The organism is Yokenella regensburgei, from assembly GCF_051486985.1.
In the GTDB taxonomy this organism is placed as follows: Bacteria; Pseudomonadota; Gammaproteobacteria; order Enterobacterales; family Enterobacteriaceae; genus CBFFRJ01.
On the sequence record NZ_JAHVDV010000008.1, the window covers coordinates 57,672 to 143,640 of the forward strand.

An 85,969-nucleotide genomic window follows, 5' to 3' on the forward strand; every position below is an offset into this window, starting at 1 on the left:
ATATTACCGATGGCAATATCGTCTTCCCCTTTACGCGTCCCGGCGATGGCGGTTGCGAGTTCTGGCAATCCCGTACCTATTGCTATCACCGTCAGGCCAATGGTTAGCTCACTCATGGCAAAATAATTCGCCATGACAGTGGCATTATCAACCACCATCCGGGTAGCCATAGGCATGATAATCAGCGCGACCCCCAGCCAGAGAAACGCGACCGACAGGCTACCGCCGCGCGGTAACTCAGCCAGCTGTTCTCGTGTCAGGCTGTCGTTCCCCTGACGCTCGGCCAGACGGGCGATTTTAACAATGAATACCAGCCAGAGCACGGCAAGAAGCAGTAAAAAAAAGCCTTCTGTTCTGGAGAGTTGCCCATCAAACAGAACCAGCCCTGCCAGCAGGCTGGCGATCAACATTAGCGGTAACTCACGGCGTAAGATATCGGAATGGACGGTAAATGGATGTAAAAATGCGGCGAGGCCCAAAATCAGAAGAATGTTGGTGATGTTAGAGCCAATAGCCGTGCCAATCGCCAAATCGAGCTGACCATGCAGGGACGCGGCCACCGAAACGATAATTTCCGGTAAAGAGGTGCCAATGCTGACCACCGTCATGCCAATCAGCAGCGGTGGTATCCCCAGATTTCGGCACATGATTGAGGCTGCAAATACCAGGCGATCGGCGCTGTAGACCACCAAAAGTAAACCAATTATTAATAGCGCCGTCGCTAAAAGCATCTAACATCCTTTCTTAAGGTATAATCTGCCGGTCCGCAGGCTGCGATCGCCGGGAAAACCGGGAATGTAGAGCGGCGTAATGAAGTCTTAATTTTGACTTTATGCGGCTCAAAAGTAAAACAAATGCCAGCTTTCGCTAACTCAAGCAGGTAATATTCTGTAAAAATGTTGGGTTCTTGATGTTATCGACCATGATGCAATACCCGGCAGGGCTTATAAGGATGAAAGAATGAGCCAGACAGCGGCGAACCTCGTTGATATCCGTGGCGTGAGTTTTTCACGTAGTAACCGTCCTATTTTTACTGATATTTCATTGACGGTGCCACGTGGAAAGATCACTGCGATCATGGGGCCATCCGGGATTGGTAAGACGACGCTTTTACGTCTTATAGGCGGCCAGATCCCCCCCGATAAGGGAGAGATCCTTTTTGATGGTGAAAATATTCCGGAGATGGGGCGCTCCCGGCTGTTCACCGTAAGAAAAAGAATGAGTATGTTATTTCAATCCGGCGCGCTCTTTACCGATCTCACCGTATTTGAAAATGTGGCTTACCCCTTGCGTGAACATACCAACCTGCCTGAGCCGCTGCTCAGAAGTACGGTGATGATGAAACTTGAAGCGGTTGGCTTACGTGGCGCAGCCAAACTGATGCCATCAGAACTCTCCGGCGGGATGGCGCGTCGTGCGGCACTGGCACGCGCCATCGCGCTTGAGCCGGATTTGATCATGTTCGACGAACCTTTTGTCGGGCAGGACCCCATTACTATGGGCGTGCTGGTCAAACTGATTTCCGACTTAAACAGCGTCCTGGGTGTGACCTGTATCGTTGTCTCGCATGATGTGCCGGAAGTCCTGAGCATTGCTGACTACGCGTATATCGTTGCGGATAAAAAAATTGTTGCTCATGGTAGCGCTCAGGGGCTGCAAGAGAATGGCGATCCACGGGTTCGTCAGTTTCTTGACGGCATCGCTGATGGGCCGGTTCCCTTCCGTTATCCCGCTGGTCAATATCAATTCGATTTATTAGAGACAGGGAGTTAAGCCACTCATGCTGCTTGAAGCACTGGCGTCGTTTGGCCATCGCGGGATCAAAACGATCGCGACGTTTGGGCGCGCCGGTTTAATGTTATTTAATGCCCTCGTTGGCAAACCCGAGTTCCGCAAGCATACGCCGTTGCTGGTACGCCAGCTCTACCACGTGGGTGTCTTATCGATGCTCATTATTTTGGTTTCCGGCGTGTTTATCGGCATGGTGTTGGGCTTACAGGGTTACCTGGTGCTCACAACCTACAGCGCAGAAACCAGCCTTGGCATGCTGGTGGCGCTCTCGCTTCTCCGTGAACTGGGGCCGGTGGTTGCCGCACTGCTGTTTGCGGGTCGCGCTGGTTCTGCACTCACGGCTGAAATTGGTCTTATGCGTGCAACCGAACAGCTTTCCAGCCTTGAGATGATGGCGGTGGACCCGCTGCGCCGCGTCATCGCGCCGCGCTTTTGGGCCGGTATCATCTCCCTGCCGTTGTTGACCATTATTTTTGTTGCTGTCGGGATCTGGGGCGGTTCGCTGGTCGGGGTCAACTGGAAAGGAATCGACTCTGGCTTCTTCTGGTCGGCAATGCAGGATGCCGTCGACTGGCGTCTGGATCTGATTAACTGTCTGATTAAAAGTGTCGTCTTCGCCATTACTGTAACCTGGATTGCATTATTCAATGGTTACGATGCGATTCCGACTTCTGCCGGGATTAGCCGGGCGACAACACGTACCGTTGTGCATTCTTCACTGGCTGTCCTTGGCCTTGATTTTGTGCTCACCGCATTGATGTTTGGGAATTGAGTTCATGCAAACAAAGAAAAGTGAAATTTGGGTTGGCATTTTTGTTTTGGTCGCGCTGCTGGCTGCGCTCTTCATCTGTCTGAAAGCGGCAGATGTTGCCTCGATGCGTACAGAGCCAACTTACCGTATTTATGCGACCTTCGATAACATCGGCGGCCTGAAGGCGCGCTCACCGGTTCGTATTGGCGGAGTGGTAGTCGGGCGTGTTGCAGACATCGAACTTGATCCGAAGACCTATCTGCCTCGTGTTTCGCTGGATATCGAAGAGCGATACAACCAGATCCCGGACACCAGCTCATTAGCGATTCGTACGTCAGGGTTGTTGGGTGAGCAATATCTGGCACTGAATGTGGGTTTTGAAGATCCTGAGCTCGGAACATCTATGCTTAAAGAAGGCAGTACTATCCAGGATACAAAATCCGCGATGGTGCTTGAGGATCTGATCGGACAATTCCTTTACAGCAGTAAGGGAAGTGACAATAAGAGTTCCGGCGATGCTCAGCCGCAACAGCAGGACGATACTTCTACCGCACCGTCCGCGGGTTCGATGAATTAACGAGGAGAATTGACGCATGTTTAAACGTCTATTAATGGTTGCCATGCTGGTCATTGCCCCCCTGGGGCTTGCCAACGCCGTAGAACAGAGCAACCCGTATAAAGCAATGCAGGAAGCCGCGCAAAAAACCTTTGATCGTCTTAAAAATGAGCAGCCGAAGATTCGCGCAAACCCTGACTATCTGCGTGATGTGGTGGATCAGGAGCTGTTGCCTTATGTGCAGGTGAAATATGCCGGCGCACTGGTACTGGGACGTTATTACAAAGAGGCGACCCCGGCGCAGCGTGAAGCTTACTTTGCCGCGTTCCGCGAATATCTCAAGCAGGCTTATGGGCAGGCGCTGGCGCTTTATCATGGGCAGGGCTATCAGATCGCACCAGAAAAACCGCTCGGTGACGCCTCTATTATTCCTATCCGCGTCACTATTACCGATCCGAATGGTCGACCGCCTGTACGTCTTGATTTCCAGTGGCGTAAAAATACCCAAACGGGTAACTGGCAGGCTTATGACATGATTGCTGAAGGCGTGAGCATGATAACGACGAAGCAGAATGAATGGAGTGATTTGTTACGCACCAAAGGCGTTGACGGTCTGACCGCGCAGTTACAGTCTATTTCTCGTCAGAAAATCACACTGGATGAGAAAAAATAATGACCGCTCCGCTTAGCTGGGCGCGGGACGGCGAAAAGCTGGTCGTGCAGGGTGAAATTGATCAGGACGTATTAAATCCCTTGTGGGAAGCGCGCGTTGAGGCGATGAAAGGCATAACCTGCATCGACCTGAATGGCGTTACCCGGATTGATACCGCTGGAGTTGCCCTGCTCATCCATCTTATCGACCTGGGTAAAAAGCAGGGGCATCAGGTTTCGCTTGAAGGTATCAGCGAAAATCTGAGAACGCTTGCGCAGCTGTATAATTTGCCCCTGGACGTATTGCCTCGCTAATTTTTTCAGTACGTTACTCTTTAAAGCCTCGTTTGATCTATCAACGAGGCTTTTTGCTTATTTAAGACCGCGCCACTTTCCTCTAAGATGTGGGGCTGTTTTCACTATCAGATGAAATTAACGCCCATGGAAAATCATGAAATTCAGACAGTGCTGATGAATGCACTCTCTCTCCAGGAAGCCCACGTCTCTGGCGATGGCAGTCACTTTCAGGTTATTGCTGTGGGTGAGGTATTCGAAGGGATGAGCCGCGTCAAGCAGCAACAGGCGGTTTATGGCCCGCTTTCGGAATACATTGCGGATAACCGCATCCACGCTCTGTCGATCAAAACGTATACGCCGCAGGACTGGGCGCGCGATCGCAAGCTAAATGGTTTTTGAGCTACGGGCCCGGGCCCGCAGCGCGTGTGAATTTTTAACAGAGAACAGATGAATGGATAAGTTTCGTGTACAGGGGCCGACACGGCTCCAGGGCGAAGTCACAATTTCAGGCGCAAAAAACGCCGCGCTGCCCATCCTCTTTGCCGCATTGCTGGCTGAAGAGCCGGTAGAAATCCGCAACGTTCCGAAACTGAAAGACATCGATACCACCATGAAGTTACTCAGCCAGCTGGGTATGAAAGTGGAACGTAATGGATCCGTTTGGATCGATGCGAGCAAGGTTAATGTTTTCTGTGCCCCTTACGATCTGGTTAAAACCATGCGTGCTTCCATCTGGGCGCTGGGACCGTTGGTCGCACGTTTCGGTCAGGGTCAGGTTTCATTGCCCGGCGGCTGTGCTATCGGCGCTCGCCCGGTTGACTTGCATATCACGGGTCTGGAGCAGTTAGGCGCAGAGATTAAGCTGGAAGAAGGTTACGTTAAAGCCAGCGTGCAGGGCCGCCTTAAAGGCGCGCACATTGTGATGGATAAAGTCAGCGTAGGCGCAACGGTGACTATTCTTTCTGCGGCAACGCTTGCAGAAGGCACGACCGTTATTGAAAACGCGGCACGTGAGCCTGAAATTGTTGATACCGCGAACTTCCTCAATGAGCTCGGCGCGAAAATCACCGGTCAGGGTACCGATCGTATTACGATTGAAGGTGTTGAACGTCTGGGTGGGGGAACCTACAGCGTGCTGCCGGATCGTATCGAAACGGGGACCTTCCTGGTCGCAGCCGCGATTTCGGGCGGCAAGATTTTATGTCGTAACGCTCAGCCGGATACGCTGGATGCCGTTCTCGCTAAACTGCGCGAAGCGGGGGCGGATATCGAAGTGGGTGAGGACTGGATTAGCCTTGATATGCATGGTAAACGTCCTAAGGCTGTCACCGTTCGTACCGCACCCCATCCGGCGTTCCCTACAGATATGCAGGCCCAGTTCACCCTGCTCAACCTGGTTGCCGAAGGGACGGGTGTTATCACCGAAACGATTTTCGAAAACCGCTTTATGCACATTCCTGAACTGATTCGTATGGGCGCGCACGCGGAAATCGAGAGCAATACGGCAATCTGCTACGGCGTTGAAAAATTATCCGGGGCGCAGGTAATGGCAACGGATCTGCGCGCATCTGCAAGCCTGGTGCTGGCAGGTTGTATTGCGGAAGGTACCACCATTGTTGACCGCATTTACCACATCGACCGTGGCTATGAACGCATTGAAGACAAACTGCGTGCGTTGGGTGCAAACATCGAACGCGTAAAAGGCGAATAATCGTTCACGCGCAACAGAGCCCCTCTCAATTCTGACAGGGGCTTTTTATTGTTTATTTCATATTTTTTTTCCGCATCATGCTGGTTCGGTTTATGAACTCATGCGTCACCGGATCATGATAGCGGGAGGGCCATATCACCCAGGGCTCTGTTTCCAGTGCCCGGGCAATAATGAGTTCACCCTTCGGCCAGGAGCGACTTAACGCGTTGGCGAGCGTTGAAGAAGACAGCCCATTTTTTCGCGACTCCGCCGCCAGGGATGTCCCTTTTTTATGCAGCCCGGCGATGATATCGGCATTGTGCCAGTCAATGAATTTACTCTCCATCATTCCTCCCTGGAAAAAACCTGTTACTACATGACAGTAAGTCTGTGCATTTACTATACGCATATAAGAGCTATTGCTCTAAAAAGTTCATGTAAGATTTTTAAATTTAGGATTCTATCAAGGCTCAGATATTGAGGTGGAAAAAGAGGCGGAGAGCTTGCTAATGAGAACTTATTGAAACTTTCCCGTCGGATGACGGGAAAGTTGATGGAGCATTAATGATCGCGTTGAACGGCGATATGAGCCAGCCCGATAAGCGCCTCGCGCCACGGGGAGTCTGGCAAAATCTGCAAGGCGCTGATGGCTTTGTCAGCCTCTTCTTCTGCACGCTGGCGCGTCCACTCAAGAGAACCGCACTCCGCCATTGCCTGCAGTACAGGTTCAAGCAGATGTCGACCATTGCCATTTTCAATCGCGTCACGAATCATGCCTGCCTGCTCAGGCGAACCATTGTGCATGGCATGAAGTAGCGGGAGAGTTGGCTTTCCTTCGTTAAGATCATCGCCGGTGTTTTTTCCGAGTGTCTCGCCGTCTGCGCTGTAATCCAGAAGATCGTCGATCAGCTGAAACGCGGTTCCCAGATAGCGGCCATAATCCTGAAGGGCTTTTTCCTGAGCGGGGCTGCACGCTGCCAGCATGCCAGAACATTGCGCCGCAGCCTCAAATAAACGCGCTGTTTTACTGTAAATGACGCGCATGTAATTTTCTTCAGTGATGTTCGGATCGTTGACGTTCATCAACTGCAGAACTTCACCTTCAGCAATGACATTGACCGCTTCTGACATCACCTCAAGTACACGAAGTGAACCAAGGCTGGTCATCATTTGAAACGCACGGGTATAGATAAAGTCACCGACCAGCACGCTGGCCGCATTTCCAAAGGCGGCATTGGCCGTCGCCTTTCCACGCCGCATATCGGATTCATCCACAACATCATCATGAAGAAGCGTTGCCGTGTGGATAAATTCGATCAGCGCAGCAATGGTAACATGCGCATTGCCTTCATATCCCACCGCTCTTGCAGCAAGCACGGCGATCATCGGACGGATGCGTTTACCGCCACCGCTAACGATGTAATAACCCAACTGGTTGATTAACTGAACATCCGAGTTGAGCTGCTGCAGGATTGTCGCATTAACACCCGCCATATCTTGCGCGGTTAACTCATTGATTTTTTCTAAATTCATCGCAAAAGCCGGGCTTTCAGTCCTGTTTACCACATATCAAAATGGGATAACGAAGGGTTACGGGTTAGAATAGTATTGCTGATTGTACTGAAAAAACGCGACAGATAAACGTTGCCGTACAGGTTGTGTTTTTTTTCTTCATGGAGTGATGCAAGCACTTGTCAAAGGCTCGCGTTTTGCGTAATATTCGCGCCCTATTGTGAATATTTATAGCGCGCTCTTAATCATTCATAAGGTGTGCGCAGAAGCGGAGTTTTTTATGTACGCGGTTTTCCAAAGTGGTGGTAAACAACACCGAGTAAGCGAAGGTCAGACCGTTCGCCTGGAAAAGCTGGACATCGCAACTGGCGAAACTATTGAGTTCGCTGAAGTTCTGATGATCGCAAACGGTGAAGAAGTCAAAATCGGCGTTCCTTTCGTTGATGGCGGCGTAATCAAAGCTGAAATCGTTGCTCACGGTCGTGGCGAGAAAGTTAAAATTGTTAAGTTTCGTCGTCGTAAACACTATCGTAAGCAGCAGGGCCATCGTCAGTGGTTCACTGATGTGAAAATCACTGGCATCAGCGCTTAAGACAGGGGAGCAGATTAAATGGCACATAAAAAGGCTGGCGGCTCGACTCGTAACGGTCGCGATTCAGAAGCTAAACGTCTGGGCGTAAAACGCTTTGGCGGCGAAACAGTTCTGGCTGGTAGCATCATCGTTCGTCAACGTGGTACTAAATTCCACGCTGGTTCTAACGTTGGTTGCGGCAAGGACCACACTCTGTTTGCTAAAGCAGACGGTAAAGTGAAATTCGAAGTTAAAGGCCCGAACAACCGTAAATACATCAGCATTGTTGCTGAGTAAGTTTTTCGTGGTCCGGTAACGGATTAAAGCCCCGCAACGTGTTGCGGGGCTTTTTACATTAAGAGTCCGGTGAAATTCTGACAGGGAATACGGGCATGAAACAGCAGGCAGGCATTGGTATCCTTTTGGCGCTGACTACCGCGATGTGCTGGGGAGCATTGCCAATTGCGATGAAGCAAGTGCTGGAAGTGATGGAGCCTCCTACGGTGGTCTTTTATCGCTTTTTAATGGCAGGAATAGGGCTTGGTACTATTTTAGCGTGTAAACGCAAGCTGCCTCCCATGCGTATTTTCCGTAAGCCCCGTTGGTTGCTCTTGCTGGCAATCGCCACCGGTGGCCTTTTCGGTAACTTCATCCTTTTTAGCTCCTCCCTGCAATATCTGAGCCCCACAGCATCACAGGTTATAGGTCAGCTTTCTCCGGTTGGAATGATGATAGCAAGTGTCGTCATTTTAAAAGAGAAAATGCGCGGTACGCAGGTGGTGGGTGCAACAATGCTGCTTTGTGGGCTGTTGCTCTTTTTTAATACCAGTTTAATTGAAATTTTTACCAGACTGACCGACTACACATGGGGTGTAATTTTTGGCGTGGGTGCTGCAACGGTTTGGGTGAGCTATGGGGTGGCGCAGAAGATTTTACTGCGTCGTCTGGCCTCACAGCAGATCCTCTTTTTGCTGTACACTTTGTGTACAATAGCGTTGTTGCCCCTTGCGAAGCCGGAAGTGGTCTTGCAACTGAGTAGCTGGCAAGTGGCATGCCTGATTTTTTGCGGCCTTAACACGCTGGTAGGTTACGGTGCGCTGGCGGAAGCCATGGCGCGCTGGCAGGCAGCGCAGGTGAGTGCGTTAATTACCCTTACTCCCCTGTTTACGCTGCTATTTTCAGATTTATTATCAATGGCCTGGCCCGATTTTTTCGCCAGACCGATGTTAAACCTTATCGGTTATCTCGGTGCGTTTGTCGTGGTTGCGGGAGCGATGTATTCCGCCATTGGCCATCGTCTCTGGGGACGATGGCGTAAGCGTGAAGTGATCGCCACTTTGCCCCGCTCAGGCGAATGAGTAACGGAGAGTAAAATGAAGTTTGTTGATGAAGCGACCATTCTGGTCGTGGCAGGTGATGGTGGCAATGGTTGTGTGAGCTTCCGTCGCGAAAAATATATTCCGCATGGTGGCCCTGATGGCGGCGATGGCGGCGATGGTGGTGACGTCTGGCTGGAAGCGGACGAAAACCTGAACACCCTGATAGACTACCGTTTTGAAAAGTCTTTCCGTGCTGAGCGTGGTCAGAATGGTCAGAGCCGCGACTGCACCGGTAAGCGCGGCAAAGATGTCATTATTAAAGTGCCTATGGGAACGCGCGTAATTGATCAGGGCACTGGCGAAACCATGGGCGACATGACCAACCATGGTCAGCGTTTGATGGTGGCGAAAGGCGGCTGGCATGGTCTGGGTAACACCCGCTTTAAATCCTCTGTTAACCGTACACCGCGCCAAAAAACGATGGGTACTCCGGGTGATAAACGCGAATTAGCGCTGGAGCTAATGCTGCTGGCGGATGTCGGTATGCTGGGTATGCCTAATGCCGGTAAATCGACCTTTATTCGCGCCGTGTCAGCGGCAAAGCCAAAGGTAGCTGATTACCCGTTTACCACGCTTGTTCCGAGTCTGGGCGTGGTGCGTATGGACAACGAAAAGAGCTTTGTTGTCGCCGATATTCCAGGACTGATTGAAGGCGCTGCTGAAGGTGCCGGACTCGGTATTCGATTCCTGAAACACCTTGAGCGTTGTCGCGTCCTGCTGCATCTCATTGATATTGATCCTATCGACGGCTCCGATCCGGTTGAAAACGCGCGCATTATTGTGGGCGAGTTGGAAAAATACAGCGAGCAACTGGCAGCTAAACCGCGTTGGCTGGTTTTCAATAAAATTGATCTGATGGACAAAGCGACAGCGGAAGCAAAAGCAAAAGAGATCGCTGATGCTTTAGGCTGGGAAGGCGAGTTTTATCTCATCTCCGCTGCCAGCCAGCAAGGGGTGAAAGAGCTCTGCTGGGATGTCATGACCTTCATTATCGAAAACCCGGTGGAGAAAGCGCAGGAAGCCAAACAGCCTGAGAAAGTCGAGTTTATGTGGGATGATTACCATCGCCAGCAACTCGAAGAAGCCGAGATTGAAGAGGACGATCTGGACGATGACGACTGGGATGAGGACGACGAAGAAGGCGTCGAATTTATCTATAAGCGTTAATCTGATACCGGACGTGTAAATCCTATCAGTGTCTGATGAAAAGCCGGGTAAGCAGTGCGACTGCTACCCGGCTTTTTTATTAGTTATTCTGATAGATATCTTTGTAGAGGCGGCTTTCAAAACGAACCAGCGGGATGCGGCGATTACGCTGATTGGCAGGCTCGACAGCATAACCAGAGAGGTATTGTACAAACGCCATTCTCTGCCCACTTGAGGTAGTGATAAAGCCCGCAAGGTTATACACCCCCTGTAGCGAGCCCGTTTTGGCCGACACCTTTCCATCGACCCCCGCTTCGTGCAGACCCGCACGGTATTGCAATGAACCGTCATGGCCGGCGAGCGGCAGCATTGAGATGTAGTTAAGTTCGCTATCGTGTTGCGCGATGTATTGCAGGACCTGCATCATCGTAGAAGGCGCAATCAGGTTATGGCGCGATAGGCCCGAACCATCTGCGATAATGGTATTGCCGATGTCCACGCCCGCCTGCTGGCGCAGAATTTGCCTGACGGCATCTGACCCGGCCCTCCAGGTGCCAGGCACCCCAAAGCGTGCATGACCAATCATCCTGAAGACGGTATCGGCAATCATATTGTCCGATTTTTTCAGCATGATTTTAAGTAAGTCGTGTAAAGGAGGGGACTGCGTAGTCGCAATGACCGTACCGGGTTCATTGACCAGCGTCTGGCGTAACAGAGTGCCTGAATAGGTAATGCCAGCCTCTTTGAGTTCCGCCTTCAGGATAGCGCCCGCATAACTGGCTCCGTCCTGGACTGCGAATGCAAGGGGAAGTGGCTCCGCACGTTGCGGCAGGCAGCCCGTTAATGTGTAACGGTTAAGATCGCCGGGCACCACATCAAGCTCACAGTACTGGGTTTCTGCTGAACCGCGTGCGAGCGTCCTGACCTGGCTAAACATATTCACGGGATAGTAAGAGGCGACGCGGATGAAAGCCAAATCCCCTGCTTTTTGCGCGCTGTAAAGCGAGATGGAGAAACAGTTGCGATCGACAATGGCGGCAGCGGGTGGTGCGCTGAAACACTGCGTCATGTCATTCCAGGGCCAGCCCGGTGCTTTATCATGACTGGCAAAAACGGAGGTATCGATCAGTACGTTCCCGTCGATTTTATCAATCCCCGATTTTTTCAGCATCGCGACCATATTGCGAATGTTCTGACGTTTTAGCGTCGGATCACCCCCAAATCGCGCAATAAGATCACCTTTTAATGTACCGCTGTTAACGTTGCCTTTAGTCTCTAAGGTCGTCGTAAAACGGAAATCCGGACCAAGTTGCAGTAACGCAGCCAGCGCCGTGATGACTTTCTGCGTACTCGCCGGAAGCGCCATTTGCTTGCCGTGATAATCTATCTCCGGCTCCTGGGCACCCACTTTTTGTACCATTAACGCAAGGTTCGCGCCGTCAGGAAGCTGATTAATGTACTCGTCGACATTCGCGGCCTGGGCATTCAGGGCTATACTGGTGGTCAATCCGATGATAAATCTGGAAAATCGCATAATCTCGCGCTAACAGCCTGGAAACAAGCCGTCATACTACGGTGCATCGACCCGGAAAGTAAACGATGACCCATAGTGAACTTCCGGTTAAAATGCGTATCAAATTGAAAAATTGTCGCTGACCTGGAGCTTTGTCCCCGGGTCAGTTTTCTTTTGCTTCTGACCCGGGGCTGTGAGCTTTTTTTGGTCAGACATAGCAACCGGGGCGGAACAACTGCTCCCTACAGGAATGTTTAAGAGGTATACAAATGCAAGCTATTCCGATGACCTTACGTGGTGCCGAAAAACTTCGTGAAGAGCTGGACCATCTGAAGTCCGTGCGTCGCCCGGTAATCATTGCCGCCATTGCGGAAGCCCGTGAACACGGCGACTTGAAAGAGAATGCTGAATATCACGCAGCACGCGAACAGCAGGGTTTCTGCGAAGGTCGAATCAAGGATATTGAGGCAAAATTGTCTAACGCTCAGGTCATTGATATTTCGAAAATACCAAACAACGGACGCGTTATTTTCGGCTCAACGGTTACCGTGCTCAATCTCGACAACGATGAAGAGCAGACTTACCGTATCGTCGGCGATGATGAAGCTGACTTTAAGCAAAATCTTATTTCAGTGAACTCGCCGATTGCCCGCGGTCTGGTCGGCAAAGAACAGGACGATGTCGTTAATATCCGTACCCCTGGCGGTGATGTTGAATTTGAAATTATCAAGGTTGAATACCTGTAATCGCTTCGCGTTCGTTGATTGTTGACGTATTGTAAAGAAAAGAAAAAGGCCGCATGGCGGCCTTTTAACAACTCCATGAGCATGGCATTTTGCTCGTCTACTGTCGAAAACCCCTCGTTTTACACAGATTTTGTGTTCAATTAAGGATATCCTTAGCGCGGTAGCGAGATTTTGCGCTCTTTAGCAGGACGATAAAGCACCAGCGTTTTACCGATGACCTGTACATTACAGGCGCCGGTTTCGCGCACGATAGCTTCCACGATCAGGGTTTTATTCTCGCGGTCTTCGGTAGCGATTTTGACCTTGATAAGCTCATGGTGCTCTAACGCTTGTTCGATCTCGGCCAGCACCCCTTCGGTCAGACCATTGTTGCCAAGCATAACAACTGGCTTGAGCGGATGTGCCAGACCTTTCAGGTGCTGTTTTTGTTTAGTACTAAGATTCATCGTATATTTTGCTTACGTTGGGATTGAAAACGGGTCATTCTACCGCCATCTCCCTAATATCACCAAATCGCTGCGTGGAATTTTACGTTGCTGTATATGATGAACCCGGACGGAATGTTAAATGACAGGTAAAAAGCGTTCTGCCAGCTCGAGTCGCTGGCTTCAGGAACACTTTAGCGATAAATATGTTCAAGAGGCACAGAAAAAGGGGTTACGTTCCCGTGCCTGGTTTAAACTTGATGAAATACAGCAAAGTGACAAACTTTTTAAGCCGGGAATGACCGTAGTCGATCTCGGCGCTGCGCCCGGCGGTTGGTCTCAATATGCCGTGACGCAAATCGGTGGGACGGGCCGCATTATCGCTTGCGATCTTTTACCTATGGATCCAATCGTTGGTGTGGACTTCCTCCAGGGCGATTTTCGTGATGAATTAGTCCTTAAAGCGTTACTGGATCGTGTCGGTGACAATAAAGTACAAGTTGTCATGTCTGATATGGCACCAAACATGAGCGGTACCCCGGCAGTTGATATTCCCCGGTCGATGTACCTGGTTGAACTGGCACTGGGAATGTGTAGGGATGTGCTGGCACCAGGCGGTAGTTTTTTAGTGAAAGTGTTTCAGGGCGAAGGATTTGATGAGTACCTAAGAGAAATTCGCTCTCTGTTTACGAAGGTGAAAGTTCGTAAGCCGGACTCTTCTCGTGCCCGTTCACGCGAAGTGTACATTGTAGCGACCGGGCGAAAACTATAGTAACCTGCCGCTGTTTTTAACACAGTTGTAATATGAGGTTAATCCCTTGAGTGACATGGCGAAAAACCTAATACTCTGGCTGGTCATTGCCGTCGTGCTGATGTCAGTATTCCAGAGCTTTGGGCCCAGCGAGTCTAATGGCCGTAAGGTGGATTACTCTACCTTCCTGCAAGAGGTCAATCAGGACCAGGTTCGCGAAGCGCGTATCAACGGACGTGAGATCAACGTTACCAAGAAAGATAGTAACCGTTACACGACTTACATCCCGGTTAACGATCCGAAACTGCTTGATAACCTTTTGACTAAAAACGTCAAAGTGGTTGGCGAGCCGCCGGAAGAGCCTAGCCTGCTGACTTCCATCTTTATCTCCTGGTTCCCGATGCTGTTGCTGATTGGGGTCTGGATATTCTTTATGCGCCAAATGCAGGGCGGCGGTGGCAAAGGTGCCATGTCGTTCGGTAAGAGCAAGGCGCGTATGCTCACTGAAGATCAGATTAAAACCACTTTTGCTGACGTTGCAGGCTGTGACGAAGCAAAAGAAGAAGTGGGTGAGCTCGTTGAATATCTGCGTGAGCCAAGCCGCTTCCAGAAGCTGGGTGGTAAAATCCCTAAAGGCGTTCTGATGGTCGGCCCTCCGGGTACAGGTAAAACCCTGCTCGCAAAAGCTATCGCGGGTGAAGCGAAGGTGCCGTTCTTTACCATCTCCGGTTCTGACTTTGTGGAAATGTTTGTTGGTGTCGGTGCATCTCGTGTGCGTGACATGTTCGAACAGGCCAAGAAAGCGGCGCCGTGCATCATCTTTATCGATGAAATCGACGCCGTAGGTCGCCAGCGTGGTGCGGGCCTGGGTGGCGGTCATGATGAGCGTGAACAAACGCTGAACCAGATGCTGGTTGAGATGGATGGTTTCGAGGGCAACGAAGGCATTATCGTGATTGCCGCGACTAACCGTCCGGACGTGCTTGACCCTGCGCTTCTGCGTCCAGGCCGCTTCGACCGTCAGGTTGTGGTTGGCTTGCCGGATGTCCGCGGTCGTGAGCAAATCCTGAAAGTGCATATGCGTCGCGTCCCACTGTCTCCGGACATTGATGCTGCGATCATCGCACGTGGTACGCCTGGCTTCTCCGGTGCCGATCTGGCGAACCTGGTAAACGAAGCAGCCCTGTTTGCTGCGCGCGGAAACAAGCGTGTGGTATCGATGGTTGAGTTCGAGAAAGCGAAAGACAAAATCATGATGGGTGCGGAACGTCGCTCCATGGTGATGACGGAAGCGCAGAAAGAGTCCACGGCTTATCACGAAGCAGGCCACGCCATTATTGGTCGCCTGGTACCGGAACATGATCCTGTACACAAAGTGACGATTATTCCACGCGGTCGTGCGCTGGGTGTGACCTTCTTCCTGCCAGAGGGCGATGCTATCAGCGCCAGCCGTCAGAAGCTGGAAAGCCAGATTTCGACCCTGTACGGTGGTCGTCTGGCAGAGGAGATCATCTACGGTGCGGAACATGTTTCTACCGGTGCGTCCAACGATATTAAAGTGGCGACTAACCTGGCGCGTAACATGGTGACTCAATGGGGCTTCTCTGACAAACTCGGTCCGCTGCTGTATGCGGAAGAAGAGGGTGAAGTTTTCCTGGGCCGTTCTGTAGCGAAAGCCAAACATATGTCCGATGAAACAGCGCGTATCATCGATCAGGAAGTGAAATCGCTTATCGAGCGTAACTATGCTCGTGCTCGTCAAATCCTGAATGACAATATGGACATCCTGCATGCGATGAAAGATGCGCTGATGAAGTACGAGACCATTGATGCTCCGCAAATTGATGATCTCATGGCGCGCCGTGACGTTCGTCCGCCTGCTGGCTGGGAAGATCCCGGTACCAGCAATTCTGACAGTAATGGTACGCCTCGTGCGCCACGTCCTGTTGATGAACCACGTACGCCGAATCCAGGTAATACGATGTCAGAACAGCTGGGTGATAAATAAGTTACCCGCTGTTGATGATCGGTTCTGCTGATGAAACCCCGGGGTGCATGCTCCGGGGTTTTTCTTTTTTGACTTATTAAACCAGGTTCAACCATGAAACTTCATGCACAGGGCACCGCCCTCGATCTTTCGCATCCGCACGTAATGGGAATTTTGAATGTTACGCCAGACTCATTTTCGGATGGTGGCACACACAACACGCTGATTGATGCGGTGAAGCACGCTAATTTGATGATCAATGCAGGCGCTACGATTGTTGATATTGGCGGGGAATCGACCCGACCCGGCGCGGCGGATGTCAGCGTAGAAGAGGAGCTGGAGCGGGTTATCCCGGTGGTTGAAGCTATTGCTCAACGTTTTGAAGTCTGGATTTCAGTGGATACATCCAAACCTGAAGTGATCAAAGAATCAGCCAGGGTTGGGGCTCATATTATCAATGATATTCGTTCATTGTCACAGCCGGGGGCGCTGGAAGCAGCCGCGCAAACCGGTTTGCCCGTCTGTCTGATGCATATGCAGGGAGAGCCCCGGACGATGCAGGAGGCACCTCGCTATAAGGACGTCTTCGCTGAGGTAAACCAGTACTTTATTGACCAGATTGCACGTTGTGAACAGGCGGGTATCTCAAAAGAGAAATTGTTGCTCGACCCGGGATTTGGTTTCGGTAAGAATCTCTCCCACAACTATGCGCTGCTCGCCCGTCTGGCTGAATTTCATCATTTTGACCTACCGCTGCTTGTTGGAATGTCGCGTAAAACGATGGTAGGTCAGTTGTTGAACGTAGGACCTACAGAGCGACTAAACGGCAGCCTGGCCTGTGCCGTGATTGCGGCGATGCAGGGCGCGCATATTATTCGGGTTCATGATGTAAAAGAGACGGTCGAAGCCATGCGGGTGGTCGAAGCCACATTGTCAGCGAAGGAAAAGAAACGCTATGAGTAATCGCAAATATTTTGGTACCGATGGCATTCGTGGTCGCGTGGGCGATGCCCCGATCACCCCCGATTTTGTATTAAAGTTAGGCTGGGCGGCGGGCAAAGTGCTGGCACGGCACGGCTCACGCAAAATCATTATCGGCAAAGACACCCGTATTTCTGGCTATATGCTTGAATCAGCTTTGGAAGCTGGGCTTGCAGCTGCCGGACTGTCTGCTTCGTTTACAGGCCCTATGCCGACGCCGGCTGTGGCCTACCTGACCCGCACCTTCCGTGCTGAAGCCGGTATCGTTATCTCTGCCTCACACAACCCGTTTTATGATAATGGCATCAAGTTCTTCTCCATCGACGGCACGAAATTACCGGATGCGGTCGAAGAAGCGATTGAAGCCGAAATGGAAAAAGAGCTCACCTGCGTGGATTCTGCAGAGCTTGGCAAAGCAAGCCGTATCGTTGATGCGGCTGGTCGTTACATTGAATTTTGCAAAGCCACCTTTCCAAATGAGCTAAACCTCAATGCTCTCAAAATCGTTGTCGACTGCGCCAACGGTGCGACGTACCACATTGCGCCGAGCGTGTTCCGTGAGCTCGGTGCGAAGGTAATTGCTATGGGATGCGAGCCAGATGGCGTCAACATCAATGAAGAGGTAGGGGCGACCGACGTTCGCGCCTTACAGGCTCGTGTTGTTGCAGAGAAAGCCGATCTTGGGATAGCTTTCGACGGCGATGGCGATCGGGTCATCATGGTCGATCATGAAGGAAATAAGGTCGATGGCGATCAGATCCTCTACATCATCGCGCGTGAAGGGTTGCGTCAGGGGCAACTACGTGGCGGCGCTGTCGGGACGTTGATGAGTAACATGGGGCTTGAGCTGGCGTTAAAACAGCTGGGCATTCCCTTTACCCGCGCAAAAGTGGGCGACCGTTACGTCATGGAGAAGATGCAGGAAAAAGGCTGGCGCATTGGTGCAGAAAATTCCGGGCATGTCATCTTGCTCGATAAAACCACGACGGGTGATGGCATTGTTGCCGGGTTGCAAGTCGTTGCCGCAATGGTACGTAACCACATGACATTGCATGACCTGTGTAGTGGAATGAAAATGTTTCCGCAGATTCTGGTAAATGTACATTACACCGCAGGCAGCGACGATCCGCTTGAAACCGAGTCCGTAAAAGCTGTTACGGCTGAAGTGGAAGCGGCTCTGGGAAATCGTGGTCGCGTTCTGCTGCGAAAATCCGGAACCGAGCCCCTTATTCGCGTTATGGTCGAAGGTGAGGACGAAGCTCTGGTTGTGGATTATGCAAACCGTATTGCCGATGCCGTTAAGGCCGTTTAACCTAAGTTAAGTGTCTAAAAAGGCGGCTTTTGCCGCCTTTTTTATGCGCAAACAAAGCGTTTTTGCTGTTTTTTTCCGCACTTGATACAATGCGCTAAAATTGCCCTTGCGAAGGTCATTCGCTTTGGTTAGTATTCACACCCGCTTCTAGTGGGAAACGCTAACAGCCCCGCTTTAATTGGTTTGAAGCATTGAGATGCGGCAACACCGCAAGGAACAGGTTGATTATGTACGAAGCTCTTTTAGTTATTTTCCTTATTGTGGCAATTAGCCTGGTTGGTATGATCATGCTGCAACAAGGTAAAGGCGCTGATATGGGAGCCTCATTTGGTGCAGGCGCTTCGGGTACGCTGTTCGGTTCAAGTGGTTCTGGTAACTTCATGACCCGTACAACAGGTATTCTGGGCACACTGTTCTTCATCATCAGCCTGGTGTTGGGCAACATCAATACCAACAAAACCAATAAAGGAAGTGAATGGGAAACGCTGAATGCGCCGGCTAAAGTCGAGCAAAGTCAGCCAGCCGCTCCGGTACAGCCGAGCAGTGATATCCCTAAATAAGAAGTAGTCGTGCTGAGGTGGTGGAATTGGTAGACACGCTACCTTGAGGTGGTAGTGCCCTAACGGGCTTGTGGGTTCGAGTCCCATCCTCAGTACCAATATTCCGAAAAAAAGACGCTGAAAAGCGTCTTTTTTTTGCCTGTCATTTAGCAAACCGCACCTGTTCAACGCATTGTTAATGCCGCTCACTTACAGGCCAAAAAAAAGCCGCTTTCGCGGCTTTCCAGTTTTTGTTTAAAGCTTACTTTGCTTTATTTTCCAGGTTCTCTACCTGCGGTAGCCCTGTTGCTGAAGAAGCGGAAAGCAGGCCCGACTGAGCGTAACCAAACAGCTTCTCACGGGTATCGGTAATGTCCAGGTTACGCATGGTCAACTGACCAATACGGTCGTCTGGCGAGAAGACGGACTCACCTTTTTCCATCGTCAGACGTTCTGCTTTGTAGGTCAGGTTATCTGAGACCGTATTCAGGATGGAATAATCATTGCCACGACGCAGTTCCAGTGTGACTTCACCAGTAATTGCGCTTGCTACCCAACGCTGAAGCGCATCACGCAGCATCAGTGCCTGAGAGTCAAACCAGCGACCCTGATACAGGAGACGGCCTAACTGACGACCGTGCGCGTGATACTGCTCAATCGTATCTTCGTTATGAATGCCGGTCAGCAGACGTTCATAAGCAATGTGCAGCAGCGCCATCCCCGGGGCTTCGTAAATACCGCGGCTTTTCGCTTCGATAATACGGTTTTCAATCTGATCGCTCATGCCAAGACCATGACGGCCACCAATACGGTTAGCTTCCATCATCAGTTCAACATCGTCGCTGAAGGTTTGGCCATTCAGCGCCACCGGATGGCCCTTCTCGAAACGGATGGTGACTTCTTCTGCCGGGATCTTCACGTTCTCATCCCAGAATTTAACGCCCATGATCGGATTAACGATTTTAACGCTGGAATTCAGAAACTCTAAATCCTTGGCTTCATGGGTCGCGCCGAGCATGTTTGAGTCGGTGGAGTATGCTTTTTCAACAGACATCTTGTAGTCGAAACCACATTCAATCATAAATTCGGACATTTCCTGACGGCCGCCGAGTTCATCAATGAAATCGGTGTCGAGCCAGGGTTTATAAATTTTCAGTTCAGCGTTGGTCAGTAAGCCATAGCGGTAGAAACGCTCGATATCATTGCCTTTATAGGTGCTACCGTCGCCCCAAATGTTAACGCCATCCTCTTTCATGGCCGCAACCAGCATCGTTCCGGTGACCGCACGTCCTAATGGCGTGGTGTTAAAATAGGTCAGGCCACCTGTTGTGTTATGGAATGCACCACACTGGATGGCAGCAATCCCTTCAGCTACAAGCTGCTTACGGCAGTCGATCAGGCGGGCATTCTCCGCGCCATATTCTTTCGCACGACGAGGAATGGCGTCATAGTCGTCTTCGTCCGGCTGACCCAGATTCGCGGTATAGGCGTAAGGAACGGCACCTTTTTTGCGCATCCACAGCAGCGCTGCGCTGGTATCCAGTCCACCTGAAAAAGCGATACCGATACGTTGACCTACCGGCAGATGCTTGAGAATTGTCGTCATAAAATAAATCCCTGCTTGATAAACCTATGGAGAGAGACTTAACAGCCACGCCATGATGTTTTTAAACCAGCCACGATAAGAATATTAGTGAATGGTTATGCAAAATAAATGAGTTTTCATTTAAACATCTTTTAACGGCGACAGGAAGAGAAGAGTACTATTTTCAGTGCTAAATTAGCATGGATTACCGTTGCATAATGAGCAAGGCGCCTGGTCAGGTGATTCTTAAACCATGCGCATAACGGGCAAACTGCATGTGGTTGACAGTGACTGAGGTTTATCAATATAATAGACGCTGATTTTACGTCCCGTCTTCGGTACCAAATCCCAGCATTATTTGCAAATCTTCTGCTAACCGAGTAGAATTTGCCACGTTTCAGGCGCGGGGTGGAGCAGCCTGGTAGCTCGTCGGGCTCATAACCCGAAGGTCGTCGGTTCAAATCCGGCCCCCGCAACCACTTTCCCGAAGTGTTCTTTTTCAAATATACTATGAAGACTTTATGCCTTCGTCGCTGGATTTGAAAAAAATACTCCCGGAAGGTTCTCCAGGTCGCAGTTGCGACTTTAGGGTTCAGTTATTTAAAGCCCCGATTTATCGGGGTTTTTTGTTATCTGACTACGAAATAACTGGGCTATATGCCCTTTTTTTATGTCTTGGGGGTGGGCTTGTCCACATTAGAGCAAAAATTAACAGAGATGATCACTGCACCAGTCGAAGCACTGGGCTATGAACTGGTTGGCATTGAATTTGTGCGTAGTCGCACATCTACGTTGCGCATCTATATTGATAGTGAAAATGGCATCACTGTTGAAGATTGTGCTGATGTAAGCCACCAGGTCAGTGCAGTGATGGATGTTGAAGATCCCATCACGGTAGCTTACAACCTGGAAGTGTCCTCACCAGGTCTTGAGCGTCCTTTATTTACGGCGGAACACTACGAGCGTTTTACGGGCAACGAAGTGACACTGGTCCTGCGTATGGCGGTACAAAACCGTCGTAAGTGGCAGGGCATTATCAAAAGTGTCGATGGCGAGATGATCACCGTTACGGTCGAAGGTAAAGATGAAGTGTTCGCATTGAGCAACATTCAGAAAGCGAACCTGGTCCCCCACTTTTAACAGTCTGGATTGAGGTGAAAGGCCCCCGATGAACAAAGAAATTTTGGCTGTTGTTGAAGCTGTTTCTAACGAAAAAGCGCTGCCGCGTGAGAAAATTTTCGAAGCGCTGGAAAGTGCTCTGGCTACAGCAACCAAGAAAAAATATGAGCAAGAAATCGACGTGCGCGTCAGCATTGACCGTAAAAGCGGCGATTTCGACACGTTCCGTCGTTGGGTTATTGTCGAAGAAGTAACCCAGCCTACTAAAGAGATCACCCTTGAAGCCGCCCGCTATGAAGACGAAAGCTTCAACGTTGGTGATTATGTTGAAGATCAGATTGAATCGGTAACCTTTGACCGTATTACAACCCAGACGGCAAAACAGGTTATCGTACAGAAGGTTCGCGAAGCTGAGCGTGCAATGGTTGTTGACCAGTTCCGCGAGCATGAAAGCGAAATCATCACCGGTGTGGTGAAGAAAGTTAACCGCGACAACATTACGCTCGATCTGGGCAACAATGCTGAAGCCGTCATCCTGCGTGAAGATATGCTCCCGCGTGAGAACTTCCGTCCGGGCGACCGCATTCGTGGTGTGCTATATGCCGTGCGCCCGGAAGCGCGTGGTGCGCAGTTGTTCGTCACTCGTTCAAAACCGGAAATGCTGATCGAACTGTTCCGCATTGAAGTACCGGAAATTGGTGAAGAAGTGATTGAGATTAAAGCAGCCGCCCGCGATCCGGGCTCTCGCGCAAAAATCGCAGTCAAAACCAATGATAAACGAATCGATCCGGTAGGTGCTTGCGTAGGCATGCGCGGTGCGCGTGTACAGGCGGTTTCTACGGAACTGGGTGGTGAGCGTATTGATATCGTCCTGTGGGACGACAACCCGGCACAGTTCGTGATTAATGCGATGGCGCCAGCGGATGTTGCTTCGATTGTCGTTGATGAAGACAAGCACACCATGGATATCGCCGTTGAAGCCGGTAACCTGGCACAGGCAATTGGACGTAACGGTCAGAACGTCCGTCTGGCTTCGCAATTGAGTGGTTGGGAACTCAACGTCATGACCGTTGATGACCTGCAGGCTAAGCATCAGGCTGAAGCACACGCAGCCATTGATACCTTCACCAAATATCTCGATATCGATGAAGATTTCGCGACTGTACTGGTTGAAGAAGGCTTTGCCACGCTCGAAGAGTTGGCCTATGTGCCAATGAAAGAACTGTTGGAAATCGACGGCCTTGATGAGGCTACCGTTGAAGCGCTGCGCGAGCGTGCTAAAAACGCACTGACCACTCTGGCACTGGCCCAGGAAGAAAGCCTTGGTGATAACAAACCAGCTGACGATCTGTTGAATCTGGAAGGATTAGATCGCGAAATGGCCTTCAGACTGGCTGCCCGTGGTGTTTGTACGCTGGAAGATCTCGCCGAACAGGGCATTGATGATCTGGCTGATATCGAAGGGTTGAACGACGAAAAAGCCGGTGAGCTGATCATGGCAGCCCGTAATATTTGCTGGTTCGGTGACGAAGCGTAATAAACTGTAGCAGGAAGGAACAGCATGACAGATGTAACCGTAAAATCGCTGGCTGCAGAGATACAGACCTCCGTGGATCGCCTGGTACAGCAATTTGCTGATGCAGGTATCCCGAAGTCTGCGAATGACTCTGTATCCGCACAAGAGAAACAGACTTTACTGGCGCACCTGAACCGTGAAAACGGTTCTGCGCCGGACAAATTGACATTGCAGCGTAAAACGCGCAGTACTCTCAATATTCCAGGTACCGGTGGAAAGAGTAAATCGGTACAAATCGAAGTCCGCAAAACACGCACCTTTGTAAAACGCGATCCGCAAGAGGCAGAACGCCTTGCCGCGGAAGAGCAGGCGCAGCGTGAAGCGGAAGAGCAGGCCCGTCGTGAAGCAGAAGAAGCTGCTAAACGCGAGGCGCAACAAAAAGCTGAACGTGAGGCCGCAGAACAAGCGAAACGTGAATCCGCCGAGAAGGCGAAACGTGAAGCTGCGGAAAAAGATAAAGTGAGCAATCAACAAACCGACGATATGACCAAAACCGCCCATGCTGAAAAAGCCCGCCGCGAAGCGGAAGCTGCTGAGCTGAAACGTAAAGCTGAAGAAGAAGCACGTCGTAAGCTTGAAGAAGAAGCTCGCCGTGTTGCTGACGATGCGCGCCGTATGGCTGAAGAAAATGCTGGCGTCTGGGCTGAGCAAGAGAAAGTGGAAGAAGATAAGAGCGATTATCATGTCACTACTTCTCAGCACGCTCGCCAGGCGGAAGATGAAAACGATCGTGAAGTTGAAGGCGGTCGTGGTCGTGGCCGTAATGCAAAAGCAGCGCGCCCGGCGAAGAAAGGCAATAAACATGCTGAGTCGAAAGCCGATCGTGAAGAGGCCCGCGCTGCCGTTCGTGGCGGTAAAGGCGGCAAGCGTAAAGGTTCTTCTCTGCAGCAGGGCTTCCAGAAGCCAGCGCAGGCTGTTAACCGTGATGTTGTGATTGGCGAGACCATCACCGTTGGCGAACTGGCTAACAAAATGGCCGTTAAAGGTTCTCAGGTCATCAAAGCGATGATGAAACTGGGCGCCATGGCGACCATTAACCAGGTTATCGATCAGGAAACCGCACAGCTGGTTGCTGAAGAGATGGGCCATAAAGTCACCCTGCGTCGTGAGAACGAGCTGGAAGAAGCGGTAATGAGCGACCGTGATACGGGTGTGGCGGCAGAGCCGCGTGCACCGGTTGTGACCATCATGGGTCACGTTGACCACGGTAAAACCTCTCTGCTGGACTACATTCGTTCAACGAAAGTGGCTTCCGGTGAAGCGGGCGGCATTACTCAGCACATCGGTGCGTACCACGTTGAAACTGACAACGGTATGATCACCTTCCTGGATACCCCGGGCCACGCCGCATTTACCTCTATGCGTGCTCGTGGTGCACAGGCGACGGATATCGTTGTTCTGGTCGTTGCAGCAGACGATGGCGTGATGCCGCAGACTATCGAAGCAATCCAGCACGCGAAAGCGGCGCAGGTGCCGGTCGTTGTTGCGGTCAACAAAATCGACAAGCCAGAAGCCGATCCGGACCGCGTGAAGCAGGAACTCTCCCAGTACGGCATCATGCCGGAAGCATGGGGCGGCGAAAGCCAGTTCGTCCATGTATCTGCCAAAGCGGGTACCGGCATTGATGAACTGCTGGATGCTATCCTGCTGCAGGCTGAAGTTCTTGAGCTGAAAGCCATTCGTAATGGTATGGCGAGCGGCGCGGTCATCGAATCCTTCCTGGATAAAGGTCGTGGTCCGGTTGCAACCGTTCTGGTACGCGAAGGTACGTTGCATAAAGGCGATATCGTTCTGTGTGGCTTCGAATACGGTCGTGTTCGTGCAATGCGTGACGAACTGGGTCGTGAAGTTACCGAAGCTGGTCCATCTATCCCTGTAGAGATCCTTGGTCTGTCCGGTGTTCCTGCTGCGGGTGATGAAGCAACGGTTGTTCGTGACGAGAAAAAAGCGCGTGAAGTTGCACTGTACCGTCAGGGTAAATTCCGCGAAGTTAAGCTTGCGCGTCAGCAGAAATCTAAACTTGAGAACATGTTCGCTAACATGACCGAAGGCGAAGTTCACGAAGTGAACGTCGTACTGAAAGCGGACGTTCAGGGTTCTGTTGAGGCTATCAGTGACTCTCTGCTGAAACTGTCTACCGATGAAGTTAAAGTGAAGATCATTGGTTCCGGCGTAGGTGGTATCACTGAAACCGACGCCACCCTGGCTGCTGCATCTAATGCTATTCTGGTCGGCTTTAACGTTCGTGCGGATGCTTCTGCCCGGCGCGTGATTGACGCTGAAAGTCTGGATCTGCGTTACTACTCCGTCATCTACCATCTGATTGACGAAGTGAAAGCGGCGATGAGCGGTAAGCTCTCTCCGGAACTGAAACAGCAGATCATCGGCCTTGCTGAAGTTCGTGACGTCTTCAAATCACCGAAATTTGGCGCTATCGCAGGCTGTATGGTTACCGAAGGTACCATCAAGCGTCACAACCCAATCCGCGTTCTGCGTGACAACGTGGTTATCTATGAAGGCGAGCTGGAATCCCTGCGCCGCTTCAAAGATGACGTTAACGAAGTCCGTAACGGCATGGAATGTGGTATCGGCGTGAAGAACTATAACGACGTTCGCGTTGGCGATATGATCGAAGTGTTCGAGATCATCGAAATCCAGCGCAGCATCGATTAATCCACCGCTTCTTTTGAGCTTCGCTTAAAACCTGAAGTGGAAATATGTCGGCCGGGTAAGCGGAGCGCCACCCGGCAAGAAATTTAAAAAGGGGCTTTTGGCCCCTTTTTTGTCTTTATTCTGGAGAATTTATTATGGCGAAAGAATTTGGTCGCCCGCAGCGTGTATCACAGGAGCTGCAAAAAGAAATTGCAATTATCCTGCAGCGCGAAATCAAGGACCCGCGTCTGGGCATGATGACCACGGTTTCCGGCGTCGAAGTGTCCCGCGATCTGGCTTATGCAAAAGTGTTTGTCACCTTCCTTAACGATCAGGATGAAGCGTCTGTAAAGGCCGGTATACGTGCACTGCAGGATGCATCAGGTTTTATCCGCACATTGCTTGGAAAAGCGATGCGTCTACGTATCGTGCCGGAACTGACCTTCTTCTACGACAACTCGCTTGTCGAAGGGATGCGCATGTCCAACCTGGTGACCAGCGTTGTAAAACACGATGATGAACGTCGTGTGAATCCGGATGAAAGCGGCGATAGCAAGGAGGACTAATGAGTCGTCCTCGTCGTCGTGGTCGCGATATACATGGCGTGTTATTGCTGGATAAGCCGCAGGGGGCATCCAGCAATGACGTGCTGCAAAAAGTGAAGCGTCTGTTTAATGCCAACCGCGCCGGGCACACGGGCGCGCTGGATCCGCTGGCAACAGGTATGCTTCCTATCTGTTTGGGTGAAGCGACCAAGTTTTCCCAGTATCTGCTTGATTCAGATAAACGTTATCGCGTGATTGCCCGGCTGGGGCAACGCACAGACACCTCTGACGCAGATGGTCAGATTGTTGAAGAGCGACCGGTGACGTTCAGTGCTGAGCAACTGGCTGCTGCGCTGGAGAGCTTCCGGGGCGAAACCGCGCAGGTTCCTTCTATGTATTCCGCCCTGAAATATCAGGGAAAAAAGCTGTACGAATATGCGCGCCAGGGCATTGAAGTGCCCCGTGAAGCCCGCGCCATCACCGTGTATGAGCTGTTGTTTATTCGTCATGAAGGCGATGAACTTGAACTGGAAATTCACTGTTCAAAGGGCACCTACATCCGCACCATCATTGATGATCTGGGTGAAAAACTGGGATGTGGTGCACACGTGATTTTCCTGCGCCGTCTTGCCGTCAGCAAATACCCGGCTGAGCGAATGGTGACGCTGGAGCAGCTGCTGGAGCGGGTTGAAAAAGCGGAATCGCAAGCTGTTCCGTCAGCAGAACTTCTGGATCCACTGCTGATGCCGATGGACAGTCCGGCGGCGGATTACCCGATGGTTAATATTTCGTCTACGGTAGCGGCCTACTTTAAGTTGGGTCAGACAGTTCGTACGGATATTACGTCGCTGGATGGTCTGGTAAGGGTGTCGGAAGGCGATGACGCGCAGTTTATCGGCATGGGTGAAATGACCAATGACGGCCGTCTCTCGCCACGTCGACTGGTGGTTGAGTATCCTCCAGCCTGAGCCCCACCTTGCGATAAACAGACACTACGAGTAGAATATTGCCGCTTAATGCCGTGGCAATTGTTTAACAATGTGTTGGCATTACACTGGGGTTGCTGAATTAGAGATCGGCACCCTTTCATTTTTTTATCACTGGAGTTCAAAATGTCTCTAAGCGTTGAAGCTAAAGCAAAAATCGTTTCCGAGTTTGGTCGTGGCGAAAATGACAGCGGTTCTACCGAAGTTCAGGTTGCCCTGCTGACTGCTCAGATCAACCACCTGCAAGGTCACTTTGCAGAGCACAAAAAAGATCACCACAGCCGTCGTGGTCTGCTGCGCATGGTTTCTCAGCGTCGTAAACTGCTCGACTACCTGAAACGTAAAGATGTTGCACGCTACACTGCGCTTATCGAGCGTCTGGGTCTGCGTCGCTAAGTCTGGCGAGTTTCAGAGAAAGGGGCCGTAAGGCCCCTTTTTTCAACCAGACGGCAGCAATTAACGGTACAATAATGTATTGTTGCTAAGAATGATCTTCGTTGCAGAGGTTCGCGCGGCTAATGAGAGGCTTCACCCGGAGAACACGGGTTAGGGTTGTCATTAGTCGCGAGGATGCAAAGAGGATCGGGTTTTAACGACAGCACTCTAAAGATGTGCTGCCATCCATTAAGAAAGGACAATACTTTGCTTAATCCGATCGTTCGTAAGTTCCAGTACGGGCAACATACCGTCACGCTGGAAACCGGCATGATGGCGCGTCAGGCCACTGCAGCCGTTATGGTTAGCATGGATGACACTGCGGTATTCGTAACCGTTGTTGGCCAGAAAAAAGCAAAACCAGGTCAGGACTTTTTCCCGCTGACCGTAAACTATCAAGAGCGTACCTACGCTGCGGGTAAAATCCCTGGTGGATTCTTCCGTCGTGAAGGTCGTCCAAGCGAAGGTGAAACGCTGATCGCGCGTCTGATTGACCGCCCGGTTCGCCCGCTGTTCCCGGAAGGCTTTGTTAACGAAGTCCAGGTTATCGCCACCGTGGTTTCTGTAAACCCGCAGGTTAACCCGGATATCGTTGCGATGATTGGTGCCTCTGCTGCACTGTCTCTGTCAGGTATTCCGTTCAATGGTCCAATCGGTGCCGCGCGCGTTGGTTATATCAACGACCAGTACGTGCTGAACCCAACCCAGGAAGAGCTGAAAACCAGTAAGCTGGACCTGGTGGTTGCTGGAACTGAAGGCGCTGTGCTGATGGTGGAATCCGAAGCTGAACTGCTGAGCGAAGACCAGATGCTGGGCGCAGTGGTATTCGGCCATGATCAACAACAGGTTGTAATCCAGAACATCAACGACCTGGTGAAAGAAGCCGGTAAACCACGTTGGGACTGGCAGCCGGAAGCGGCAAACGACGCGCTGAATGCACGCGTTGCAGCCCTGGCTGAATCTCGCCTGAGCGATGCTTACCGCGTAACCGACAAACAAGAGCGTTATGCTCTGGTTGACGTCATCAAATCTGAAACCGTTGCTGCTCTGCTGGCAGAAGATGAAACCCTGGACGCGAACGAACTGGGCGACATCCTGCATGCTATCGAGAAGAACGTTGTTCGTAGCCGCGTACTGGCTGGTGAGCCGCGTATCGATGGTCGCGAAAAAGATATGATTCGTGGTCTGGATGTACGCACTGGCGTACTGCCGCGTACTCACGGCTCCTCTCTGTTCACCCGTGGTGAAACTCAGGCGCTGGTTACCGCAACCCTGGGTACTGCGCGTGATGCACAGAACATCGATGAACTGATGGGCGAGCGCACTGACTCCTTCCTGTTCCACTACAACTTCCCTCCGTATTCCGTAGGGGAGACCGGTATGGTCGGTTCGCCGAAACGTCGTGAAATTGGTCACGGTCGTCTGGCGAAACGCGGCGTACTGGCGGTAATGCCGGATGCAGACAAATTCCCGTACACCGTTCGTGTGGTGTCCGAGATTACTGAATCCAACGGCTCTTCTTCGATGGCTTCTGTCTGCGGCGCTTCTCTGGCGCTGATGGACGCAGGTGTGCCAATCAAAGCCGCCGTTGCGGGTATCGCAATGGGTCTGGTGAAAGAAGGTGACAACTTTGTGGTTCTGTCAGATATCCTGGGCGATGAAGATCACCTGGGCGATATGGACTTCAAAGTGGCTGGTAGCCGCGAAGGTATCTCTGCGCTGCAGATGGATATCAAAATCGAAGGCATCACCAAAGAGATCATGCAGGTTGCTCTGAACCAGGCTAAAGGTGCGCGTCTGCACATCCTGGGTGTGATGGAACAGGCTATCAACGCACCGCGTGGCGACATTTCTCAGTTCGCTCCGCGTATCCATACCATCAAGATCAATCCAGACAAGATCAAAGATGTCATCGGCAAAGGCGGTTCTGTTATCCGTGCACTGACCGAAGAGACTGGCACCACCATCGAAATCGAAGATGACGGTACTGTGAAGATCGCAGCGACCGACGGTGAAAAAGCGAAATTCGCGATTCGTCGTATCGAAGAGATCACTGCTGAAATCGAAGTGGGTCGTATCTACAGCGGTAAAGTGACCCGTATCGTTGACTTTGGCGCATTTGTTGCCATCGGTGGCGGTAAAGAAGGTCTGGTACATATTTCTCAGATCGCCGATAAACGCGTAGAGAAAGTAACAGACTACCTGCAGATGGGTCAGGAAGTGCCGGTTAAAGTTCTGGAAGTTGATCGCCAGGGCCGTATCCGTCTTAGCATTAAAGAAGCTACCGAACAAACTCAGCCTGCAGGTGCGCCGGAAGCGCAGCAAGCAGAGCAGGGCGAGTAAGGTTGTTTTGCCCTCCACTACGGTGGAGGGCGCATTATCGGGCAGGACGCCGTGTTTGCAGCCGGGGGACAGGACGTTCATCCAATTGTTGTCTTCGGGAGTGGGAAATGAAGCCTTTTTTGCGCTGGTGTTTCGTTGCGACAGCTTTAACGCTGGCAGGATGCAGCAACTCTGCCTGGCGTAAGAGCGAAGTCCTCGCGGTGCCATTGCAACCGACTTTACAGCAGGAAGTAATTCTGGCACGCATGGAACAAATTCTTGCCAGTCGGGCTTTATCCGATGATGAACGCGCGCAGCTTTTATATGAGCGCGGAGTGTTGTATGATAGTCTCGGTCTGAGGGCACTTGCGCGAAATGATTTTTCACAAGCGCTGGCAATCCGACCCGATATGCCGGAAGTATTCAATTACTTAGGTATTTACTTAACGCAGGCAGGCAATTTTGATGCTGCCTATGAAGCGTTTGATTCTGTACTTGAGCTTGATCCAACTTACAACTACGCGCACTTGAACCGCGGAATCGCCCTGTATTACGGCGGTCGCGATAAATTAGCGCAAGATGATCTGCTAGCGTTTTATCGAGACGATCCCAATGATCCTTTCCGTAGCCTGTGGCTTTATGTCGCTGAGCGTAAGCTTGACGAGAAGCAGGCAAAAGAAGCTCTGTCTCAGCGCTTCGAAAAATCGGATAAAGAGCAATGGGGATGGAACATTGTCGAGTTCTACCTGGGCAACATTAACGAAGCAACGTTAATGGAACGCCTGAAGGCGGACGCAACGGATAACACCTCGCTCGCTGAGCATCTCAGTGAAACCAACTTCTATTTAGGTAAGTACTACCTAAGTCTGGGGGATAAGGACAGCGCTACGGCACTGTTCAAATTAGCGGTTGCTAACAACGTACACAACTTCGTTGAGCACCGTTATGCATTGTTGGAACTATCGCTCTTGGGCCAGGAGCAAGACGACCTGGCAGAATCGGACCAGCAATAGCTGACGACATAGACATCAGCCCGTAATCTTTTGATTGCCATCACCTTAACTGGTGAGGGCGCTGTTGTTCGTCAATACATCTACTTTGAGCCGGTTCACACTTTTCAATGAAAATTGCAGATCATTTTCACGATGAGTTATGTAGACTGGCCGCCACTGACATTGAGGCACTTGTACTACATGGCTGAATTCGAAACCACTTTCTCCGATCTGGGGCTGAAAACCTCTATTATTGAAGCCCTTAACGATCTCGGTTACGAAAAACCTTCTCCGATCCAGGCAGAGTGTATTCCGCACCTGTTGTCTGGTCGTGATGTACTGGGCATGGCCCAGACGGGTAGCGGAAAAACCGCAGCGTTCTCGCTGCCGCTGCTCAACAACATTGATCCGGAACTGCGCGCGCCGCAGATCCTCGTACTCGCTCCAACCCGTGAACTGGCTGTTCAGGTTGCGGAAGCGATGACTGATTTCTCTAAACATATGCATGGCGTAAACGTGGTAGCCCTTTATGGTGGCCAGCGTTATGACGTGCAGCTGCGCGCCCTGCGTCAGGGACCACAAGTTGTTGTGGGTACCCCAGGTCGTCTGCTCGATCACTTAAAACGTGGCACCCTGAACCTGTCCGGCCTGAAGGGTCTGGTTCTGGACGAAGCCGATGAAATGCTGCGTATGGGCTTCATCGAAGACGTTGAAACTATCATGGCGCAGATCCCGGCTGAACATCAGACCGCGCTGTTCTCTGCAACCATGCCGGAAGCCATTCGTCGCATTACCCGTCGCTTTATGCAAGAGCCGCAGGAAGTGCGCATTCAGTCCAGCGTTACCACCCGCCCGGACATCAGCCAGAGCTACTGGACTGTGTACGGCATGCGTAAAAACGAAGCGCTGGTACGTTTCCTGGAAGCAGAAGATTTTGATGCGGCGATCATCTTCGTTCGTACCAAAAACGCGACGCTGGAAGTGGCTGAAGCACTGGAGCGTAGCGGCTACAACAGCGCAGCGCTGAATGGTGACATGAACCAGGCACTGCGTGAGCAGACGCTGGAGCGCCTGAAAGACGGTCGTCTGGATATCCTGATTGCAACCGACGTGGCAGCACGTGGTCTGGACGTTGAACGTATCAGCCTGGTTGTTAACTACGACATCCCGATGGACTCCGAGTCTTACGTTCACCGTATCGGTCGTACTGGTCGTGCCGGTCGTGCTGGCCGTGCGCTGCTGTTCGTTGAGAACCGTGAGCGTCGTCTGCTGCGTAACATCGAACGCACCATGAAACTGACCATTCCGGAAGTAGAGCTGCCGAACGCAGAGCTGCTTGGCAAACGCCGTCTGGAAAAATTTGCCGCTAAAGTACAGCAGCAACTGGAAAGCAGCGATCTGGATCAGTACCGTGCACTGCTGGCGAAAATTCAGCCGTCTGCTGAAGGCGAAGAGCTGGATATCGAAACCCTGGCTGCTGCTCTGCTGAAAATGGCGCAGGGTGAACGTGCTCTGATCGTACCGCCAGATGCGCCGATGCGTCCTCGTCGTGAGTTCAAAGAGCGTGACGAGCGTTTCGAACGTCGTGGCGATCGCAACGATCGTGGTCCTCGCGGCGATCGTCCTGAGCGTGGTGGTGAAGATCGTCCACGTCGTGAGCGTCGTGACGCAGGTGAAATGGAACTTTACCGTATCGAAGTGGGCCGTGATGATGGTGTTGAAGTTCGCCACATCGTGGGTGCTATCGCTAACGAAGGCGATATCAGCAGCCGTTACATTGGTAACATCAAACTGTTTGGTACCCACTCTACTATCGAACTGCCGAAAGGCATGCCGGGCGAAGTACTGCAGCACTTTACCCGCACGCGTATTCTGAACAAACCGATGAATATGCAACTGCTGGGCGATGCGCAGCCGCGTACTGACCGTGGTGGCGAGCGTCGTGGCGGTGGTGAGCGTCGCGAAGGCGGTCGTGGCTTTGGCGGCGAACGTCGTGAAGGTGGCCGTAGTTTCGGTGGCGAGCGTCGTGAAGGCGGTCGCAGTGAAGGTCGTAGCTTTAGCGGTGAGCGTCGTGCGCCACGCCGTGAAGAAGGCACCAGCCGTCGTCGCTTTGGTGATGCATAATTACTGGTAGTTCAGCTTTACAAACTGTAAAGTTTTAAATACAAACCCCGATGAAACCATCGGGGTTTCTTTTATCTGTTTTGTACTCTTGTACTGGTACAATGCTGCGGCACTGAAGCCTTACAGGAGATGAAGTTCATGGCAACACTGACAACCACACAGGCAACACCATCGTTGCTGGCAGGGGTGGTGATTATTGGCGGGACGGTAATTGGCGCGGGAATGTTTTCATTACCGGTGGTCATGTCAGGCGCATGGTTCTTCTGGTCTCTTGCGACGCTCGTTTTCACCTGGTTCTGCATGCTGCATTCCGGGCTGATGATTCTGGAGGCCAACCTCAATTACCGGGTCGGGTCGAGCTTCGACACCATTACTAAAGATCTGTTGGGCCGTGGCTGGAACCTGGTTAATGGCCTTTCCATTGCCTTTGTGCTTTATATCCTGACCTACGCCTATATCTCGGCGAGTGGCTCTATTCTGCACCATACCTTCGCGGAAATGTCATTAGACGTTGCCCCGCGAGCCGCCGGGCTGGCATTTGCTCTGCTGGTGGCGTTTATCGTCTGGCTTTCCACTCGTGCCGTGAGTCGTATGACAGCGATTGTTCTCGGCGCTAAAATCATCACCTTCTTTCTGACCTTTGGCAGTCTGCTGGGGCACGTTAAGCCCGCGACGTTATTTAACGTGGCGGAGGCAAACCCCTCCTACACGCCATATTTGCTGATGACATTGCCCTTTTGCCTGGCCTCGTTTGGCTACCACGGTAACGTGCCGAGCCTGGTGAAATTTTACGGTAAAGATCCGCGCACCATTACGCGCTGTCTGGTTTACGGCACACTGCTGGCGCTGGGGCTTTATACGGTGTGGCTGCTCGGCACAATGGGCAATATTTCACGCCCTGACTTTATCAGTATCGCTGCCAAAGGCGGCAATATTGATGTGCTGGTACAGGCGTTAAGTGGCGTACTGAACAGCCGCAGCCTTGATCTGCTGTTGGTGGTGTTTTCCAATTTTGCGGTAGCCAGCTCTTTTCTGGGGGTCACGTTGGGTTTGTTTGATTACCTGGCGGATCTTTTTGGTTTTGATGACTCCGCCCTGGGGCGCTTCAAGACCGCGCTGCTGACCTTTTTACCGCCGATAGTGGGTGGACTGCTATGGCCGAACGGTTTCCTGTATGCCATTGGCTATGCGGGGCTGGCGGCGACCATCTGGGCAGCAATTGTGCCAGCGCTGCTCGCACGAGCGTCGCGTAAACGATTTGGTAGCCCACAGTTCCGCGTCTGGGGCGGCACGCCGATGATTGTCCTGATTCTGCTGTTTGGTCTCGGCAATGCGGTGGTGCATGTGCTGTCGAGCTTTGATGTGCTGCCGGTTTACCGGTAGAAAGAGCAACCCTCACCCTGCCTCTCTCCTGAAGGGCTGAGGAATCCCCACAAAATAATACGAGCATGGAAAGTCCCCTCGCCCCTTTGGGGAGAGGGCCAGGGTAAGGGGAAACCTGCGGCGCTTGTGGTCATTCCGTTCACCTTATGTTCCTTGCTTGTCTGTAGCGACAGAACCCGTGAACGTGCCAGGGTGGTTCACCGCCACCACCCTGGCGACCCGGGCTCCCGGCCAGGAAAATCGCCGCTTCGCGGTCCATGATGTTTATGTCGTCTGACTGTCGGGTCGGGGACCAGCCTGCATCCCTGCAGGCTATCCCCTCCGCCCGCTTCCCTGCGGGCGGCCCCGGTCAGCCGTCAACGCCTCATCGATTTTCAGCCGGACCCTGTCATCGCGGTGACGGTTTTATTCTCATTTCGCCGTGATATCGCTGCAAAACGTCATATTGCTGGGAATTCCTCTCCCAAGGGGAGAGGGATAAAACCGTAGACCGGGCAAGCGCATCGTCGCCCGGCAATACACTAACCCAGCAGTTCCTCTTTTACCTGCATGGTCAAATCGAACGAATGCAGGCGAGCCTGATTATCAAAAATCTGCCCGTTGACCATGATTTCATCCGCTTGCGTTTCACGCAGTACCGATTCCAGCCCATGACGTACCTTCGCTTTATCGCCAACCAGCGACATACTCAGGGCCTGCTGAACGCCATACTGCTCGGAGGCCGACCACAGCTGATGCATATTTTCCACTGGCGGTGGTAGCTGTCCGGTTTCCCCACGACGTAATTTCACAAATGCCTGCTGCATAGAGGTAAACAGGAATTCCGCATCGCGATTGCTGTCGGCGGCGATAATGTTGATGCAGACCATTGCATAAGGTTTGTCGAGACGCGCCGAAGGTCTGAACTGAGTACGATACAAATGCAGCGCCTGCAGGAGCATATCGGGGGCGAAGTGGGAAGCAAAGGCGAAGGGGAGACCCAGTTGGGCCGCCAGTTGTGCACTGTAAAGACTTGAGCCCAGGAGCCATACCGGGATCTGCTCACCATAGCCAGGAACCGGACGCACCTGTGGATGAGGATCGCGGGCATCAAACCAGTCCACCAGCTCGGCAACATCACGCGGGAAGTTATCAACATCACCGCTCATATGGCGGCGCAGGGCCCGCATGGTGGGCTGGTCGCTCCCTGGCGCACGGCCCAGACCTAGATCGATACGTCCAGGATAAAGGGTATTCAGCGTACCGAACTGTTCGGCAATCACCAGCGGCGAATGGTTGGGCAGCATCACGCCACCGGAGCCTAAATGCAGGGTGGTGGTATTGGCTGCCAGATAACCAATCAGAACAGAGGTCGCCGCGCTGGCGATGCCGACCATGTTATGGTGCTCCGCCAGCCAGTAACGATGATAGCCCCGCTTTTCGGCAAGGCGGGCGAGATCCAGAGAGTGTGCAAAGGCATCTCGCGCCGAAAAGCCCTGCGGGATCGGTGCCAGGTCCAGCACCGAAAACGGAATGGTTTTATCAGTCATGTCAGCTCACTTTGTTGACGGCGAATTAATTAATAGTGCATTAAAAAATGATAACCGTTGTTAACAAAGTGAGCTTTTACACTTCATCCTGCAAGTTGCCCTCGCGTCAGCTATATCTTTACACCCCGGTCACTTGAGTAAGCTCCTGGGATCCTCAGACTCGCCGCCTTGATGCAACGTAAATGATTTTGTGTATCTTTACGCCTGGAGTTCCAGTCCGGGCAGCCGTCGCCAGTAGCCGTTGCACTCGCTGTTCACGGCCAGCGGTAGCGGGGACGTGCCGTGCTCATTAGCCCGGAAGGCATCAATCATGGCAAAGGTTTCGTCGCCCAACGGAGAAAGACGCACCATATCGACAATACCCGCCATCGATTTCAGCTCATTGCCCAGGTTATAAACGTAGCCGCTCATGGTCTGTATGCCGTTAAGCACAAACACCTGCTGATCTTCCTGCGACAGCATGTTTCGCCCGTTGGGATATTTAATGCAACAGGTTTCGCACTCATCTTTAGAACGGTCTTCCGAGCGGGCGGTAAAGCAGCGCGCAGAGTAGGCCAGCGGCAGATGCCCGTAACTCAGCACTTCCACCTCAAACTGCTCGCGTATACCCAGTTCGCTGCACTGATTGAGCAGGTCAATAAGCCAGTCGCGGGAGAGTTCAACCGGCATGCACCAGCGGGTCATTCCCTGTCTGAGCAGCAGACGCAGGGTGACCGCGTTATAAACGTTCAGCGCATGGCCTGCCACAAACGGCAGTTTGCGCTCGGCACAAAGGTTAACAACGCCAAGGTCGCTTGCTTCCAGCAGGAATTCGCCATTATCGACGTAGCGTTTCAGTTCGTTGAGTTCAGACGAGGCCTGCACCAGGGCAAGGGTTGATACAACAACCTGCTTACCGCTGTTAGCGAGGGATTTTGCCAAATCCAGCCAGTCACCCACTTTGGTGGCCCGGCGTTTACTGCATACTGCCTCACCGAGGTAAATGACATCAGCGCTGCTGGTAGCAGCCTGTTGGTAAAACCCTTCCAGCGTCTCTTTTGACCAGTAATAAAGCACGGGGCCGAGTGAATATTTCATCGTATTTCCTACTGCCATTTGCGATGGTACGCACCCAGGGTGGTCTGCGTACCTTCCGACATTGCGCCGAGGGTATTCATCCATGTCGCCTGTGGCGCGTAGGTCTGCGGATCGGCCATACAGCGATCAATGGCCTGACGCCAGACTTTTGCCACCTGGCTGACATACGCCGGGCTACGCTGGCGACCTTCAATTTTGACTGAGGCTATATTGGCTGCCAGCAGCTCAGGCAGCAGCTCGAGGGTATTCAGGCTGGTGGGCTCTTCAAGGGCATGATAACGCTCGCCATCCACTCTGTAGCGGCCTTTGCACAACGTCGGGTATCCGGCATTTTCGCCATCCTGGTAGCGGTCAATCAGCACATCGTTCAGTCGTGATTCCAGCCCTTGCGGCGTCTGTTGCCAGCGCACGAATCGTGCAGGGGAGCAGGCACCTACGGTGTTAGGCGATTCACCCGTCAGATAGGACGACAGGTAACAACGTCCCTCCGCCATGATGCACAGGCTACCGAAGGCGAACACTTCCAGCGGGACAGGGGTAACGCGGGCGAGTTGTTTAACCTGATGAATAGAGAGCACGCGCGGCAGCACCACACGGGCCACATCAAAATGACGATGATAGAAGCGTATGGCTTCTTCATTGGTTGCCGATGCCTGCACTGAGACGTGGCGTTCGATATGCGGATAGCGTTCAGCAGCATATTCCAGCATCGCCAGATCGGCCAGAATCAGCGCATCTGCGCCAATTTCTGCGGCCATATCCACCGCCCGCTCCCAGCGTTGATAGCCGTCAGGATGGGCAAAGGTATTAATAGCAATGTGCAGTTTCCGTTTGTGCTGGTGGACAAAACTCACGGCTTCCTGCAGTTTTTTATCGGTAAAGTTGAGGCCAGCGAAGTGGCGGGCATTGGTATCGTCTTTAAGACCGATATAGACAGCGTCGGCGCCGTTTTCAATAGCCGCCTTGAGCGCCGGGAGATTTCCAGCCGGGCAGAGCAACTCCATAATATTTCCTGCGATCCGGGGCGCGATGGCCCAGACAACCCGTTGGGGTCGCTAAATTGTTAATGAACTGGGATTCTAGTTAACCTGGTTGCGACAATTTTTGATTTGAGGCAGTTAATTGTGTATTGGTGGCATCAATAATCGCTGCACGCTTCTTACGTAATTGTTGATTTACGCCGCCATGCCATCGGGTTGATGTGGCAAAATAGCAGCAACATTTACCTCAGGGAGTAAAGCTCGTGTTGGAAAAACTGCGCTCACGTCTCGTTCACTATGGCCCGTCGTTGTTGAGCGTGCCGGTTAAACTGGCGCCTTTCGCCATCAAACGTCAGGTGCTGGAGCAGGTGCTCCGTTGGCAGTTTCAGCAAGCGCTGGAAGACGGAGAGCTTGAGTTTTTGGAAGGCCGCTGGTTAAGTATTCAGGTTCGTGATATTGGTCTGACGTGGTATACCTCTGTGGAGCATTCACGTCTTATCGTGCGTGAATCTGCCCCTGCCGATGTCAGTTTCTGCGCGAATGCCAGCGATTTGCTGATGATTGCGGCACGCAAGCAGGACCCGGATACCCTCTTTTTCCAGCGCCGTCTGGTCATTGAAGGGGACACTGAGCTTGGGCTTTATGTGAAGAACTTGATGGATGCCATTGAACTTGAGCAGATGCCAAAAGCATTACGCATCATGCTACTGCAACTGGCGGATTTTGTTGAAGCCGGCCAGAAGACGCCGCCTGAAACATCACAACCTTCTGTAGGTGAACCATGCTGATTCGAGTAGAGATTGGGATTGATGCACCGGGGATCGACGCACTCTTACGCCGCACTTTTGCGGATGAGGGCGAAGCGACGCTGGTGCATGATCTGCGCGAAGATGGCTTAATTACGTTAGGCCTGGTCGCAACGGATGACGAAGGGCAGGTTATCGGCTATGTCGCATTTAGCCCGGTGACAATGAAAGGCGAAGACCTGCAATGGGTCGGCCTGGCGCCACTGGCAGTGGATGAGGCTTACCGTAATCAGGGTATCGCTCGCCAACTGGTCTATGAGGGGCTGGATTCACTTAATGAATTTGGCTATGCCGCAGTCGTCACTCTGGGCGATCCTGATTTTTATGGGCGTCTGGGGTTCGAGCCTGCCGCTCACTATGATCTGCACTGCCGCTGGCCGGGAACGGAAAGCGCCTTCCAGGTGCACCGGCTGGCAGAGGATGCCTTTAACGACGTTTCTGGTCTGGTGGAATACCACACGTTGTTTAATCGCTTCTGACGGCAGCAGCCTGTAGGGTTTTCAGCAACTGCTCAAATGACCCATCTCCGGCAACGAGGCGCTCTTTCTGGCGCTTCGTCAACTGCTTGATTCGATACTCTATGCGTAGCGCCAGCGCGCGCTCTCCTACCGGGGCTGAAAATACCAGCGATAAATCGCCTTTTCCCCGCAGAGCTTTCGCCCCTTTCCCGTCCTGATGCTGCTTAAAACGGCGCGTAACATCGGTAGTAATGCCGGTGTAAAGACTGTTATCCGCCATGCGGATGAGATAAAGAAACCAGGGCGTCATAGCGTTATTCATTGTGTTAATGTGAATGAAAAATAGCATGGGGATGAAGAGAAATGGAAACGCTTGCGACCATTAATCGTTGGCTGGCGAAACAGCATGTCGTCACCTGGTGTGTGGCAAGTGGTGGTGAGCTATGGTGCGCTAACGCCTTTTATATTTACGACCCGCAGAAGGTCGCTTTTTATCTTCTGAGCGAAGATCATACGCGGCATGCGCAGATGACGGGCTCGCAGGCCAGAGTGGCAGGTACGGTAAATGGTCAGCCGAAAAGCGTGGCGCTTATTCGTGGTCTGCAGTTTGCCGGAGAGATACGGCGACTGGATGAAGAGGAGAGCGCCGAACCGCGAATGCGGTATAACCGACGCTTTCCGGTAGCCCGCATGATGTCAGCACCGATGTGGGAAATTCGACTTAACGAGCTCAAATTTACTGACAACACGCTGGGCTTTGGTAAAAAATTTCACTGGTTACGTGATTCAGGCACCCAGTAAGCGTAACGCTTCACGGTTAAAGGCCGGCAGATCGTCCGGCGTCCGGCTGGTCACCAGCTGGTTGTTATCCACGACCACTTCCTGATCGTAGAATTCAGCCCCTGCGTTTTTCACATCAATAACGATAGGCTTCACCGCCGTCAGCTTTCTTCCACGAATCACGTCCGCGCTGATAAGCAGCTGAGGTCCGTGGCAAATGGCGAAAACGGGTTTTCCGCTGTTGATAAAATCGCGCGTAAAGGTAACGAAACGATCGTCCCCGCGAAGATAATCAGGCGAATGCCCGCCGGGCAGCAGCAGGGCGTCATAATCAGCCGGACGTGTCTCATCAATGGCTTTATCAATGGTAACGCTGGCTTCCCCTTTCTTCCCCTTCACCGTTTTACCGGCCTCTTTCTCAATGGTAATGACCTCGTGGCCTGCCTTACGAAACTCCTCGGCCGGAGACGTAAATTCTGAATCTTCAAACTCGTCGGTGATCAAGACCGCAATTTTCTTGCTCATGTATCCTCCGTTATTCAGTTCAGGCTCGTCATTTTCAACAATAATGACTGTCAGGACTATTAAGCCTGGTTCAGGGCGCTGGCATTGCAAGGCAGACTTTTCTGCAAAAGGAGGGGAAATGAGTCGAATACTGTTAACCGGAGCGACCGGGCTTGTGGGCGGACATTTACTGCGCATGTTGGTTAATGACCCACGCGTCACGGCTGTTGCAGCCCCCACGCGTCGGCCGCTGGAGTCAACGTCAGACGTCTTTAATCCTCATGATCCGCAACTTAGCGATGCGCTGGCGCAGGTGACCACCCCGGTGGATACCGTCTTTTGCTGCCTTGGCACCACACGTCGCGAGGCGGGCAGTAAAGAGGCCTTTATTCATGCCGACTATACCCTGGTAGTGGATACCGCGCTCACGGGATTACGGCTGGGAGCGCGGCATATGCTGGTGGTCAGCGCAATGGGTGCCAGCGCGCGTTCTCCTTTTTTCTACAACCGCGTGAAAGGGGAAATGGAAAATGCACTGCGCGCGCAGGAATGGCAGCGTTTGACCCTGGTTCGCCCCTCTATGCTGATGGGGGATCGTGAGAAGCAACGTTTTAACGAATCATTATTTGCTCCACTGTTTAAATGGCTGCCGGGGAACTGGAAATCTATCGACGCGCGGGACGTGGCCGCTGCCATGCTTAAGGCTTCGTTTACCTCCTCAGCCGAGCGTGTGGAGGTCCTGACATCGGCCCAGCTGCGGGCGCTGGCAGCCGATTAAACGTTTTAAAATATATTTCAAAGGCGTACTATTCGCCGGGTAATTGATTCCGCATTAATCCCCGGAGAATGGTATGACTGGTCAGTCTTCATCCCGGGCGGCAACCTCCGTGCAATGGTGGAAGCCTGCCCTCTTTTTTCTTGTTGTCATCGTCGGCCTTTGGTACGTGAAATGGCAGCCTTATTACGGCAAAGCCTTTACCGCCGCACAAACCCACAGTATTGGTAAATCTATTCTCGCCGGGGCGGATGCGCATCCCTTCCAGGCGGCACTCGACTACGCGCTGGTCTATTTCCTTGCCGTCTGGAAAGCCGCCGTGCTGGGTGTGCTGCTCGGCTCGTTGATTCAGGTGTTGATCCCCAGAAACTGGTTGCTGCGAACCCTGGGTCAACAGCGACTGAGCGGCACATTATTCGGCACGCTTTTCTCGCTTCCCGGCATGATGTGCTCCTGCTGCGCGGCACCGGTTGCCGCCGGGATGCGTCGTCAGCAGGTGTCGATGGGCGGTGCCCTGGCCTTCTGGATGGGGAATCCCTTACTTAACCCGGCGACGATGGTGTTTATGGGATTTGTGCTGGGATGGCACTTCGTTGCCCTGCGCCTGATTGCCGGGCTGGTTATTGTGGTGGGCGTAGCGACGCTGGTGCAGCACCTGGTGAAAGACAGTATGCAGCAAAACACCCCGGTAGAGATTACGCTGCCTGAGCCGCAGGGCCATTTCTTCGCTCGCTGGGGCAGGGCACTGTGGACCTTATTCTGGAATACCATTCCTGCTTATATCATCGCGGTGCTGGTGTTGGGCGCGGCGCGGGTCTGGCTTTTTCCTCATGCCGATGGCGCTATCGACAACACGTTGTTGTGGGTGATTGCGATGGCTATTGTCGGCTGCCTGTTTGTCATTCCAACGGCGGCGGAAATCCCGATCGTACAGACCATGATGCTGGCGGGTATGGGCGCTGCGCCGGGTATGGCTTTGCTGATGACGCTGCCTGCCGTGAGCCTGCCTTCGCTTATCATGCTGCGTAAAGCTTTCCCGGCAAAAGCGCTGTGGCTGACCGGCTGTCTGGTGGCACTGGGCGGGGCGATAACAGGAAGTTTACTGCTTTTGTGAAGCGTAAAAGCCCGGTAAGCAGAACGCTGCCGGGCGAAAGACCATTATTTGATAAACGTAAAGGCGGTGGTGACGTGCTTCACACCGCTCACGCGGCTGGCAATGTCAGCGGCTGCTTTACCTTCACGATCGGTGACCAGACCCAGAAGGAAGACTTCGCCGTTTTCGGTGGTCACTTTGACGTTGGAGGATTTGACTTCGTCGCTGCTCAGCAACTGGGTGCGGACTTTTGACGTAATCCACGTATCGCTGGCTGCGGTTCCCATGCCAATAGGCTGACCCTGGCGGATCTCGTTAAACACTTCCGTTGCCCCTTCCACACCCACGGCAATCTGTTTGGCGCGGGAGGCAAGATCCGTTGTCGGTGCTTGTCCCACCAGCAGGACTTTGCCCTGATAAGCCGTTACGTTGACACGCGCTTGCTTCTTGATTTGTTCATCTTTAGACAGTGCGCTGTTAACGCGCAGCTCCAGCGTGCCATCATCAACCTGAGTGCCCACGGTGCGCGGATCGGTCGCCGCTTTGGTGCCCACTGCTGCCGAACCAACAACCACGGCACCAACACAACCTTGTAAGAGCAGCGCGGAAATAAGGACTGCGAGGGGCGTAAAAGCCTTCATGTGTACTCCTTAATCGTCCTGGTGAGGAAAAAGCGTGTTATCAATCAAATCGCATAAACAGTTCACCGTTAGCATATGCATCTCCTGGATGCGGGCGCTGCGGTGAGAAGGAATACGAATTTCAACATCCTGAGGCCCCAACAGCCCGGCCAGCTCACCCCCGTCATAACCCGTGAGCGCAACAATCGTCATATCGCGTGTTACCGCCGCTTCAACGGCTTTAACAATATCGCGACTGTTGCCCCGCGTAGAAATGGCCAGGAGAATATCACCGGCATGGCCTAACGCCCGAACCTGCTTGGCATAAATCTCGTCATGCAGGCGATCGTTCGCTATTGCCGTTAAGACCACGTTATCGGTATTAAGTGCAATAGCAGGTAAACTTGGGCGTTCTGTTTCAAAACGATTAATCATGCTGGCAGCAAAATGCTGTGCGTTGGCGGCGGAGGTGCCGTTGCCACAACAGAGGATTTTGTTGCCGTTAAGAAGGGAGTGGACCATGGTCATGGCGGCACGGGAAATTGCGTCTGGCAGGGCTTCTGCGGCTGCAATTTGTGTTTGAATGCTTTCGGTAAAGCAGACCTTAATTCTATCGAGCACAGTGTTCCCTATCTTTCAGTCATTATGAGCGGTCAGTAAAGGCATTCTGTATCCACTCAACGTCATTTCCGGTGAAGGCTACCACATCAAACCGGCAATCCACAGTGTCAAAACTCCCATTATGCCGGGCGAGCCACCATTGAGCCGTATGCAGTAACTTACGCTGTTTAGCCGGGGTTACGCTGCCTGCCGCACCGCCAAACCGCGCTGATTTACGATAACGTACTTCCACGAACACCGTGGTTATGCTGTCCTGCATAATCAGGTCAATCTCGCCGCCGCGCTCGCGCACATTGGCGGCGATAAAACGCAATCCCTTGCGCTCCAGCCAGCCACGCGCGCGAACTTCCCACGCGTCGCCGGTCTGTTTAGAGGTCAACTGGCCGGGACGATTTGCCCCTGCTGGTATTTGAGCCATGATAACTTCCTGTTAATCACGCATTCCTGAGTAGCGGTAAGATCGCCGGTGTTGCCGTTAATTTCGAAGCCCGGCACCTGACGCATTTGGGAGAAATGGTTTGCCAGCGTCCAGGCGTCGGCACCCATTGCATAGAGACGCGCCAGCGAATAATCGTTATTCACCTGGCTCAGCGCCTGTTGCATCAGCGCCGGGTTGCTACCTGCCAGCATCGGGATCTCGCTAAACTGTAAGCCCTCCATCTCAAGACGGAAGTCCGGGCCCGCTCCACCCTGTGCGCTGCGAGAGCTGGCGTAGAGAATAATACCGCTCTGGCTGCCGGTACGCATGGCAATCATCGGTTTAATCAGCGCCATTTCATCCCTGGTTGCAACAATATAAACCCCATCGACTTTGCCGCCGCCGGTGATTTGCGCATCCGTTGGCGGAGCCGGGATAGTCAGGCCGCCTACGGTCACGCCCTGTTGTTGCGGGAGGCTTGCTGTAACCGGGCTGCCGGTCATGGCAATACCCGAGCCGCCGTTGATCCCCATTCTCAGCTCAGCCTGGGACCCCAGTTTCTGTTGCAGAACGATACCGCCACCCAGTTTCTGCCACTCCTGCGCAAAGGCCGTGGCAACACGGTCTCCCAGGCTGCTGCGGGGCACCAGCAGCAGCGGTGACTGACGGCCCTGATCGTGCATATGACGTGCGGCATCACGCGCTTCATCTTCCGGGGAAAGGGCGTAGTAACAGATGTTCGCTCTGTTCTCGACCTTTTCAGGTTGGTTGAGTGCCAGTACGTTGAGGCTTGTCTGGCTGCGCATCAGCTCTTCGACATGGTTTTTCAGCAACGGACCAACCACCATGCTGGCGCCGTCCTGCTGAACCTGATTAAGGATCTGATTGAGCGGCTGACTGCTGGTGTCGTAGATTTTCAGCGACGATGAGGTAGTAGCAGGTGTTGTCGCAACGGCCGGCGTGGCTGCCGGTTGAGGGGCCGGGGCGGTATTCGCTGGCTCAGCCGGTGCACTCTGAACAGGCTGAGCGTTTTGTTCCGCTTGCTGCGACTGTGGTGCGGTCACGGGCTCTTGCGTTTGCGGGCTTGTGAGATCGTTAACGTTGGTTTGTGCCGGGCTTACCACATCGGTGGTGGCGTTCACATTAGCAGCCTGGGCAGACTGAACGGGAACGGCTGGGCCAGAAACGGACGTTGCGCCATTTTTCGCGGCCTCAAAACCCTGCTGAATCGCGCGCCCAAAAACGGCAGCCTGACCATTCAACGGCAACAGCAAAGCGATTTGATTTACTGATGCGGGACGGAAATTTTGCACGTTAGCCAGCTGGCTCGGCAGCATCTGCGCGCCAGGGTTATGCGGATAACGTTGCTGCCAGTCAGCAATGCCAGCTTTCAGCATAGTGGGATCGTTACGGTTATCGAACCAGACGCGCTGCAGATCCAGCCAGCCTTGCAGTACGTTCTCGTCAGCGTTAATGACCAGTTTCCTCGCGTCATCTGACGTCATGGACGAGAGCGCCTGCCAGGTGGCATCGATGTTCTTCTGTTTTTCCGCCGGGGTGGTGAGCAGCGGTTGCCGGGCAATCAACGCACGAAAGAGTGTTAAAGAGGGTCTGCCCTGAGAGGCAGTAATGCCAATTTGCCAGTAACGCGCCTGCTGATTGTTATCAAGACTGGTGGGATCGAGATTTGCCAGCAGCGCCTGTGCGCCCTTAACATCTTTCTGAGACAGCTTAAGCTCGGCGGCCAGAAGTGATTGTTCATGGCGTTGAGCATCGTCCAGATCCTGCGGTAGCTGGGCAAACAGTTCGCTTGCGTGCTGAGTTTTGCCTTCTTTAATGAGTGCACGAATGGCGAGTAATTGCCAGTTGGTCTTGCTATCATCTGCGCTTTGCTGCATCTGGTGCAGGTAGTAACCCGAATCGGCTTGCGCGCTGCCCTGCATATGCGCATCGCTCTGGTCGTGAGTTTGGGTGCCGCAGCCTGCGAACAGCAGAGCGGCCAGCACGACAGGCAGGCAGCGCAAGGCTTTTGAACGTAGAAATGTTGACGGTAGCATTCTGTATCCAGTGATATTTTTTACGCAATGCTCAATATTAAATCGGCAATACGGATAGAACAATGAAACAACACGAATCAGCGGACAATTCTCAGGGCCAGCTCTATATTGTCCCCACGCCCATTGGCAATCTGGGGGACATCACCCAGCGTGCGCTTACCGTATTGCAGGATGTCGATCTGATTGCCGCTGAAGATACCCGCCATACCGGATTATTGCTCCAGCATTTTGCCATCAACGCACGCCTGTTCGCGCTGCATGATCATAATGAGCAACAAAAAGCCGATACGCTGCTGGCAAAGCTGCAAGAGGGGCAGAACATTGCCCTGGTCTCTGACGCGGGCACGCCGCTGATTAATGACCCTGGTTATCACCTTGTGCGCACCTGCCGCGAAGCGGGCATCCGTGTTGTGCCGCTACCAGGCCCCTGCGCCGCCATTGCTGCGCTCAGTGCTGCCGGTTTGCCGTCTGACCGTTTCTGCTACGAAGGCTTCTTGCCCGCTAAATCCAAAGGCCGTCGGGATGCCTTGAAAGCCATTGAAACTGAACCACGTACCCTGATTTTTTATGAGTCCACCCACCGCCTGCTGGAAAGCCTGGAAGATATCGTGACGGTGCTGGGGGAAGGGCGTTACGTCGTTCTGGCCCGTGAGCTGACCAAAACCTGGGAATCCATTTACGGTGCCCCGGTTGGCGAACTGCTGGCGTGGGTCAAAGAGGATGAGAACCGTCGTAAAGGCGAGATGGTGCTGATTGTCGAAGGGCATAAAGCGCAAGAAGAAGCACTGCCTGCCGATGCCCTGCGCACCCTGGCGTTGCTGCAGGCCGAGTTGCCTTTGAAAAAGGCGGCGGCGCTGGCGGCGGAAATTCACGGTGTGAAGAAAAACGCGCTCTATAAGTACGCCCTGGAGCAGCAGGGCGAGTAAGGTATCTGTATCTCGTCAGCCATGCCTGTTTGCAACGCTGATTCAGCCATAAAAAAAGCATGGCCGGAGCCATGCTAAAAATACGATGAGATTTTTATAATGATGAATCAGGTCACCGGAGCAGGGTTGAACACCGCCAGCTGGTTGTGCAGACCCCATTGATCCGAGAAAGTTTTCTTACGGCCACTCGCCACATCCAGGATGAAGTGGAACAGTTTCCAGCCCACATCCTCGATGGACTCTTCGCCTGTTGCGATTGTGCCCGCGTTAATGTCCATCAGGTCAAACCAGCGGTTGGCCAGTTCAGTACGGGTCGCCATCTTGATGACCGGCACCGCCATCAGGCCATACGGTGTACCGCGACCGGTCGTGAAGACCTGAACGGTGATACCGGAAGCCACCTGCTGCGTACCACAGACGAAGTCACTCGCCGGGGTTGCTGCATAAATTAAGCCTCGTTTGGTCGGGCGTTGGCCCGGCGAGAGCACTTCAACAATGGCGCTTTTGCCGGATTTGGCGATAGAGCCCAGCGCTTTTTCCACCACGTTAGCCAGACCGCCTTTTTTGTTCCCCGGAGAAGGGTTGGCGCTACGGTCAGTTTTACCCATGTCCAGGTAGTTGTCGTACCAGGCCATCTCTTCGAGCAGGCGTTTACCGACTTCTTCCGTTTCCGCACGTGGCGTCAGCAGATGGATAGCATCGCGCACTTCGGTCACTTCAGAGAACATCACGGTCGCACCGCAGCGCACAAACAAGTCTGAGGCAAAACCGACTGCCGGGTTGGCGGTCACGCCGGAGAACGCATCGCTCCCCCCACATTGGGTGCCTACGACCAGCTCAGACGCCGGGCAGGTTTCGCGCTTACGCTGATTGAGTTTCGCCAGGTGACGTTCAGCCACTTGCAGAATGTCATCCACCATAGAGCGAAAGCCCACGTGATGTTCGTCCTGCAGACGCACAATACTTGCGCTGTCCACCGGAATAGCCTGCACATCATCGGTGCCCTGCAACAGGCGCTCCGGTTGCAGTTTTTCACAGCCAAGACCGATAACCATCACTTCGCCACCGAAGTTCGGGTTCAGCGAAATGTTATGAATGGTACGGATTGGCACCACGGCTGCCGGAGCGTTAATGGCCACACCACATCCGTAAAGATGGTTCAGACCGACCACGCCATCGACGTTCGGGTATTTAGGCAGCAGGTCGCGTTCGATGATTTTCACCACATAGTCAACCACGCCAGCTACGCAATGCACGCTGGTGGTGATGCCGAGGAGGTTTTTAGTACCGACGCTGCCGTCCGCGTTGCGGTAGCCTTCAAAGGTATAGCCTTCCAGTGGCGGCAGTGCTTCTGGCACTTTAGTCGCTAAAGGTAACGTATTCAGTGGTGGTGCTTTGGGCAGCTCAACTGTGGATTCGTCGATCCAGCTACCACGCGCAATATCACGTACCGCATAGCCGATGACTTCACCGTAACGAATGATCTCACCGTGATGTGGAATATCTACCAGCGCAACTTTATGGCCTTGCGGGATGTGTTCAATTAACTCTAACCCGTCCGGGAAACGTGTTCCCGCTTTCAAACCATTGTCATTAACGATGATCGCGACGTTGTCGGTCTCATGTACTTTAATATAAAACGCCGTAGGCGACTGCTGTCTAATTTCAATGTCGGCCATTGTCAGATAATCTCCAGCTAACTGTACGATGCATTACTCAAAAGAAATAAAGTAGAAACGACTCTGTAATTTTCAGAAATTAAAACCTCGTTCGATGAAATAAGAATGTCAGGAGTTCAAATATTAAAATGTGATCTAAATCACTTATTTTTGCGATTGCCCGTCCCGTCTGGGGGGTAATAGTAAGATCTGTGCATCAGCGCCCAGGCGTATGTGCATATGCTCAAAATAATCTTGTTCTCTCCTGTCAAAATTGAGCAACAACCCAATGCACGGGCGTTGGACGATGATTATACTGAGCAGTAATAAATTTGAATATGCCCTTACCTGATAATTCGCTGCGAACGCTTATTAATAAGTCAGGTAACTCACACATTAAAATAATTAAATTTCTAAATTAAGAAGTGCCTGAGGTGTTCCTATGTCTGTACAAAATAACATTGAAGTGAAACGGAGTATTCCAACCCGCTATTTAATATTGCTGATTATATTTATCGTAACAGCAATTAACTACGCGGATCGTGCAACACTTTCTATTGCAGGAACGGATGTGGCGAAGGAGTTGCAGCTGGACTCAGTCTCCATGGGGTATATCTTTTCTGCGTTTGGCTGGGCCTATCTGCTGATGCAGATTCCAGGCGGCTGGCTGCTTGACCGTTTTGGCTCTAAAAGAGTGTATACCTATAGCCTCTTTTTCTGGTCTCTCTTTACCTTCCTGCAGGGCTTTGTTGATGTCTTCCCGATTGCGTGGGCTGGTATCTCCATGTTCCTGATGCGTTTTATGCTGGGCTTCTCTGAAGCGCCTTCCTTCCCGGCAAACGCCCGTATTGTGGCGGCCTGGTTCCCGGCGAAAGAGCGTGGAACGGCATCCGCCATTTTTAACTCTGCGCAGTACTTCTCTCTGGCGCTGTTCTCTCCACTGCTGGGTTATCTGACCTTTGCCTGGGGCTGGGAACATGTGTTTACCGTAATGGGTGCAATGGGCTTCGTACTGACCGCCATCTGGGTTAAGTACATGCATAACCCTACTGACCATCCTCGCATGAGCCGTGAGGAGCTGGATTACATTTCAGCCAATGGCGCAGTCGTCGATATGGATCACAAGAAAACCGACGGCGGCCAGAAAGGCCCGAAACTGGATTACATCAAGCAGCTTTTGTCTAACCGCATGATGCTTGGCGTGTTCTTTGGTCAGTACTTCCTGAACACCATTACCTGGTTCTTCCTGACATGGTTCCCTATCTACCTGGTGCAGGAGAAAGGGATGTCGATTCTGAAAGTGGGATTCGTTGCCTCCATCCCAGCGCTCTGCGGCTTTGGTGGCGGTGTGTTAGGCGGCCTCTTCTCTGACTACCTTATCAAGCGCGGTCACTCTTTGACCGTTGCTCGTAAGCTGCCGATTGTGCTGGGGATGCTGCTGGCTTCCAGCATCATTCTGTGTAATTACACTGATAACACCGTGCTGGTCATCGCGCTGATGGCGCTGGCATTCTTCGGAAAAGGCTTTGGCGCGTTGGGCTGGCCTGTTATCTCCGATGTCGCACCGAAAGAAATAGTCGGTCTGTGCGGCGGCGTGTTTAACGTGTTCGGTAATGTGGCGTCCATTGTTACTCCGTTAGCAATTGGATACATGGTCAAAGAGTTGCATTCTTTCAACGGTGCGTTGGTCTTTGTCGGCTGTTCGGCCCTGATGATGATGGTGTGCTACCTGTTCGTGGTCGGCGACATCAAACGTATGGAATTGAAAAAGTAAGCAACGACAAATTTTTAAGGTGCAAAAGATGAGTAACGATATTTTCCCGAACAAATTTAAGGCTGCACTGGCGGCTAATCAGGTTCAGATCGGTTGTTGGTCGGCGCTGGGCAGTCACATCAGTACCGAAGTTCTTGGGCTGGCAGGGTTTGACTGGCTGCTTCTGGACGGTGAACACGCCCCTAACGACGTGCTCTCTTTTGTACCGCAGTTGATGGCGCTGAAAGGCAGTACAAGCGCGCCGGTCGTGCGTATTCCGACCAACGATCCGATTGTATTCAAACGTCTGCTGGATATCGGTTTTTATAATTTCCTCGTGCCGTTCGTGGAAACGGCTGAAGAAGCGGCAAGCGCGGTGTCTGCTACCCGCTATCCGCCAGAAGGTATTCGCGGTGTGTCTGTATCTCACCGGGCCAACATGTTCGGTACCGTGCCGGATTACTTTGCACAGTCGAACAAGAACATCACCATCATCGTGCAGATCGAAAGTCAGCAGGGCGTGGATAACCTCGACGCCATCCTCGAAACCGAGGGCGTTGACGGTGTATTCGTTGGTCCGAGCGATCTTGCCGCCACCCTGGGTTACATCGGTAATGCTGCGCACCCGGAAGTCCAGCGCACCATTCAACACATTTTTGCCCGTGCAAAAGCACATGGCAAACCGAGCGGTATCCTGGCCCCTGTCGAAGCTGATGCGCGCCGTTATCTGGAATGGGGCGCGACCGTTGTTGCCGTTGGCAGCGATCTGGGCGTGTTCCGCGCTGGCACGCAGCGACTGGCTGATACCTTTAAAAAATAATCACACCACCATTGAATAAAGAGAGAGACGCAATTATGACGATGAAAGTTGGTTTCATTGGCCTGGGTATCATGGGTAAACCAATGAGTAAAAACCTCATTAAAGCAGGTTACTCACTGGTGGTCTCTGACCGCAACAGCGACGTGGTTGCCGAACTGGTTGCCGCTGGCGCGCAATCTGCAACCAGCGCGAAGGCCATTGCAGAACAGTGTGATGTGATCATCACCATGCTGCCAAACTCCCCCCACGTGAAAGAGGTGGCGCTGGGTGAGGGTGGCATCGTGGAAGGGGCTAAACCTGGCACTGTTCTTATCGACATGAGTTCCATTGCGCCACTGGCCAGCCGTGAAATCAGCGAAGGCCTGAAAGCAAAAGGCATCGACATGCTGGATGCCCCGGTAAGTGGCGGCGAACCGAAAGCTATCGACGGCACCCTGTCCGTGATGGTTGGCGGTGACAAAGCGCTGTTCGACAAATACTACGATCTGCTGAAAGCGATGGCGGGTTCTGTGGTTCATACCGGTGATATCGGTGCGGGTAACGTCACCAAACTGGCAAACCAGGTCATCGTTGCGCTGAACATTGCTGCCATGTCTGAAGCGCTCTCACTGGCCACCAAAGCGGGCGTTAACCCGGAGCTGGTGTTTGAAGCCATCCGTGGTGGTCTGGCAGGCAGCACCGTGCTGGAAGCAAAAGCACCGATGGTACTGAACCGCAATTTCAAACCGGGCTTCCGTATCGATCTGCACATTAAAGATCTCTCCAATGCGCTGGATACCTCGCATGGTGTGGGCGCTCAGCTGCCGCTGACTGCTGCGGTGATGGAAATGATGCAGGCGCTGCGTGCTGATGGTCATGGCAACGACGACCATAGCGCTATCGCGTGCTACTACGAAAAACTGGCGAAAGTAGAGATCTCTCGCTAACAAGACGGGCGCGGCACCGCGCCCTGGATTTCTTATACGCCACCCTCATGGCAGGTAACAGATGTGTATCGCCACAAGAGGGGGGTGTATGCCTTGCGCGGCAATGTCAGGCTAATCAACTATGAAAATCGTAATCGCCCCAGACTCTTATAAAGAAAGCCTTTCTGCTACCGAAGTAGCCCAGGCGATAGAAAAAGGATTTCGGGAAATTTTCCCGGATGCTCAATACGTTTCAGTTCCGGTCGCGGACGGCGGTGAAGGAACGGTTGAGGCCATGATTGCCGCCACAAAAGGTACATTGCAAACCGCGAGTGTCACCGGTCCATTAGGTGAAACCGTTAACGCCAACTGGGGCATTTCCGGTGACGGAAAAACTGCCTTCATTGAAATGGCTGCGGCGAGCGGACTGGCACTCGTGCCTCCTGAGTTACGTAACCCCTTAATTACCACTTCGCGCGGCACCGGGGAACTTATTCTGCATGCGCTGGAACAGGGGGCAAAAAATATCATTATTGGCATTGGCGGCAGCGCCACGAATGACGGTGGAGCGGGCATGGTGCAGGCGCTGGGCGCCAGACTATGTGATGCAAACGGCACCGAGATCGGTAATGGCGGTGGCAGCCTGATGAGCCTGAACTCCATTGATATCGCCGGTCTGGATCCGCGCCTGAGTAGCTGCACTATTCGGGTGGCATGTGATGTAACCAACCCGCTCACCGGTGAGCAGGGCGCATCGCGTATTTTCGGGCCACAAAAAGGGGCGACGGAAGCGCTGATCGTCGAACTGGATCGCAACCTTAGCCACTACGCTGAGGTCATCAAAAAGTCGCTGAATGTCGATGTGAAAAATGTACCTGGCTCCGGCGCGGCGGGCGGTATGGGGGCGGCCTTAATGGCATTCCTTGGCGCAGAGTTGCGTAGCGGCATCGAAATTGTCACCCAGGCGCTGAATCTGGAAGAGCATATCCATGACTGCACCCTGGTGGTGACCGGCGAGGGTCGTATCGACAGCCAGAGCATCCACGGCAAAGTGCCGGTGGGGGTAGCCAATGTGGCGAAAAAATACCACAAGCCGGTGATTGGTATTGCCGGTAGCCTGACGCGTGATGTCGGCGTTGTTCACCAGTATGGTATCGATGCGGTGTTCAGCGTACTGACCAGCATCGGTACACTGGAAGAGGCGTTTCGCGGAGCCTTTGATAACATCTATCGCGCCTCACGCAATATTGCCGCCACTTTGCGGGTGGGCATGCTGACTGAGGGGTGACATCAGGGCGTAAACCTTCTATACTGCGCGCCGAAGCTGACCAGACAGTCGCCGCTTCGTCGTCGTCCTCCTTCGGGGGAGACGGGCGGAGGGGAGGAAAGTCCGGGCTCCATAGGGCAGGGTGCCAGGTAACGCCTGGGGGGGAAACCCACGACCAGTGCAACAGAGAGCAAACCGCCGATGGCCCACGCAAGTGGGATCAGGTAAGGGTGAAAGGGTGCGGTAAGAGCGCACCGCGCGGCTGGTAACAGTCCGTGGCACGGTAAACTCCACCCGGAGCAAGGCCAAATAGGGGTTCACAAGGTACGGCCCGTACTGAACCCGGGTAGGCTGCTTGAGCCAGTGAGCGATTGCTGGCCTAGATGAATGACTGTCCACGACAGAACCCGGCTTATCGGTCAGCTTCGAACTTTTCAGGTCAAAACCCGCTTCGGCGGGTTTTTGCTTTTGTATCGTCTGAAAAGTTGAATGGCTGTCCAACGACGTTTTTTACGAAAAGAAAGCGGCTTATCGGTCAGTTTCGACTCTATTCAGGCAAAAACCCGCTTCGGTGGGTTTTTTTGCTTTTGTGTCCGGGGAAAACGTTGCCCGAAGGCCCATTCGCCCCCCTGGGGAGAGGGCTGGGGTGAGGGGAACATGCGGCTCTGATGGTCATTCCGTTCACCTTATATTCCTTACTTCTCTGTAGCTCCAGAACCCGTGAACGTGCCAGGGTGGTTCACCGCCACCCCCCTGGCGACCCGGGCTCCCGGCCAGGAAAATCGCCGCTTCGCGGTCCACGATGCTTAATCCTTCAGGCTTATCGGGGACGGGCGGAGGAAACCTCCCTGTAAAGCCGCCCTCGCCGCGCATCCCTGCGCGTCGCCCCGGCCCTACGGATACGCGTCGTCGATTTTCAGCCGGACCCTCTCATCGCGGTAACTGTTTTATTCTCATTGAGCAGTTTTATCGCTGTAAACGTGACATTACTGGGGCCCATTCGCCCCCTTGGGGAGAAGGCTGGGGTGAGGGGGAACATAGCACGCATCCTCCCCATTTCCGGTAGCTCAGCGCAACACGGCGTTACATCTCCTCGCAACCATGTTCTACTGACCTCACCAGGTAATAAACGGGAATCCGCTATGAGCTCGCACCCTTTACGGCAAATCATCGACGCCTGCGATAAGGCGATTTCAGCGAAAGACTACGACACGCTGCTGACCTATTACGCAGAAGATGCTGCTCTGGTCATCCGGCCCGGCATGATTGCCCGTGGCAAAGAGAACATCCGTAAAGCATTTATCGCCATCGCGGATTACTTCCAGGGAACGCTGGTGGTGGAACAAGGTGAGATGCAGGTGATTGAGGGGGCAGGCAACGCGCTCGTCATTATGGAGACGCTGCTGCGTTACCCGGACGGGAAAGGCGGCATGGTCGACACAACCCGGCGGGCGACCTATGTCTTTCGCGCTGAAGCCGATGGCCGCTGGTTATGTACGGTCGATAACTCCTACGGCACATCGTTGCTGGATAACCCATAAAGCGCGCACTGTCCCGGCGAAACCCGTATGGTTTTGAGGAGAGCCTGGAAGAGGGCGACCGCTACAGGTAAGCGTAAGCGATGCGCCACGGATTAAAGTAACGGTGGCACCAGGAAGAGTATCGATAGGTAACACCTTTTTCAGGGGACAGAAAATAGAGTGTTCTTTCGTTGTGATCTCGCTCAAAAATAGAATGAAAGGGTCTAAAAATTCTATTTTGTAGAAAATTTTTATTAATTCTGCCGTTGTATGGCATCGTTATTGTGAAGTTTTTCTCTTTCCCTGCGCGTATGATTTATTCATTCCAATAACTCGCCTGCATTTTTTTCGTGCCGCATATCGCCTTGTTGCGGAAACAAATAATAAAAATTTTTATTTTTACTTTGAGCGAAAATATTATGGATAAAGCAATAATTAATAATGGAACTATCAACGCATCAACTTCAGTTTATCGGGCGGGAATGACTGAAAGTGAATGGCGGGAAGCAATTAAATTCGACAGCACTGATACTGGTTGGGTTATTATGAGTATCGGCATGGCCATTGGTGCAGGGATCGTTTTTCTTCCGGTACAGGTTGGATTAATGGGGTTATGGGTATTTTTACTCTCCTCGGTTATTGGCTATCCGGCAATGTATCTTTTTCAACGTTTATTTATAAATACCCTGGCGGAATCTCCGGAGTGTAAAGATTACCCGAGCGTGATTAGTGGGTATCTGGGTAAAAACTGGGGTGTTCTGTTAGGCGCACTCTATTTTGTCATGCTGGTAATCTGGATGTTTGTCTATTCCACTGCTATTACCAACGACAGCGCCTCCTATCTGCAAACCTTCGGTGTCACGGAAGGCCTGCTCTCAGATAGCCCCTTCTATGGGCTGGTGCTGATCTGCATTCTGGTTGCCATCTCCTCACGCGGCGAAAAACTACTTTTTAAAATTTCGACCGGAATGGTATTAACCAAACTCCTGGTTGTTGCGGCATTAGGGTTATCAATGATTGGTATGTGGCATCTCTATAACATTGGGTCGCTGCCACCAGTCGCGCTGCTAATTAAAAATGCCATTATTACGCTACCCTTTACACTGACCTCGATCCTCTTTATTCAGACCCTAAGCCCAATGGTGATTTCTTACCGTTCACGTGAGAAATCTATTGAGGTTGCTCGTCATAAAGCCCTGCGGGCGATGAATGTTGCGTTTGGCATTCTGTTTGTCACCGTCTTCTTCTATGCCGTTTCATTTACTCTGGCGATGGGCCACGACGAAGCTGTAAAAGCCTACGAGCAGAATATTTCCGCGCTGGCAATTGCCGCGCAGTTTATTAGCGGAGCAGGCGCCGGATGGGTAAAAGTTGTCAGCGTAATCCTTAATATTTTCGCCGTCATGACGGCATTCTTCGGTGTCTATTTAGGTTTTCGCGAAGCCACCCAAGGGATTGTGATGAATATTCTGCGTCGCAATATGCCCGTCGAGAAAATTAAAGAAAAAACGGTACAGCGCGGCATCATGGTGTTCGCCATCCTGCTGGCCTGGAGCGCTATCGTTCTGAATGCACCTGTCCTGAGCTTCACTTCTATTTGTAGCCCCATTTTTGGCATGGTGGGATGCCTGATCCCGGCCTGGCTGGTCTATAAAGTTCCGGCACTGCATAAATACAAAGGCGCTTCTCTGTATCTGATTATCTTCACTGGTTTGCTGCTTTGCGTCTCGCCATTCCTGGCATTCGCTTAATCCCCTGAGAGTAAGGTTATTGTTATGGTCGAATCGACAATGAATCCGTTGTGGCAGCGTTTTATCCTGGCAGTCAAAGAGGAAGTAAAACCTGCGCTGGGATGTACGGAGCCCATTTCTCTGGCGCTGGCGGCTGCCGTGGCGGCGTCGGAAATTGAAGGGGAAATTGAGCGCATTGATGCCTGGGTTTCGCCAAACTTAATGAAAAATGGTATGGGCGTGACGGTGCCCGGCACCGGAATGGTCGGCTTGCCTGTCGCGGCGGCGCTCGGTGCCATCGGCGGTGATGGCAAAGCCGGACTGGAGGTGCTGAAAAGTGCTACTGAGCAGCAGATTGCGAAAGCGAAAGCGATGCTCAAAGCAGGACGGGTGACCGTCAAATTGCAGGAGCCCTGTGACGATATCCTTTTCTCTCGGGCCAAAGTTTACAGCACCAGCAGTTGGGCCTGCGTGACGATCGTTGGCGATCACACCAACGTTGTGCGGATCGAAACCAACAAAGCTGTAGTTTTTACCCGCGATAATTGTAGCCAGCAAACGACCCGGCCTTCGCCGCTCAGTGTGTTGTCGCAGACCTCGCTGGAGGAGATTCTGGCTTTCATCAATGCGGTGTCGTTCGATTCGATCCGCTTTATTCTTGAGGCGGCAAGGCTCAACGGGGCGCTCTCAGAGGAAGGGTTAAGCGGCCAGTGGGGGCTGCATATTGGCGCAACGCTGCAAAAGAAATGCACCAGCGGCCTGTTGTCTGACGATTTGCTCACTGCCATTCTCATCCGAACCAGCGCCGCCTCGGATGCCCGTATGGGTGGGGCAACGCTTCCTGCGATGAGTAATTCGGGGTCCGGCAATCAGGGTATTGTCGCAACAATGCCGGTAATGGTAGTGGCGGAACATGTTGGCGCGGATGAGGAGCGGCTGGCGCGTGCGTTGATGCTGTCGCATTTGTGCGCTATTTATATTCATCATCAGTTGCCACGTTTGTCCGCGCTTTGCGCGGCAACAACGGCAGCCATGGGCGCTGCGGCAGGTATGGCATGGCTAATGGGCGGCGGGTACAACACCCTCTCTATGGCAATAAGCAGCATGATTGGCGATATCAGCGGAATGATATGTGACGGCGCATCCAACAGTTGCGCAATGAAAGTCTCTACCAGCGCCTCTTCTGCCTGGAAAGCGGTGCTGATGGCGCTGGATGACTCCGCCGTCACCGGCAACGAAGGGATAGTGGCGAGCAACGTTGAGCAGTCTATCGCTAACTTGTGCTCGCTGGCCTGCCAGTCAATGCTGCAGACTGACCGGCAGATAATCGAAATCATGGCGAGGAAGGTTTCTTAATTCCGCAGCCTGGTCGATCATCGGAGGGCGCGAAGCGCGCATAAAAAAGGGGGCCTTTCAGGCCCTCTCTTCTTCTGCCAGCTTAAGGCTTGCGTCAGCGACGATGGCTTCCAGTTCGCTCAACATCTCTTCAAAGCTAAAGGGTTTGCTTGTTTTTGTTTTTTCCCGCTGGGCCCCGGAGGGCGTTGAATGACGCGTGCTGGTTAATGTGTGCATATTTACTCCTTTGACCGGCTCACACCGGTAAATCTATCAGCAAAGCGCGAAGCGGCGTATCGGCGACGAGCGTAACGTTAGCTTCATCACGAATAAATGCACCGTCTCCGCAGGTCAGCGCTTCTTTTGCCTCACACGGCGTTACCGCATGTACGGTGCCGTGGATTGATTGCAGGTACGCGCGCGGGCCATGTAACTGAAAACTCAGCGTTTCACCTTTTTGCAGCTCAATGTGGTGTACCCACACCTGCTGGCGTAGTTGCAGACTGTTTTCACTGCCATCCGGTGAGGCCAGTAACTGGCGTGGCTCCGGATGCACGGCGACTTTTTGCACCGTGGAATTTTCACGTTCAGGACAGGCATCAAGCCATAACTGAATACGGGTCAGGGACTTATCCTTACTCAGGTTATGCTCGCTATAGCTGATGCCAGGCTGAGTCGCAATCAGGATCGCCTCGCCTGCTTTAACCTGCACATGGTTGCCATCGCTGTCACGGTACTCCGCTTCGCCCTCGAGGATCAGATTAAGGATATCCACTTTAGGGTAGGTTCGCGGCTGGAACGATGCGCCAGGTGCGAGCACCTCCTGGTTCAGAACGCGTAAGGAGGCGTAGCCCAAAAGTTTCGGGTCAAAGTAATGTCCAAAGGAAAAGGTGTAGCGGGCCTGTAGCCAGCCGAAGTCGGCTTGACCGCATTGTTTGGCTGTTCGGGTAATAATCATAATTCTTGACCTCTCTTTACACTAAAACAATGGTAAAGGTATGGACGCTTCATTGTTAGCCAGATATTCTGCCCGGTATGTTCAAATTTCCTGAATGAGAACAAAAAATGGCGAAAGACAGGGCACTTACGCTCGAAGCGCTGCGCGTGATGGATGCAATCGACCGACGTGGTAGCTTTGCGGCAGCGGCAGATGAACTGGGGCGTGTACCCTCAGCACTCAGTTACACCATGCAAAAACTGGAAGAAGAGCTGGATGTGGTGCTGTTTGACCGCTCCGGTCATCGAACAAAATTTACGAATGTCGGGCGGATGCTGCTGGAGCGTGGTCGCGTTCTGCTGGAAGCTGCCGACAAACTGACAACAGATGCTGAAGCCCTGGCGCGCGGATGGGAAACTCACCTGACGCTGGTGACTGAAGCGCTGGTGCCTACGCATGAAATTTACCCACTGGTTGAGAAGCTGGCTAACAAAGCGAACACGCAACTTTCAATCATTACAGAAGTGCTGGCAGGTGCCTGGGAGCGGCTGGAGCAGGGGCGGGCCGATATTGTTATTGCGCCCGATATGCATTTTCGCTCCTCCTCAGAGATAAACTCCCGCAAGCTCTATAAGGTGCTGAATGTTTATGTCGCGGCCCCGGATCATCCCATTCACCAGGAGCCGGAACCACTCTCTGAGGTGACGCGTGTGAAATACCGCGGCGTGGCGGTGGCGGATACCGCCCGTGAGCGCCCGGTACTGACCGTGCAGCTGCTGGACAAACAGCCGCGACTCACCGTGAGCACCATCGAAGATAAACGTCAGGCGCTGCTGGCAGGGCTGGGTGTTGCTACCATGCCTTATCCGCTGGTTGAACAGGATATCGCTGAAGGGCGATTGCGCGTGGTCAGTCCGGAATACACCAGCGAAGTGGACATTATCATGGCCTGGCGACGTGACAGTATGGGGGAAGCGAAGGCGTGGTGCCTGCGCGAAATTCCAAAACTGTTCTCCGGAAAATAACCTCCCGACCTCATCCTTTATAAAGCCGCTTCCGGCATGGGCCCGAAGTGGTTTTCTTTATCCAGCCTCCTGCTGACCTACATACGCCAGCCGTATTCTCTCTTTTTTAGCGAATAGCAAAACGGACGGCAAAAAATAGCGTGCGGGGAGATTTTTCGGGCGCCGGTTAGCGCCCTGATGGGGAGATTATGAAAAGCGCATATCGCGCCCGTGGGGTTCATTCAGATCCTGCCACGGACCTACAGAAATAATGCCCGTCGGGTTGATGGTTTTATGGCTGCGGTAGTAGTGGTTGCGGATGTGCTCAACATTGACCGTCTCAGCGATACCCGGCATCTGATAAATATCGCGCAGATAGCCATACAGATTAAGGTAGTCACTGATGCGGTGCTTATCGCATTTAAAGTGGGTCACATACACCGGGTCAAAACGCACAAGCGTAGTCCACAGGCGAATATCGGCTTCGGTCAGTTGATCGCCCGTCAGGTAACGGTGCTGCCCCAGAATTTGTTCCAGCCGACCCAGTGATTCAAACACCTTTTCAACGGCTTCGTCGTAAGCCTGCTGACTGGTGGCAAAGCCAGCCTTGTAGACACCATTGTTAACATTGTCGTAGATCCAGCTGTTCAACTCATCTATCTGCGGGCGCAGCGCCACAGGATAATAATCGCCAGCGCGCGCACCAAGGGCATCGAAGGCGGTATTGAACATACGAATGATTTCAGCGGATTCGTTACTCACAATCGTGTGGTTCTGCTTGTCCCACAACACCGGGACCGTGACCCGACCCGTGTAGTGGGGGTCGGCATGCAGATAGAGCTGGTAGAGAAATTCGTGCTGATAAAGAGAATCTCCCGTAGCCGCACGGAAATTGTCATCAAAGGTCCAGCCATTCTCAAACATCAACGGATTGACGACCGAGACGGGCAGGAAGGATTCGAGCCCTTTCAGGGTACGCATAATAAGCGTGCGATGTGCCCAGGGGCAGGCGAGAGAAACATAGAGGTGATAACGGTCTTTTTCCGCAGCGAAGCCACTTTCACCGGAAGGACCGGCGCTGCCATCCGCCGTCAGCCAGTTGCGAAATGCCGAAACCGAGCGCTGGAAGCGTCCCCCCGTCGATTTGGTGTCATACCAGGTGTCGTGCCACACCCCATCAATCAGTTGTCCCATTCTGTTTCTCCTTTAAATGGCAAAAGCGAGGAGAGATCTCCTCGCTTTCTAATCTGTTCTTTTCAGTATAGAGCGCTTACCACTTTTTATTCAGTACGCGGTCGATGCTGAAAGCGCCTGGTCCGGTGATGGCCAGCAGCAGGAAACCGCCCGCGATGCTCAGGTTTTTCATGAACATCAGTGAGTTCATACCTTCTGCAAAGTTGCTGTGGAAGATGAATGCGGTCAGCAGCGTGAAGCCCGCAGTAAACAGCGCTGTGGTACGGGTCAGGAAACCAAACAGGATGGCCAGACCGCCGCCAAACTCAAGCAGAATAACCAGTGGCAGCATAAATCCGGGTACGCCCATCGCTTCCATGTACTGCTGCGTACCGGCATAACCAGAAATTTTGCCCCAGCCTGCGCTGATAAACAGAATGGGCATTAAAATACGAGCAACTAACAAACCAACATCTTCTAATTTTTTCATCTTTCTCTCCAGGGAACCTTAGTGGCCACAGCCGTTGTAAAGTGCGCATATATGGGCAAAAGCCGCATGTATGCTGTCAATGGAGAGGATAGTAAACGGGGCGGAGGGGGATTGTTAGCAAGGAAAACTGTCGAACTTCATCAAAGATTCTGAGTGAGTTATCACGGCATAAGAAGCGAAAAAGCGTGTTTCGGCTTTCGCGGCGTTCAGGGGAAGAGTGAGAAGAGGGCGAAAACCTCTGCAAGCAGGTTGCAGAGGCGATACCAGCGTTAACGACGTTGTTGATCAAGCGTAGATTTTACCAGCCGCCAGACGCTCCAGGCGCCAAGTCCACGCTTTGCAATGCGCATCAGGCGGTTAGGATGCCGTACACCCCATACTGCCATCAGGCTACTGCCTACCAGCGCCCAGGAACGCAGGCTAAGAAAAGTATTCCAGCCGCGGTCATAAGCACCGGTAGCATCAAGCCAGTCGCGGCGACAGGCGGTTAAATCGAGCCGCTGCTGCTGAATTTCACTGAGCAGCCGGGCTTTACGTTTTAAACGCTCGGCTTTCGTGCTCATGACTTGTCATCCTCCAGCAACGAACGATCGTTTGCCAGCTCCTGGCGCGTATGGCGCAGGATTGTAGACTGACGGGCTTTGCGTAACGTCCAGATACTACCAATAAGCGCACCGACCAGCAGTACCACGGTGGTGCCGATCATCACATTAAGGCGGTATTGAGGATCGATAGCCCAGATGATAAGCACCATCAGGCTCATCAGGCCAAACGCGGCGAACAGCATGGTAAACCCGACCATCAGCAGCAACTGAAAGAGGTTAGCCTTCTCCTCTTCCAGCTCCACCACTGCAAGCCGGAGACGCGTTTCCACCATTTCAACAACGATGGAAACCATGCGCTGCCCGATGCCCAAAACGCTTTTGGCAGGCCCTTGTGTTTGTCGTAGATCCGCCATAATCAACGACGCGTCAGCAGCACGCCTAACACGACACCAACGGCTGCACCGATCCCGACGCTGGTCCACGGGTTATCACGAACGTATTCGTCGGTTTTAGCCGCGGCTTCACGGGTCTGGCGGGCGATAATGTCGCTGGTTTCACCCAGACGATAACGGCTTTCCTGCAGGGCTTTTTCCGCTTTGCCGCGAAGTTTACTCAACTCTTCTTTCGATTTATCCCCGGAGGTGCTCAGCACTTCTTCCAGGGTATCCGCCAGGGATTTCAACTCAGCGCGCAAATAGTCTGTATTGGTATCTTTAGACATCGTTCTCTCCAGGTGAGTGAGTGTTAACTTCCATTAAATCAGTAGTCACGCGCCTCCAGCGCCTTAAGTTCAGACTCGGCCTCTTTCAGCTTGTGCTCGCGTTTACTTATTTTGTCCGCATCGCCTTTCTCTTTCGCCTCAGCTAAGTCCTGGCGACGCTCAGCAATCTCTTCTTTTTGCTCAGTGATCTTACGCTTATGGTCGGCGCGTAACTGGCTGTCAGAACAGTTGTCACGTACTTCGTGTAGCGCTTTGTTCAGCCCGTCAATACGGCTCTGATTGTTATGCTTTTCGGCGTAGCTGATTTCGCGCTGGATCTCGTTTTCCTTTTCCTGACAGAGGGAAACGGCCTGAGAAGCTGCGCTTAATGACAAAAGGGTTAACGCCAGTGCTATGCGATATTTCATCGTGAAACCTTCCATTGTTGGCTGGCGATAACCGGGAGCGCCAGCATTCCGTTGTTTTACGCGAACTCTGGTTCCATTTACTCAAGCATAGTAAGTAAAAGGCGAAAGCACCAAAGTGAGTGAAAAGATTCAGAATCCTGGAAGATTAACCGAATCGGTGGGTCGTATCACGCAGGCGTACCAGCCAGGCTGAGGCCTGACTGTCGTCATCCTGCAACGCAATGATGTAACCCTGGGGTAAGGTGCGGTCGAGCACTGCTTTTGCCGCAGCGCTCTGGCTGCTGGACTCAAACTTAATCAGTAAGGTGTCATTCAGTGGGGTGATACTTTTGAAATGAATGCCGTTTGCGTCCAGGTGGTGCCAGATAGAGAAGCCATCCGGCACGCTGACGTTTTGTGCTATCGGGCGTATGGCCAGTGTGGATTCCCGGTTTTGCAGCGTAACCCAGCCGTAAAACAGCATGCCAAAGAGTGCCACCGCAAACAGGCCCATAATCAGCCCGCGCACAAAGGGACGATGCAATTCCATATTAACCCCGGTTACCGTATTTTTTCTTCCACATCACGACGAGCGAGCCAATCAGCCCAATGACCAGTAGCGCGACAGGAAGCAGCATCAGACAGGACATGAGCTGATCTTCATATTTACGAAACACGGGCGTAATCCCCAGCAGGTAGCCCAGTGTTGTCAGTATCAGCACCCATAACAGCCCGCTCATCCAGTTAAAAAACTGGAAGCGCGCGTTATTAAGACCCGAGATCCCGGCAATAGTTGGTAGCAATGTACGAACAAAAGCAATAAAACGTCCCATCAGCAGCGCTGACAGGCCATGTTTATGAAAAAGATGATGTGCGCGCTGGTGATAATGGGCCGGCAAGTGTGAAAGCCAGTTTTGTACAATCCGCGTATTGCCAAGCCATCTGCCCTGTATATAGCTCAACCAGCATCCCAGACTCGCGGCGGTAGTAAGCAAAATTACCGTCTGCGGAAAGCCCATCGCACCTTTAGAAATCAGCACACCGACAAGAATCAGGAGGCTATCGCCGGGCAAAAAGGCTGCCGGAAGGAGGCCATTTTCCAGAAACAAAATGACAAACAAAACAAAATAGAGCATGCCTATCATGGACGGGTTAGCCAGGGTCTCAAAGTCCTGGCTCCAGAGGGCATGAAGTAATTGGCTTAAAAGTTCCATTCAAGATTCCTGGTACATCGGTTTACGTCACGTCGGTTACCCGTAAACAGCACGGCGAAATTATTAATCAGTACATTATGGTCGCTCGTGGCACATCTGCTGTCTGACTTTTGGTGACTAACGTAGTGAGCAAGTACTAACTCACGCAGAGACAAAATGCGTCTAATTGTAACAAATGCCGCTGTTCTGCGTCAGAGAAATTACGCATTGTCAGAAAATGATTTTGCTTGCGCAAGAGGGGTGAGGCGAGGGTATTTACACAGGCTGACACTCTATACTTTTTACTGACCCTGAAAGAGCGCCAGGCGCATCGGAGCGGTACGCCTGAAATAAGAGTGACTATTTTACGCCGTTCGCCGCAGCGTCGAGATGAACCACCGGGTTTTCAGCAAATAAGTAGCGGTCAGCGTTGAACTCAAAATCGTCGCTGGTTTCGTTGAAGAGCATCTGTTTGGTGTTTTCCAGATGTTGCCACATGGCGACTTTAGCACCATGAGGGTCTTTACGAATCAAAGCCTTAAGGATTTGATCGTGGTCATCACACCAGTTATCCACCGTGCGCAGATCGATATGGTCGTGCAGTTTCTTCCAGTACGGGTTATGCGTGCGCTGAGTCCACATCTTTTCAACAATGGCTGCCAGCGCGGTGTTCTGTGTCGCCAGGGCGACCTGCACGTGGAACTGGAGATCCCATTCGGAGTCGCGGAAGCATTTTTCTTTGCGCGCGTTATCCTGGATCTCCATCAGTTTCATGATGTCCTGCTTGGTGACCTGCGTCGCAGCAAATTCTGCAATATTACTTTCGATGAGCTGGCGCGCCTGAAGCAATTCAAACGGGCCGTAATTGGCAAATTCCAGATTCTCATCGGGGGCCTGTGAATAGCGCGCCTGGTTGGAGATAACGTGGATGCCGGAGCCTTTGCGGACCTCAACAAAGCCTTCCACCTCAAGCATGATAATCGCTTCACGAACCACGGTGCGGCTGACGCTTTTCTCTTCGGCAATAAAGCGTTCAGCTGGAAGTTTGTCACCCACGAGGTAAACACCTTGCTCAATACGGCTCTTCAGCTCAGCGGCAAGTTGTTGATACAAACGTCGTGATTCGGTGATTTCCATATGCGCTCCAGGTAAGATATGGCAATAGTAGATTTGTTATACCACTTTTGCGTGTTTCTCACCACAACAGAGGAAGAAAAAGCCGCCCGATGATGGCGGGCGGCTGGGGGACTGCATAGCAAGGGGAGTAGCTTTAATTCTGAGTGGCAGGGCCGCCAACTGCGGCTTTTTCCGCTTCCAGCTCCGCGGCCGACTTGCTTTTCAGCACCGTCCAGATGACGACCGCACCCAGGATGTCGAACACTGCCAGCACGGCGAACAGTGGGCTAAAGCCGATGGTATCTGCCAGGGCACCCACCACCAGTGCAAACATTGTACTTGCTGTCCAGGCTGCCATACCCGTCAGACCGTTCGCTGTCGCCACTTCGTTACGACCAAACACGTCAGAGGAGAGGGTAATCAGTGCGCCAGACAGAGACTGGTGAGCAAAGCCACCGATACACAGCAGGCCAATCGCAACGTACGGGCTGGTGAACAGACCAATCATGCCTGGGCCGATCATCAGAACTGCACCCATGGTCACAACCATTTTACGGGAAACAATCAGGTTCACACCAAACCAGCGCTGGAACAGCGGCGGCAGGTAACCACCCACAATACAGCCCAGGTCAGCGAACAACATTGGCATCCAGGCGAACATGGCGATCTCTTTCAGGTTAAAGCCATAGACTTTAAACATGAACAGCGGGATCCAGGCGTTAAACGTACCCCAGGCCGGTTCTGCCAGAAAACGTGGCAGAGCGATACCCCAGAACTGACGGGTGCCCAGAATTTGCAGAACGGACATTTTTTTGCCGTTAAAGGTCTGGTGCTGTGCTTCCTGACCGCCAATGATGTATTCGCGTTCTTCTTCAGACAGTTTTTTCTGATCGCGCGGGTGTTTGTAGAAAATCAGCCAGGCCATTGCCCAGGCGAAGCTCAGCACGCCGGAGATAATGAACGCGAGCTGCCAGCTGTGCATGACGATTGCCCACACTACCAGCGGCGGCGCAATCATGGCACCAATAGAGGAACCGACGTTGAAGTAGCCTACTGCGATAGAACGTTCTTTCGCCGGGAACCACTCAGAAGCGGCTTTCAGGCCAGCCGGGATCATCGCAGCTTCAGCAGCACCTACGGCACCACGCGCCAGCGCCAGGCCACCCCAGCTTCCTGCGAGCGCTGTCGCACCGCAGAAGATAGCCCAGGTTACGGCGAAGACGGCATAGCCAACCTTAGTACCGAGGATATCCAGTACATAGCCCGCAACAGGCTGCATGATGGTGTAAGCCGCGGAGTAGGCAGCGATAATATAAGAGTATTGCTGCGTGGAGATATTCAACTCTTGCATCAGCGTTGGCGCTGCCGCCGCAATGGTGTTACGCGTTAAGTAACCCAGCACGGTGCCCAGTGTCACCAGCGCTATCATGTACCAACGTAACCCTTTAATTTTACGCATGTAAACCTCATCGTTATGGGAATTCCGCTTCTGCGGTCACCTCCTGGTTGCAGTCAGGAGATGAAAACGGGAGGGCGTAACCGGAAAAATCCCGGAACAACCCGAACCTAGCTATTCAACGTGCTTAATTCGGTATCCATACCGTAAAGGCCGATTTCATATGTTTCGGCAATGCATTCCGTCGGCTTATGTATTCGACGGCAGCAAGATAACTTGTCATACAACTTTAAAAGGTGAGTGACATCACAAAAGTGTTTTTCTTTGTGTGGTTTTTAACTTCAGGCGGGAAAGCCAGATATGGCGCGCCCTGGCGGGGGTTCTGGCAACCACTTCTGTAAAAATTTGTCATCGTTTATTGATCTAACTCACGAAAAAGTCTTCGGCCTATAGAAATTGGTGTGATAACTTTGTCAGCATTAAGGTAAGCATCAGACGCACTCGTTGAGAGGAAGACGATAATGACCCCGTTTATGACCGAAGATTTTCTGTTAGATACCGAATTCGCACGCCGTCTGTACCATGACTACGCGAAAGATGAACCCATTTTTGATTTCCACTGCCACCTGCCACCGCAGCAGATTGCAGATAACTACCGCTTTAAAAACCTGTATGACATCTGGTTAAAAGGCGACCATTACAAATGGCGCGCGATGCGTACAAACGGCGTACCTGAGCGTCTTTGCACCGGTGATGCCAGCGATCGCGAGAAGTTTGACGCCTGGGCAGCCACCGTACCGCATACCATTGGTAACCCGTTATACCACTGGACACATCTTGAGCTTCGTCGCCCATTTGGTATTACAGGTAAGCTGCTTTCACCGTCAACAGCAGATGAAATCTGGGAGCTTGGCAACGAACTTCTGGCACAGGATAACTTTACTGCTCGCGGAATCATGCAGCAGATGAATGTGAAGATGGTCGGCACCACCGACGATCCGATCGATTCTCTGGAACACCATGCCTCTGTTGCTAAAGACACCACTTTCTCCATCAAAGTGCTGCCGAGCTGGCGCCCGGACAAAGCGTTCAACATTGAACTGGCAACCTTTAACGACTACATGAGTAAGCTTGGCGAAGTGTCTGATACCGACATTCGTCGCTTTGCCGATCTGCAAACCGCGCTGGCAAAACGCCTGGATCACTTTGAAGCGCACGGTTGTAAGGTGTCGGACCACGCGCTGGACGTGGTGCTGTTTGCTGAAGCCAGTGAGTCCGAGCTGGACAGCATTCTCACCCGTCGTCTGGCTGGTGAAAACTTAACTGAACATGAAGTGGCGCAGTTTAAAACGGCGGTGCTGGTCTGGCTGGGTGCAGAATATGCACGTCGCGGCTGGGTTCAGCAGTACCACATTGGCGCACTGCGTAACAACAACCTGCGTCAGTTCAAACTGCTGGGGCCGGATGTGGGCTTCGACTCCATCAATGACCGCCCGCTGGCAGAAGAGCTGTCTAAACTGCTGAGCAAACAGAACGAAGAAAATCTGCTGCCGAAAACCATACTCTACTGCCTGAACCCGCGTGATAACGAAGTGCTGGGCACCATGATCGGTAACTTCCAGGGTGAAGGGATGCCGGGCAAGATGCAGTTCGGTTCCGGCTGGTGGTTCAACGATCAGAAGGACGGTATGGAACGTCAAATGACCCAACTGGCACAGCTTGGTCTGTTAAGCCGCTTTGTGGGTATGCTGACCGACAGCCGCAGCTTCCTGTCTTACACCCGTCACGAATACTTCCGCCGCATCCTGTGCCAGATGATTGGTCGCTGGGTACATGCAGGCGAAGCACCGGCAGACATTCAACTGCTGGGCGAGATGGTAAGAAATATCTGCTTTAACAATGCGCGTGATTACTTCGCGATTGAACTGAACTAGGCCGTTTGAGGTTGATATGCAATACATCAAGATCCACTCGCTGGATAATGTCGCGGTAGCGCTGGCGGATCTCGCCGAAGGCACAGACGTCGTTGTTGACGGTCATGAAGTTAGCCTGCGCCAGGCGGTGGTGCGTGGGCATAAGTTTGCCCTCAGGGCCATCCCGAAAGGTGAAAATGTCGTTAAATACGGCCTGCCAATTGGTCATGCGACAACGGATATCGCCGCAGGCGAACATATCCATTCGCACAATGCGCGTACCAATCTGAGCGATTTGGATGAGTATAGCTATCAACCCGAACTGGTTGATCAATACGCGCCGGCGGGAGATCGTGACGTTCAGATCTACCGCCGTGCCAACGGCGATGTTGGGGTCCGTAATGAGTTGTGGATCCTGCCAACCGTCGGCTGCGTTAACGGGATTGCCCGTCAGATCCAGACCCGTTTTCTGAAAGAGACAAATAACGCGGCAGATATTGACGGCGTTCACCTGTTCAGCCACACCTACGGCTGTTCCCAGTTGGGTGACGACCACGTCAACACCCGTACCATGCTGCAAAACATGGTACGTCACCCGAATGCGGGCGCGGTGCTGGTGATTGGTCTGGGCTGTGAGAACAACCAGGTGGATGCGTTTCGCGAGACGCTGGGCGAGTACGATCCGTCCCGCGTCCACTTTATGATCTGCCAGCACCAGGACGACGAAGTGGAGGCGGGCATTGAACATATGCACCAACTCTACGAGGCCCTGCGTCACGACAAACGTGAACCGGGCAAGCTGAGCGAGCTGAAGTTTGGTCTGGAGTGTGGCGGCTCTGATGGCCTCTCTGGCATCACCGCCAACCCGATGCTGGGTCGTTTCTCCGACTATCTCATCAGTAATGGTGGCACCACGGTGCTGACCGAAGTGCCAGAAATGTTCGGCGCAGAACAAATTCTGATGAGCCACTGTCGCGACGAAGAGACGTTTGAAAAAACAGTGACTATGGTCAACGACTTCAAACAGTACTTCATCGCGCACAATCAGCCGATTTACGAAAACCCATCGCCGGGCAACAAAGCGGGCGGCATCACCACGCTTGAAGAGAAATCCCTCGGCTGCACGCAGAAAGCTGGTGCAAGTCAGGTAGTGGACGTGCTGCGTTATGGTGAACGCCTGAAAACTCGCGGTCTCAACTTACTGAGTGCGCCGGGTAACGATGCGGTGGCAACCAGTGCTCTGGCCGGGGCGGGCTGCCACATGGTTCTGTTCAGCACTGGTCGCGGCACCCCTTACGGCGGGTTTGTCCCGACGGTGAAAATCGCCACCAACAGCGAACTGGCGGCGAAGAAAAAACACTGGATCGATTTTGATGCAGGTCAGTTGATTCATGGCAAAACCATGCCGCAGCTGCTGAGCGAATTTGTCGATGTCATTGTTGATTTTGCCAACGGTAAAGAGACCTGTAACGAACGCAATGAGTTCCGTGAGCTGGCTATCTTTAAGAGCGGCGTAACGCTGTAGTTACCCTTTGGCTCTCGCCCCGCACCGGTATTGGCAACATTTACTCACCCCGGTCACTTACCTGAGTAAGCTTCCGGGGCTTCCTGAATGTGCCGCCTGGCTGCAGAACGATACTCGTTGGGTAATACGCTAGTGGAAATTAAAAACGGCGTTTCATATTATGAAGCGCCGTTTCTTTTTTATCTGTTAACAAGGATCTTCCATGAGTGCGTACTGGTTAGCCCAGGGCGTGGGTGTACTGGCGTTTATCATTGGTATCACCACGTTCATTAACCGTGACGAAAGGCGTTTCAAACTCCAGCTTTCTCTCTACAGCGCCACCATTGGCGTGCATTTTTTCCTGATGGGCGCACTGCCTGCGGGCATGAGCGCAGAACTCAACGCCGTGCGTACTCTCATCTCCATGCATACCCGCAGGCTATGGGTGATGGCGGTATTCATCGTCCTCACGCTCTTTTTTGGCCTGATCAAACTACATCATCCGGTAGAGCTGTTGCCCATTATCGGCACGGTGGCCAGTACCTGGGCGCTGTTTCGCCTTCAGGGGCTTAAGGTGCGCTGCATCATGTGGTGCTCCACCGCCTGTTGGGTTACGCACAATTTATGGCTGGGCTCGATTGGCGGTACGTTAATTGAGGGCAGTTTTTTGATAATGAATGGCCTGAACATCATTCGCTTCTGGCGGATGCAGAAACGCGGTATCGACCCGTTTAAGGTCGAAACCGCGATGCATAAAGAGAACCCCGCACAACGCTAAGCGGGGCATCTTATGCGCAAAACTCTTTTTAACTGCCGCGTTTTTCTTCGGCGATGCATGCGGCTGCGGTAAACAGCACGTCGGTGGAGGAGTTAATGGCGGTTTCGCAGGAGTCCTGAATCACGCCAATGATAAAGCCAACTGCGACGACCTGCATGGCGACATCGGCGGAGATACCAAACATATTACAGGCCAGCGGGATAAGTAGCAGCGATCCCCCCGCCACGCCGGAGGCCCCGCAGGCGCACAGTGAGGCGACAATGCTTAACAGCAGTGCCGTTGGCACATCGACAGTGATGCCCAGCGTATGCACCGCTGCCAGCGTCAGCACCGTAATGGTGATCGCGGCACCCGCCATATTGACGGTGGCCCCTAAGGGAATCGACACCGAATAGGTGTCCTTATTGAGGCCGAGTTTTTCGCACAGCGCCATGTTAACCGGAATATTGGCCGCCGAGCTGCGGGTGAAAAAAGCGGTGACCCCACTTTCACGCAGGCAGATAAACACCAGTGGCCAGGGATTACGGCGGATCTTCACCCACACCAGTAGTGGGTTTACGACCAGAGCAACCAGTAACATACAACCCACCAGTACCATCAGCAGCTGGGCATATCCCCAGAGGGCCTCAAAGCCGGTAGTCGCAAGCGTAGAGGCCACCAGGCCAAGGATCCCCAATGGCGCAAAGCGAATCACCAGCGTCACCATAAAGGTAACGGCTTCTGCCAGGTCATTTACCAGCTGTTTACTGGTGTCGCTGCTGTGGCGCAGGGCGAACCCCAGTCCCACTGCCCAAACCAGAATTCCGATGTAGTTGCCTTTTAGCAAGGCATCAATGGGGTTGGCGACCATACTGGCGAGCAGCCCTTTGAGTACGTCCACTATACCCGAGGGGGCAACAACGTCGCTCGCGGCCGCGCTGAGTTTCAGCGTCGAGGGAAAAAGAAAGCTGCATCCGACAGCGGCGAGGGCGGCGGTAAAGGTGCCAAGCAGGTAAAGAAAGAGGATCGGGCGCAGGGAGATTTTCTGCCCTTGCTGATGGCTGGTGATGGAGGACATGACCAGCATCAGTACCAGCACCGGGGCAACGGCTTTCAGCGCCCCGACAAAAAGATTTCCCAGAAGCCCTACGGCGAGTGCAGCCGCAGGCCAGACGACACTAAGCAGGGTGCCGATAATCAGCGCAATGATTATCTGTTTGACGATGTTGCCACGCATGATGCGTTGCAACCAGTGGTTGGCGGGTTGTGTTTGCATACTTTTCCTTGGATTTATAGGAGCCTTATGGTCAATCCTGACTGAGTATAGGGAATTGAAGGAGGCGGGAAAAATTTGAGTGAGCTGAGGCAGATAAATTCAGAATAAAACCTCACAAGTATCAGAGAGGGAAAGGGGGCGCAGATAATCTGCTGCTGAGCGCCCCAGCCCTGGTACGTTCACACCTACCAGGGCCGAAGCGTAACGAGAGTCATGAGAGAAACCCAATGATCCGCGTAGCCCTATATTCCCCCTCGCTCCAGCCAGACAGGTCATCGCGGCCAGTTGCTTATTCATCTGAGCAATGTAGCCGCATCCGAAAGCGTTACTCTACCCGTCCACGCTTATCATTACGGTGATTCACCCAGGCATTAATCGCCAGCGTCAGTAGCAAAATCCCGCCAACTACGCTCAGCGAAATGGCGATCGGGATATGGTAGAAGTCGACAATCAGCATCTTCACGCCGATGAACACCAGAATCACCGACAGCCCATATTTCAGCATGGTAAAACGCTCAGCCACACCCGCCAGCAGGAAGTACATGGCACGCAGACCCAGGATCGCAAACAGATTCGACGTCAGAACGATAAACGGGTCGGTGGTGACAGCGAAAATCGCCGGAATACTGTCAACGGCAAAAATGACGTCACTCAGCTCGACCAGAATCAGCACCAGCAGCAGCGGCGTGGCAAACAGCAGACCGTTTTTGCGCACGAAAAAATGCTCATTCTCAATGGTATCGGTCATGCGCAGATGGCTGCGTATCCAGCGCACCAGTGGTTTTTCGCCAATACCGGTTTCATCCTCTTTCGCCAGAGCCATTTTGATACCGGTAAAGAGCAGGAAGGCACCGAAGACGTACAGCAGCCATTCGAACTGGGTTATCAGCCAGCTTCCCGCGAAAATCATGATGGTACGCAGAATGATAGCGCCAAGAACGCCGTAGATCAGGACGCGTCGTTGCAGTGCTGGCGGTACAGCAAAATAGCTGAACAGCATCAGCCAGACGAAGACGTTATCGACCGCCAGCGCTTTTTCAATCAGATAACCGGTAAGGAACGCCAGCGCCTGGGTATCCGCAACCGCACGACCTTCGGTCTGCGTCAGATACCACCAGAAGGCAGCGTTAAAGAGAAGAGAGAGGCTAACCCAGACCAGGGACCAGACGGCCGCCTGCTTCATGGTCATCGTATGGACGCCGCGACGCCCCTGAAGCAGAAGGTCGATAGCCAGCATGATAACAACAACAACCGCAAAGCTGCCCCACAGCAGTGGTGTACCAACGGTATTCATAGCAAGATTCCTTAATACCTGAAACGAAAACGGCCAACGTCGAAAGACGTCAGCCGCTTGCTTCAGATGCAATAGGTCCTCGCCTTTCGGCAAGGTCTCACTTACGTCATGTGGATGACGCCCGGCGACCGGATGCATATCTACCCGTTATCTTTCAAGCTGCAGGTGCGTAGACCGGAACTCAAAAATATTTCGGGCAGGCATCGTAATGACGACCCACCGGCAACGAAGTTACTCCCCTTTGCTCGTTACAAAGTATGACAGAACATTCATGGCGTCAATGTTCTGTAACATCTGTTTTACATACCTTTACGCGTTAACTGCCGCTTCTGCGGTATCTGCCGGGAATACCACACCCGTCTGACGCCGGATCTCGGTCGCCAGCTTCGCCGTGATACGACTTACCTCCAGCGCGGGGTGGTCAACGGCCTTGTCTTCCACTAGTTGGGCAAAGGTTTCCGCTTCATAAAGCATGGTATTAATGTGCTGCGGTTGCGTCAGATCCTGTGCTTTACCCCCACGTGGTACAAAGCAAAGCTTCTGGCATTCAGACAATTTTTCCATGATCAGCGAGCCTGCCTCGCCCTGGATTTCACTCGGCACCACGGAATCGCTCACCTTGGAGTGCTGCAGTGTGACGCTGAAATCGCCGTAATCCAGCACCGCGACACCGTGCGCATCCACGCCGCTTGCCAGCAAACTGGCGGATGCCTGCACGCGTTGCGGTTCACCCCACAGGGCCACCGCCGAGGCCAGCACGTAAAAACCGATATCCATGATCGAGCCGTTAGAAAAAGCCGGATTAAAGGTGTTGGGATTTTCCCCGTCCAGATAGCGCTGATAGCGGGAGGAGTACTGGCAGTAGTTAAAAAAGGCTTTATGAATTTTGCCTGCTTTTTCAAGTGACTGTTTTAGCAGCATGAAGTTTGGCAGGCTGGCGGTTTTGAAGGCCTCAAACAGCACCACCTGATTCTCTTTTGCCAGCGCAATGGCGGCTTCGACTTCACGCAGGTTTGACGCCAGCGGTTTTTCACAAATCACATGCTTTTTATTGCTGAGGAAAAGCTGCGTTTGCGGGAAATGCAGAGCGTTTGGGCTGGCAATGTAGATCGCATCGATTGCGTCACTGTTTGCCATCGCCTCAAGCGAAGTAAACAGGTGTTCGACGGGGTAATCCTTCGCAAATTCCTGCGCCTGTTCGAGGCGGCGTGAGTAGACGGCGGTAAGCTTATATTTGCCCGTTTCATGGGCGGCATCGACAAACTGGCGGGTTATCCAGTTCGTGCCAATGACAGCAAAACGTATCATTAAGCGAGTTCCTTTGACTGAGCACTGTCCGGCAATGTAACACGATGGGCGGAGAGGAAAAAAGGGTCGATGCCGGAATGTGGAAGCCGCCTCGCAGCCCACACGTAATGGTGTAAAAGATGCCGTGCGACGATGCGATCCAGTGCGAGTAAAGGGCGGTCAGGGTAAGGCGGCCAAAGCTTCAGGAGAGCGGCGTTTGCCGGCACGCCGCCAGAGGTGACGGCGTGGCAACCGCCTGTTTTCGTTACGCGCTAACGCCGAAAACAGGCAGGCAGGCAGTGTTACTGTACCGCTGCAAACGCCTTCGCGACACGATCAAGGTTACCGTGGTTCAGCCCGGCCATACAGACGCGACCGCTGGTAATGAGGTAAACACCGTACGCCTCACGCAGGGCGTCTACCTGTGCCGGACTAAAGCCGGTGTAGCTGAACATGCCGCGCTGGGTCAGCAGGTAGTCAAAATCATGTTCCGGCAGGGCCGCTTTCAGCACCTTGACCAGCGCCTGGCGCATTTCACTGATGCGGGTGCGCATGGCATCCACTTCAGCACGCCACAACGCGTTGAGCGCCGGGTCATTCAGCACCAGCGAGACCACCTGCGCACCAAAGTTCGGTGGGCTGGAGTAGTTCCGACGCACGGTCGCTTTCAGTTGTCCCAGTACGCGGTCTGCGGCGTCGGCATCTTCACAGACGATGGACAATCCGCCCACGCGCTCGCCGTACAGGGAGAAAATTTTGGAGAAGGAGTTACTGACCAGTGCCGGTAAGCCGGTGCTGGCGATAGCGCGAATGGCGTAAGCGTCCTCTTCAATGCCTGCGCCAAAGCCCTGGTAGGCGATGTCGAGGAACGGAATCAGGTCACGGGCAATCAGCACTTCAATGACAGCATCCCACTGGGCGTTAGTCAGGTCTGCACCCGTCGGGTTGTGGCAGCAGGGGTGCAACAGCACGATGCTGCGTGCCGGAAGCGCGTTCAGGCTGCTTAACATCCCCTCGAAATTGACGCCGCGCGTGGCCTCATCGAAGTAGGGGTAGGTGTGCACGTTAAAACCGGCACCGGCGAAAATGGCGATGTGGTTTTCCCAGGTCGGGTCGCTCACCCACACCTCAGAATCGGGGAAGTAACGTTTCAGAAAATCGGCACCCACCTTCAGCGCACCGGAACCGCCCAGCGTCTGAATGGTTGCGATGCGCCCGGCGTTAAGCGCCGGATGGTTCTCACCAAAAAGCAGGGTCTGAATGGCGCTGCGGTAAGGGGCGAAACCTTCCATTGGCAGATAGAGGCTGGCTTTTTGCGGCAGGCTCTGCAGGCGGCTTTCAGCCTGCTGGACCGCTTCAAGGCGAGGAATGATGGCCTGCTCGTTGTAGTAGAGACCGATGCTGAGGTTTACTTTCTCAGCCCGATTGTCCTGATGGAAAGTCTCCATCAACGAGAGGATTGGATCGCCCGCGTAGGCGTCAACATTCTGGAACACAGTCTACTCCTGAAAATAACAGTCAACGTGCAGTCCACTACACCGTGTAGCGTCCCGGACGATGGTTCATGGCAATAATGGAATTAAGGATCACGGCACCGACGATAGAAGCCGCGAGCATCGGCAGGCTCACGAAGAACAGCGAGGCGGTCACGATGCAGGCATCCACTACCATCTGGAATTTGCCGGCACGGATGCCGCTTTTGTCCTGCAGATAGAGCGCGAGAATGTTAACCCCGCCAAGGCTCGCTTTGTGACGGAACAGCACCACGAAACCAATCCCCACCACAATGTTGCCAAACAGGGTGGCGTAATAGGGGTTGAGCTGATCGAAATGGATAAAGCGACCATGCAGATCGGAAAACAGCGATACCAGCGCGACGGCACAAAAGGTTTTTAACGTAAACTGCATTCCCATACGGCGAATAGAGAGCCAGTAAAAGGGCAGGTTAATCAGGAAAAACGCCACGCCGAACGGCAGATGGGTCGCGTAGTGGATCAAAAAGGCGATACCTGCGGTGCCGCCGGTAAGCGCGCCCGCCTGGCGGAACAGAATCACGCCAAAAGAGATCATCAGAGTGCCAAACAGCAGCGCCAGCGCATCTTCGAGCCAGGTATGAGCAAGTTTATTGGGGGTCAGGACGTTATCCATAAGAAAGTACAATTCAACATTTGCTAAAGATAAGAAATATCCTGCAAAAAGTGCACCAGATTGGCATTCGGCGGGTATTGAGTGGTGTAAAAATAGACGGTGTCGAGGCTAACACCTTGAAATGTCGGAAAAGAGCAAAATGCATGTTCCGTGCATTATGCGAGCGATATACGGGCAAGGTGTGTGTGTAATGCCGGGGAGATGCATCAAATGGCCGCGTCAGTGCACCAAAAAAGGGCGCAATGCCCCAAATCAGGGCATGGGGGCGTTACCGGGCATCAGTTGTCCGTTCTCTTTCAGGCGGTTTAACACCACTGAGGTTTTTAAATGCGCCACCCCTTTGTTTTGCGCAAGAATATGGCTGATGAGATAACTCAGCCCCGGGAGATCCGGAACCGCCACTTTCAGTAAATAATCCGCATCGCCGGTGGTTTTATACGCGTCGAGAATGGCGTCAACGTCACTGAGCATCCGGTGGAAACTCTCCACGCACTCCTGGGTGTGATTAATCAGGCGCACTTCAATCAACCCGAGCATTTCAAGTCCTACCGCATCCGGCGCTAGGCGGGCGTGGTAGCCGAGAATAAGCTGCGCCTGCTCGAGCGCAATACGGCGGCGTGAGCACTGAGAGGCGGAGAGGCCAATCAAATCGCTCAGCTCCTGGTTGGTCAAACGGCCGTTGCCCTGCAGCAGCGTCAGAATTTTCAGATCAAAGTCATCAATGTTGTACATGTGCGCCAGTACCGGAACGAGAGGGTGACTAACAGACTATCAGCTTTTTTGGCGTCGGGAAGCCCAACGCCTTCACCGCACGGGCTGTTACAGCGCCTTATGCAGATGGATAACGGTACGGGCGTTTGAAGCACTGGTTGCCAGAACGTCAATCACTCCCGTGCGCAGCGCGCCAAGAATGGCGGTGGCTTTGGTGCTTTCAGAGGCGATGGCAATCACGCAGGGGATAGCACGCAGCTGCTCAAGGCTCAGGCCAATGACCCTGTTGTTCATCACCGTATCGACCGGCGTACCTTTGATATTAAAAAAACTGTAGCCTGCAAGATCCCCCACTACGCCTTGCTCCTGACGCGCCGTGATGATCTCCTGCGGCGTAAACCAGCCCAGTTGCACCATGAAGCTGTTTTCATTCATGTCTCCCAGGCCAATAATTGCCACATCCGCTTTGCTGGCCTGCTCAAGCGTGGCTTTTATCAACCGGTTCTGGATAAAGGCTTCGCGCAGCGCCGGGGTTTCAACATAGGCGGGGGCATAAAGGGTTTCACTATGACCGTTAAATTTACGGGCGAGGTTACGGCTGATGTGATCAGCGTCGATTAACTGCCCGTCACGGGTGGTGCCGCCAATGCCGCAGATAAAGCGGCAGTTGCGTTCCGGGAAGATCCCTACATGATTAGCGACCGCCGCCACGTTGCGCCCCTGGCCCACGGCCACGGTCATCTCATTTTTCAGGATCGTCGCAAGGTAGTTGCTCACCAGGGCCGCTACCTGCTGGCGCTGTTCATCTTCATCATGGTGATCGAGGGCGATCAAGACCCGCTTCATATCAAAATTCTGAATGAACTGTTGTTCAATCTGTGAACTAAAGACCGGATGATATTTTACGTTGATCTCAACGATCCCTTCGTGGCGGGCTTTCTTCAACAGTCGGCCCACCTTGATGCGCGAGATCCCAAACCGTTGAGCAATTTCTTCCTGGGTCTGCTCCTGGTCGTAATACGCTACGGCTATTTCCGTCAGGAGTTCGTATTCAGAGTCGTGTTCAGCCATCGCATTGTTTTTCCATTACCCGTACCCCCTAATATTACTGTGCTTTCATGATAAAATCCTGCACAACGCGCTGCACAATTGCGCAATATCCCGCCGCTTCCCAGGCGGAGCGACCAATAAACAGACCGTCGATGTTCTCCTGCGATACCAGCGCCACGCAGTTTTGCAGGTTAACGCTACCGCCATAGAGCAGCGAAATCTGCTGTCCCTCTTCCTGACCATAACGCTCACATAGTGCCGCCCGTAGCGCGTGATGGATCTCTGCGGCCTGCTCAGGGGATGCCGGGGTGCCCTGTTCGCCAATCGCCCAGATGGGTTCGTAGGCGATAAGCGTCCGTTTTGCCTGTTCCGCAGTAAGCCCGTAGAGGGCGATTTTCATCTGCCGCACTACGCTTTCTGCCGACACGCCCCACCGTTTCTCATCCGCGCTGTCGCCAATGCAGACCAGTGGACGCAGGCCGTGGCGCAAAGCGGTGTGGACTTTGGCATTGATTGCCGCGTCGGTTTCATTAAAAGCGCCACGCCGTTCAGAGTGCCCCATCTCCACCAGCGTCGCACCGGTCTCTGCAATCATGGCGGCGGAGATCTCTCCCGTCCATGCACCCGCCTCCTCCTGATGCATATTCTGTGCACCCGTCAGGCAGGGTAAATCATGCTGTCGGAAAAACTCGCTGACCGGATGAATAGCCGTAAACGGCGGGATAAAAAATGGCTGTACAGCCGGGTGTAACAGCGGGGGGAGTTGGGTTGCCAGCGCATCGCAATATGCCAGAGCCTGCGACAGAGGTTTGTTCATTTTCCAGCTGGTGCCAATCATCAGGCGTTTCATGTTTTTCTTCGCGTCCTTTTTTATCAATCAGTTAGATATCAGGTTATGCCCTGAAAAGAGCAGATTGAACATATATTCAGTAGTTGAACATATGTTAGATCACATTTTTTCGATCGAAAATAACACCTGATTTTTTTCTGTGATCGCCATCACTCCTCATCGATTACGCATACGTTAGCCTAGTGTTCATATGATTTACTAGTGAACATATGAACGAACGAGTGTTTCATTACCGAGAGGTCCGACGATGTCTGTAGATAAAAAACCCGTAGTAGCAGTCACTATTGGCGATCCTGCCGGGATTGGCCCGGAAATTACCGTCGCCACCCTGATGGATAAAAGCGTATACGACGAGTGCAAACCCTTTCTCATCGGCTCCGTCCCCATCGTTGAACGGGCAATGAAAATCCAGGGGTGCGATTTCCCCATCAACCGCATCACGCACCCCAGCCAGGCAAAATTTAGCTGGGGCACGCTGGATGTGCTGGAAACCGGTGAGTATGACTACGACAGCATCGTCTGGGGAAAAGTGCAGAAGCTGGCCGGGCAGATGTCACTGGATTATGTAATGAAGTCCATTGAGCTTGGCATGGCAGGAGATATCGACGTGGTCTCAACCGCGCCGATTCATAAAGAGGCTATCAAGCTGGCGGGATGCAAGCTGCCGGGCCATACCGAAATTTACCAGGTGGAAACCCGGTCCGACTACGGCCTGACCATGTTCCACGTGCACAACCTGCGCGTTTTCTTCGTGAGCCGCCACATGGCGCTGAAAGATGCCTGTGATTACGCCAACAAGGAGCGTGTACTGGCCTGCGTGCAGCAGATCCATCATGAGTTTACCGCCCTGAACATCCAGAATCCGCGAATTGCGGTGGCCGCGCTCAACCCGCACGGCTCTGATAATGGCCTGTTTGGTCATGAAGAGGCAGACAATCTGATCCCGGCGGTTAAAGCAGCCCAGCAGGAGGGCATCAATGCGATTGGCCCGGTCCCGGCCGACTCTGTTTTCCACCTCGGCAAACTTGGCAAATACGACGCCATTTTGTCGCTCTATCACGATCAGGGACATATCGCCTGCAAGACCCTCGACTTTGAACGTTCCATCACTATTACCTTCGGCCTGCCGTTTATGCGCAGCTCCGTGGATCATGGTACGGCGTTCGACATTGCCGGTACAGGCAAAGCAGGCACGGTCAGCATGCTGGAGTCCACGCTGGTTGCCGCGCGCTACTGGAAAATGAAACAGCATTAAGGCGTCTTGCATACTGAGGGGCAGAGAATGGAAAAACATCTGTTAATTAGTAAAGGAAGTAAGGGCTGGGGCGGGCCGTTAACGGTCACGCTCGGAGCGCCAAAAAAAATCGCCTATATCACGGGGGGCATTCGCCCCGCCGTGGTAGACCGTCTGAGTGAACTGACCGGCTGGCCGTCGGTCGATGTGTTCAAACACGGGGAACCGGCGGAACATGAAATGGGCATCATGGTTATCGACTGCGGCGGCACCTTGCGCTGCGGTCTCTATCCGAAACGCGGTATTCCGACCATCAACCTGCACCCCACGGGCAAAAGCGGCCCGCTGGCAGAGTACATCCATGAAGGCATCTACGTTTCCGGCGTCACGCCAGCCTGTATTGAGATGGTCTATCCGGCTGGGGAAGGCGGCAGGCTGGGGATTGTGGCTGACGACCTGACCGGCGCCACCACGGTGGGCGTGCTGCTGGCACGCAGCGGGCTGAAGACGGCCGCCTTTTTTGATACCGACTCCTTCGCCCGCAATGAAGTGGAATACCCGGCGATGGTCGTCAGCAGCGACAGTCGCCCGTTACCGAAAGCTGAAGCCCAGCAGCGGGTGAGCGCCGCCGTACAGCAACTGAAAGCCCGTGGCGCCCATTACTTCACCAAACGTATTGATACCACCCTGCGAGGTGGCATTGGCTACGAAATTGACGCCATGCTGGCGCTGTTGCCCCAGGAGACGGTTGCCGTAGTGGTGCCTGCGATGCCGCAGTCCCGCCGTATCCTGGTGGGGGGGTATTCGGTGATTGATTCGGTGGCGCTCTCCTGTACCGATGTGGCGCGCGACGTCCGTACGCCGGTCACCGAGTCCTGGGTGCCGGGCCTGCTGGCGAATCAGACGCAACATGCTGTCGGGCATATTGCGCTGGCGCAGGTGATGCAGGGCAATGCGGTTATTCAGCAGCAGTTACAGGCGCGTCAGCAGGAAGGATCGCGGGTGATTGTGGTGGATGCCATTACCCTGGACGACATCAACGCCATTGCCAGGGCGGTGGTTGATCTGAACTGGAACGTGCTGGCGGTGGATCCGGGACCCTTTACCGAAAGCCTGGCGGCACACCGTGGCCTGATGCGGGAAGAAAGACGTCCTGAGCAGCAGTCTTTAGCGCGCAGCGCCCAGCGCGGCTCGGTGGTGATCGTCGCCGGTAGTGCCACGCCGGTGACCAAAAAACAGCTCAGCCATTTGATAGCCCACGACGATCGCGTGTGCCATATCCCGGTGGATGCGGAACTGCTGGTGGATCGTAAAAATGCCGCCGGGATCGAAATCAGCCGCATCGTACAACAGGCGCAGAAGTGCGTGACGGAACACAAAAACGCGCTCTTTGTCTTTGAATCGGCCCTGACCGGCAGGCTGCTCGATCTACGCGAAGAGGAGCAACGCTTTAACCTTGATCACGGTCAGGCGGCGGAGAATATTAATAAAGGGCTCGGCAGCATTGTTAAAGAGATCCTCAATTGCGCGCCGGATGAAATTAAAGGTTTGTATATGACCGGCGGTGACACCATGGTCAACGTCCTGAAAGAACTGGGCGCGACCGGTATTGAGATGATTGATTATGTTATTCCGCAAACCGATATGGTCAGAATTATCGGTGGGGAATATGCCGGATTAGTCTGCGTGGGCAAAGGCGGATTAACCGGACCGGAAGATATTATTAGCACTATTGTTGAACATATTTATAAAGAATCACTGCAATAAAAAAACCCGGCATACGTTACGTTGTATGGGCGTTAGCTTTCCTCGCTCACCCCAGTTAATTACTGGCGTTAGCCTCCGAGGATTTGCTGCATCGTCGCCTGACAGCAACGCAACTTATTTAGGGTTAATAATAATATGCGACGCGAATAATTATTCGGGCAGTGCGTCGTGATTCATTCACTTCTGTATCCGTATGCGAGTTAACCTATGAAGATCAATATATTTGAGAAAATGAATAAGGTGCCGGGTGGGTTGATTATTATTCCGCTGCTGGTGGCGATTCTTTTAAATACATTTGCCCCTCAGGTGTTAACCATCGGCGGCCCTACCACCGCGCTATTTAAAGCGGGTTCCAGCGCCATGATGGGGATATTTCTGTTGATTTGCGGCACCTCCATTAATATTCGCCAGGCAGGGCTGCCGCTGTACAAAGGTGCGGTACTGCTGATTTTAAAATGTATCGCCGGTGCGCTGGCGGTATGGGTGGTCGGCAGTATGTTTGGACCGGTGGGGTTCCTTGGGATCTCAACCCTGGCGTTCGTCGCCTGCCTGACCAGCTCCAACAGCTCGCTCTACATCGCGCTGTGCAGTAACTACGGTGACGCCAGCGACGCCGGGGCGATTTCGGTATTCTGTATAAAAGACGGCCCCTTCGTGACCATGATGGTGCTCGGGGTGAGCGGCCTGGCAAACATTCCGTTTGCGGCACTGCTGTCTATGCTTATCCCGCTGCTGATAGGCATGCTGTGGGGCAACCTTGATGAGCGCTTCAAGCAGCTTTGCGCCTCGGCCCAGCCGCTCATCATCATCATCATGTCCTTTGCGATTGGCGCAAACTCCAGCATTAACACGGTCTTTACCGCCGGTCTGTCCGGCATCGTGCTGGGGATCATCTCGGCGGTCACCGGCATCATTTTCTACTTCCTCTATAACCTGTTCCTGAAGAAGAAAACGGCGCTGGGGGCAGCACTCGGCACCACCGCCGCCAGCTCCGCGCTTACGCCGGCGATGGTTGCCCAGGCGGACCCGTCGCTCGCTGTCTATGTGGACGCGGCCACCGCCCAGCTTGCCACCGCCAGTATCATCACCATGCTTACCGCCCCGGTGCTGGTGGCCTGGTTTGATAAACGCCTGAAGGCGCGTTCGCCGGTGGTAGAAGAGGTGCCGGGCGTGGAAGAAAAACCGCTGCCGCTCTCTTCGCCGGTCAGTAAAGGAAATAAATAAATGTTATCGCCGTTGTACCAGCTGGACATAACCTTCGTGGGCGAGTTTGTTGCGCAATATTTAAAACAGGACAAATTAATATTATTTTCTGAAGCTGTTCCGCCAGATATTGCTGACTATTGTGCCGTCCATCGGTCTGGGGAATTTCAGGATGTTTTATTACCCGGCCTTGCGTTAAAAATAAATACCACCCGCTACCGAATTACCGCCGTGGGTGAGGTGGCAACGGCGAATTTGAAACAGCTCGGTCATATTACGTTGAGTTTTGATGGCGCTATTGACGCCGAATTACCTGGCACGGTTCATCTCTGTGGACCGACGCCACAACAGATTCTCCCAGGGGATAAGATTTTTATTTCTCGTGATTAATTGAGGACACTGCTATGAAAACAATCGCTATTGGTGCGGATGATGCGGCCTACGCGTTTCGCGATGCTATTACCAGCTATTTAGCAGAGCAGGGGATCGCTGTTGTCGATTACAGCAGCGATAAACGCCCGGACACGAATTATTATCCTGATGTTGCCCATGACGTTGCGATGGCTGTTAAACAGGGTGAGCACGACCGCGCTATTTTAATGTGTGGCACCGGAATTGGCATGAGCATTGTGGCCAATAAAGTGCCGGGCGTTCGCGCCGCACAGTGCCATGACACTTTCTCCGCCGAACGGGCGCGCAAAAGTAACAATGCGCAAATCATCACCCTGGGTGCCCGCGTTATTGGTCCTGAACTGGGTAAAAAAATTATTCAGGCCTGGCTTGAATCGGAATATGAAGGGGGCGGCTCTGCGGCAAAAGTAGAACGCATTGATTATTACCAGAACCAGCATGCCAGAGACTGACGCGTCGGCGCGTAAGGAGAACCTGATGAACCAGCTAGAAGCCCTGAAAGCCGTTACCGTGGTGGTGGCTGACACCGGTGATATCGACTCAATCAAGAAGTTTGCCCCGCAGGATGCGACCACTAACCCCTCGCTGGTGCTGAAAGCGGCCCAGTTACCCCAGTACCAGGCACTGATTGCCGACGCCATAGGCAAAGCCCGTCGCCAGGGCGGTAGCGCTGAGACGCAGCTGATTAACGCCTGTGATCAGGTGGCGGTGGATATCGGCACTGAAGTCTTGCGTCACGTACCGGGGCGCATCTCAACCGAAGTGGACGCCCGGTTTGCCTGGGATCGCGGCATGTGTGTTTCCCGTGCCCGTAAGCTCATCCAGCTTTATCAGCAAAATGGCGTCGATCCGTCACGCATCCTTATCAAGCTTGCAGCTACCTGGGAGGGTATCCGTGCCGCAGAAGAGCTGGAGCAGAGCGGCATCAACTGTAACCTGACCCTGCTGTTCTCCTTTGCCCAGGCGCGAGCCTGTGCTGAAGCGGGGGTGTTTTTGATATCGCCGTTTGTCGGGCGCATCTACGACTGGTATCAGAAGAACGCGCCGCAGGCGGAATACGTGGCAGAAACCGATCCGGGCGTGAAATCGGTACGGGAGATTTACCAGTATTACAAAGCGCATGGCTATGAAACGGTGGTGATGGGTGCCAGCTTCCGTCGCATCGAGCAGATTCAGGCGCTGGCGGGCTGCGATCGTCTGACCATCTCGCCGGCGCTGCTGGATGAACTGGCCGCCTGCGAGGCACCGATGACCCGCCAGCTTAACCCAGGCTGCGTGAGCGAAAATCGTCCCAGCCCCATGAGCCAGGCTGAGTTCCTCTGGCAGCACCATCAGGACCCGATGGCGGTGGAAAAACTGGCTGAAGGGATCCGGTTGTTTGCCGCCGACCAGCTCAAACTGGAAAACATGATCCGCGACCTGCTCTGAACCGCCCGCAAGGAAAAAAGATGAACACAGCAAAATTATTGCGCCGCGAGTGCGCCAATGCCCTGCGCGCGCTTTCGATGGACGCGGTACAGAAAGCCAAATCCGGTCATCCGGGAGCCCCGATGGGTATGGCTGACATTGCCGAAGTCCTGTGGCGTGATTTCCTGAACCACAACCCGAACAACCCGGCCTGGGCCGACCGCGACCGCTTTGTGCTCTCCAACGG

87 protein-coding genes, 2 tRNA genes, 1 other RNA gene and 1 pseudogene (1 of these 91 running past the window's edge) are annotated in these 85,969 nt (G+C 53.0%); 55 read left to right on the forward strand and 36 right to left on the reverse strand.

Going from position 1 to position 85,969, the window contains the following annotated elements; genetic code table 11:
• Positions 1–731, reverse strand: partial view of a calcium/sodium antiporter gene (locus KXR87_RS07885; protein WP_437431713.1) — the 5' portion only. Its footprint begins 247 nt before the window's first position; the window shows 731 of its 978 coding nt (coding positions 1–731); the start codon lies at positions 729–731; the stop codon falls past the left edge of the window.
• Between the two features lie 229 nt (positions 732–960).
• Between KXR87_RS07885 and mlaF the strand changes: the two genes are divergently transcribed.
• The 7 genes from mlaF (at position 961) to murA (ending at position 5,757) form a co-directional block, all read left to right on the forward strand.
• Positions 961–1,773 (forward strand): phospholipid ABC transporter ATP-binding protein MlaF, encoded by an 813-nt coding sequence (gene mlaF, locus KXR87_RS07890; RefSeq protein WP_437431714.1) that lies wholly within the window; start codon positions 961–963, stop codon positions 1,771–1,773.
• Positions 1,774–1,780: 7 nt separating this feature from the next.
• Positions 1,781–2,563, forward strand: coding sequence for a lipid asymmetry maintenance ABC transporter permease subunit MlaE (gene mlaE, locus KXR87_RS07895; protein WP_437431715.1), 783 nt, complete (start codon positions 1,781–1,783; stop codon positions 2,561–2,563).
• 4 nt (positions 2,564–2,567) lie between these two features.
• Positions 2,568–3,119 (forward strand): outer membrane lipid asymmetry maintenance protein MlaD, encoded by a 552-nt coding sequence (gene mlaD / locus KXR87_RS07900; protein WP_437431716.1) that lies wholly within the window; start codon positions 2,568–2,570, stop codon positions 3,117–3,119.
• A 16-nt stretch (positions 3,120–3,135) separates the two neighbouring features.
• Positions 3,136–3,771, forward strand: coding sequence for a phospholipid-binding protein MlaC (gene mlaC / locus KXR87_RS07905; RefSeq protein WP_437431717.1), 636 nt, complete (start codon positions 3,136–3,138; stop codon positions 3,769–3,771).
• Positions 3,771–4,064 carry a lipid asymmetry maintenance protein MlaB gene (gene mlaB / locus KXR87_RS07910; protein ID WP_437431718.1) on the forward strand — a complete coding sequence of 98 codons (294 nt, stop codon included), beginning with the start codon at positions 3,771–3,773 and terminating at the stop codon, positions 4,062–4,064. Before mlaC ends, mlaB begins: the two co-directional genes overlap by 1 nt.
• A gap of 126 nt (positions 4,065–4,190) precedes the next feature.
• Entirely contained in the window at positions 4,191–4,445 is a 255-nt protein-coding gene (gene ibaG, locus KXR87_RS07915; RefSeq protein WP_437431719.1) for a BolA family iron metabolism protein IbaG, read from the forward strand.
• 52 nt (positions 4,446–4,497) lie between these two features.
• Positions 4,498–5,757 (forward strand): UDP-N-acetylglucosamine 1-carboxyvinyltransferase, encoded by a 1,260-nt coding sequence (murA, locus tag KXR87_RS07920; protein WP_437431720.1) that lies wholly within the window; start codon positions 4,498–4,500, stop codon positions 5,755–5,757.
• A gap of 52 nt (positions 5,758–5,809) precedes the next feature.
• Here the strand turns inward: murA and sfsB are convergent, their stop codons facing one another.
• Positions 5,810–6,082 carry a DNA-binding transcriptional regulator SfsB gene (gene sfsB, locus KXR87_RS07925; RefSeq protein WP_437431799.1) on the reverse strand — a complete coding sequence of 91 codons (273 nt, stop codon included), beginning with the start codon at positions 6,080–6,082 and terminating at the stop codon, positions 5,810–5,812.
• A 215-nt stretch (positions 6,083–6,297) separates the two neighbouring features.
• Positions 6,298–7,269: an octaprenyl diphosphate synthase gene (ispB, locus tag KXR87_RS07930; RefSeq protein ID WP_437431721.1), complete on the reverse strand. Its 972-nt coding sequence runs from the start codon at positions 7,267–7,269 to the stop codon at positions 6,298–6,300.
• Between the two features lie 259 nt (positions 7,270–7,528).
• Here ispB and rplU point away from each other — a divergent pair, with 259 nt between their 5' ends.
• The 4 genes from rplU (at position 7,529) to cgtA (ending at position 10,365) form a co-directional block, all read left to right on the forward strand.
• Positions 7,529–7,840: a 50S ribosomal protein L21 gene (gene rplU, locus KXR87_RS07935; protein ID WP_437431722.1), complete on the forward strand. Its 312-nt coding sequence runs from the start codon at positions 7,529–7,531 to the stop codon at positions 7,838–7,840.
• An 18-nt stretch (positions 7,841–7,858) separates the two neighbouring features.
• On the forward strand, positions 7,859–8,116 hold the full coding sequence (rpmA, locus tag KXR87_RS07940; RefSeq protein WP_064541895.1) for a 50S ribosomal protein L27: 258 nt from the start codon (positions 7,859–7,861) through the stop codon (positions 8,114–8,116).
• A gap of 95 nt (positions 8,117–8,211) precedes the next feature.
• Entirely contained in the window at positions 8,212–9,177 is a 966-nt protein-coding gene (locus KXR87_RS07945; protein WP_437431723.1) for a DMT family transporter, read from the forward strand.
• 15 nt (positions 9,178–9,192) lie between these two features.
• Entirely contained in the window at positions 9,193–10,365 is a 1,173-nt protein-coding gene (gene cgtA, locus KXR87_RS07950) for an Obg family GTPase CgtA (protein ID WP_437431724.1), read from the forward strand.
• Between the two features lie 79 nt (positions 10,366–10,444).
• Here cgtA and dacB read toward each other — a convergent pair whose 3' ends face one another.
• On the reverse strand, positions 10,445–11,878 hold the full coding sequence (gene dacB, locus KXR87_RS07955) for a serine-type D-Ala-D-Ala carboxypeptidase (protein WP_437431725.1): 1,434 nt from the start codon (positions 11,876–11,878) through the stop codon (positions 10,445–10,447).
• A gap of 248 nt (positions 11,879–12,126) precedes the next feature.
• On the opposite strand from dacB, the gene greA reads away from it, so the two are divergent.
• Positions 12,127–12,603 carry a transcription elongation factor GreA gene (gene greA / locus KXR87_RS07960; RefSeq protein WP_437431726.1) on the forward strand — a complete coding sequence of 159 codons (477 nt, stop codon included), beginning with the start codon at positions 12,127–12,129 and terminating at the stop codon, positions 12,601–12,603.
• 152 nt (positions 12,604–12,755) lie between these two features.
• Here greA and yhbY read toward each other — a convergent pair whose 3' ends face one another.
• The gene (gene yhbY / locus KXR87_RS07965) at positions 12,756–13,049 is read right to left on the reverse strand and encodes a ribosome assembly RNA-binding protein YhbY (RefSeq protein WP_437431727.1); all 294 of its coding nucleotides are present in this window, start codon (positions 13,047–13,049) and stop codon (positions 12,756–12,758) included.
• 121 nt (positions 13,050–13,170) lie between these two features.
• On the opposite strand from yhbY, the gene rlmE reads away from it, so the two are divergent.
• The 6 genes from rlmE (at position 13,171) to KXR87_RS07995 (ending at position 18,717) form a co-directional block, all read left to right on the forward strand.
• Positions 13,171–13,800 (forward strand): 23S rRNA (uridine(2552)-2'-O)-methyltransferase RlmE, encoded by a 630-nt coding sequence (gene rlmE, locus KXR87_RS07970; protein ID WP_437431728.1) that lies wholly within the window; start codon positions 13,171–13,173, stop codon positions 13,798–13,800.
• Positions 13,801–13,855: 55 nt separating this feature from the next.
• Complete coding sequence (gene ftsH, locus KXR87_RS07975) at positions 13,856–15,787, forward strand: ATP-dependent zinc metalloprotease FtsH (RefSeq protein ID WP_437431729.1); 1,932 nt, start codon at positions 13,856–13,858, stop codon at positions 15,785–15,787.
• A gap of 93 nt (positions 15,788–15,880) precedes the next feature.
• On the forward strand, positions 15,881–16,729 hold the full coding sequence (gene folP / locus KXR87_RS07980; protein ID WP_437431730.1) for a dihydropteroate synthase: 849 nt from the start codon (positions 15,881–15,883) through the stop codon (positions 16,727–16,729).
• Positions 16,722–18,059 carry a phosphoglucosamine mutase gene (glmM, locus tag KXR87_RS07985; RefSeq protein WP_437431731.1) on the forward strand — a complete coding sequence of 446 codons (1,338 nt, stop codon included), beginning with the start codon at positions 16,722–16,724 and terminating at the stop codon, positions 18,057–18,059. Before folP ends, glmM begins: the two co-directional genes overlap by 8 nt.
• 227 nt (positions 18,060–18,286) lie before the next feature.
• Complete coding sequence (secG, locus tag KXR87_RS07990) at positions 18,287–18,619, forward strand: preprotein translocase subunit SecG (protein WP_437431732.1); 333 nt, start codon at positions 18,287–18,289, stop codon at positions 18,617–18,619.
• An 11-nt stretch (positions 18,620–18,630) separates the two neighbouring features.
• A tRNA-Leu gene (locus KXR87_RS07995) sits at positions 18,631–18,717 on the forward strand.
• A 143-nt stretch (positions 18,718–18,860) separates the two neighbouring features.
• Here the strand turns inward: KXR87_RS07995 and argG are convergent.
• The gene (gene argG / locus KXR87_RS08000) at positions 18,861–20,204 is read right to left on the reverse strand and encodes an argininosuccinate synthase (protein ID WP_437431733.1); all 1,344 of its coding nucleotides are present in this window, start codon (positions 20,202–20,204) and stop codon (positions 18,861–18,863) included.
• 381 nt (positions 20,205–20,585) lie between these two features.
• Here argG and KXR87_RS08005 point away from each other — a divergent pair.
• The 12 genes from KXR87_RS08005 to mtr all read left to right on the forward strand — a co-directional run bounded on the left by KXR87_RS08005 (position 20,586) and on the right by mtr (position 34,317).
• Positions 20,586–20,662: transfer RNA gene (locus tag KXR87_RS08005), tRNA-Met, on the forward strand.
• A 208-nt stretch (positions 20,663–20,870) separates the two neighbouring features.
• Positions 20,871–21,323, forward strand: a complete 453-nt coding sequence (rimP, locus tag KXR87_RS08010) for a ribosome maturation factor RimP (protein WP_437431734.1) — start codon at positions 20,871–20,873, stop codon at positions 21,321–21,323.
• 28 nt (positions 21,324–21,351) lie between these two features.
• Complete coding sequence (gene nusA / locus KXR87_RS08015) at positions 21,352–22,839, forward strand: transcription termination factor NusA (RefSeq protein WP_437431735.1); 1,488 nt, start codon at positions 21,352–21,354, stop codon at positions 22,837–22,839.
• Between the two features lie 24 nt (positions 22,840–22,863).
• Complete coding sequence (gene infB, locus KXR87_RS08020; protein ID WP_437431736.1) at positions 22,864–25,551, forward strand: translation initiation factor IF-2; 2,688 nt, start codon at positions 22,864–22,866, stop codon at positions 25,549–25,551.
• Between the two features lie 134 nt (positions 25,552–25,685).
• On the forward strand, positions 25,686–26,096 hold the full coding sequence (rbfA, locus tag KXR87_RS08025) for a 30S ribosome-binding factor RbfA (RefSeq protein WP_437431737.1): 411 nt from the start codon (positions 25,686–25,688) through the stop codon (positions 26,094–26,096).
• Positions 26,096–27,043: a tRNA pseudouridine(55) synthase TruB gene (gene truB, locus KXR87_RS08030; RefSeq protein WP_437431738.1), complete on the forward strand. Its 948-nt coding sequence runs from the start codon at positions 26,096–26,098 to the stop codon at positions 27,041–27,043. Before rbfA ends, truB begins: the two co-directional genes overlap by 1 nt.
• A 144-nt stretch (positions 27,044–27,187) precedes the next feature.
• The gene (gene rpsO / locus KXR87_RS08035; RefSeq protein ID WP_004385056.1) at positions 27,188–27,457 is read left to right on the forward strand and encodes a 30S ribosomal protein S15; all 270 of its coding nucleotides are present in this window, start codon (positions 27,188–27,190) and stop codon (positions 27,455–27,457) included.
• A 246-nt stretch (positions 27,458–27,703) separates the two neighbouring features.
• Positions 27,704–29,839: a polyribonucleotide nucleotidyltransferase gene (pnp, locus tag KXR87_RS08040; RefSeq protein ID WP_437431739.1), complete on the forward strand. Its 2,136-nt coding sequence runs from the start codon at positions 27,704–27,706 to the stop codon at positions 29,837–29,839.
• Between the two features lie 107 nt (positions 29,840–29,946).
• Positions 29,947–30,831: a lipoprotein NlpI gene (gene nlpI, locus KXR87_RS08045; RefSeq protein ID WP_437431740.1), complete on the forward strand. Its 885-nt coding sequence runs from the start codon at positions 29,947–29,949 to the stop codon at positions 30,829–30,831.
• 107 nt (positions 30,832–30,938) lie between these two features.
• Positions 30,939–31,019, forward strand: coding sequence for a protein YrbN (gene yrbN, locus KXR87_RS08050; RefSeq protein WP_437431800.1), 81 nt, complete (start codon positions 30,939–30,941; stop codon positions 31,017–31,019).
• Positions 31,012–32,934, forward strand: a complete 1,923-nt coding sequence (locus tag KXR87_RS08055; RefSeq protein WP_437431741.1) for a DEAD/DEAH family ATP-dependent RNA helicase — start codon at positions 31,012–31,014, stop codon at positions 32,932–32,934. The genes yrbN and KXR87_RS08055 overlap by 8 nt, the downstream gene beginning before the upstream one ends.
• Before the next feature lie 138 nt (positions 32,935–33,072).
• Positions 33,073–34,317, forward strand: a complete 1,245-nt coding sequence (mtr, locus tag KXR87_RS08060) for a tryptophan permease (RefSeq protein WP_437431742.1) — start codon at positions 33,073–33,075, stop codon at positions 34,315–34,317.
• A 521-nt stretch (positions 34,318–34,838) separates the two neighbouring features.
• Here mtr and KXR87_RS08065 read toward each other — a convergent pair.
• The 3 genes from KXR87_RS08065 to ubiU form a co-directional block, all read right to left on the reverse strand.
• A complete protein-coding gene (locus tag KXR87_RS08065; protein WP_437431743.1) occupies positions 34,839–35,846 on the reverse strand; it encodes a luciferase-like monooxygenase in 1,008 nt (335 codons plus the stop codon).
• A 198-nt stretch (positions 35,847–36,044) separates the two neighbouring features.
• Positions 36,045–36,923: a U32 family peptidase gene (locus KXR87_RS08070; protein WP_437431744.1), complete on the reverse strand. Its 879-nt coding sequence runs from the start codon at positions 36,921–36,923 to the stop codon at positions 36,045–36,047.
• Between the two features lie 8 nt (positions 36,924–36,931).
• The gene (ubiU, locus tag KXR87_RS08075; protein WP_437431745.1) at positions 36,932–37,927 is read right to left on the reverse strand and encodes a ubiquinone anaerobic biosynthesis protein UbiU; all 996 of its coding nucleotides are present in this window, start codon (positions 37,925–37,927) and stop codon (positions 36,932–36,934) included.
• A 239-nt stretch (positions 37,928–38,166) separates the two neighbouring features.
• On the opposite strand from ubiU, the gene ubiT reads away from it, so the two are divergent.
• Both ubiT and KXR87_RS08085 read left to right on the forward strand, forming a co-directional pair.
• Positions 38,167–38,691, forward strand: a complete 525-nt coding sequence (gene ubiT, locus KXR87_RS08080) for a ubiquinone anaerobic biosynthesis accessory factor UbiT (protein WP_437431746.1) — start codon at positions 38,167–38,169, stop codon at positions 38,689–38,691.
• The gene (locus KXR87_RS08085; RefSeq protein ID WP_437431747.1) at positions 38,685–39,188 is read left to right on the forward strand and encodes a GNAT family N-acetyltransferase; all 504 of its coding nucleotides are present in this window, start codon (positions 38,685–38,687) and stop codon (positions 39,186–39,188) included. The genes ubiT and KXR87_RS08085 overlap by 7 nt, the downstream gene beginning before the upstream one ends.
• Here the strand turns inward: KXR87_RS08085 and KXR87_RS08090 are convergent.
• Entirely contained in the window at positions 39,175–39,477 is a 303-nt protein-coding gene (locus tag KXR87_RS08090; RefSeq protein WP_437431748.1) for a GIY-YIG nuclease family protein, read from the reverse strand. The two genes, KXR87_RS08085 and KXR87_RS08090, sit on opposite strands and share 14 nt — an antisense overlap.
• A 53-nt stretch (positions 39,478–39,530) precedes the next feature.
• Here KXR87_RS08090 and KXR87_RS08095 point away from each other — a divergent pair, with 53 nt between their 5' ends.
• Positions 39,531–39,968: a YhbP family protein gene (locus KXR87_RS08095; RefSeq protein WP_437431749.1), complete on the forward strand. Its 438-nt coding sequence runs from the start codon at positions 39,531–39,533 to the stop codon at positions 39,966–39,968.
• Here the strand turns inward: KXR87_RS08095 and KXR87_RS08100 are convergent.
• Positions 39,954–40,472, reverse strand: coding sequence for a type 1 glutamine amidotransferase domain-containing protein (locus tag KXR87_RS08100; protein WP_437431750.1), 519 nt, complete (start codon positions 40,470–40,472; stop codon positions 39,954–39,956). The two genes, KXR87_RS08095 and KXR87_RS08100, sit on opposite strands and share 15 nt — an antisense overlap.
• A 118-nt stretch (positions 40,473–40,590) precedes the next feature.
• On the opposite strand from KXR87_RS08100, the gene KXR87_RS08105 reads away from it, so the two are divergent.
• Positions 40,591–41,229 carry an NAD(P)H-binding protein gene (locus KXR87_RS08105; protein WP_437431751.1) on the forward strand — a complete coding sequence of 213 codons (639 nt, stop codon included), beginning with the start codon at positions 40,591–40,593 and terminating at the stop codon, positions 41,227–41,229.
• A gap of 73 nt (positions 41,230–41,302) precedes the next feature.
• Positions 41,303–42,340, forward strand: a complete 1,038-nt coding sequence (locus KXR87_RS08110) for a permease (RefSeq protein ID WP_437431752.1) — start codon at positions 41,303–41,305, stop codon at positions 42,338–42,340.
• Positions 42,341–42,384: 44 nt separating this feature from the next.
• On the opposite strand, the gene dolP is transcribed toward KXR87_RS08110, so the two are convergent.
• Genes dolP through KXR87_RS08130 form a run of 4 tightly spaced genes read right to left on the reverse strand, consistent with a single transcriptional unit; the run spans position 42,385 to position 46,035 of the window.
• Complete coding sequence (gene dolP / locus KXR87_RS08115) at positions 42,385–42,960, reverse strand: division/outer membrane stress-associated lipid-binding lipoprotein (protein ID WP_437431753.1); 576 nt, start codon at positions 42,958–42,960, stop codon at positions 42,385–42,387.
• Between the two features lie 9 nt (positions 42,961–42,969).
• The gene (diaA, locus tag KXR87_RS08120; protein WP_437431754.1) at positions 42,970–43,560 is read right to left on the reverse strand and encodes a DnaA initiator-associating protein DiaA; all 591 of its coding nucleotides are present in this window, start codon (positions 43,558–43,560) and stop codon (positions 42,970–42,972) included.
• A gap of 22 nt (positions 43,561–43,582) precedes the next feature.
• Positions 43,583–43,978, reverse strand: coding sequence for a YraN family protein (locus tag KXR87_RS08125; protein WP_437431755.1), 396 nt, complete (start codon positions 43,976–43,978; stop codon positions 43,583–43,585).
• Positions 43,936–46,035 carry a penicillin-binding protein activator gene (locus KXR87_RS08130; protein WP_437431756.1) on the reverse strand — a complete coding sequence of 700 codons (2,100 nt, stop codon included), beginning with the start codon at positions 46,033–46,035 and terminating at the stop codon, positions 43,936–43,938. The genes KXR87_RS08125 and KXR87_RS08130 overlap by 43 nt, the downstream gene beginning before the upstream one ends.
• A 62-nt stretch (positions 46,036–46,097) precedes the next feature.
• Between KXR87_RS08130 and rsmI the strand changes: the two genes are divergently transcribed.
• Positions 46,098–46,961, forward strand: a complete 864-nt coding sequence (gene rsmI / locus KXR87_RS08135; protein WP_437431757.1) for a 16S rRNA (cytidine(1402)-2'-O)-methyltransferase — start codon at positions 46,098–46,100, stop codon at positions 46,959–46,961.
• Positions 46,962–47,068: 107 nt separating this feature from the next.
• Here the strand turns inward: rsmI and garD are convergent, their stop codons facing one another.
• Positions 47,069–48,640: a galactarate dehydratase gene (gene garD / locus KXR87_RS08140; RefSeq protein ID WP_437431758.1), complete on the reverse strand. Its 1,572-nt coding sequence runs from the start codon at positions 48,638–48,640 to the stop codon at positions 47,069–47,071.
• A gap of 421 nt (positions 48,641–49,061) precedes the next feature.
• Here garD and KXR87_RS08145 point away from each other — a divergent pair, with 421 nt between their 5' ends.
• The 8 genes from KXR87_RS08145 (at position 49,062) to KXR87_RS08180 (ending at position 57,970) form a co-directional block, all read left to right on the forward strand.
• Entirely contained in the window at positions 49,062–50,393 is a 1,332-nt protein-coding gene (locus KXR87_RS08145; RefSeq protein WP_437431759.1) for an MFS transporter, read from the forward strand.
• Between the two features lie 28 nt (positions 50,394–50,421).
• Positions 50,422–51,192 (forward strand): 2-dehydro-3-deoxyglucarate aldolase, encoded by a 771-nt coding sequence (garL, locus tag KXR87_RS08150; protein ID WP_437431760.1) that lies wholly within the window; start codon positions 50,422–50,424, stop codon positions 51,190–51,192.
• A 35-nt stretch (positions 51,193–51,227) separates the two neighbouring features.
• Positions 51,228–52,118 carry a 2-hydroxy-3-oxopropionate reductase gene (gene garR / locus KXR87_RS08155; protein ID WP_437431761.1) on the forward strand — a complete coding sequence of 297 codons (891 nt, stop codon included), beginning with the start codon at positions 51,228–51,230 and terminating at the stop codon, positions 52,116–52,118.
• A 121-nt stretch (positions 52,119–52,239) separates the two neighbouring features.
• Positions 52,240–53,385, forward strand: a complete 1,146-nt coding sequence (garK, locus tag KXR87_RS08160; RefSeq protein ID WP_437431762.1) for a glycerate 2-kinase — start codon at positions 52,240–52,242, stop codon at positions 53,383–53,385.
• 32 nt (positions 53,386–53,417) lie between these two features.
• Positions 53,418–53,795, forward strand: an RNA gene (rnpB, locus tag KXR87_RS08165) — RNase P RNA component class A.
• Positions 53,796–54,506: 711 nt separating this feature from the next.
• Positions 54,507–54,905, forward strand: coding sequence for a YybH family protein (locus KXR87_RS08170; protein ID WP_437431763.1), 399 nt, complete (start codon positions 54,507–54,509; stop codon positions 54,903–54,905).
• Positions 54,906–55,303: 398 nt separating this feature from the next.
• Positions 55,304–56,635 (forward strand): hypothetical protein, encoded by a 1,332-nt coding sequence (locus KXR87_RS08175; RefSeq protein ID WP_437431764.1) that lies wholly within the window; start codon positions 55,304–55,306, stop codon positions 56,633–56,635.
• A gap of 24 nt (positions 56,636–56,659) precedes the next feature.
• Positions 56,660–57,970 carry a serine dehydratase subunit alpha family protein gene (locus tag KXR87_RS08180; RefSeq protein WP_437431765.1) on the forward strand — a complete coding sequence of 437 codons (1,311 nt, stop codon included), beginning with the start codon at positions 56,660–56,662 and terminating at the stop codon, positions 57,968–57,970.
• A gap of 57 nt (positions 57,971–58,027) precedes the next feature.
• Here the strand turns inward: KXR87_RS08180 and KXR87_RS08185 are convergent, their stop codons facing one another.
• Together KXR87_RS08185 and KXR87_RS08190 are read right to left on the reverse strand one after the other, a co-directional pair.
• Positions 58,028–58,186 (reverse strand): hypothetical protein, encoded by a 159-nt coding sequence (locus KXR87_RS08185; RefSeq protein ID WP_437431766.1) that lies wholly within the window; start codon positions 58,184–58,186, stop codon positions 58,028–58,030.
• Positions 58,187–58,205: 19 nt separating this feature from the next.
• Positions 58,206–58,907, reverse strand: coding sequence for a pirin family protein (locus KXR87_RS08190; RefSeq protein ID WP_437431767.1), 702 nt, complete (start codon positions 58,905–58,907; stop codon positions 58,206–58,208).
• Between the two features lie 107 nt (positions 58,908–59,014).
• Between KXR87_RS08190 and KXR87_RS08195 the strand changes: the two genes are divergently transcribed.
• Entirely contained in the window at positions 59,015–59,911 is an 897-nt protein-coding gene (locus KXR87_RS08195) for a LysR family transcriptional regulator (protein ID WP_437431768.1), read from the forward strand.
• Positions 59,912–60,097: 186 nt separating this feature from the next.
• Here the strand turns inward: KXR87_RS08195 and KXR87_RS08200 are convergent, their stop codons facing one another.
• The 10 genes from KXR87_RS08200 to KXR87_RS08245 all read right to left on the reverse strand — a co-directional run bounded on the left by KXR87_RS08200 (position 60,098) and on the right by KXR87_RS08245 (position 66,973).
• Complete coding sequence (locus tag KXR87_RS08200) at positions 60,098–61,084, reverse strand: glutathione S-transferase family protein (protein ID WP_437431769.1); 987 nt, start codon at positions 61,082–61,084, stop codon at positions 60,098–60,100.
• A 76-nt stretch (positions 61,085–61,160) separates the two neighbouring features.
• Complete coding sequence (locus tag KXR87_RS08205) at positions 61,161–61,553, reverse strand: DoxX family protein (RefSeq protein ID WP_437431770.1); 393 nt, start codon at positions 61,551–61,553, stop codon at positions 61,161–61,163.
• 269 nt (positions 61,554–61,822) lie between these two features.
• On the reverse strand, positions 61,823–62,116 hold the full coding sequence (locus KXR87_RS08210) for a YqjK-like family protein (RefSeq protein ID WP_437431771.1): 294 nt from the start codon (positions 62,114–62,116) through the stop codon (positions 61,823–61,825).
• Positions 62,113–62,511, reverse strand: coding sequence for a phage holin family protein (locus tag KXR87_RS08215; RefSeq protein WP_437431772.1), 399 nt, complete (start codon positions 62,509–62,511; stop codon positions 62,113–62,115). The genes KXR87_RS08210 and KXR87_RS08215 overlap by 4 nt, the downstream gene beginning before the upstream one ends.
• 2 nt (positions 62,512–62,513) lie before the next feature.
• Positions 62,514–62,819: a DUF883 family protein gene (locus KXR87_RS08220; RefSeq protein WP_437431773.1), complete on the reverse strand. Its 306-nt coding sequence runs from the start codon at positions 62,817–62,819 to the stop codon at positions 62,514–62,516.
• A 38-nt stretch (positions 62,820–62,857) separates the two neighbouring features.
• The gene (locus KXR87_RS08225; RefSeq protein ID WP_437431774.1) at positions 62,858–63,226 is read right to left on the reverse strand and encodes a DUF1090 domain-containing protein; all 369 of its coding nucleotides are present in this window, start codon (positions 63,224–63,226) and stop codon (positions 62,858–62,860) included.
• Positions 63,227–63,371: 145 nt separating this feature from the next.
• On the reverse strand, positions 63,372–63,755 hold the full coding sequence (mzrA, locus tag KXR87_RS08230; RefSeq protein ID WP_437431775.1) for an EnvZ/OmpR regulon moderator MzrA: 384 nt from the start codon (positions 63,753–63,755) through the stop codon (positions 63,372–63,374).
• A gap of 1 nt (position 63,756) precedes the next feature.
• The gene (gene yqjA, locus KXR87_RS08235) at positions 63,757–64,419 is read right to left on the reverse strand and encodes a DedA family general envelope maintenance protein YqjA (protein ID WP_437431776.1); all 663 of its coding nucleotides are present in this window, start codon (positions 64,417–64,419) and stop codon (positions 63,757–63,759) included.
• A gap of 339 nt (positions 64,420–64,758) precedes the next feature.
• Positions 64,759–65,535 (reverse strand): transcriptional regulator ExuR, encoded by a 777-nt coding sequence (gene exuR / locus KXR87_RS08240; protein ID WP_437431777.1) that lies wholly within the window; start codon positions 65,533–65,535, stop codon positions 64,759–64,761.
• A 133-nt stretch (positions 65,536–65,668) separates the two neighbouring features.
• Entirely contained in the window at positions 65,669–66,973 is a 1,305-nt protein-coding gene (locus tag KXR87_RS08245; RefSeq protein WP_437431778.1) for an MFS transporter, read from the reverse strand.
• A 458-nt stretch (positions 66,974–67,431) separates the two neighbouring features.
• Between KXR87_RS08245 and uxaC the strand changes: the two genes are divergently transcribed.
• The 3 genes from uxaC (at position 67,432) to KXR87_RS08260 (ending at position 71,105) form a co-directional block, all read left to right on the forward strand.
• Positions 67,432–68,844, forward strand: a complete 1,413-nt coding sequence (uxaC, locus tag KXR87_RS08250; RefSeq protein WP_437431779.1) for a glucuronate isomerase — start codon at positions 67,432–67,434, stop codon at positions 68,842–68,844.
• A gap of 16 nt (positions 68,845–68,860) precedes the next feature.
• On the forward strand, positions 68,861–70,348 hold the full coding sequence (locus KXR87_RS08255) for a UxaA family hydrolase (protein WP_437431780.1): 1,488 nt from the start codon (positions 68,861–68,863) through the stop codon (positions 70,346–70,348).
• A 202-nt stretch (positions 70,349–70,550) separates the two neighbouring features.
• On the forward strand, positions 70,551–71,105 hold the full coding sequence (locus KXR87_RS08260; protein ID WP_437431781.1) for a YgjV family protein: 555 nt from the start codon (positions 70,551–70,553) through the stop codon (positions 71,103–71,105).
• 28 nt (positions 71,106–71,133) lie between these two features.
• Here KXR87_RS08260 and sstT read toward each other — a convergent pair whose 3' ends face one another.
• From sstT to KXR87_RS08300, 8 genes are all read right to left on the reverse strand, one after another.
• The gene (sstT, locus tag KXR87_RS08265) at positions 71,134–72,360 is read right to left on the reverse strand and encodes a serine/threonine transporter SstT (RefSeq protein ID WP_437431782.1); all 1,227 of its coding nucleotides are present in this window, start codon (positions 72,358–72,360) and stop codon (positions 71,134–71,136) included.
• A gap of 325 nt (positions 72,361–72,685) precedes the next feature.
• Complete coding sequence (locus KXR87_RS08270; RefSeq protein ID WP_437431783.1) at positions 72,686–73,654, reverse strand: TerC family protein; 969 nt, start codon at positions 73,652–73,654, stop codon at positions 72,686–72,688.
• A 309-nt stretch (positions 73,655–73,963) separates the two neighbouring features.
• Entirely contained in the window at positions 73,964–74,962 is a 999-nt protein-coding gene (locus KXR87_RS08275) for a Gfo/Idh/MocA family protein (RefSeq protein WP_437431784.1), read from the reverse strand.
• Positions 74,963–75,243: 281 nt separating this feature from the next.
• The gene (locus KXR87_RS08280) at positions 75,244–76,437 is read right to left on the reverse strand and encodes an amino acid aminotransferase (RefSeq protein WP_437431785.1); all 1,194 of its coding nucleotides are present in this window, start codon (positions 76,435–76,437) and stop codon (positions 75,244–75,246) included.
• 37 nt (positions 76,438–76,474) lie between these two features.
• A complete protein-coding gene (locus KXR87_RS08285) occupies positions 76,475–77,089 on the reverse strand; it encodes a YitT family protein (protein WP_437431786.1) in 615 nt (204 codons plus the stop codon).
• A 252-nt stretch (positions 77,090–77,341) separates the two neighbouring features.
• On the reverse strand, positions 77,342–77,821 hold the full coding sequence (locus KXR87_RS08290; RefSeq protein WP_437431787.1) for an Lrp/AsnC family transcriptional regulator: 480 nt from the start codon (positions 77,819–77,821) through the stop codon (positions 77,342–77,344).
• Positions 77,822–77,908: 87 nt separating this feature from the next.
• Positions 77,909–78,871, reverse strand: a complete 963-nt coding sequence (locus tag KXR87_RS08295; RefSeq protein WP_437431788.1) for a sugar-binding transcriptional regulator — start codon at positions 78,869–78,871, stop codon at positions 77,909–77,911.
• A gap of 34 nt (positions 78,872–78,905) precedes the next feature.
• The gene (locus KXR87_RS08300; protein WP_437431789.1) at positions 78,906–79,700 is read right to left on the reverse strand and encodes a triose-phosphate isomerase; all 795 of its coding nucleotides are present in this window, start codon (positions 79,698–79,700) and stop codon (positions 78,906–78,908) included.
• Positions 79,701–79,947: 247 nt separating this feature from the next.
• Between KXR87_RS08300 and pdxA the strand changes: the two genes are divergently transcribed.
• The 7 genes and pseudogenes from pdxA to KXR87_RS08335 all read left to right on the forward strand — a co-directional run.
• The gene (gene pdxA, locus KXR87_RS08305) at positions 79,948–80,955 is read left to right on the forward strand and encodes a 4-hydroxythreonine-4-phosphate dehydrogenase PdxA (protein ID WP_437431790.1); all 1,008 of its coding nucleotides are present in this window, start codon (positions 79,948–79,950) and stop codon (positions 80,953–80,955) included.
• Positions 80,956–80,982: 27 nt separating this feature from the next.
• Positions 80,983–82,701: a four-carbon acid sugar kinase family protein gene (locus KXR87_RS08310; protein WP_437431791.1), complete on the forward strand. Its 1,719-nt coding sequence runs from the start codon at positions 80,983–80,985 to the stop codon at positions 82,699–82,701.
• A gap of 207 nt (positions 82,702–82,908) precedes the next feature.
• Positions 82,909–83,925, forward strand: coding sequence for a 2-keto-3-deoxygluconate permease (locus tag KXR87_RS08315; RefSeq protein WP_437431792.1), 1,017 nt, complete (start codon positions 82,909–82,911; stop codon positions 83,923–83,925).
• Positions 83,926–84,294, forward strand: coding sequence for a PTS glucitol/sorbitol transporter subunit IIA (locus KXR87_RS08320; RefSeq protein ID WP_437431793.1), 369 nt, complete (start codon positions 83,926–83,928; stop codon positions 84,292–84,294).
• A gap of 14 nt (positions 84,295–84,308) precedes the next feature.
• Positions 84,309–84,767, forward strand: coding sequence for an RpiB/LacA/LacB family sugar-phosphate isomerase (locus KXR87_RS08325; RefSeq protein ID WP_437431794.1), 459 nt, complete (start codon positions 84,309–84,311; stop codon positions 84,765–84,767).
• A 25-nt stretch (positions 84,768–84,792) separates the two neighbouring features.
• Positions 84,793–85,743, forward strand: a complete 951-nt coding sequence (gene tal / locus KXR87_RS08330; RefSeq protein WP_437431795.1) for a transaldolase — start codon at positions 84,793–84,795, stop codon at positions 85,741–85,743.
• A 20-nt stretch (positions 85,744–85,763) separates the two neighbouring features.
• Positions 85,764–85,969, forward strand: a pseudogene (locus KXR87_RS08335) (transketolase); the annotation flags it as partial.

What these genes read in the sequence shown, in the direction of transcription:
- mlaF (WP_437431714.1), top strand. Translation starts at nt 961, where the DNA reads ATGAGCCAGACAGCGGCGAACCTCGTTGATATCCGTGGCGTGAGTTTT.
- mlaE (WP_437431715.1), top strand. Translation starts at nt 1,781, where the DNA reads ATGCTGCTTGAAGCACTGGCGTCGTTTGGCCATCGCGGGATCAAAACG.
- mlaD (WP_437431716.1), top strand. Translation starts at nt 2,568, where the DNA reads ATGCAAACAAAGAAAAGTGAAATTTGGGTTGGCATTTTTGTTTTGGTC.
- mlaC (WP_437431717.1), top strand. Translation starts at nt 3,136, where the DNA reads ATGTTTAAACGTCTATTAATGGTTGCCATGCTGGTCATTGCCCCCCTG.
- mlaB (WP_437431718.1), top strand. Translation starts at nt 3,771, where the DNA reads ATGACCGCTCCGCTTAGCTGGGCGCGGGACGGCGAAAAGCTGGTCGTG.
- ibaG (WP_437431719.1), top strand. Translation starts at nt 4,191, where the DNA reads ATGGAAAATCATGAAATTCAGACAGTGCTGATGAATGCACTCTCTCTC.
- murA (WP_437431720.1), top strand. Translation starts at nt 4,498, where the DNA reads ATGGATAAGTTTCGTGTACAGGGGCCGACACGGCTCCAGGGCGAAGTC.
- sfsB (WP_437431799.1), bottom strand. Translation starts at nt 6,082, where the DNA reads ATGGAGAGTAAATTCATTGACTGGCACAATGCCGATATCATCGCCGGG.
- ispB (WP_437431721.1), bottom strand. Translation starts at nt 7,269, where the DNA reads ATGAATTTAGAAAAAATCAATGAGTTAACCGCGCAAGATATGGCGGGT.
- rplU (WP_437431722.1), top strand. Translation starts at nt 7,529, where the DNA reads ATGTACGCGGTTTTCCAAAGTGGTGGTAAACAACACCGAGTAAGCGAA.
- rpmA (WP_064541895.1), top strand. Translation starts at nt 7,859, where the DNA reads ATGGCACATAAAAAGGCTGGCGGCTCGACTCGTAACGGTCGCGATTCA.
- KXR87_RS07945 (WP_437431723.1), top strand. Translation starts at nt 8,212, where the DNA reads ATGAAACAGCAGGCAGGCATTGGTATCCTTTTGGCGCTGACTACCGCG.
- cgtA (WP_437431724.1), top strand. Translation starts at nt 9,193, where the DNA reads ATGAAGTTTGTTGATGAAGCGACCATTCTGGTCGTGGCAGGTGATGGT.
- dacB (WP_437431725.1), bottom strand. Translation starts at nt 11,878, where the DNA reads ATGCGATTTTCCAGATTTATCATCGGATTGACCACCAGTATAGCCCTG.
- greA (WP_437431726.1), top strand. Translation starts at nt 12,127, where the DNA reads ATGCAAGCTATTCCGATGACCTTACGTGGTGCCGAAAAACTTCGTGAA.
- yhbY (WP_437431727.1), bottom strand. Translation starts at nt 13,049, where the DNA reads ATGAATCTTAGTACTAAACAAAAACAGCACCTGAAAGGTCTGGCACAT.
- rlmE (WP_437431728.1), top strand. Translation starts at nt 13,171, where the DNA reads ATGACAGGTAAAAAGCGTTCTGCCAGCTCGAGTCGCTGGCTTCAGGAA.
- ftsH (WP_437431729.1), top strand. Translation starts at nt 13,856, where the DNA reads ATGGCGAAAAACCTAATACTCTGGCTGGTCATTGCCGTCGTGCTGATG.
- folP (WP_437431730.1), top strand. Translation starts at nt 15,881, where the DNA reads ATGAAACTTCATGCACAGGGCACCGCCCTCGATCTTTCGCATCCGCAC.
- glmM (WP_437431731.1), top strand. Translation starts at nt 16,722, where the DNA reads ATGAGTAATCGCAAATATTTTGGTACCGATGGCATTCGTGGTCGCGTG.
- secG (WP_437431732.1), top strand. Translation starts at nt 18,287, where the DNA reads ATGTACGAAGCTCTTTTAGTTATTTTCCTTATTGTGGCAATTAGCCTG.
- argG (WP_437431733.1), bottom strand. Translation starts at nt 20,204, where the DNA reads ATGACGACAATTCTCAAGCATCTGCCGGTAGGTCAACGTATCGGTATC.
- nusA (WP_437431735.1), top strand. Translation starts at nt 21,352, where the DNA reads ATGAACAAAGAAATTTTGGCTGTTGTTGAAGCTGTTTCTAACGAAAAA.
- infB (WP_437431736.1), top strand. Translation starts at nt 22,864, where the DNA reads ATGACAGATGTAACCGTAAAATCGCTGGCTGCAGAGATACAGACCTCC.
- rbfA (WP_437431737.1), top strand. Translation starts at nt 25,686, where the DNA reads ATGGCGAAAGAATTTGGTCGCCCGCAGCGTGTATCACAGGAGCTGCAA.
- truB (WP_437431738.1), top strand. Translation starts at nt 26,096, where the DNA reads ATGAGTCGTCCTCGTCGTCGTGGTCGCGATATACATGGCGTGTTATTG.
- rpsO (WP_004385056.1), top strand. Translation starts at nt 27,188, where the DNA reads ATGTCTCTAAGCGTTGAAGCTAAAGCAAAAATCGTTTCCGAGTTTGGT.
- nlpI (WP_437431740.1), top strand. Translation starts at nt 29,947, where the DNA reads ATGAAGCCTTTTTTGCGCTGGTGTTTCGTTGCGACAGCTTTAACGCTG.
- yrbN (WP_437431800.1), top strand. Translation starts at nt 30,939, where the DNA reads ATGAAAATTGCAGATCATTTTCACGATGAGTTATGTAGACTGGCCGCC.
- KXR87_RS08055 (WP_437431741.1), top strand. Translation starts at nt 31,012, where the DNA reads ATGGCTGAATTCGAAACCACTTTCTCCGATCTGGGGCTGAAAACCTCT.
- mtr (WP_437431742.1), top strand. Translation starts at nt 33,073, where the DNA reads ATGGCAACACTGACAACCACACAGGCAACACCATCGTTGCTGGCAGGG.
- KXR87_RS08065 (WP_437431743.1), bottom strand. Translation starts at nt 35,846, where the DNA reads ATGACTGATAAAACCATTCCGTTTTCGGTGCTGGACCTGGCACCGATC.
- KXR87_RS08070 (WP_437431744.1), bottom strand. Translation starts at nt 36,923, where the DNA reads ATGAAATATTCACTCGGCCCCGTGCTTTATTACTGGTCAAAAGAGACG.
- ubiU (WP_437431745.1), bottom strand. Translation starts at nt 37,927, where the DNA reads ATGGAGTTGCTCTGCCCGGCTGGAAATCTCCCGGCGCTCAAGGCGGCT.
- KXR87_RS08085 (WP_437431747.1), top strand. Translation starts at nt 38,685, where the DNA reads ATGCTGATTCGAGTAGAGATTGGGATTGATGCACCGGGGATCGACGCA.
- KXR87_RS08090 (WP_437431748.1), bottom strand. Translation starts at nt 39,477, where the DNA reads ATGACGCCCTGGTTTCTTTATCTCATCCGCATGGCGGATAACAGTCTT.
- KXR87_RS08095 (WP_437431749.1), top strand. Translation starts at nt 39,531, where the DNA reads ATGGAAACGCTTGCGACCATTAATCGTTGGCTGGCGAAACAGCATGTC.
- KXR87_RS08100 (WP_437431750.1), bottom strand. Translation starts at nt 40,472, where the DNA reads ATGAGCAAGAAAATTGCGGTCTTGATCACCGACGAGTTTGAAGATTCA.
- KXR87_RS08105 (WP_437431751.1), top strand. Translation starts at nt 40,591, where the DNA reads ATGAGTCGAATACTGTTAACCGGAGCGACCGGGCTTGTGGGCGGACAT.
- KXR87_RS08110 (WP_437431752.1), top strand. Translation starts at nt 41,303, where the DNA reads ATGACTGGTCAGTCTTCATCCCGGGCGGCAACCTCCGTGCAATGGTGG.
- dolP (WP_437431753.1), bottom strand. Translation starts at nt 42,960, where the DNA reads ATGAAGGCTTTTACGCCCCTCGCAGTCCTTATTTCCGCGCTGCTCTTA.
- KXR87_RS08125 (WP_437431755.1), bottom strand. Translation starts at nt 43,978, where the DNA reads ATGGCTCAAATACCAGCAGGGGCAAATCGTCCCGGCCAGTTGACCTCT.
- KXR87_RS08130 (WP_437431756.1), bottom strand. Translation starts at nt 46,035, where the DNA reads ATGCTACCGTCAACATTTCTACGTTCAAAAGCCTTGCGCTGCCTGCCT.
- rsmI (WP_437431757.1), top strand. Translation starts at nt 46,098, where the DNA reads ATGAAACAACACGAATCAGCGGACAATTCTCAGGGCCAGCTCTATATT.
- garD (WP_437431758.1), bottom strand. Translation starts at nt 48,640, where the DNA reads ATGGCCGACATTGAAATTAGACAGCAGTCGCCTACGGCGTTTTATATT.
- KXR87_RS08145 (WP_437431759.1), top strand. Translation starts at nt 49,062, where the DNA reads ATGTCTGTACAAAATAACATTGAAGTGAAACGGAGTATTCCAACCCGC.
- garL (WP_437431760.1), top strand. Translation starts at nt 50,422, where the DNA reads ATGAGTAACGATATTTTCCCGAACAAATTTAAGGCTGCACTGGCGGCT.
- garR (WP_437431761.1), top strand. Translation starts at nt 51,228, where the DNA reads ATGACGATGAAAGTTGGTTTCATTGGCCTGGGTATCATGGGTAAACCA.
- garK (WP_437431762.1), top strand. Translation starts at nt 52,240, where the DNA reads ATGAAAATCGTAATCGCCCCAGACTCTTATAAAGAAAGCCTTTCTGCT.
- KXR87_RS08170 (WP_437431763.1), top strand. Translation starts at nt 54,507, where the DNA reads ATGAGCTCGCACCCTTTACGGCAAATCATCGACGCCTGCGATAAGGCG.
- KXR87_RS08175 (WP_437431764.1), top strand. Translation starts at nt 55,304, where the DNA reads ATGGATAAAGCAATAATTAATAATGGAACTATCAACGCATCAACTTCA.
- KXR87_RS08180 (WP_437431765.1), top strand. Translation starts at nt 56,660, where the DNA reads ATGGTCGAATCGACAATGAATCCGTTGTGGCAGCGTTTTATCCTGGCA.
- KXR87_RS08185 (WP_437431766.1), bottom strand. Translation starts at nt 58,186, where the DNA reads ATGCACACATTAACCAGCACGCGTCATTCAACGCCCTCCGGGGCCCAG.
- KXR87_RS08190 (WP_437431767.1), bottom strand. Translation starts at nt 58,907, where the DNA reads ATGATTATTACCCGAACAGCCAAACAATGCGGTCAAGCCGACTTCGGC.
- KXR87_RS08195 (WP_437431768.1), top strand. Translation starts at nt 59,015, where the DNA reads ATGGCGAAAGACAGGGCACTTACGCTCGAAGCGCTGCGCGTGATGGAT.
- KXR87_RS08200 (WP_437431769.1), bottom strand. Translation starts at nt 61,084, where the DNA reads ATGGGACAACTGATTGATGGGGTGTGGCACGACACCTGGTATGACACC.
- KXR87_RS08205 (WP_437431770.1), bottom strand. Translation starts at nt 61,553, where the DNA reads ATGAAAAAATTAGAAGATGTTGGTTTGTTAGTTGCTCGTATTTTAATG.
- KXR87_RS08210 (WP_437431771.1), bottom strand. Translation starts at nt 62,116, where the DNA reads ATGAGCACGAAAGCCGAGCGTTTAAAACGTAAAGCCCGGCTGCTCAGT.
- KXR87_RS08215 (WP_437431772.1), bottom strand. Translation starts at nt 62,511, where the DNA reads ATGGCGGATCTACGACAAACACAAGGGCCTGCCAAAAGCGTTTTGGGC.
- KXR87_RS08220 (WP_437431773.1), bottom strand. Translation starts at nt 62,819, where the DNA reads ATGTCTAAAGATACCAATACAGACTATTTGCGCGCTGAGTTGAAATCC.
- KXR87_RS08225 (WP_437431774.1), bottom strand. Translation starts at nt 63,226, where the DNA reads ATGAAATATCGCATAGCACTGGCGTTAACCCTTTTGTCATTAAGCGCA.
- mzrA (WP_437431775.1), bottom strand. Translation starts at nt 63,755, where the DNA reads ATGGAATTGCATCGTCCCTTTGTGCGCGGGCTGATTATGGGCCTGTTT.
- yqjA (WP_437431776.1), bottom strand. Translation starts at nt 64,419, where the DNA reads ATGGAACTTTTAAGCCAATTACTTCATGCCCTCTGGAGCCAGGACTTT.
- exuR (WP_437431777.1), bottom strand. Translation starts at nt 65,535, where the DNA reads ATGGAAATCACCGAATCACGACGTTTGTATCAACAACTTGCCGCTGAG.
- KXR87_RS08245 (WP_437431778.1), bottom strand. Translation starts at nt 66,973, where the DNA reads ATGCGTAAAATTAAAGGGTTACGTTGGTACATGATAGCGCTGGTGACA.
- uxaC (WP_437431779.1), top strand. Translation starts at nt 67,432, where the DNA reads ATGACCCCGTTTATGACCGAAGATTTTCTGTTAGATACCGAATTCGCA.
- KXR87_RS08255 (WP_437431780.1), top strand. Translation starts at nt 68,861, where the DNA reads ATGCAATACATCAAGATCCACTCGCTGGATAATGTCGCGGTAGCGCTG.
- KXR87_RS08260 (WP_437431781.1), top strand. Translation starts at nt 70,551, where the DNA reads ATGAGTGCGTACTGGTTAGCCCAGGGCGTGGGTGTACTGGCGTTTATC.
- sstT (WP_437431782.1), bottom strand. Translation starts at nt 72,360, where the DNA reads ATGCAAACACAACCCGCCAACCACTGGTTGCAACGCATCATGCGTGGC.
- KXR87_RS08270 (WP_437431783.1), bottom strand. Translation starts at nt 73,654, where the DNA reads ATGAATACCGTTGGTACACCACTGCTGTGGGGCAGCTTTGCGGTTGTT.
- KXR87_RS08275 (WP_437431784.1), bottom strand. Translation starts at nt 74,962, where the DNA reads ATGATACGTTTTGCTGTCATTGGCACGAACTGGATAACCCGCCAGTTT.
- KXR87_RS08285 (WP_437431786.1), bottom strand. Translation starts at nt 77,089, where the DNA reads ATGGATAACGTCCTGACCCCCAATAAACTTGCTCATACCTGGCTCGAA.
- KXR87_RS08290 (WP_437431787.1), bottom strand. Translation starts at nt 77,821, where the DNA reads ATGTACAACATTGATGACTTTGATCTGAAAATTCTGACGCTGCTGCAG.
- KXR87_RS08295 (WP_437431788.1), bottom strand. Translation starts at nt 78,871, where the DNA reads ATGGCTGAACACGACTCTGAATACGAACTCCTGACGGAAATAGCCGTA.
- KXR87_RS08300 (WP_437431789.1), bottom strand. Translation starts at nt 79,700, where the DNA reads ATGAAACGCCTGATGATTGGCACCAGCTGGAAAATGAACAAACCTCTG.
- pdxA (WP_437431790.1), top strand. Translation starts at nt 79,948, where the DNA reads ATGTCTGTAGATAAAAAACCCGTAGTAGCAGTCACTATTGGCGATCCT.
- KXR87_RS08310 (WP_437431791.1), top strand. Translation starts at nt 80,983, where the DNA reads ATGGAAAAACATCTGTTAATTAGTAAAGGAAGTAAGGGCTGGGGCGGG.
- KXR87_RS08315 (WP_437431792.1), top strand. Translation starts at nt 82,909, where the DNA reads ATGAAGATCAATATATTTGAGAAAATGAATAAGGTGCCGGGTGGGTTG.
- KXR87_RS08320 (WP_437431793.1), top strand. Translation starts at nt 83,926, where the DNA reads ATGTTATCGCCGTTGTACCAGCTGGACATAACCTTCGTGGGCGAGTTT.
- KXR87_RS08325 (WP_437431794.1), top strand. Translation starts at nt 84,309, where the DNA reads ATGAAAACAATCGCTATTGGTGCGGATGATGCGGCCTACGCGTTTCGC.
- tal (WP_437431795.1), top strand. Translation starts at nt 84,793, where the DNA reads ATGAACCAGCTAGAAGCCCTGAAAGCCGTTACCGTGGTGGTGGCTGAC.